General features: G+C 36.6%; 107 protein-coding genes and 1 riboswitch (2 of these 108 cut by a window edge). Of the genes, 63 read left to right on the plus strand and 44 right to left on the minus strand.

The genetic code is table 11. The features are described 5' to 3' along the window. Together ACMAYX_RS01825 and ACMAYX_RS01830 are read right to left on the minus strand one after the other, a co-directional pair. A protein-coding gene (locus ACMAYX_RS01825) for a dihydrofolate reductase (protein WP_199177521.1) crosses the window boundary here: on the minus strand, window positions 1-146 show its 5' end (the start). The gene continues 343 nt to the left of window position 1, outside the view; the window shows 146 of its 489 coding nt (coding positions 1-146); it begins with the start codon at window positions 144-146; the stop codon falls past the left edge of the window. Beyond that, entirely contained in the window at window positions 143-940 is a 798-nt protein-coding gene (locus ACMAYX_RS01830; protein WP_103217280.1) for a thymidylate synthase, read from the minus strand. Before ACMAYX_RS01830 ends, ACMAYX_RS01825 begins: the two co-directional genes overlap by 4 nt. Window positions 941-1063: 123 nt before the next feature. Here ACMAYX_RS01830 and ACMAYX_RS01835 point away from each other — a divergent pair, with 123 nt between their 5' ends. After that, window positions 1064-2248, plus strand: coding sequence for an exo-beta-N-acetylmuramidase NamZ domain-containing protein (locus ACMAYX_RS01835; RefSeq protein WP_103217281.1), 1185 nt, complete (start codon window positions 1064-1066; stop codon window positions 2246-2248). Between the two features lie 27 nt (window positions 2249-2275). Here ACMAYX_RS01835 and ACMAYX_RS01840 read toward each other — a convergent pair whose 3' ends face one another. After that, window positions 2276-3799, minus strand: a complete 1524-nt coding sequence (locus tag ACMAYX_RS01840) for an alanine/glycine:cation symporter family protein (protein ID WP_412471453.1) — start codon at window positions 3797-3799, stop codon at window positions 2276-2278. A 165-nt stretch (window positions 3800-3964) separates the two neighbouring features. Here ACMAYX_RS01840 and ACMAYX_RS01845 point away from each other — a divergent pair, with 165 nt between their 5' ends. Further along, window positions 3965-4174 carry a hypothetical protein gene (locus ACMAYX_RS01845; protein ID WP_103217283.1) on the plus strand — a complete coding sequence of 70 codons (210 nt, stop codon included), beginning with the start codon at window positions 3965-3967 and terminating at the stop codon, window positions 4172-4174. 148 nt (window positions 4175-4322) lie between these two features. After that, window positions 4323-4655 carry a hypothetical protein gene (locus ACMAYX_RS01850; RefSeq protein WP_103217284.1) on the plus strand — a complete coding sequence of 111 codons (333 nt, stop codon included), beginning with the start codon at window positions 4323-4325 and terminating at the stop codon, window positions 4653-4655. 57 nt (window positions 4656-4712) lie between these two features. Here the strand turns inward: ACMAYX_RS01850 and ACMAYX_RS01855 are convergent, their stop codons facing one another. Together ACMAYX_RS01855 and ACMAYX_RS01860 are read right to left on the minus strand one after the other, a co-directional pair. Further along, window positions 4713-5423: a hypothetical protein gene (locus ACMAYX_RS01855; RefSeq protein WP_412471454.1), complete on the minus strand. Its 711-nt coding sequence runs from the start codon at window positions 5421-5423 to the stop codon at window positions 4713-4715. Window positions 5424-5503: 80 nt separating this feature from the next. Further along, complete coding sequence (locus tag ACMAYX_RS01860; RefSeq protein WP_103217286.1) at window positions 5504-5722, minus strand: hypothetical protein; 219 nt, start codon at window positions 5720-5722, stop codon at window positions 5504-5506. A 114-nt stretch (window positions 5723-5836) separates the two neighbouring features. Between ACMAYX_RS01860 and lysS the strand changes: the two genes are divergently transcribed. Continuing rightward, complete coding sequence (lysS, locus tag ACMAYX_RS01865) at window positions 5837-7414, plus strand: lysine--tRNA ligase (RefSeq protein ID WP_412471455.1); 1578 nt, start codon at window positions 5837-5839, stop codon at window positions 7412-7414. A gap of 6 nt (window positions 7415-7420) precedes the next feature. Here lysS and ACMAYX_RS01870 read toward each other — a convergent pair whose 3' ends face one another. Next, window positions 7421-7930 carry a hypothetical protein gene (locus ACMAYX_RS01870; RefSeq protein WP_146037802.1) on the minus strand — a complete coding sequence of 170 codons (510 nt, stop codon included), beginning with the start codon at window positions 7928-7930 and terminating at the stop codon, window positions 7421-7423. Window positions 7931-8194: 264 nt separating this feature from the next. On the opposite strand from ACMAYX_RS01870, the gene ACMAYX_RS01875 reads away from it, so the two are divergent. The 3 genes from ACMAYX_RS01875 to ACMAYX_RS01885 all read left to right on the plus strand — a co-directional run bounded on the left by ACMAYX_RS01875 (window position 8195) and on the right by ACMAYX_RS01885 (window position 11475). Then, window positions 8195-8857: a hypothetical protein gene (locus ACMAYX_RS01875; RefSeq protein ID WP_103217289.1), complete on the plus strand. Its 663-nt coding sequence runs from the start codon at window positions 8195-8197 to the stop codon at window positions 8855-8857. Between the two features lie 132 nt (window positions 8858-8989). Continuing rightward, complete coding sequence (locus ACMAYX_RS01880; protein ID WP_158246821.1) at window positions 8990-10324, plus strand: aminopeptidase P N-terminal domain-containing protein; 1335 nt, start codon at window positions 8990-8992, stop codon at window positions 10322-10324. After that, a complete protein-coding gene (locus ACMAYX_RS01885) occupies window positions 10324-11475 on the plus strand; it encodes a hypothetical protein (RefSeq protein WP_412470658.1) in 1152 nt (383 codons plus the stop codon). Before ACMAYX_RS01880 ends, ACMAYX_RS01885 begins: the two co-directional genes overlap by 1 nt. 77 nt (window positions 11476-11552) lie before the next feature. On the opposite strand, the gene ACMAYX_RS01890 is transcribed toward ACMAYX_RS01885, so the two are convergent. Continuing rightward, the gene (locus tag ACMAYX_RS01890) at window positions 11553-12533 is read right to left on the minus strand and encodes a polyprenyl synthetase family protein (RefSeq protein WP_412469583.1); all 981 of its coding nucleotides are present in this window, start codon (window positions 12531-12533) and stop codon (window positions 11553-11555) included. Between the two features lie 108 nt (window positions 12534-12641). Here ACMAYX_RS01890 and ubiE point away from each other — a divergent pair, with 108 nt between their 5' ends. The 10 genes from ubiE (at window position 12642) to ACMAYX_RS01940 (ending at window position 21125) form a co-directional block, all read left to right on the plus strand. Then, entirely contained in the window at window positions 12642-13355 is a 714-nt protein-coding gene (gene ubiE / locus ACMAYX_RS01895; protein ID WP_103217293.1) for a bifunctional demethylmenaquinone methyltransferase/2-methoxy-6-polyprenyl-1,4-benzoquinol methylase UbiE, read from the plus strand. Continuing rightward, the gene (locus ACMAYX_RS01900; RefSeq protein ID WP_412469584.1) at window positions 13356-14729 is read left to right on the plus strand and encodes an isochorismate synthase MenF; all 1374 of its coding nucleotides are present in this window, start codon (window positions 13356-13358) and stop codon (window positions 14727-14729) included. Continuing rightward, window positions 14711-16432, plus strand: a complete 1722-nt coding sequence (menD, locus tag ACMAYX_RS01905) for a 2-succinyl-5-enolpyruvyl-6-hydroxy-3-cyclohexene-1-carboxylic-acid synthase (RefSeq protein WP_412471456.1) — start codon at window positions 14711-14713, stop codon at window positions 16430-16432. The genes ACMAYX_RS01900 and menD overlap by 19 nt, the downstream gene beginning before the upstream one ends. Window positions 16433-16436: 4 nt before the next feature. Continuing rightward, window positions 16437-17348, plus strand: a complete 912-nt coding sequence (gene menA, locus ACMAYX_RS01910; RefSeq protein WP_103217296.1) for a 1,4-dihydroxy-2-naphthoate octaprenyltransferase — start codon at window positions 16437-16439, stop codon at window positions 17346-17348. Further along, window positions 17336-18316 (plus strand): hypothetical protein, encoded by a 981-nt coding sequence (locus tag ACMAYX_RS01915; RefSeq protein WP_392991860.1) that lies wholly within the window; start codon window positions 17336-17338, stop codon window positions 18314-18316. The genes menA and ACMAYX_RS01915 overlap by 13 nt, the downstream gene beginning before the upstream one ends. Before the next feature lie 41 nt (window positions 18317-18357). Then, the gene (locus ACMAYX_RS01920) at window positions 18358-18558 is read left to right on the plus strand and encodes a hypothetical protein (protein ID WP_103217298.1); all 201 of its coding nucleotides are present in this window, start codon (window positions 18358-18360) and stop codon (window positions 18556-18558) included. Between the two features lie 102 nt (window positions 18559-18660). Then, window positions 18661-18831: a hypothetical protein gene (locus ACMAYX_RS01925; protein ID WP_158246822.1), complete on the plus strand. Its 171-nt coding sequence runs from the start codon at window positions 18661-18663 to the stop codon at window positions 18829-18831. 137 nt (window positions 18832-18968) lie between these two features. Then, on the plus strand, window positions 18969-20135 hold the full coding sequence (locus ACMAYX_RS01930; protein WP_412469587.1) for a hypothetical protein: 1167 nt from the start codon (window positions 18969-18971) through the stop codon (window positions 20133-20135). 100 nt (window positions 20136-20235) lie between these two features. Further along, window positions 20236-20487: a GlsB/YeaQ/YmgE family stress response membrane protein gene (locus ACMAYX_RS01935; protein ID WP_103217300.1), complete on the plus strand. Its 252-nt coding sequence runs from the start codon at window positions 20236-20238 to the stop codon at window positions 20485-20487. A gap of 77 nt (window positions 20488-20564) precedes the next feature. Beyond that, window positions 20565-21125 (plus strand): hypothetical protein, encoded by a 561-nt coding sequence (locus ACMAYX_RS01940; protein WP_103217301.1) that lies wholly within the window; start codon window positions 20565-20567, stop codon window positions 21123-21125. A 3-nt stretch (window positions 21126-21128) separates the two neighbouring features. Here the strand turns inward: ACMAYX_RS01940 and ACMAYX_RS01945 are convergent, their stop codons facing one another. The 7 genes from ACMAYX_RS01945 to ACMAYX_RS01975 all read right to left on the minus strand — a co-directional run bounded on the left by ACMAYX_RS01945 (window position 21129) and on the right by ACMAYX_RS01975 (window position 28176). Continuing rightward, entirely contained in the window at window positions 21129-21716 is a 588-nt protein-coding gene (locus ACMAYX_RS01945; RefSeq protein ID WP_103217302.1) for a 2Fe-2S iron-sulfur cluster-binding protein, read from the minus strand. Between the two features lie 41 nt (window positions 21717-21757). Further along, window positions 21758-22042, minus strand: a complete 285-nt coding sequence (locus ACMAYX_RS01950; RefSeq protein ID WP_412471457.1) for a hypothetical protein — start codon at window positions 22040-22042, stop codon at window positions 21758-21760. Between the two features lie 19 nt (window positions 22043-22061). Then, window positions 22062-22529, minus strand: a complete 468-nt coding sequence (gene dut / locus ACMAYX_RS01955) for a dUTP diphosphatase (RefSeq protein ID WP_103217304.1) — start codon at window positions 22527-22529, stop codon at window positions 22062-22064. Between the two features lie 16 nt (window positions 22530-22545). Beyond that, window positions 22546-24807 (minus strand): polyribonucleotide nucleotidyltransferase, encoded by a 2262-nt coding sequence (pnp, locus tag ACMAYX_RS01960; protein WP_103217305.1) that lies wholly within the window; start codon window positions 24805-24807, stop codon window positions 22546-22548. 239 nt (window positions 24808-25046) lie between these two features. After that, complete coding sequence (gene rpsO / locus ACMAYX_RS01965; protein ID WP_103217306.1) at window positions 25047-25325, minus strand: 30S ribosomal protein S15; 279 nt, start codon at window positions 25323-25325, stop codon at window positions 25047-25049. A gap of 82 nt (window positions 25326-25407) precedes the next feature. Beyond that, window positions 25408-26463: an RNA polymerase factor sigma-32 gene (locus tag ACMAYX_RS01970; protein ID WP_392991847.1), complete on the minus strand. Its 1056-nt coding sequence runs from the start codon at window positions 26461-26463 to the stop codon at window positions 25408-25410. Between the two features lie 12 nt (window positions 26464-26475). Next, complete coding sequence (locus ACMAYX_RS01975; protein WP_412471458.1) at window positions 26476-28176, minus strand: hypothetical protein; 1701 nt, start codon at window positions 28174-28176, stop codon at window positions 26476-26478. Window positions 28177-28256: 80 nt separating this feature from the next. Between ACMAYX_RS01975 and ACMAYX_RS01980 the strand changes: the two genes are divergently transcribed. Then, window positions 28257-29687: a hypothetical protein gene (locus ACMAYX_RS01980; protein WP_103217309.1), complete on the plus strand. Its 1431-nt coding sequence runs from the start codon at window positions 28257-28259 to the stop codon at window positions 29685-29687. Between the two features lie 13 nt (window positions 29688-29700). Here the strand turns inward: ACMAYX_RS01980 and ACMAYX_RS01985 are convergent, their stop codons facing one another. From ACMAYX_RS01985 to ACMAYX_RS02000, 4 genes are all read right to left on the minus strand, one after another. Continuing rightward, the gene (locus ACMAYX_RS01985) at window positions 29701-31527 is read right to left on the minus strand and encodes a hypothetical protein (protein WP_412471459.1); all 1827 of its coding nucleotides are present in this window, start codon (window positions 31525-31527) and stop codon (window positions 29701-29703) included. A gap of 94 nt (window positions 31528-31621) precedes the next feature. Further along, window positions 31622-33103, minus strand: a complete 1482-nt coding sequence (locus ACMAYX_RS01990) for a SpoVR family protein (RefSeq protein ID WP_103217311.1) — start codon at window positions 33101-33103, stop codon at window positions 31622-31624. A gap of 24 nt (window positions 33104-33127) precedes the next feature. Next, the gene (locus ACMAYX_RS01995) at window positions 33128-34249 is read right to left on the minus strand and encodes a DUF444 family protein (RefSeq protein WP_103217312.1); all 1122 of its coding nucleotides are present in this window, start codon (window positions 34247-34249) and stop codon (window positions 33128-33130) included. 29 nt (window positions 34250-34278) lie between these two features. After that, the gene (locus tag ACMAYX_RS02000) at window positions 34279-36333 is read right to left on the minus strand and encodes a PrkA family serine protein kinase (protein ID WP_103217572.1); all 2055 of its coding nucleotides are present in this window, start codon (window positions 36331-36333) and stop codon (window positions 34279-34281) included. A gap of 265 nt (window positions 36334-36598) precedes the next feature. Here ACMAYX_RS02000 and ACMAYX_RS02005 point away from each other — a divergent pair, with 265 nt between their 5' ends. The 5 genes from ACMAYX_RS02005 to ACMAYX_RS02025 all read left to right on the plus strand — a co-directional run bounded on the left by ACMAYX_RS02005 (window position 36599) and on the right by ACMAYX_RS02025 (window position 43923). Next, complete coding sequence (locus ACMAYX_RS02005; protein WP_103217313.1) at window positions 36599-37348, plus strand: Stp1/IreP family PP2C-type Ser/Thr phosphatase; 750 nt, start codon at window positions 36599-36601, stop codon at window positions 37346-37348. A 124-nt stretch (window positions 37349-37472) separates the two neighbouring features. Next, complete coding sequence (locus ACMAYX_RS02010; RefSeq protein WP_146037805.1) at window positions 37473-38597, plus strand: M23 family metallopeptidase; 1125 nt, start codon at window positions 37473-37475, stop codon at window positions 38595-38597. A 15-nt stretch (window positions 38598-38612) separates the two neighbouring features. Next, window positions 38613-41177 (plus strand): preprotein translocase subunit SecA, encoded by a 2565-nt coding sequence (gene secA, locus ACMAYX_RS02015; RefSeq protein ID WP_103217315.1) that lies wholly within the window; start codon window positions 38613-38615, stop codon window positions 41175-41177. A gap of 5 nt (window positions 41178-41182) precedes the next feature. Beyond that, a complete protein-coding gene (locus ACMAYX_RS02020) occupies window positions 41183-42595 on the plus strand; it encodes a hypothetical protein (RefSeq protein ID WP_412471460.1) in 1413 nt (470 codons plus the stop codon). A gap of 14 nt (window positions 42596-42609) precedes the next feature. Continuing rightward, a complete protein-coding gene (locus ACMAYX_RS02025) occupies window positions 42610-43923 on the plus strand; it encodes a glycerol-3-phosphate dehydrogenase/oxidase (RefSeq protein WP_103217317.1) in 1314 nt (437 codons plus the stop codon). 29 nt (window positions 43924-43952) lie between these two features. Here ACMAYX_RS02025 and ACMAYX_RS02030 read toward each other — a convergent pair whose 3' ends face one another. Next, window positions 43953-45080, minus strand: a complete 1128-nt coding sequence (locus ACMAYX_RS02030) for a hypothetical protein (protein ID WP_103217318.1) — start codon at window positions 45078-45080, stop codon at window positions 43953-43955. 9 nt (window positions 45081-45089) lie between these two features. After that, on the minus strand, window positions 45090-46652 hold the full coding sequence (locus ACMAYX_RS02035) for a hypothetical protein (protein ID WP_412471461.1): 1563 nt from the start codon (window positions 46650-46652) through the stop codon (window positions 45090-45092). A gap of 102 nt (window positions 46653-46754) precedes the next feature. On the opposite strand from ACMAYX_RS02035, the gene ACMAYX_RS02040 reads away from it, so the two are divergent. After that, window positions 46755-46940 (plus strand): hypothetical protein, encoded by a 186-nt coding sequence (locus ACMAYX_RS02040; protein WP_412471462.1) that lies wholly within the window; start codon window positions 46755-46757, stop codon window positions 46938-46940. A 24-nt stretch (window positions 46941-46964) separates the two neighbouring features. Next, window positions 46965-47894, plus strand: coding sequence for a thioredoxin-disulfide reductase (gene trxB / locus ACMAYX_RS02045; protein WP_103217321.1), 930 nt, complete (start codon window positions 46965-46967; stop codon window positions 47892-47894). A 32-nt stretch (window positions 47895-47926) separates the two neighbouring features. On the opposite strand, the gene ACMAYX_RS02050 is transcribed toward trxB, so the two are convergent. Next, the gene (locus tag ACMAYX_RS02050) at window positions 47927-49837 is read right to left on the minus strand and encodes a hypothetical protein (RefSeq protein ID WP_412471463.1); all 1911 of its coding nucleotides are present in this window, start codon (window positions 49835-49837) and stop codon (window positions 47927-47929) included. A gap of 113 nt (window positions 49838-49950) precedes the next feature. On the opposite strand from ACMAYX_RS02050, the gene ACMAYX_RS02055 reads away from it, so the two are divergent. From ACMAYX_RS02055 to ACMAYX_RS02070, 4 genes are all read left to right on the plus strand, one after another. After that, window positions 49951-51675 (plus strand): hypothetical protein, encoded by a 1725-nt coding sequence (locus ACMAYX_RS02055; protein WP_103217323.1) that lies wholly within the window; start codon window positions 49951-49953, stop codon window positions 51673-51675. A 126-nt stretch (window positions 51676-51801) separates the two neighbouring features. Further along, a complete protein-coding gene (locus tag ACMAYX_RS02060; RefSeq protein ID WP_103217324.1) occupies window positions 51802-52617 on the plus strand; it encodes an enoyl-CoA hydratase/isomerase family protein in 816 nt (271 codons plus the stop codon). 174 nt (window positions 52618-52791) lie between these two features. Next, window positions 52792-53178: a hypothetical protein gene (locus ACMAYX_RS02065; protein WP_412462647.1), complete on the plus strand. Its 387-nt coding sequence runs from the start codon at window positions 52792-52794 to the stop codon at window positions 53176-53178. Window positions 53179-53218: 40 nt separating this feature from the next. Then, window positions 53219-53608 (plus strand): hypothetical protein, encoded by a 390-nt coding sequence (locus ACMAYX_RS02070; protein WP_412471464.1) that lies wholly within the window; start codon window positions 53219-53221, stop codon window positions 53606-53608. Between the two features lie 33 nt (window positions 53609-53641). Here the strand turns inward: ACMAYX_RS02070 and ACMAYX_RS02075 are convergent, their stop codons facing one another. From ACMAYX_RS02075 to ACMAYX_RS02100, 6 genes are all read right to left on the minus strand, one after another. Then, on the minus strand, window positions 53642-54544 hold the full coding sequence (locus ACMAYX_RS02075; RefSeq protein WP_412471465.1) for a mevalonate kinase: 903 nt from the start codon (window positions 54542-54544) through the stop codon (window positions 53642-53644). Next, window positions 54544-55629: a diphosphomevalonate decarboxylase gene (mvaD, locus tag ACMAYX_RS02080; protein ID WP_158246823.1), complete on the minus strand. Its 1086-nt coding sequence runs from the start codon at window positions 55627-55629 to the stop codon at window positions 54544-54546. The genes ACMAYX_RS02075 and mvaD overlap by 1 nt, the downstream gene beginning before the upstream one ends. Then, on the minus strand, window positions 55619-56650 hold the full coding sequence (locus ACMAYX_RS02085) for a GYDIA family GHMP kinase (protein WP_103217328.1): 1032 nt from the start codon (window positions 56648-56650) through the stop codon (window positions 55619-55621). The genes mvaD and ACMAYX_RS02085 overlap by 11 nt, the downstream gene beginning before the upstream one ends. 3 nt (window positions 56651-56653) lie before the next feature. Further along, window positions 56654-57934, minus strand: a complete 1281-nt coding sequence (locus ACMAYX_RS02090) for a hydroxymethylglutaryl-CoA reductase, degradative (protein WP_103217329.1) — start codon at window positions 57932-57934, stop codon at window positions 56654-56656. Further along, window positions 57931-58968 (minus strand): isopentenyl-diphosphate delta-isomerase, encoded by a 1038-nt coding sequence (locus ACMAYX_RS02095; protein WP_412471466.1) that lies wholly within the window; start codon window positions 58966-58968, stop codon window positions 57931-57933. Before ACMAYX_RS02095 ends, ACMAYX_RS02090 begins: the two co-directional genes overlap by 4 nt. Window positions 58969-59072: 104 nt before the next feature. Then, window positions 59073-59777: an SAM-dependent methyltransferase gene (locus tag ACMAYX_RS02100; protein WP_412471467.1), complete on the minus strand. Its 705-nt coding sequence runs from the start codon at window positions 59775-59777 to the stop codon at window positions 59073-59075. Between the two features lie 54 nt (window positions 59778-59831). Between ACMAYX_RS02100 and ACMAYX_RS02105 the strand changes: the two genes are divergently transcribed. Continuing rightward, the gene (locus ACMAYX_RS02105; RefSeq protein WP_412471468.1) at window positions 59832-60956 is read left to right on the plus strand and encodes a THUMP domain-containing protein; all 1125 of its coding nucleotides are present in this window, start codon (window positions 59832-59834) and stop codon (window positions 60954-60956) included. Here the strand turns inward: ACMAYX_RS02105 and ACMAYX_RS02110 are convergent. Together ACMAYX_RS02110 and ACMAYX_RS02115 are read right to left on the minus strand one after the other, a co-directional pair. Beyond that, window positions 60953-62140: a peptidase U32 family protein gene (locus ACMAYX_RS02110; RefSeq protein ID WP_412471469.1), complete on the minus strand. Its 1188-nt coding sequence runs from the start codon at window positions 62138-62140 to the stop codon at window positions 60953-60955. The genes ACMAYX_RS02105 and ACMAYX_RS02110 overlap by 4 nt on opposite strands. Next, a complete protein-coding gene (locus ACMAYX_RS02115) occupies window positions 62140-63348 on the minus strand; it encodes a peptidase U32 family protein (protein WP_103217334.1) in 1209 nt (402 codons plus the stop codon). Before ACMAYX_RS02115 ends, ACMAYX_RS02110 begins: the two co-directional genes overlap by 1 nt. Window positions 63349-63413: 65 nt before the next feature. On the opposite strand from ACMAYX_RS02115, the gene ACMAYX_RS02120 reads away from it, so the two are divergent. The 3 genes from ACMAYX_RS02120 to ACMAYX_RS02130 are packed head-to-tail and all read left to right on the plus strand — an operon-like array spanning window position 63414 to window position 67655. After that, complete coding sequence (locus ACMAYX_RS02120; protein ID WP_412462650.1) at window positions 63414-64559, plus strand: hypothetical protein; 1146 nt, start codon at window positions 63414-63416, stop codon at window positions 64557-64559. An 8-nt stretch (window positions 64560-64567) separates the two neighbouring features. Further along, complete coding sequence (locus ACMAYX_RS02125; protein WP_103217336.1) at window positions 64568-64981, plus strand: cyclic nucleotide-binding domain-containing protein; 414 nt, start codon at window positions 64568-64570, stop codon at window positions 64979-64981. 19 nt (window positions 64982-65000) lie between these two features. Further along, window positions 65001-67655 (plus strand): cation-translocating P-type ATPase, encoded by a 2655-nt coding sequence (locus ACMAYX_RS02130; protein ID WP_412471470.1) that lies wholly within the window; start codon window positions 65001-65003, stop codon window positions 67653-67655. 44 nt (window positions 67656-67699) lie between these two features. Here ACMAYX_RS02130 and ACMAYX_RS02135 read toward each other — a convergent pair whose 3' ends face one another. After that, a complete protein-coding gene (locus ACMAYX_RS02135; protein ID WP_103217338.1) occupies window positions 67700-68683 on the minus strand; it encodes a malate dehydrogenase in 984 nt (327 codons plus the stop codon). Window positions 68684-68832: 149 nt separating this feature from the next. Here ACMAYX_RS02135 and ACMAYX_RS02140 point away from each other — a divergent pair, with 149 nt between their 5' ends. Further along, entirely contained in the window at window positions 68833-69513 is a 681-nt protein-coding gene (locus ACMAYX_RS02140) for a hypothetical protein (protein ID WP_412471471.1), read from the plus strand. 154 nt (window positions 69514-69667) lie between these two features. Here ACMAYX_RS02140 and ACMAYX_RS02145 read toward each other — a convergent pair whose 3' ends face one another. Continuing rightward, window positions 69668-69991 (minus strand): helix-turn-helix domain-containing protein, encoded by a 324-nt coding sequence (locus ACMAYX_RS02145; protein WP_103217340.1) that lies wholly within the window; start codon window positions 69989-69991, stop codon window positions 69668-69670. Between the two features lie 173 nt (window positions 69992-70164). Beyond that, window positions 70165-71487 carry an amidohydrolase family protein gene (locus ACMAYX_RS02150; protein ID WP_412471472.1) on the minus strand — a complete coding sequence of 441 codons (1323 nt, stop codon included), beginning with the start codon at window positions 71485-71487 and terminating at the stop codon, window positions 70165-70167. Window positions 71488-71518: 31 nt separating this feature from the next. On the opposite strand from ACMAYX_RS02150, the gene ACMAYX_RS02155 reads away from it, so the two are divergent. From ACMAYX_RS02155 to ACMAYX_RS02170, 4 genes are all read left to right on the plus strand, one after another. Continuing rightward, window positions 71519-72853 (plus strand): NfeD family protein, encoded by a 1335-nt coding sequence (locus ACMAYX_RS02155; protein WP_412471473.1) that lies wholly within the window; start codon window positions 71519-71521, stop codon window positions 72851-72853. Between the two features lie 9 nt (window positions 72854-72862). Continuing rightward, window positions 72863-72991 carry a hypothetical protein gene (locus ACMAYX_RS02160; protein ID WP_255407610.1) on the plus strand — a complete coding sequence of 43 codons (129 nt, stop codon included), beginning with the start codon at window positions 72863-72865 and terminating at the stop codon, window positions 72989-72991. A gap of 173 nt (window positions 72992-73164) precedes the next feature. Beyond that, window positions 73165-73920 carry a slipin family protein gene (locus tag ACMAYX_RS02165; protein ID WP_103217343.1) on the plus strand — a complete coding sequence of 252 codons (756 nt, stop codon included), beginning with the start codon at window positions 73165-73167 and terminating at the stop codon, window positions 73918-73920. A gap of 22 nt (window positions 73921-73942) precedes the next feature. Next, on the plus strand, window positions 73943-74488 hold the full coding sequence (locus ACMAYX_RS02170; protein WP_103217344.1) for a hypothetical protein: 546 nt from the start codon (window positions 73943-73945) through the stop codon (window positions 74486-74488). Here ACMAYX_RS02170 and ACMAYX_RS02175 read toward each other — a convergent pair. Continuing rightward, complete coding sequence (locus ACMAYX_RS02175; protein WP_392991810.1) at window positions 74485-75720, minus strand: hypothetical protein; 1236 nt, start codon at window positions 75718-75720, stop codon at window positions 74485-74487. The genes ACMAYX_RS02170 and ACMAYX_RS02175 overlap by 4 nt on opposite strands. Window positions 75721-75817: 97 nt before the next feature. Between ACMAYX_RS02175 and ACMAYX_RS02180 the strand changes: the two genes are divergently transcribed. After that, window positions 75818-76483, plus strand: coding sequence for a hypothetical protein (locus tag ACMAYX_RS02180; RefSeq protein WP_412469599.1), 666 nt, complete (start codon window positions 75818-75820; stop codon window positions 76481-76483). 13 nt (window positions 76484-76496) lie between these two features. On the opposite strand, the gene ACMAYX_RS02185 is transcribed toward ACMAYX_RS02180, so the two are convergent. Together ACMAYX_RS02185 and ACMAYX_RS02190 are read right to left on the minus strand one after the other, a co-directional pair. After that, window positions 76497-77366, minus strand: a complete 870-nt coding sequence (locus ACMAYX_RS02185) for a hypothetical protein (RefSeq protein WP_412462653.1) — start codon at window positions 77364-77366, stop codon at window positions 76497-76499. Window positions 77367-77381: 15 nt separating this feature from the next. Further along, entirely contained in the window at window positions 77382-78305 is a 924-nt protein-coding gene (locus ACMAYX_RS02190) for a hypothetical protein (RefSeq protein ID WP_412471474.1), read from the minus strand. 277 nt (window positions 78306-78582) lie between these two features. Between ACMAYX_RS02190 and ACMAYX_RS02195 the strand changes: the two genes are divergently transcribed. The 3 genes from ACMAYX_RS02195 to ACMAYX_RS02205 are packed head-to-tail and all read left to right on the plus strand — an operon-like array spanning window position 78583 to window position 80364. Beyond that, a complete protein-coding gene (locus ACMAYX_RS02195) occupies window positions 78583-78888 on the plus strand; it encodes a hypothetical protein (RefSeq protein ID WP_103217349.1) in 306 nt (101 codons plus the stop codon). Continuing rightward, window positions 78866-79192 carry a hypothetical protein gene (locus ACMAYX_RS02200; protein ID WP_412471475.1) on the plus strand — a complete coding sequence of 109 codons (327 nt, stop codon included), beginning with the start codon at window positions 78866-78868 and terminating at the stop codon, window positions 79190-79192. Before ACMAYX_RS02195 ends, ACMAYX_RS02200 begins: the two co-directional genes overlap by 23 nt. Next, window positions 79189-80364 carry an Hsp20 family protein gene (locus ACMAYX_RS02205; protein ID WP_103217351.1) on the plus strand — a complete coding sequence of 392 codons (1176 nt, stop codon included), beginning with the start codon at window positions 79189-79191 and terminating at the stop codon, window positions 80362-80364. Before ACMAYX_RS02200 ends, ACMAYX_RS02205 begins: the two co-directional genes overlap by 4 nt. Before the next feature lie 3 nt (window positions 80365-80367). Here the strand turns inward: ACMAYX_RS02205 and ACMAYX_RS02210 are convergent, their stop codons facing one another. After that, the gene (locus ACMAYX_RS02210) at window positions 80368-81075 is read right to left on the minus strand and encodes an MgtC/SapB family protein (protein ID WP_103217352.1); all 708 of its coding nucleotides are present in this window, start codon (window positions 81073-81075) and stop codon (window positions 80368-80370) included. 130 nt (window positions 81076-81205) lie between these two features. On the opposite strand from ACMAYX_RS02210, the gene ACMAYX_RS02215 reads away from it, so the two are divergent. Then, a complete protein-coding gene (locus tag ACMAYX_RS02215) occupies window positions 81206-82258 on the plus strand; it encodes a phosphatase domain-containing protein (protein ID WP_412462654.1) in 1053 nt (350 codons plus the stop codon). Here ACMAYX_RS02215 and ACMAYX_RS02220 read toward each other — a convergent pair. Beyond that, window positions 82221-82466, minus strand: coding sequence for a hypothetical protein (locus ACMAYX_RS02220; RefSeq protein ID WP_103217354.1), 246 nt, complete (start codon window positions 82464-82466; stop codon window positions 82221-82223). The genes ACMAYX_RS02215 and ACMAYX_RS02220 overlap by 38 nt on opposite strands. On the opposite strand from ACMAYX_RS02220, the gene ACMAYX_RS02225 reads away from it, so the two are divergent. After that, the gene (locus tag ACMAYX_RS02225; protein ID WP_412462655.1) at window positions 82465-83913 is read left to right on the plus strand and encodes a hypothetical protein; all 1449 of its coding nucleotides are present in this window, start codon (window positions 82465-82467) and stop codon (window positions 83911-83913) included. The two genes, ACMAYX_RS02220 and ACMAYX_RS02225, sit on opposite strands and share 2 nt — an antisense overlap. Before the next feature lie 15 nt (window positions 83914-83928). Here ACMAYX_RS02225 and ACMAYX_RS02230 read toward each other — a convergent pair whose 3' ends face one another. Further along, window positions 83929-84189, minus strand: a complete 261-nt coding sequence (locus ACMAYX_RS02230) for a hypothetical protein (RefSeq protein WP_103217356.1) — start codon at window positions 84187-84189, stop codon at window positions 83929-83931. Between the two features lie 219 nt (window positions 84190-84408). Here ACMAYX_RS02230 and ACMAYX_RS02235 point away from each other — a divergent pair, with 219 nt between their 5' ends. From ACMAYX_RS02235 to phnE, 3 genes are read left to right on the plus strand one after another with little or no spacing between them, the layout of a single operon-like run. After that, entirely contained in the window at window positions 84409-85326 is a 918-nt protein-coding gene (locus tag ACMAYX_RS02235; protein WP_392991797.1) for a phosphate/phosphite/phosphonate ABC transporter substrate-binding protein, read from the plus strand. 36 nt (window positions 85327-85362) lie between these two features. After that, a complete protein-coding gene (phnC, locus tag ACMAYX_RS02240; RefSeq protein ID WP_103217358.1) occupies window positions 85363-86124 on the plus strand; it encodes a phosphonate ABC transporter ATP-binding protein in 762 nt (253 codons plus the stop codon). A 24-nt stretch (window positions 86125-86148) separates the two neighbouring features. Then, window positions 86149-87243, plus strand: coding sequence for a phosphonate ABC transporter, permease protein PhnE (gene phnE, locus ACMAYX_RS02245; protein ID WP_103217359.1), 1095 nt, complete (start codon window positions 86149-86151; stop codon window positions 87241-87243). Between the two features lie 80 nt (window positions 87244-87323). On the opposite strand, the gene ACMAYX_RS02250 is transcribed toward phnE, so the two are convergent. Beyond that, a complete protein-coding gene (locus tag ACMAYX_RS02250) occupies window positions 87324-87557 on the minus strand; it encodes a hypothetical protein (RefSeq protein ID WP_392991795.1) in 234 nt (77 codons plus the stop codon). 130 nt (window positions 87558-87687) lie between these two features. Here ACMAYX_RS02250 and bfr point away from each other — a divergent pair, with 130 nt between their 5' ends. The 3 genes from bfr (at window position 87688) to ACMAYX_RS02265 (ending at window position 90375) form a co-directional block, all read left to right on the plus strand. Then, a complete protein-coding gene (bfr, locus tag ACMAYX_RS02255) occupies window positions 87688-88164 on the plus strand; it encodes a bacterioferritin (RefSeq protein ID WP_103217361.1) in 477 nt (158 codons plus the stop codon). A 79-nt stretch (window positions 88165-88243) separates the two neighbouring features. Continuing rightward, window positions 88244-89935: a FecR domain-containing protein gene (locus ACMAYX_RS02260; RefSeq protein ID WP_412462656.1), complete on the plus strand. Its 1692-nt coding sequence runs from the start codon at window positions 88244-88246 to the stop codon at window positions 89933-89935. After that, complete coding sequence (locus tag ACMAYX_RS02265) at window positions 89935-90375, plus strand: hypothetical protein (RefSeq protein WP_412469602.1); 441 nt, start codon at window positions 89935-89937, stop codon at window positions 90373-90375. The genes ACMAYX_RS02260 and ACMAYX_RS02265 overlap by 1 nt, the downstream gene beginning before the upstream one ends. On the opposite strand, the gene ACMAYX_RS02270 is transcribed toward ACMAYX_RS02265, so the two are convergent. Further along, on the minus strand, window positions 90372-91091 hold the full coding sequence (locus ACMAYX_RS02270) for a hypothetical protein (protein ID WP_412470670.1): 720 nt from the start codon (window positions 91089-91091) through the stop codon (window positions 90372-90374). The two genes, ACMAYX_RS02265 and ACMAYX_RS02270, sit on opposite strands and share 4 nt — an antisense overlap. A gap of 171 nt (window positions 91092-91262) precedes the next feature. Here ACMAYX_RS02270 and ACMAYX_RS02275 point away from each other — a divergent pair, with 171 nt between their 5' ends. Together ACMAYX_RS02275 and ACMAYX_RS02280 are read left to right on the plus strand one after the other, a co-directional pair. Continuing rightward, window positions 91263-92078: an alpha/beta fold hydrolase gene (locus tag ACMAYX_RS02275; protein WP_392991789.1), complete on the plus strand. Its 816-nt coding sequence runs from the start codon at window positions 91263-91265 to the stop codon at window positions 92076-92078. Window positions 92079-92090: 12 nt separating this feature from the next. Continuing rightward, complete coding sequence (locus tag ACMAYX_RS02280; RefSeq protein ID WP_392991787.1) at window positions 92091-92897, plus strand: sterol desaturase family protein; 807 nt, start codon at window positions 92091-92093, stop codon at window positions 92895-92897. Here the strand turns inward: ACMAYX_RS02280 and ACMAYX_RS02285 are convergent. Next, window positions 92890-93306 carry a DUF6691 family protein gene (locus ACMAYX_RS02285; protein WP_392991785.1) on the minus strand — a complete coding sequence of 139 codons (417 nt, stop codon included), beginning with the start codon at window positions 93304-93306 and terminating at the stop codon, window positions 92890-92892. The two genes, ACMAYX_RS02280 and ACMAYX_RS02285, sit on opposite strands and share 8 nt — an antisense overlap. Then, window positions 93306-93713, minus strand: coding sequence for a YeeE/YedE family protein (locus ACMAYX_RS02290; protein ID WP_392991783.1), 408 nt, complete (start codon window positions 93711-93713; stop codon window positions 93306-93308). The genes ACMAYX_RS02285 and ACMAYX_RS02290 overlap by 1 nt, the downstream gene beginning before the upstream one ends. Window positions 93714-93842: 129 nt before the next feature. On the opposite strand from ACMAYX_RS02290, the gene ACMAYX_RS02295 reads away from it, so the two are divergent. From ACMAYX_RS02295 to ACMAYX_RS02335, 9 genes are all read left to right on the plus strand, one after another. Further along, window positions 93843-94457: a Crp/Fnr family transcriptional regulator gene (locus ACMAYX_RS02295; protein ID WP_103217368.1), complete on the plus strand. Its 615-nt coding sequence runs from the start codon at window positions 93843-93845 to the stop codon at window positions 94455-94457. A gap of 109 nt (window positions 94458-94566) precedes the next feature. Beyond that, entirely contained in the window at window positions 94567-94887 is a 321-nt protein-coding gene (locus ACMAYX_RS02300) for a hypothetical protein (protein ID WP_103217369.1), read from the plus strand. A 355-nt stretch (window positions 94888-95242) separates the two neighbouring features. After that, the gene (locus ACMAYX_RS02305; RefSeq protein WP_412471476.1) at window positions 95243-104692 is read left to right on the plus strand and encodes a tandem-95 repeat protein; all 9450 of its coding nucleotides are present in this window, start codon (window positions 95243-95245) and stop codon (window positions 104690-104692) included. A 130-nt stretch (window positions 104693-104822) separates the two neighbouring features. Next, window positions 104823-107786 carry a hypothetical protein gene (locus ACMAYX_RS02310; RefSeq protein WP_412471477.1) on the plus strand — a complete coding sequence of 988 codons (2964 nt, stop codon included), beginning with the start codon at window positions 104823-104825 and terminating at the stop codon, window positions 107784-107786. A 12-nt stretch (window positions 107787-107798) separates the two neighbouring features. Continuing rightward, window positions 107799-108698 (plus strand): hypothetical protein, encoded by a 900-nt coding sequence (locus tag ACMAYX_RS02315; RefSeq protein WP_412471478.1) that lies wholly within the window; start codon window positions 107799-107801, stop codon window positions 108696-108698. Between the two features lie 16 nt (window positions 108699-108714). Further along, the gene (locus tag ACMAYX_RS02320) at window positions 108715-109392 is read left to right on the plus strand and encodes a hypothetical protein (RefSeq protein WP_392991774.1); all 678 of its coding nucleotides are present in this window, start codon (window positions 108715-108717) and stop codon (window positions 109390-109392) included. After that, window positions 109392-110318, plus strand: coding sequence for a hypothetical protein (locus ACMAYX_RS02325; protein WP_412471479.1), 927 nt, complete (start codon window positions 109392-109394; stop codon window positions 110316-110318). The genes ACMAYX_RS02320 and ACMAYX_RS02325 overlap by 1 nt, the downstream gene beginning before the upstream one ends. 99 nt (window positions 110319-110417) lie before the next feature. Further along, window positions 110418-110777 carry a hypothetical protein gene (locus ACMAYX_RS02330; protein ID WP_392991771.1) on the plus strand — a complete coding sequence of 120 codons (360 nt, stop codon included), beginning with the start codon at window positions 110418-110420 and terminating at the stop codon, window positions 110775-110777. A 74-nt stretch (window positions 110778-110851) separates the two neighbouring features. Then, window positions 110852-110964: riboswitch (TPP riboswitch) on the plus strand. Continuing rightward, window positions 110955-113003, plus strand: coding sequence for a TonB-dependent receptor (locus tag ACMAYX_RS02335; RefSeq protein WP_412471480.1), 2049 nt, complete (start codon window positions 110955-110957; stop codon window positions 113001-113003). Its footprint overlaps the riboswitch before it by 10 nt. A gap of 8 nt (window positions 113004-113011) precedes the next feature. On the opposite strand, the gene ACMAYX_RS02340 is transcribed toward ACMAYX_RS02335, so the two are convergent. Beyond that, on the minus strand, window positions 113012-113827 hold the full coding sequence (locus ACMAYX_RS02340) for a hypothetical protein (protein ID WP_412471481.1): 816 nt from the start codon (window positions 113825-113827) through the stop codon (window positions 113012-113014). Window positions 113828-114015: 188 nt separating this feature from the next. Between ACMAYX_RS02340 and ACMAYX_RS02345 the strand changes: the two genes are divergently transcribed. Together ACMAYX_RS02345 and ACMAYX_RS02350 are read left to right on the plus strand one after the other, a co-directional pair. Then, window positions 114016-114741 carry a YebC/PmpR family DNA-binding transcriptional regulator gene (locus tag ACMAYX_RS02345; RefSeq protein ID WP_412471482.1) on the plus strand — a complete coding sequence of 242 codons (726 nt, stop codon included), beginning with the start codon at window positions 114016-114018 and terminating at the stop codon, window positions 114739-114741. A gap of 3 nt (window positions 114742-114744) precedes the next feature. Continuing rightward, the gene (locus ACMAYX_RS02350) at window positions 114745-115155 is read left to right on the plus strand and encodes a hypothetical protein (protein ID WP_392991764.1); all 411 of its coding nucleotides are present in this window, start codon (window positions 114745-114747) and stop codon (window positions 115153-115155) included. Window positions 115156-115192: 37 nt separating this feature from the next. Here the strand turns inward: ACMAYX_RS02350 and ACMAYX_RS02355 are convergent, their stop codons facing one another. Beyond that, window positions 115193-115343 carry the 3' portion of an NAD(P)-dependent alcohol dehydrogenase gene (locus tag ACMAYX_RS02355; RefSeq protein ID WP_412471483.1) on the minus strand. 902 nt of this gene lie beyond the right edge of the window, so only the last 151 of its 1053 coding nucleotides appear in the window; the start codon falls outside the window, past its right edge; its stop codon occupies window positions 115193-115195.

The following is a 115343-nucleotide window of genomic DNA, read 5'->3' on the forward strand; positions in this document are numbered from 1 at the left end:
TCATAGGTTTTTCTTCCCATAATAATCGGCTTGCCACTTGTTATTTTTTTAAAATTTTTAAGGTCCTCGCTAATATGCCAAAGCAGATCATTGCCCTTGCCTATTTCACGATTCTTCCCTATTCCAACAATTAACGAAAGGATCAAACTGAAACCTCTCCTGCAATATGTGGATGGGCCTCATAGCCTTCAAGCTTGAAGTCTTCATAAGTAAATTCAAAGATTGATGTGATCTCTGGATTTACCCACATCTTTGGAAGTGGATGTGGCTCACGCGTTAGCTGAAGCTTTGCTTGATCCAGGTGATTTAAGTAAAGGTGAGCGTCACCCATTGTGTGAACAAAATCACCAAGCTTAAGACCCGTAACTTGCGCTAGCATCATTGTGAATAATGCGTATGAAGCGATATTAAATGGAACACCTAAGAAGATATCTGCAGATCTTTGATAAAGCTGACAAGATAATTTCATATCAGGTGAAACATAGAATTGAATAAATGAGTGACACGGTGGAAGTGCCATATTATCAACATCGGCCGGATTCCATGCAGTTAAAATATGACGACGAGAAAATGGATTTTCACGTAAACCTTTTACAAGATTTGCAACTTGGTCAACTTCGTCTCCATTTGGAGTTTTCCAGTGACGCCATTGGTATCCATAAACAGGTCCAAGATCACCGTTTTCATCTGCCCATTCATCCCAGATGCGAACTTTATTTTCTTTAAGATATGCAATATTTGTATCACCTTTTAGAAACCAAAGAAGTTCATGAATGATTGAACGAAGGTGACATTTCTTAGTAGTAACTAAAGGAAATCCTTCTTCTAAATTATAACGAGCTTGATAACCAAAAACTGAAATTGTTCCCGTACCTGTGCGATCTTCTTTCTTTTGACCGTTTTCAAGCACGTGTTTCATAAGATCTAAGTATTGTCTCATCCGTGTGTCTCCCAAGGTTGTGTGTGTTTTCTCTAAACTCAATTATAACGAAATAAGCACGATTTTAATAGCTTGCAACTCGTCAAAAAGGCCCATAAAATATTACAAATAAGGAAATATATTATGATAAAAATAGGATTAGAGCGTCTAAGAGATGACGCAAGTTTACAAAATAAAATTACAGGAAATATTGCATTACTTTGTCACAGCGCAAGCGTCGATACAAACTTCAAGGTTGCCCCAATTATTTTCAAGGAAATTTTTGGAGATCGATTCAAAAAATTATTTGGCCCTCAACACGGTTTCGTTAGTGACGTACAAGACAATATGGTTGAGACTGATCACTACACTCACCCATTCTTTGGTGTGCCAGTTTACTCACTTTATAGTGAAACAAGAAAGCCGACTTCTGAGATGCTTGAAGGTATTGATACTTTTGTTGTGGATCTTCAAGACGTTGGAACACGTGTCTACACTTATATTACAACAGTTACATATCTACTTGAAGAATGTTCAAAGCACGGTATTAAGGTCGTTATCCTTGATCGTCCTAATCCTGTGGGACTTGAAAAGATAGAAGGAAATATATTAGAAACTGAGTATAAGTCATTTGTAGGTGCACTAGAAATTCCACAACGCCATGGACTTTCAATGGGAGAATACGCACTCTTGGCCAAAAAGAAGCTAGGTATTAACGTTGAACTTGATATTATCGAAGTTGAAGGGCTAACAAGAGCAATGTTTTGGAAAGACACAGGACTTGCCTGGGTTAATCCATCTCCAAACCTACCAACACCTGAAGGATCACTTACATTTTGCGGAACCGTTCTTTATGAAGGAACAAACTTAAGTGAAGGACGAGGAACAACTCGCTCCCTTGAAGTTGTTGGCCACCCAGCAATAGAAGCCTACTCTTTTGTAGACTCACTTAAAGAGACACTTAATGAAATTGATAACGGAAGCTTTATTCTACGTCCGGTAAACTTCATGCCGACTTTTAATAAACATGCAGGAAATGCATGTGGCGGAGTTCACATTCACGTGACGAATGAAAAAGAATTCAATTCATGGCAAGTTTCTCAATATCTTTGTCGTGAGTTTAAGCGCGCCCTAGGAGACAAATTCCAGTGGGATGCTAAAGACTATGAATATGCGTTTGGCAAGCTGGCCATTGATCTTATTAACGGAAGTGAATTTGTCAAAGACTGGGTAGAGCGTCTAGGTAGCATGAGTGAACTTCGTGAGTTTGAAATTAAAAATCATAAAGAGTACTTAGAAGAAATTGAATCAATAAAAATTTATAAATAAAAATGGCCTCTTTCGAGGCCTTTTTTATTAATTATAAGTTTTCATCTGACCAGACTTAAAACGTGTAATATAATCATCCGCTTTCGCTTTAAGAAGATTTGAGAAACAAACCATTCCGATAATATTAGGAAACGCGATTGAAAGAAGCATTAAGTCTGCAAAGTCTAGTACGTGACCAATTTCAAGAACAGGACCTAATATAATAATAAATACGTAACAAAGACGATAGAACTTCACACTTTTAAAACCAATCCATTTTTCAAATAGAAATAAAGTTGCTCTCTCACCATAATAAGACCAAGAGATAACTGTCGAGTAAGCAAAAACACAAATGGCCATTAATAAACAATAAGGTGCCCAATCACCAAGAGTCGCAAAAGCATATGCCGTCATCTCTACACCTTTACCTGCAACACTAGGTTCAATGTGAGCGTTAGTAACAAGAAGAGTTAGGGCAGTAATTGTACAAACAATATGAGTATCAATAACTGGCCCAATCATCGCAACAACACCTTCTCTAACAGGCTCACTTGTTTTGGCCGCAGAGTGGGCAATGGCAGCTGATCCAAGCCCCGCCTCATTTGAAAAAGATGCTCTTTGAATCCCTACAAGCATAACAGCGAAAGCACCGCCAAAAACAGCGTCAGGTGTCATTGCCTCTCTAAAGATCATCGAAAACATATGAGGAATATTACTATAATTTGAAAGAATAATTGCGAGACAAGTAAAAACATAGAATGCGCACATTATTGGAACTAGCTTTGAAGTAACCGTTCCGATTTTTTTGATCCCACCAATAAGAACAACACCTGCTAAGAATGCAAGGATAATCCCTACGATCCACGGTGAAGTACCAGGGTGCTGATCGGCAATAATTTTGAAAGTTTGGTTTGCTTGAAATAAGTTACCGCCACCAAATGATGCTCCAATAGTCATTATGGCATAAAAGATACCTAGGAACTTCCCTACCCAAATGAGCTTAGTTTTCTTAAACATTTCAGTTAAGTAAACCATTGGCCCACCTAACATATCTCCATTTGAAGTCTTATGCTTAAACATTTGCCCAAATGTAGAAGAAGCAAATTTCATCGACATCCCAAAAAAGGCGATAATCCATAGCCAAAGCACAACTCCTGGACCACCTTTACCAATGGCAAGAGCAACACCTGCAATATTACCAAGACCAACAGTTGCTGAAAGTGCGGATGTTAGCGCTTGGAAGTGAGTAATATCCCCTTCATCCTCAGGGTTGTCATACTTTCCACGAATTACATCAATAGCGTGCTTAAAAAGTCGAATATTAATAAATCCAAGTCTTATCGTGAAGAATACACCACCAAAGACCATGACGAACAAGATTAATGGCATATCAATAATTGGAATATTCCAAAAAAGAAATGGATAGTATTTTCCATTTATGACACCAAAAATATTATTCACTTTATCTTGTAGATCAAGCTCGCTTTGAGCGTAGTCTTGGGCGTAGGTACTTAGGGTGATGATAGAAAAAATAATCCCCATCAACGTGCGAGACATTGCGATTTTAATCATTAAACAATCCTTTGTTTTAGTTTACTCTCTCAAAATTCGTATGCGTTTTTTATTGTGTCACAGTAAATTTTATAGAAACTTTATTGATCTTGTCACCTTTTTTATTTTCGGGCCCATTAAAATCGTGTATTCTTATTTCTTATAAAGATTTAAAAGGAGTAAAAAGTGAGTAAGTTACCAACGCTTGAAGAAGCGATTGAAATCGTAAAACCACTTGTTAAGTATTCAACAATTGATAATCAAAAACATATCGATCTAACAGTTGCTACGGCCGATAAGAGATTTATTAGCCAACAGGCGCTAATGGTTATTAAGACTTCAATCGAAGCAGGCCAAGCAGATGAAAAAGAAGTGAACGCTCGCCTAGGGCTTTAATCTTCAAATCAGTGCAGATTCTTGTCTAAGTCATGAAAAAGACCTACAGGAATCTGCGAAACTGAACCCACTCGCTTATTTTCTATACACCCTTGTAAGCCTTACACCAAACAAAGAATCCCAACCGCTTAAGTGCTAGAATAAACCTATGAAAGCACTACTACTAGCTCTATTCATTTCAACTCATACACTAGCGGCCATTCCACTAAGTGGAGATGATGAGAGATCAATTAACAATATCTCTAAGATGGCCATGCAGAATGTGCAGCTTAAAGAGATGACAAAAAAGCTAAATCTAGCAATTTTTGAATATGCAAAAGTTAGAGACCTAGCTGATCAGGACTACGCTTTAGAGTTAAATAATATTGCATCTGAGTTAACTCATTTAAATGACCACACAAGTGAGCTTTCACCAGAGTATTTAAAAGCATTAGAAGAAGATATTGAATATATCCATCAAGATTTAATCGAGATGAGATAACCCCTCCCCCCAAAGAAATAATAAGACAAAAAAAGACCGAATTAATTCGGTCTTTTTTTAATCAGCTCTTAAAAATTTTTGATAAATTAATCGATAGTCTTTACCAGAGTGATCACTAATGAAGATTTCACTTTGTTCGATGGCCATCCCGTAATAACGAGAGTCCTTATTGATATCGAAACGATACTGATAAGAACGATAAAGGTAGTATTTAGAGTCGTTGTGCTTTGTATAGATACCTACATCAAATCGATCATCAGAAATGACATTATAAACGTAATACTGAGATCCAACTAATTGCTGAACTTTCGGTGGCGCACCGATATTATTGAGCGTGTAATCACATAGTGACGCCATATAGAGATTATTTTCTGTTGGAATTTTAGTGATAAAATTCTTAACAACACCCTTCGTCCCCTTGAAAGTTGGAGTTGTATTGTAGTCATTAGGCACTTCAATATAAACACCGATATTTGAAATATCTCTTATCGTTGGGTCCCCATAAACTTTTTGACGACGAGAAAATATAAAGTCTTCTGAAAATACACCACGTAAAATATTATCGTGATACTCTTCAAGTCCTTCACACATTCTAGTTAGTCGAGTTAAACTAACTTCACTTAAGGCCACATTCGATATCTGCAACGCCTCACCCGCACGGATTACACCACGATCATTTTGTTCATCCTTTCCATAATCTTCACAAGAAGATAAAGTTAAAACAAAAAATATAGGCCATAGTAAAACGACAAAAAGGCTCTTAAACATCAAATTCTCCAATAAAATAGATCGTTATATTATTCTAACGAATAAAAAGAAATTGAGTTCTGTTAATTTCTTACAATTAATCAATCGATAATGCGATAGTCGGCTTCAATCACATCTTTATCACTAGCTGGGCCTGTACCAGATTGATTTTGACCTGAGCGATAAGAGGTATGTTCATGTTGTTGGTATTTTTGAGTCGTCGGCTTAGAACCAGACAAAACGCCAGTGTTTCTAAGAATCTTTCTTATCTGAATAAAGATAAAATAAAAAATGGCGGCCTTAATTAATGCTGCAAACATGCTTAAAATCTAGCATAAAAGTAGCAAAAATATCATTAAAAATCTTAACTACGTGAAATTATTTTGTTATAGTGTGAGCGATTTCGAAATTATTATTTAAGCAGTAGGTATCATATGACAGAAAAACTGAATCTAGTTCACTGGGCCGACATGACGGCAGACCGCATCATTCGTCAACACGGCGACAAAAACGACTATGTAGTCGCAAGTGGGATCACACCATCTGGTGTTGTTCACTTTGGTAACTTTAGAGAAGTAATCACAACTGACCTTGTTGCTCGAGGCCTTCGTGCTCGCGGCAAGAATGTTCGCTTTATTTTCTCATGGGATGATTACGATACATTTAGAAAGATCCCAGCAAATCTACCAAAACAAGACGAATTAGCTCAGTACTTATTCCAACCAATCGTTGATACTCCAGACCCATTTGGAGAGCACGAAAGTTATGCCGCTCACCACGAGCATAATTTCGAAGAGCAACTTAAGAAAGTTGGAGTTGAAGTAGAACCAATCTATCAAGCAAAGAAATACCGCGCTGGTGATTATAAAGACCAAATCAAACTTGCACTTAATAAGAGGTTTGAAATTCGTGATATTTTAAACCAACACAGAAAAGAGCCGTATGGTGATGATTACTATCCAGTATCTGTCTACTGTGAAAAATATAAAACAGATAAGACGACAATCCTTTCATGGGATGGCGAGAGTAAGTTGCGTTATAAGCACAATGAGCACGACTATCAAGGTGAAATTGATCTAAACACAACAAGTCTAGTGAAACTACCATGGCGTGTCGACTGGCCAATGAGATGGGCATTTGAAAAAGTTGACTTTGAACCAGGTGGTAAGGACCACTCTTCTCAAGGTGGATCTTTCACAACGGCCAAAGACATTGTAAAAATCTTTGATTGGGAAGCACCAATTTACCTTCAATACGATTTCGTATCAATTAAAGGTCTAGGTGGCAAAATGAGTTCATCAAAAGGTAACCTTGTTACAGTTAATGATATTCTAAAAGTATATGAGCCAGAAATGGTTCGTTGGATTTTTGCTTCTTATAAGACCAATGTAGATTTTGCGATCTCATTTGATTTAGATGTACTAAAGACTTATGAGGACTTTGATCGTCAAGAGCGTCTAGCTTATGGGCTTGAGCCAGGAAATGAGAAGAAAGTTGCAATGGCAAAGAGAGTTATTGAACTTTCTCAAATTGGAGAGCATCCAACAGAGTGCCCATTCCAACCATCTTTTAGACACCTTTGTAACGTTCTTCAAATTAATGATGGAAATATTGAAGCTGCACGTGCCTACTATGCTGATCAAATCAAAACTGAAAGAGACGAGAGACGCTTTAGAGAAAGAAGTACTTGTGCTCTTCATTGGCTACAAGAGAATGCTCCAGAAGAATTTAAATTTGCTATCAATAAAGAAGCAGTTGAAATGGAGCTAGAAAGTAATGTTCGTTCATACTTAGATAAACTTGTTTCACTATGTGAATCTGAATGGGATTCTATTGCAGACGATAAAGAATTCAATGATAAAATGTATGAGATTATGCACGAGCTAGAACTTAAGCCAGCAGATATCTTTGCACCGATCTATCAAAAACTAATTTCACGTGAAAAAGGCCCTAAGCTTGCTGGTTTCATCCGTACTATCGGGAAAGAGCGTGTAATTAAACTTCTTAAGTAAGAATACTTAAAAAATCTTTTTAAATACTAGGCCATCCTTAGCGATGGCCTTTATTTCAATTGGGTACTCTCTAAATTGTTTTAATCTTTTGGCCACTTCAAGGTCATTCTTTGATAATAAGCATAGTTTAAACTTTTTGCGATCAATATAGCATGAGCTTAAATGAGTATGTGCTATTTCGGCCTTTATAATCGCAAGGCCACACTTTCTGGCCTCACTCTCAAGTTCAAGCATTGTATTCATTATCGTTTTATAGTCAGAGACACTACGAGAAGAACCTTTAAATATCTTTGACTCGAGAATGATATTTCCTTCCAGATGAAAGCGAATCTGCATCACTTCCCTTTTAATTACTCCGTATAGTGCATATGAGTGTCTTAATAATTTCTTGTCCCAACGAGTAGGGCCACAAACCATTTGATCATTACAGTATACCTGCTGCCCCACAGTTTTTAGGTTGACGTACTCATTACTTAAGGCGTGAATTTTAACTCTTTCAAAGAAGCTCATTTCCATAAATAAGTTTTCGGTGAAGTTATAAATCAATGTGAATAAATCTTAAATATTGGTCACAATGGGAAAAATAGTGGCATTAGGGGCCCAAAAATCTTGATTTTTTGTAAAAACTCCTCGATTTAAATGTCATTTTTTGTGAAAAATCTCAGAATTTCTTACAATGGGCCTAAATATTGCGCCTCTAAATTATTGAAATTGTCACACTTCTTCTTTGTTCATAAAACATAATTAACAAAATAAAAAAAAACGTGAGGGGTTTTATTTATGAAAAAATTTTTAGTTGCTGCTGCTTTATTCGTTACATCTGCAATGGCCATGGCCGAAACTTGTCATGTTGATATGGTTGCCAGAAATGGTCGCTCAATCGATAAATTCTCATCTTATGATTATGATTTTGAAGCCGCTTGCCGCCAGGCCCTTAGGCAATGTACACGCGAACAAGATAGAAGATCATATGATCCAGTTGTTTCAAGAGCGACTTGTAATGTAACTTCAAGAAGGCCAGTTCCACCACCACACCAGAGAAAAGAAGTTTGTTCATTCAACTTAGTTAACACACAAAACGGAAGAGTTGTTGATACATTTACAGCTCAAGCAAATAACGAGCACCAAGCTTGTCGTAAAGCAGATGATAAGTGTTTTGATGCAAGATACACGAAGCAAAACCCATGGAAATTCTCATGTGAAAAAATCCGTGGAGGTTCAAGACCAACACCAAGACCAAACCCAACTGTAACAAGATTTTGTACAGTAGATAGAATCGCAAATGGATCAATATCAGGACGTGTCGTACAAACTTATACGTCAAGTGCAACTGCAATGTCAGCATACGAAGCTGAAAGCCGTGCTTGTCAAAAAGCAACAAGTGACTGTGCAATGGATGCCAGATATAGCCAACGTCGTGATACTTGTATGAGAAGATACTAATTATCCAATTTTTATAGAAAATCTAATACTCCATTAGATTTTGGTTGTAGCAGAGGGCGCCTTTTCCAGGGCGCCCTCTTTGCGTTTTGGGCGTAATTTGATATGATGCCAATCATAAAAGTGAGGTATCAAATGACAAATAATGTCTATAGTAATCGTCGTAAACAACTTCTAAATATGATGGATGATGGAATTGCCATTATCGCTTCAGCTAAATATGCACATAAAAGTAATGATACGGAATTTCCATTTCGCCAAAACTCAAACTTTCGTTACCTAACTGGATTAACGGAAGCAGATAGTGCACTAATTCTTTCTAAAAAGAATGGTGTTGAAAAACAAATTATCTTCGTTCGTCCAAAAGATGAAATTGCTGAAATGTGGGCCGGAAAAAGACTTGGGCCACATAAAGCAAGTGAACTTTTAGGAACAGATGAAGGTCACTCAATTGAAGATCTTGATAAGAAATTAGAAGAACTTCTTCCTGGACACAAAAGCCTATACGTTCACCTAAGTGAGCGCACAGATATCGCTGACAAAGCTAGAAAAATTGCGGCCTCTTTATTTAGCAAAAAAAGAGCACAACAAGAATTGCCACCAGAGACATTTAAGAATGTTGGGCATTTAATTGAGAAAATGAGATTCATCAAAGATGAAACTGAAATCGCACAAATGAGAGAGGCCATGATTGTTACAGATCGCGCCCATCGTGCGGCAATGGCCCTTGCAAACCCAGGTGTTTCAGAGCAGGAAGTAAACGCCCTGATGACTTACCTTTTCATGAAAGGACCAACTCAAGGAAGTGCTTACGATAATATTATTGCAGGTGGAAATAATGCTAACTGCCTTCACTATATTAAAAACGATGAAATTCTAAATGCAGGAGATCTGCTTTTAATTGATGCTGGTAGTGAGTTAAATGGTTATGCGACAGATATCACTAGAACTTTCCCTGTAAGTGGAAAGTATACTGGAATTCAAAAAGAAGTTTATAATATTGTTTTAGAATCACAATTAGCGGCCATTGAATTATCAAAGCCAGGCAACAACGCTACAATTCTTCATAACAAAGTTAGTGAGATTCTAACTCAAGGACTAATTGATCTTAAGGTTCTTGAAGGAAGTGTTAGCTCAAATATTGAACAATCGAATCACAGAAAGTTCTTCCCACACGGAACAGGACACTGGTTAGGTCTCGATGTTCACGATCAAAACCCATACCTAGTTGATGGAACAAGTGATCCGATGCCATTTACTAAAGGCTGTATCTTCACTATTGAGCCAGGACTTTACTTCTCAAATGAATTCACAAATATTCCAGAAGAACTAAAAGGAATAGGAATTAGAATTGAAGACAATATTCTAATTACAGATAATGGACATGAGAACCTATCTCACATGATCCCTAAAACTGTTGAAGAAGTTGAAGAAGCTTGTGCAAAAGATGTAAAGGACTTCCTACTGTAATGAAAACGACAAATCTTCTTTTAGTTACACTATTTATTTTCTTAGGTGCTTCATGTGCTACTAATGATAGACGAGATGATGAAATTCATCTCGTTCATTGGAATATTAAAGAACTAGACAACACAAAACTTAGTAAAAAAAATGATCAGCTAACAAGTGTTAAGAATATTCTGGAAAAGCTAGACTTTGATGCCATTAGTGTAAATGAGATCCAATACGATCTACCAAATGGAAAAAACCTAGAAAAACTTTTAGGACAATTAAAAGAAGATACGAGTGAATTTGCCTTTAGCTTCACTCAGGCCAACACAGGAAATAAAGCAAAGAAAGTTAATGGCAAGTATTCAAAAGATAGAAAGAATGCCGATCAAGTTAACTACGGCCTATTTCCTGGACAGTACTCAACTGGTTTTGCCTCAAAGCATCCAATCAAAGAGGAAATTATTGTAAAAGATCTTCAGTGGAAAGAGTTTAACCCGGCCGCTGACTTTTCAAAATTTCGTGATGGTGCAGGAAAAAAACTGCCTAAAGAAATGGAACTTTTTGATAAGAGCTTCACTCACCTAGTTGTTGAAGTGGCCGATCAAGATGTACACATCATTCTTCTTCACACTGTTCCAAGTTATCACTTTGGAAACCGCCAAACTCCAAACTATGAAAGAAATCGCGATCAACTGCGATTTCTAGAGTGGTATGTAACGGGAGCAACAAACTTCAATGTAAAACTTCCAAAGAAGTATGCACACTTAAAACCAATTCATAAAGAAGATCGAGTCATCATCATGGGTGATTTCAACACTTCAATCTATATGAATAATCCAGGTTCTGTTGTTCTTAGAAGATTATTTAATCACCTAAATCCTTGGCTTAAAAACCCAGGGCCAACAAATGAAAGACAAACATTTGCAGCTAACCGCAACCCTCTAACACTAGACTATATTGCTTACAGAGGCTTAAAGCTTATCGATTCAGGTATTTATAATCCTGAAACACTTGTGAATAAAGGCAATGTATTTTGCACGCCACCAAGTCAGCTGCCAAAGTATATGGTTAAAGGATTAGATAAGCGTGTAAGTTGTATCGATGACGATGCAATTGAGCTTAAGAAGGCAAGCGACCACTTCCCTATCTGGGCAACGTTTAGACTTTAAAAGAAGGGCCAAGCTAAAGCTTGGCCTTAAATATTTTGTGAGTAATATAATTATCAAACATTAGACAGTAAAGTATCTTAAACCTGGCGATTTAGAATAAAGCCACCAATAAGCTCAAGAGGCTTGATCGTTTCAGCTAAGCGCTCTTCATTGAACCCACGAGAAATTAATTCTGTGCGAATTTCGTGAAGGATATCATTAGCTTCATCAACAAGTGCTGTCGCTTCATTTTTAATATTAGAAACATTTTCTGAGATTTCTTCGAGATTAACGATATCCTTAAGCTCGCCACCTTTTTGATACTCATCCATCTTAAGAGGATTTGCCGCAAGATAGTCATAGACAACTGAGTTAACTAAATTCTGCTCTAGATCAAGGTGAGCATCCTTTAGGCTTTCTCCATCACTGAAATCAAGTGTGTCATCTACCATCTGGAAAGCAATTCCGATTAGGTGGCCAAAGCGTGCAGCTTTAGATGCAAGCTCTTCATCCTCTACACCAAGGTAAGCTCCAGACCAACAGCACCACCCCATAACAGAGGCCGTTTTATGAAAAGCAATTTTTTCAATAATTTCTTTCGAGTACTTACGAGAATCGAGAGCATCAGACTGAACCCATTCACCAATTGCAAGATCTTGAATTACCTGAGACATGCTTTGAAGAACTTTGATTGAGCCAATTTTAGAAAGGCTTAAGATAACGTCTGCTAGCAGATAATCTCCAGCAAGAACGGCCTTCTTATTTGATGCCTCAACATTAATTGAAGGATTCCCACGCCTTTGCGTTGCGCCATCAATAACATCATCATGAGCAAGTGAAGCAGCATGAACCATTTCAATTGCACGAGCACATATTGCGACATCCTCTTTTTCGTGCGCATTAAAAAAATCTGCCATTAGATATGTCAGCATAGGACGCAGGCGTTTTCCACCAGATAAAACAGTTTTAGCAAGAACTTCCTTAATTGCTTTAAGGCAGTTTTCGGACTTAATTTCTAGGTCAATATTGACCGCTTTCTCTAAAATTTGTGGAGGGATGCTTTCAAAAAATTCGTTCATAGTTTTTTCCGTTTTAATAGTAATACCACTTGTCGAAAGGGGCCGTAAATGATTAATATAACGCAAATACTATTGATAAACACTGCACTGCAGAAGGACTGATTAAATATGAGCAATAAAGAGCTTGCGACAAGAAAAACAAAGTCATTTGAAATCTTTGATAAAATTGCCGGAACATACGATTTACTAAATCACATCCTTTCATTTGGTATCGATATCTACTGGCGTAAGGTGGTTATTGCCAACCTTCCAAAGAGAGAAAAACTTCAGTGTCTAGATCTTGCTTGTGGAACTGGAGATTTAACAATTGCACTTGCTCGTGCAAAAAATGTTGAAAGCGTAACAGGTATCGACTTATCAAAAGGTATGATCGAAATTGGAAAGAAGAAAATTGTTGCTAAGAAATTAGATAAAAAAGCCAAAATGCATATTGGCGACGGTGTTGAAATCCCAGCGGCCGATGAAACATTTGATGTAACAAGTGTAAGCTTTGGTATTAGAAATTTCCCAGACTTCAAAAAATCATTACAAAATATGTACAGAGTGATTCGTCCAGGTGGAAGAAGCTTTGTTTTAGAATTTTCTATTCCAAAGAACTTTCTTTTTCGTGGGATCTACTTCTTCTACTTTAGATACTTACTTCCATTTGTTGGAAACCTAATCTCTAAGCATAAAGATGCTTATACCTATCTAAATCAAACAGTAGAAGATTTTCCATATGGACAAGAGTTTGCAGACGAGATGACAAAAGCAGGTTTTAAAAACGTTAGATTTATTACTCTTACATTTGGGATAGCCACTCTTTACATTGGAGAGAAGTAATTGCGTTTATCTGCTAACAACCTCCAAATTGATATCATCAACGCCCTGATTAAACTTGATTGTTCAAGTGAAGATTTAATCAAGGGTAGTGAATATAGTCTTGTAAAGTTTGAGGCCGGGTTTAATAATATCTCATCTATTATTGACCTCTTTCAAACTTCAAAAAAGTTTTACTTTCTAAACAAAGACAAAGATACAGAGTTTCTGGCCCTTGGTTCTTGGCGTGACTTTAGCTCCCTTTACCACTACGAAGATATTGAGAGGCTAATTGAGTCTCATGATTTTCTTAAAATTTGTGGTGCTCAAAGATTTAAAGCTGAAGCAGATTCGCTTGAGTGGCATGGACTTGAAGACTGCTCGTACTTTGTTCCTAAGGTCTTAATCGAGACGACACCTCAGGGTGTTGATATCAATGTAATTCTTCCAAACTCATTCTTTGCGGATGAGCAAAATAAGAAAGAGGCCCTTCATGAATTGGCCATTACCCTTGATCCAAATCCTAGGCATATGCATAGTGATTACAATCATATAACAAAGAATATTTCTGAGACGAGTAAGAATCAGTGGAGCAAAATAGTTGAAGCCGCAGTTTCTAAGATTAATCGTTCACAAATTTCTAAGATAGTTCTTTCTAGAAAACTTAAGGTTTCATTTAAGAACCCTATCAGTTCATATGAACAATTTAAGACACTAAAAGAAAACAATAGCTACAATAGCTATAATATCTTATTTCAATTTTCAGCACACCAATGCTTCTACAGTGTAACACCAGAGACTCTATTTAAGCTTGATGGCAGAAAAGTTCTGATCGACAGTATTGCAGGAACGACGAAAAGAGGCGCCAATAAGCAAGAAGATGACACGCTAGAGGCAAATCTGCTATCTAATACAAAAGAGCTTGAAGAACACAGACATGTTTCAAGTTATATTGAAGAGACGCTAGCTAATTTGGCGAGTGATATTGAAATTACTAAAAAAGAACAAATTCTAAAACTTAAATATATTCAGCATATTCATACGAAGTACGAAGCGACTTTGAATGATAGTGCTAAACGCAGTGATCTAATCACTAAACTGCACCCTACACCTGCAGTTGCGGGGCTTCCAAAGCCACTTGCAATTAATCTTATTAGTGAACTAGAAACTAATTCTCGCGGGCTCTACGCTGCCCCAATTGGTTATTTTTCAAAAGACAAAACTGAGCTTGCAGTTGGTCTAAGGTGTGCACTTGTGGATAAAACAGACCTACATATTTATGCTGGTTGTGGAATCGTTAAAGATTCTTCGGCGGAAAAAGAATGGAATGAAACCACAAACAAAATGAAAAACTTCACTGAAGTTATCAAGGCCAAATCATGGACAAATTTCCAGTAACTGAAAATCTTTCAAGACTTTGGGCATCAATCATTGTTGATGAATTAGCAAAGAATTCAATCACGCAATTCTACGCGGCTCCAGGAATGAGAAATGCACCAGTTCTTGCCGCTGCTCACTATCATGAGCTTGTTGACACATATTCATACTTTGATGAAAGAGCACTAAGCTACAGGGCCCTAGGGCGATCTAAAGTCTCAGACTCGATTCCCCTGCTTACATGTACATCGGGAACGGCCATGGCCAATTTTGCGCCGGCAATTATCGAGGCAAATAAATCAGGGCTACCATTAATAATATTAACAGCTGATAGACCTAGTGAATTAGTTAAAACGGATTCAAATCAAACAATAGATCAATTAAGTGTTATTGCTGATCACACTTGTTATAATTTAAGTCTTGAGGCACCAAATGAAGCGCTAAGTGCTACGAGACTTAGAACTCTAATTTCAACGGCCATAGGACGCGCAAAAATCAATAAGAGGCCTGTACACATTAACCTTCCTCTTAGAGAGCCACTTGACTCAACACCAATGCCTATTTCAAAAGAGTATCTTGAAAAAGCGCTAGAGAGTTTTAATAATAACGGTGCCAAGGTGATCTCAAGCGCTTATCAAACTTACCAAATGGAGTTTGAACTAGGACAAAAACTAGTTGAGGCAAAGAATGTCTTACTTGTTATTGGAAAACTTGATGGAAAAAAAGATCTTGAGCATTACCAAGACGCGCTAATGAAAATCAAGGTGCCAAAGTATCTTGATATCACAAGTGGACTAAAGTACCAGTTTTGTCTCGAAGACTATCTGACACCAAACTTTGATCATCCAGAAGTTTTGGATGTTTATGAACAAAGTCCACCGGAGATTATCATTCATATCGGTGGCCGCTTAGTTTCAAAGCATTATTATAATTTCTTAGAAAGAAATAAGTGTGAACTTATTCATGTAACAAATGTGGATTTTGATCACGACCCAGGATTTTCAAACACATATAAAATTATTTGTGATCCACTTTCGTTTTTAAATGGACTCGTAAAACTTGAACTGAATCAAGCACCACCAGTTATGTGGCATGATTTCGTGGAAAGAAAGAGGGCCGTTATCGAAGAAGAAGAGCTGACTCAACCTTTTATCTCTAAGAATATTATTGAAAATATTGATGAAAACTATGATCTTCTTGTAGGTAATTCAACAATTGTCAGAAGCTTTGATAACTTTGTATCAAGTAATTACAGATCAAATGTAAATGTCTTCACTAACCGTGGCGTTAGTGGGATTGAAGGGTTTGTTGCAACTTTAGTTGGACTAAGTGATGAGAATGATAAACCAAAGCTACTAGTTCTTGGCGACATTTCATTCAAGCATGATCTAAACTCTCTATATATGCTAGAAGAAGCTGCCAAGGCCGGAAAAAACCTAAGTGTTATTATTATTAATAACTTTCAAGGCGATATTTTTAATCTTCTACCTATTGCTAAAGAGAAGGAGTTTCTTCCTCTTTTAACGACTCCACACAACGATCGCTTTGATCGCTTAATAAAAGCATTTGATGGCCTATCATATGAGTGCTGTGAAACGAAAGATGACTTCAATAAACTTGTGACAAAGGCCCTAAGTTCTAAAGGGGTCAATATTATAGAGGCCATAACAAATAATGAGTCAAATATGGCACTCTTTAAAAAATTAAAAACAGTAAAAAGGTAAAAGAATGAGTCAACTTGTAAAAGGCTTTATCATTGCAGCAAGGCCAAAGACATTACCAGCGGGAGCTTCACCAGTAATACTAGCGACAGCACATGCTTTTTTTGACCAAGGCGAGATTAGCTGGATTATTTTTGTTATTACTCTGCTTTGTACATTACTTTTACAAATCTCATCAAATCTAATCAATGACTACTATGACACTCAGACTGGTGTTGATACGCAAGAGCGCCTCGGTCCAGAGCGTGTCACAAACACCGGCCTAATAGAGCCGCAAACAGTTAAAAAATTCTTTATTGGAACGTTGGCCTTAGCATTTCTTCTCGGAATCTTTCTGATGAATGTTGGGGGTATGCCCATTGTTATTCTAGGTCTGGCCTCAATCGCTGGTGCATATCATTACACAGGAGGGCCATTTCCTCTGTCACACTATGGAATGGGAGAACTACTTGCTCTTATCTTCTTCGGAAATATTGCAGTTTGTGGAACTTACTACCTTCAGACTTCAACGATTAACGACGCAGTCATACTGCTGAGTCTTTTTCCTGGCCTTTTAAGTGCTGCTATCATGGCCATTAATAATGCACGTGATATTGAAAGTGATGCTATTGCAAAAAAGATGACTCTTGGTGTTCTACTGAATCGTGCACTCAAAAAGAAAGCGTCAAGCTGGCTTCCATTATTTTTTGTTGCTCAAGCCTTTATCATTCTATGTGCCCACTCATACCTAGTTCTAAATCAAGGACAATCACTTGCTTTTATGATGGTGTTTCTAATTATAACTCTCATTTTTTTAAAGACATGGACTTTCTTAATTAAAAATGGGCCATCTCCAGCTTATAACGATAGTCTTGCTCGAACAGGTAAGTATCTATTTATTACATCACTTATCTATAGTGGAATCTTGTGGCTAAGCTAATTCTTAGACCTATATACAAAGAAGTTCACAATATGCGCTTAGCACTTAAGGCGCGAGCAAAAGAGTATAAGAAAATCGATTACTTTGAAGTTGAAGTATATATTGAAGAGGAAGTATTCACTTCTTATATTACTCAGTTTGCTTTCTTTTATGAAAACCAAGAACTTGAGCATGAGTACGAAATTGACTATCCTCTCGAGCAATTTCTAAATGGGGACTTATTTGAAGCACCTCTTATTGATGCCAAAGATATTCCAAATAACGTTATTCTTGCTTTTGAGTATGCCCTCATAAAATATTATCGTAAGAAAAACTTCAAGCAAGACAATCACGAAGATTACTTTAGTAAAAATAATAGCGTTAAAATCAATTTACTATTTCAGAAAGGATTAGACTTAAAGTTTGGCACCTCTGATATTTTAAAATATAAAATTTCGACTAACTCTAATACCCATGAAGTTATCACAGACCTTAATTCACTTGCAGCAAAAGGAGTTAAGTTACGCCTTGATGGCAATAGATCCCTTGATAGCTCAGTCTTAGAAAGTATTCTCTATAACCTCGATTCAAATACAATTGATGCCATCGAATATATTGAAGAACCATTTAGTGACCTTGGGCTTTGGGCCCAAAGTCTATGGAGTGATAAGATCACTCTAGCTCTTGATGAAAGCTTTGAATTTCAATTTAGGGACTCAATACCAGAGGAAGTAAGTCATTTAGTTCTAAAGTTTGGTGTCAACATAAGTGTCTTTGAATTCTTCCAGTTAAGACGTGATAAAAGAAATTGGCAAATTATCGTCACAAGTGGCTTTGAGTGTCCTAAATTATTTAACTTTATTATTCATCTTGCAGCTTTAGAAAATAATGCCGCAGGCCTTTCTACGTTCAACTTCTACGAAAATGGGTTAAAATTATTCAAAGAATTTCAACCTCAAAAGAGTTTGCTAATTGCAAGGCCTCTTTAATCTTTGTGTTGAAGATTATTAACAAATTTTAAGGAGAAGTTATGTTTAAAGTACTTGGTCTAACTGCATTGTTAGTTATGGGATCTTGTTCATCATTCAAAACTGGTGAGTCATGTGATCGCTCACAAAAGAGTTGTTGCGCTAAGAAGAAAAAAGACTGCAAAGACTCGAAAAAATGTGATGGAAAATCATGTGATCGCAAAGACAAGAAGGGAAAAAAGGCCCATAAGTCACACTCTTAATAATCGATTCTATCGATCATGTAATAGAGGGCCTGCACATTTTGCAGGCCTTTTTTTTATCCTAATTCGAGTTATAATATTTGCAGGAAAAAGGAGTTTTTCATGAAAAAAATTATCTCTCTACTTGCCCTGTCTACACTAGTTTTATTTAGCGCCTCGTGCTCTTCGAACTCAACTCGTGATGTCGCTTCTGAGCGAAAAGACTGTAAGGAAACATCAGTTCCTGACTACGAACAATATTACGAGAATTACGAAGACTGCAATAAGCTTTAAAAAACAGCAAAGGCAAAATTATATTGTAAGTAATTCACACTTAACACAATTCTGTTTTTACAGTTTGTCACTTAATTGATACATCTCTCTTATTAAATCGCCAATTTATATGTCATTTTGATAAGAGAGAGTAGACAATGTTTAAAAAATCCCTACTAGTTTCACTATTACTACTTAGTAGTATTACTGCCCAAGCCTACGACTTCAATGTTCGTGCCTTCATGGTTTTAGACCTAATGACACTTGAGAAGATCGGTGGCAACAGCACTCGTGCTGAAATGGGTTATGGTACTGCTGATATTAAAGTTTACTTTAACCACGAGCAGTGGAGTGCAAAGTTCAAACTTGATATTGATGCAACTGAAGAAGCTGGGACAACTGTTGATCTAATGGAAGAGGCCCTACTTACTTACCGTTTCAATAGTAATTGGAAACTAACAGGTGGTAAGGGTAAAGTTCCTTTCTACACAATGCACTTTGGTATCACTGAAAGAAACCTAATGGACGGTGGATACCTTACGCAAACATACTCTGGGATGAGAGCTGGATACTTTAAAAGAAAGTATCTTCTAACTCTACGCTACGGTGGATGGAGACAAGGTCAAATTCACGATGTGACTTTCTTTGGTTCAAACCAACAAGTAAGACGTGACAGAGACAATCAATCAATTCCATACCTTGGTGGAGATCCGACGTCTGAGCTTTCTTATGATACAGAAAGAACTTTTAACACAAACTTTCAAAGAGGTTTTGCTTATAAAGGTCGCTATATCCCTTCTCAAAATCATGAGATCATCGTAGGTGCTTTCACTTATTGGCGCGATATCGATCCAGAAGCAGATCACGGTTATTCTGTAGCATACCAATATGAAAATAATAGCTGGGCATTTTGGACAGAAGGTCTTTTTGGTTACTTCTCAAAGCATCCAAACGATCGCTACGCAACTCTTAAGCAAGAGACTTACAATGCTCAAGCTGGCTTTCTTTATAAGATCGATGACAAGTGGGCCGCGGGGATTAACGCTGAGTACTCATTTGTTTACGACCTAGCACACGATGCTTCAGACTACCCTACGGGAACTGATGGGTTTGGACAGTCGAGATATAACGATGGAAATGTAAGTAGAACAACGATCTACAAACTTGATATCGGTGCTCAGTACAAGCTATCAAAGAAAGTACAACTTAATGGTGGTTTCCTTGTTGAGCGCCAACTAAGAGAAGAAACAAATACATCAACAGATGGTAACGCGGACGAGACGAACGGATACGCAATTAACTTCTCACTAAGTACTTGGCTTTAGGCCCAGTACTTAGAGCTTAAAAGTTTTACTTATTTAAGTTATCTTAACTAACAATCAATACGATACATCTCCTAAAATGAATTAATTTAGGAGGTGTTTCGTGGCCATCGAACAATTTATCATAATTTTATTTATTGGTGCTATCTCAGGCTGGCTAGCTGGAAGTCTCTATCGCGGAGAAACCTTTGGCCTTGTGGGCAATATCATCGTGGGTATCATGGGCTCCTTCGTAGGAAGCTTCACATTCCATCTGGTTGGCTTTGCAGGCTATGGCCTTATTGGAAGTATCGTTATTTCCACCATCGGCGCTATCGTCTTTCTAGCGACTCTCCAGCTCTTGCAAAAACTATGAACAAAAGTTAATGCGAACAAGGCAATTATCTGTAGACTAATCGCAGGCCTGTGACTAAAATACGCCACATGGGCCTAATGTTTATATTTCCAGTATCAAAAGAAGAAAAAGATCGTATCACAATCAATGAAGAGGGTTTAACTCTTAAAACCTATGGACTACCAATGGTTTTCTGGGGCTATCTTCTAGCAGCGGCAACAGTTGTCTTTGCAATGTTCATTGGTGTTAAAGGTCCAATGGTTAAGCTTTACAACACAGGTGATAGTATCAATCAGGCACTTGTAATTGCAGTTGCGGCCACTCTATTTCTAATCCCATTTATTACGCTATGTTTTTATATGTATGAGAAATTCATCGTTAAGCAAGATGATAAGCTTGTACTAAAGCATAGACTGTTCTTTATTCCAATTTATAAGAAGACTTATAAACTAGAATCAAAGGATGCCTTTTCAATCGATCACTTTATGGACTCTCCAAATGTGGCAAAAATGAAGCAAGATCCTACAATGCGTGGATTTGAAAACAAAGGTTACTTCCAGCTTTTTGCAAAGCTTGAAGATGGAAAGTATATTTTTGTTGATCGCTCAAATAGAAAAGCAGACCTGAAAAAGATTCAGGCCCTGCTGTCGGAATTTTAATTTTTAATCGTCTTTAGAATTTTTATCGTCTTCTTCTTTGTAGTTTTGACGAATTGTTTTAGGACGGCGTCCGCCACCTAGGCGCTTTTCTTTAGAGTTGTCGCGTCCATCACGCTCCCAGTGGTTTTTCCATTCCTCTTTCTTAGAGTTCTTTTCTTCCCACTTAGCTTGACGCTCAGTCATTACTTTCTCAACTTCATCTTTCTTTCTAACTTTAAAGTTTCCAGATTGCTTAAGCTTTGAAAGTTTATCATTAACAACTTTTTTATTCTTAGCTTCGCGCTTTGCCTCAACACCAGCTTTAGAGTGTCCAGACATATCCACAGTAACTTCACCATTTACGATTGTCTGACATGACATACGCTCTTTAGTGATGTGAAAAACATTACCGATAAGCTTTTTTTCAACTTCTGTTGGTTCATTAAGATTATCTGCACCGGCCATTACACGAACGATACAATCTGTACAAGTTCCGTGTCCGCCACAACTAGAGTTAACATAAACTCCATTCTTTTTTAGATGCTCTAATAGAGACATCTCATCATCAACATAGATTGTCTCATTTGATGGAGTAAGAGTAACTTTGAACATTTTAAGCCTTCATTATTTTTATTGAGCTAGATAAAGAAGGATTAAACCGTCTTCTTAATCTTATTCTCAATGGTTTCTAAAATTTTTCCTTTAAGAGGCTTTAGCATAAAAGATAGGTCAAGATCAACCAGACAGTAAGATTCTTCAAACTTTAGCTTCAATTCAAAGCCTTTTCCTTTAGCTTGCATGGAAAAATTACCATCATCAGTCGTCACATCAGCTTTTACATTGAATTTTGCGACGTATTCAGGTGTTACGGCCTGCTTACCTAGATTGTAGGCTTCTTCTTGAGATGAAGCTTGGCTATAGTCTACTTTTAAACTCATTACAATAATCCTTATTTTACTACTTTGTCCCTGTTGAGCCGAAACCTCCAGCTCCTCTTTCAGTATCAGATAACTCATCCACGGCCGAAATTCTGGCCTGCCAAACCGGGGCCATAACCATCTGAGCAATTCGCTCACCATGCTTAATGATGAAATCCTCTTTTCCAAAATTTCCAAGAATGATCTTAACTTCTCCGCGGTAATCACAATCGATTGTCCCAGGTGAGTTAACAACAAGTAGGTCAGTCTTAAATGATAGTCCCGAACGTGGCCTAATTTGAACTTCATACCCGTGAGGGATCTCAAAACTAAGTCCTGTTGGAACTAAGACACGAGCACCTGGAGCAATCACAAGGCTATCTTTGTTCTCAAGATGAGCACGAAGATCCGCACCTGCAGCTCCAGTTGTTTCATATTGTGGAAGATCGAAGCTAGAGTCGTAATGCTCTAGCTTCTTTACTTTTAAATCAACTACTCTATCGATCATAAAAATCCTGATCTAACTAGTCTTTTTTCTCACCACGAGGCTTTCTGTCACCTCTTGGCTTTCTGTCATCACGACGAGGGCGACGATCACCTCTATCACCATCTCTTGATTCACGTGGCTCGCGCTTTGGTGCATCTTTTTGAGCTTCTGCTTCAGTTTTACCATCACGACGAGTTAGTGCTTCAACAGCTTTGATTGAAAGCTTTGCACGTCCCATTTTATCAATTTCAAGAACCTTGATCTTAACTTCTTGACCTTCTTCTAGGTAGTCAGCTGCATCAGTGATTCTATCTTCAGCGATTTCAGAGATGTGAACAAGTCCACCAACACCAGCAGCGATATCAACAAATGCACCGTAGTCTTTAAGAGAAGCAACTTTTGCTTCGTAAACTTTACCAACTTCTGGTCCATTAAGTTGTAGGCCAACAAGTGCCATACACTCATCAATCATCTCTTGATTAGTTGAGATGAATTTAGTTGTTCCATCTTCATCAATCTCGATAGTAAGTTCGAAATCTTCTTGAAGCTTCTTAATATTCTTCCCACCAGGACCAATAAGGCCACCGATTTGGTCTTGCTTAATTTGCATAGACTTCATTACAGGAACACCCTCTTTAAGAGTCTTTCTTTCAACAGAAATAGTCTTTGCCATCTCTTCTAGGATGTGAAGACGTCCTTCTCTTGCTTGTGCCATTGCACTTTCAACGATCTCTTTAGTAAGACCTGTAATTTTGATATCCATTTGAATTGCAGTAATACCTTCAGTAGTACCAGCAACTTTAAAGTCCATATCACCTAGGTGATCTTCGTCACCAAGGATATCTGTAAGAATCTTGAATCTTTCACCATCAGTTACTAGACCCATAGCGATCCCTGCAACAGGAGCAGTTAGAGGAACACCAGCATCCATAAGTGCCATTGAACCTGAACATACAGAACCCATTGAAGAAGAACCGTTAGACTCTAAAACCTCACATACAAGACGAGTTGTATATGGGAAGTCTGTTGGGATAACTGCTTTAAGAGCACGCTCAGCTAGGTTTCCGTGACCTTGCTCACGACGTCCAACACCACGTACACCACGTGCCTCACCTACTGAATATGGAGGGAAGTTATAGTGTAGATAGAATTGATCTTCTGAAGTACCAATAATACGGTCACTCATTTGAGCACCTTTGCTACCACCTAGAGTAACAGCGGCCATAACCTGAGTCTCTCCACGTGTGAATAGAGATGATCCGTGTGGAACTTTAAGTACATCAATCTCAGTTTCGATTTCACGTACTTCAGCAAGTCCACGACCAGCAATACGCTTATCTTCATTTAAGATATCTCCACGAAGCATTTCATACATTAGTTCATCTACACCTTTGTATGCTTCTTTTCCGAATGCATCGTTTTCAGTTAGACCAAAAGCTTCTGGTGCGTCTGCCATTGCAGCTTTAACTTGAGCTTCAATAGCTTTAACAGCTTTTTGTCTTTCTAGCTTATCAGTAATCTTAAGCGCCTCACGAGCTGTTGCTGTGTAGTCTGCTCTGATCTTTTCAAGCATAGTATTGTTTGCAGCTGCTGATACGAATTCACGCTTAGCTCTACCAACTTCTTTTTGAATATCTTTAAGGAATGCAACAAAGCCTTCGATTTCTTTTTGACCAAAAAAGATTGCATCTAGAACATCTTGCTCAGGAGCGACTTTCGCTTCCCCTTCAACCATAAGGATTGCATTGTCACTTGCTGCAACAACGATTTCCATATCAGACTCTGCCCATTTGTCATGGTCAGGGTTGATAACAAATTCACCACCGATACGACCAACTTTACAAGTACCAATTGGACCTTCAAATGGGATATCAGAAATAGTTAGAGCTGCTGATGCACCAAGTGCAGCAAGAACCTCTGGGTCACCTTCTGGTGAGTAAGAGATTACAGTTGCAGAAATAACTGTATCAAACATATATCCGTGTGGGAAAAGAGGTCTTAGTGGCCTATCAATTAGACGAGCATTTAAAGTCTCACCAACTGAAGGACGACCTTCTCTTTTTAAGAATCCACCAAGGAACTTCCCTGCTGAATAGAATTTTTCTGTGTATTCAACTAGAAGTGGGAAAAAGTCTTGTCCGTCTTTTACTTCTGTTGCAGATGTAGCAGTAACTAGAACTTGTGTACCACCACTAGATACGATAACTGATGCGTCAGCTTGTTTTGCCATACGACCAGTTTCAATTGTAACTTCCTTACCACCAAAGTTGTAAGTAAACTCTCGTTTGTTGTTTAACATAAATAACTCCATTTATATTTTTGAATGTCTATATTTAGAAATGTGTTAGTTGGAATGTATGTGAGAAGAAATCCAAAGAATATGAAAATCTAAAACCACTGAGATCAGCGTGTTTTTAAATTTTAATATCCCTTAAATCTCAAACTCTCCTCTTAACCATTTCCGTACTAAAATTTTAACTGCTTAAATAAAAAAAAGGAAGCATAAAGCTTCCTTTCTTTTGCCTTGATATATAAAGCTTACTTTCTTAGACCAAGTTTCTTAATTAGTGCTTTGTAGTTTTCTTCGTTGTTTGTAGCAACATACTTAAGAAGACGACGACGACGTCCAATCATCTTAAGAAGACCACGGTTTGAAGAATAGTCGTGAATGTGTGCACCAAAGTGTGTCTTAAGGTTGTTGATTCTTGTTGTAAGAATTGCAACTTGAACCGCTGCACAACCACTGTCTTTTTCACCTGCACCAAATTCTTTACCAAATTCTGCTACGATGCTTGCTGTTTCTGCATTTGAAATCATATTTTTCTCCTAAAACTTACCCAAAACCGAGCAAGGAAGTTATTTTCCAGGCCAAGAAAGGGGCGCTATAATTTTGAGCATACTAACGTATTATTTCACTCATGTAAACCTTTAAATTCTCGAGCAAACGGGCCTCAATTTGGCGAATTCGCTCACGAGAAACCCCATAATCATCTGCGATGGCCTGTAGAGAGCGCGGAGCATCATTTAGAAGCCTTTCGCGAAAGATTTCCTGGTCACGAGGCTTTAGGCCTTGGATAAAATGATCCAGATTATCTTGTAATAATTTCAAGGATTGTTGGAACTCGATATCTTCGGCAAAATCACCAGAATCAGGCAGTAGGTCTCCCATGGTCGAAGACGACTCTCCAACTGGAGTATCAATACTAACTTCGGAGCCGCCTTCACCCAGGCGCATATCCATCAGGGCCACGGCCTTTTCACTAACATCAAGGTTCTGGGCAATAGTCTTATGATCAGGCTTAATCCCTTGGGCCTCGAGACGCTCTTTTTCACGCATCAGGTTATAAAACAACTTCTTTTGTTCATTTGTTGAACCAAGTTTAACTAACTTAAAGTTATCGAGAATAAATTTTAGAATGTAAGATTTAATCCACCAAGAAGCATAATATGAAAGCTTTGCGCCTTTATCTGGTTCAAATAATGAGACGGCCTTCATAAGGCCAATATTCCCTTCTTGAATCAAATCCATCACATTGGCGTGAGCACTTCGGTACTCCATAGCGATTTTGACAACTAGGCGAAGATTAGAAACAACGAGTTTCTTTGCCAAATCAATATCACCTGATTCACGAAATTGCTTAACCAGCAGCTTCTCTTGTTCAGGAGAAAGTAGCTCATAACGTGAGATATCTTTTAGATATTGGTTTAATTTATTATCTAGTTTTGAAGGAACAGGAAGATTTGAGGCCAGGGCCGGAAGAGTCTCTTGAATGAGCTCAACTTCTTCATCTATCGTAAGTTTTTTAGGACTGATATCAACATACTCGAGATCATCCTCGATTACTTCGACATCATTATCAAAAAGATCAGAATCCTCAACTGATGGGAGAACCTCAACATCATAATTAGGATCTGACTGATTGTTATTCTTATTATTGTTATTAATTTTTGCCATTAAGGCTATTTATCATTTTTTGGCTTCCGAGGCCATAGAATCGATATTATTTAGAGTTTCTAAAGACTTAATTTCACTTAAATCTCTACTTGATAGATCAGATACAATTCTTTTATTTCGTATTGCAACAAGAGCAAATGGTGCAATTCTAATATTTACGCCAATCTTTAGTTGTCTATTATCTTCACCCTTTGGTAGCTCAATCATATCAATTATATCAAATTGTCTAAAAAGCTCATCTGTTATTATTTGCGTTAAATCAGCATTTACTGAAAACTGCATCAGCGTATCTTTAATATCCTTGTAATCATTTTCGACATAAAGGGCCAAACGCTCCTTTAACTTCTTGATCGACTTATCATCGTTTCCAACATGAGCGATTTTGTATTGCTCATAAACCCATTTGATATCAGTACGAGGAATATTAATATCAAAATGTAGGCCTAACATATTATTGATGTCACTTGCCTTATCAAACTCTCCATGCAGAACATTGAAATTAATCTGAGGAAAGCTTTTATGATAAACAAAGTAGTTATTTACTTCTTTATCAACTTGCATAACTAGGGCCTCTTCGTAAGAGAGCTTTTTAGAATTTGATTTCAGATAATCTGATGCCCAAAAATCCCATAGGCCATCATTTGACAATGAAATATAGTCCTTAATTGTTTTTGAATCATGAGTCCATACATTAAAATCAGGTATGCGAGTAACAAGGGCCAAGAACTGACCAATTAAGCGCGGCCTCTCTTCTTTAAACTCATCAAGAGCACTCACCAACTCAGGACTAACTTCTGTCGAATATTTAGGAGAAGAGAAACGAAATTTTTCACAATACGCTAGTTTGAAATCAAAATTTAAATTGGCAGAACCAACTGGTCGGATGATTCCATTTTGAATTTTTGTGATTTCTTTTGGACGACAAATTTGATTGCGACAAAGCGCCCCTTTTTTGTCAGACAATTTATCATCATAGCTATAAGTATCTAGGCCACTTAATTCACGGATGATAAAACTCATAACAGCGGAAGAAGAAAGAAATTTTGAAAGCTCTCTAGGATACTCAACTTGACCTCCCCAAGAGCATGCGTGTGAAAAAATCCCTGTCGTATAATAAAGTTCATTAACAAGAATTTCATTTTCACTTTGTAGCTTATTAAGTTTATCTGTAAATAATTTCTTTCTTTGATCTATTGGCAAGAATATTTCGCCTTCGTCTTTGAAGTAATTATCGAAATGATACTTTATAAGACGATGTCCCATTAAAGTTATATTTTGCGAACACTTTGAGATGAGAGATCTTACTAAATTATCATATTGCTCGCTATCAAATTGAAGTTTCTTGGCATAAGTCGCTATTGCATGCATCGAATACGTCATCATCTTATACTGAAGAGTTGCCATGATAGTGCGATAAAACTCGTCTCTTTCAAGGCCATTTTTAAAGTATAATTTTGCGCTATTTTCACGACAAAAATAATCAAGTTTCTCATCTTCAAGATAAAATTTTCTATAATCATTTAAGAGATCAAAGTTTTCTTTTGAATTTTTAACGCGAGATTGTTCGATTGATTTACTCAGATTATCAAAAATCATATCCCCTTGTTTGTTTAAAACAAGGCTATCGGCAGCTTGTGAATAAAGAGACAGCAGACCAAATAAGCTCACAAAAACAATGCGCATATAATTTAAGAATTTTGCGAAAACATCCATGTAAAATCCATTTAAAGTTTCCCTTAAGTTATCGGAATTATTCCCGAAAGGTTTAATAGGAAATTTAAAAGAATTAAAATATGAAAATAATTTCACTAAAGGCCATTCTTATACTCATTAGCTTATCATTACTAAGTGAAATGATTCGTGCCCAATCGTATTCTTCGATTATTTCCAGACAAGCAAAAAGAGAACTTGATCCTCCATACAATATTTATCATGAGATTGAGGCCGCCTACTTTAACGAAGGCCTACAACTTGATGATCGTAAAGACTTTCTCGATCAATTACGCGTGGCCAAGTCACTTTTAATAGACGGCCATTCCAACGATGCCATATTGGTATTAGAAAAGTTACTTGCAAAGACTAATAGTTATAAGAAAGAACTCCTTATTAAACGCTTCCTTGTTCTAGCATACTTTTCAGATGCTAGAGCAAAGGAGACAAGAGATACGCTTGCCTCTCTTCAAGATAATGCATCATGGTTTTATCAAAACTGTACACTAAGAATGGTTAGTGCCCTTTCTATGCCAAAGGAAATGGATTCAAAGGTTGAAGAAATATACAATAATTGCATTATTAGAGTACATAATAAAAACCCTTATCAAGATAATACATGGCTTAACTTGGTTTTAGAAAAACGCTTGAAAGGATATGTGAGATCAACACAAATACGAGATCTCATGGCCAGCAATAACTTAGATATCATTAAGACAGTTCTAAGATATGGAATCTTTTTTAAAGAACATGAGAGAGTGTTAAAGCATTATGGAAAAATCCCTGTTGATTTCTATGCTGATCCAATGCTTAGAACTTTAGTTGCAGTAAACCTTTATAATGCAGGAAAATATGATCAGGCTTTAAAACTTGCGCAATCAATAGATAATACGAATACAAACAAGATTAAAGGCCATATGGAAGTTCATAAAGGTGACATTAAAACGGCCTATTCACACTATATCTCTAACTTGATTTTAAAACCTGAATCAATTGTGAATAACAAGTTATTACTAGCTGCCGCATGGCTTAGTGGTAACTTTAGAAACGCAAGGGTTGCCCTATCAAAGATACCCGTATCAGACTCTTTATCGAGAGAGAAAGAGTTATTGAGAATAAATATTCTTATTAAAGAAGGTAAATTTAAGGAGGCCGTCTATCTGATGAATAATCTTGATATTCGTTACAACAAAAGACTTCCTTATGAAGCAGCTATTTTAAGTACATATTTAAAACTGTTAAATAACGATCAAAACTGGGTACAATTGAGTGATAAATCGTGCCTGAATAAGAATATCATCAGTTGTTGGTTACACATGCAATCGAAGCTTTGGAATAACTTTACAACTGAAGTCATAAGAAAAGACCAAAAAATGGAATCTAAAACAATACAGGACCGACTTGAGGCGATGATAGCACCTGTCTCAGATAAGAAATTCGAAGAGCCTGTCTTAATTTATCAAAAAGATATTTACGAGCTTGATCTAGCTCAGTACCCAAAACTTGGGCACTGATAAAAATCTTTTCTTAAAAAGAATAGCGATAGCCAATATTTAATACCGCTCCACTCATATCAACATCACTATCATTTCCACCACCAGAAATTGAATATGAATGGGCCAGATAATCAAATTCCGCAAAAATGAAACTAGCACGATTTAGCCAGTAATCGGCCTTAGCTCCAAAATAGAAACCAATCCCACTATCAACATCAAATCCATCATCAGCATTAGCAAGATTATACTTAGCACCGGCGCGTGCAAAAAGATCTATTTTATCTAGATTAATTACTTTTAGACCAAACTCCCCGATAAAATTAGTTAGAGTTGCACTTACGATACTTGAACTAGCACTAAGTACGATAGGCTCCTCATCAATTGACAGTTGTCCGCTAAGATAGAAAATATGGCCGAATTGATAATCAAGACCTAAATTCATTTGATAAAAACGTTCGATATTATTTGAAAAAGCAGAGGTTTCAAAATTTTCATTTAATAGTCTAAATTTTGCAAATGGCCTAAAACTTCCATTACCAATCAACGCTAAACTTAGCTCAATACCACGCTTACTCAGTTCAAAATCACCAGAACCATAACCGTAAGTATAACCTTGGTTAACGAGTGAAAGGCCAATGATATTTGAAGAAAATCTTTCTGCCGTAGTCATTTTCTTTCCACTTACATTTTTATAACTGGCCAATAAGAGATTTGACTTTAAAAGATTATTTAATTGATTTTGCTTCTCAATTGACTCATGAGTATTGTTGACCACAACAAAGCCACGATTTGGATCAAGAGTCAGATTTTTAGGTGCAATAAAGTTTCCATTTGAACCATTAATGCGGCCAATTTCACGGGCCTCATATACTCGGTATTCTTCGTTAAAAGTGGCATCTTTTTCAGGTGGAATATAAATTCCAGAAACTAAATCAATAAGGCCACCTGCCTTTGGCGCGTATCTTCTTTGATTAGCAGAGTACTGCCCGCGGTATGAACTAACTTGTTCTGCAGGCTTCATTAAGTTAGAAACTAAAGGATATGGTGCAATATTAAAATCATCACTATCAGTATCTTCAGAATAAACTGTCATATCAAGAAGTCTATTACTGTATAATCTTGATAATTGCAGAGGATTGATTTTTACAGGCATAGACACTGGTCTAGAATCGTGAAAAGTAGCACTATACTGTCCTCTAGCAACAGTTGAGACGTCCTTTAAGTTATCCCCAAAGAGGACTTCATTAATTTCCATGCTAAAGTTTTGGAGTTCATTATTTGTGCGAAACTTAAACTTGATCTTTTGCTCTTTAACGCTTCTTCTAAAAACAAGTCTTTCACCTGCACTAAATTTATGAGAACGATTAACTCTTTTCATATTGGCCTTACCTGTAAAAGTAAGAGCACCTGTTACGTTATTATAGATATTGTAGAGGATAAGAGAGTCAGAGTTTTCAAGTCCTACAAGAGCGCTATTAGTGCGCACAAAGACGCGATCAAATCGCCCCTCTCTTACTTTTCGCTGCTTTTTTGCCATGATTCTAACAAGGCCTGCATGAAGCGAAATAAAGTCACCTTCTGTCGCATTAATTAGTTCAATAGTAACCTTCGAATTTGGCCCTATAAAAATAGTATCACCGCGATCATTAACAAGGCGGGCATATGAATTATCTTCAGTAATGATAAGAGTGTCTTGAGAAAGTCCTATCTCTTGGGAAATTTTTGTTGCGTCAATTTGGCGTGAGCCATTCTTGCTAACGAGTGAAATATCACCACGTCCAGAATTTAACTTTATCGCTGCAAAGGCTTGAATTGAAAAGATTAACGATAAAACGAAGAGAGTACTTTTTGAAAGCATGAATATTCCTAAATTGACTTAAATTCTTATATCTAAAGATACTTCAATTTTACTTGAAAGTAATTTTAGGTCAATAAGCAATATAGATTACTCGTTAGTTATCTTCTTTAAACTCAATCCCATCAAAAAGATAAACAATGGACTTATCTTCAACGATAGTAGTGATAGAGACAGGTCTCTTCCAAACCTTGTAGATATTGGCCATTGTATCCTGGGCCTGCCCAACGTCAAGGTCTACTCCCTGGTGTACATGACGAAGAAGAAGCTCACCACGATTCTTATAATTTGCCGATTCCACTTCAATAATTGGTGTACCAAAATTTGTTAATTGATTAAGAAGCTTTGACTTAATTTCTTTGAAGTCACGCGTTTCAATTTCATTGCGTCCTGTACGCGAGTTATACTTATACGTAAAAAGCTGCATACGATTACAGAATTCTTCAGTAAAGAACTCATCAATGAAAGTAATATCATTATGAGTGCGTCTTACTTCGAAGATTTTCTCACGTCCCATATTTGTTTCAATATGCCAATTTTCTTTTTTATGAAGGTCTGTGCAATCTTGATACTCTTTTCCAAATTTTCCAGTATCCCAACGGTATTCAATGTCACGCATAAGCTCAATGCCGATCTTATATGGATTGATATTTTGCTTACTCATGGCCATTACACCAGAATGAATATCAGCAAAGTCGATAATTTCAGAACTATTTAAGGCCTTCTTAGTAAGAATCTTAGAGTGCCAGTAAGATGCCCACCCCTCATTCATAATTTTAGTCATTCTCTGTGGAAGAAAGTAATAAGCTTCCTCTCTTAGAATTCCAATGATATCCGCTTGCCAGTCTTCAATTGGAGCGTGATCAATTAGAAATTTCATAATATCACGTGTTCCACGAATTTCTTCATCAAGAAGCTCAAGTGGTGTTTTCTTAACTTCCACCTTATCGCTATCAAGGCCTGAGCGCGCCATTTTAGAATTCATAAATGATTTAAGAACTTGCGAGCGGTCATCCTTAAACTCAAATTCATCATCAGCAGATGTTCTTTGTTTCTCTTCACTTTGGAAAAGCACATTAACATCAAGTAGGTTTTCAAATGATAAGACTGTATCAATAAATTCTTCGACACGGTCTTGGCCATATTTATCCATATAACGACGAACTTTCGTTCCATGATTGGCCATAACATCCATCATGCGACGATCTGTTCCTCTAAACCAAGCATTATTCTTAAAGAAGTCAGCATGCCCATAAACGTGGGCCATAACAAGTTTCTGATCAACATAGCGATTAGAGCTTAAAAGATATGCATAGCAAGGGTCAGTATTGATTACAAGTTCGTATATTTTTTGAAAACCATAACGGTTTCCTTTAGCAAGACGATCATACTCGAGCCCGAATCTCCAGTGCGGGTAGCGAGAAGGAAAACCTCCATTTGCTGCTAAAATACAAACTGTATCGTAGTCACAAACTTCAAAAACAACAGGATAGAAATCAAGGCCATATTCTACTGCATAGCTATGAACCTCATCTCTTAATCTTGCAAGTTCTCCACTTAGTGGTTTAGTTCTTTCCATACTACTTATTACTGGAGTCACGCCTTACTTACCTTTTCCTAGAAAGTCTTTAATTGAATCTAGGATTGCTTCTTTATTTTTAATTTTACTCAAAATAACATCTTCGTGTTTTTCACCGAATTCTTTGGCGAGGTCCTTATAAAACTGACCTGAACCATAACGAGACTCTACTTGTCCGTAGAAGAATGCATTTGAGTTTGGAATAATTGAATTCTTTAAAATATCAAGACAAACCTTAGTGTCCTCTGCAGACCAGTTATCACCATCCGAAAAATGGAAAGGATAAATATTCCACTCATCTGAATTATAATCGCTAGCAATCATATCCTTACAAAGTTTAAGTGCCGATGAAATAAGAGTCCCACCACTTTCACGAGTTCTAAAGAATGTTTCTTCATCAACTTCTTTTGCCGTTGCATCATGAATGATATAGCGAATTTCAATATCTTTATACTGCGACTTAAGCCAGAGATTGATCCAAAAAGATTCAGTGCGAACAATTTCTTTTTGTTCATCCCCCATTGATCCTGAAACATCCATCATGTAGATTACAACTGCAGAGTTTTCAAATTCTATCTTTGAATCACTTGCGCGGTAGCGCATATCACTTTTGATTGGAACGACGACAGGATTCTTTGGATCATATGTCCCCATTGCGATTTGTCGCTTTAGGGCCTCTTTAAAAGATCTCTTGTAGTGCTTAAGTGAATCTGGTCCAACTGTACCGATGCTTGTGTAGCGATCAACAGTTGACTGCATATTCTTCTTACCTTTAGGCTCGATCTTAGGAAGTGCTAGCTCATTTCCAAGAATTGAAGCAAGCTCATCTAAGCTCATTTCAACATCGAGGGCCTTATCACCTTCCTGCTCACCAGCTTCACCTGGCTCCCCTTGACCTTCTTGCGGTTCACCTTGTCCATCGACTGGATCACCTGGCTGGCCATCACCCTGTCCTGTTCCTCCTTGGCTTTTATCACCAAAGCGAAATTGAGGAGTGTTGATTGAAGGCATTGGTACTTTAAATTGCCCATTGCCCTTTGGAATTGGCATCTCACCGCCAGCAATATACTTTCTTAGATTATCACGCACCTTTCCTTTAATAATTTTTCGAAAACGTGCGTGGTCTCTTTTAATCGGGTGATCCATTAACTCTCCAGTTGTGGAGGTGCTAAGTCCTAAGACTTAGCACTGTCTCCTTTTGCAAATATACTAGCGACGTAATTAAGAGCGTCAGTTGCTGAAATTTCACAGTAACCATAGTTCTTAATTAGACGAGACTTGATAACATCAATCTTCTCTTGTGTTTCTTTATCAACAACATTAGAGATGATTGTTGTAAGTTTAATCGCATCTTTTTGATCTTCAAAAAGCTTAAGCTCAAGTGCACGATGTAGCCTTTCATTCATTTTGTAATCGAATTGTTTACCTTCGATTGCAAGAGCACCGATGTAGTTCATGATCTCACGTCTGAAGTCATCCTTGCGAGATTCAGCAATGTCGATCTTCTCTTCAATGCTTCTCATGAAACGCTCATCCGCTTCTTCAAGTTTACCTGTGTACTTGTTGCGAACCTTCTCTTTTTGAGTGTAGGCCTTAACGTTATCAATATAATTTGCACATAGAGTCTCAATTGCAGTTTCATCAAGAGAGATAGCTTTTTGAACATCATTTTTAACAATGTCTGTATACTCTTGGCGAACGATTGCTAGCATCTCACGATACTTATCTACTGCCTCTGGATTATTTGCCATAGAATTTTTAAGTCCAGACTCAAGTTCGTTGAAAACCATAAATGGGTTTAGTGAACCAGTGTGTCCATACTTAACAAGAGCGTTAGAAATTTTATCTTGGATATAACGAGGAGAAATACCTTCTAAACCTTCTCTTACCGCTTCTTTACGAAGCTCTTTTACGTTGTCTTCATTATACCCAGTAAGAGTCTTACCGTTATAAAGCTTAAGTTTTTGAACAAGAGTAAGGTCTGCTTTCTTTGGCTCTTCCATTCTTGTTAAAACTGCCCACATTGCTGCCATATCTAAAGTATGTGGAGCGATGTGAACATGAGGGATTTTTTCAGCATTAAAATCACGCTGATAAATTCTCACTTCATTATCAAGACGAGTAATATAAGGAATATCAATTTTTACAGTACGGTCACGTAGAGCTTCCATAAATTCGTTATTTTGAAGCTTTCTAAATTCAGGCTCATTTGTGTGACCAAGAATGACAAGGTCAATATCTGTTTGAGCAAACTTCTTTGGCTTAATTGACTGTTCCTGAGACGCTCCTAGTAAGTCATAAAGGAAAGCAACATCAAGCTTTAACATTTCGATGAATTCGATAATACCACGGTTAGCGATATTGAATTCCCCATCGAAGTTAAAGGCGCGAGGATCTGAATCAGATCCGTATTGAGCGATTTTTCTATAGTTGATATCACCTGTTAGTTCAGTTGAATCTTGGTTTTTCTCATCTTTAGGTTGGAAAGTACCAATACCTAGACGATCCTTTTCAGAAAGAATAAGTCTCTTAACACGGATGTGATTTTCCATAACTTTCATGAAGTCACCGTCATATTTAATCATGTACTCATTTAAGATATAACGGTCAGCAGGACAAACTTCTCCGCGAATTTTAATTTTTTGTTCTTTATTACCCTTATTCATTGCTTCAATGAATTCTTTTCTTACTTCATGTGGAATTAGCTTTAATGGGTCTTCATGCATTGGAGATGGAAAAACTTTTTGACCACCAAGAATGTCTGATTCTTCTTCGTCATACCATTCGAAAGTATAAAGAGCTCCCTCATCTGTTCTTGAGTAGTGTTCAAGACCTTTTTTAAGATTTCTTGCAATTGATGATTTAGCAGAACCTACTGGACCGTGAAGTAGTAATACCCTTTTTTCAGTTCCGTAACCAAGAGCAGCGGCCTTGAAAAAGTTTACTAATTTCATTAAGTGTACATCAATCCCAAAAACGGCATCTTTACCATTTCCAATTGGATCATCAAAGAAGTGATATCTAGTAATTTCTTTTTTATATTCTAGGTATGTGCTCGTTCCAAAAGTCATGATCATATCAAAAATTCTTTGGAATGAATTGCGTGCGATTCGAGGATCTTCAGATACAAGATCTACATATTCTTGAAAACTTCCTGTCCAGTGTAAGTGAGCAAAGTCTTCAACTTTGTAGTTCTCACTCATAAAGTCTTTCATATTCATTTTAGTCATATTTTCTCCATCCATGATTTGCATTCTCTGCAAGCTAAATTCCTAAATATATTATAACGTGAAAAACTAAGTAAGATCAAAGGTAAGTATAAAAAAAATATGTAGTGACTTTTTGACACCGTAAAACAATCAAGTAATCACTAAATTTACTAGGCAAATTCTTGGCAAAATTGAAGTCAAACAAAAGCATTTGACTAAAATCTGTATCCATTTGAAAATATAAGAATTACAGATTAAGAATTGTTGAGGGATTACAAGGGTGAACATGGAAATTATTTGTGCCGGCGTATCAGATATTGGCCGCAAGAGAGAAACCAATCAGGACTCTATTTACGTTGGAAATTCAAGTAAACTCTATATTGTAGCAGATGGCATGGGTGGACACTCTGGAGGTGAACTCGCTTCTACAATGGCAATTAAATATATTGCAGAGAAAGTTAAAGAACTAAAAGCTGCCAGCACTGATATCTCAGAAGTACTTAAAGATTCTGTTCACTTTGCAAATGAAAAAATCAAAAACTATGCGGATGAAGAACCATCGCTAAAAGGAATGGGAACAACTGTTGTTGGAATTCTTTTTGGAAAAGATAAAGCAAGTATTGCAAATGTTGGAGACTCTCGTGCTTATGTCATTACTCAAGGTCAAATTTTTCAACTAACAAAAGATCATTCAGTTATTCAAGAAAAAATAAATTTTGGAATTTATACCCGCGATCAAGCAGCAAATGATCCGAATAAGAATTACTTGTCTCGAACGGTTGGTTTTGAATCAGGAATTGAAGTCGACCTTTATGATTACAAACCTAGTAAAGGTGATATTTTTCTACTCTGCTCTGACGGACTTCATGGAAAGCTAAGCGATGAAGATATTCTTTTCATCATTAATGACATGATCAAAAAGAACGACGATCTAAGTCATCAGCTCATTCACGACTGTGCACAGACACTTGTTAGACAGGCCAACGAACACGGTGGTCAGGACAATATATCTGTAATCTTAGCTGTAGTTAATTAATCTTAACTTTCACTACTTGAGAGAAATATTTCGTCTCAATGTGTCATAGATTAATGTCTTGCAAACTGTTATCAAGAAACCTACAATAAACATCAGAAATTATTGAAAATTCAAGGAAGTAATTTTGAGTCGTTTTTACACAATTATGGTAATTCCTGAAAAAGAAAAAGGAGTTAAGTCATTTCGCATACCGCGCGTGATCTTCAACTCTGTATTATTCTTCATAGTTATCATTGTAGCAGTTATTGGAATTCTCACTTTTGACTATATAAAGATCCTTAAGCAGGTATACGAAAATCGTCACTTGAGTATTGAAAACCGTCAGCTTAAAGAGCAAATCCAGCTCTTTAATATGAAGCTCAATACTTTAACCGATGATATTGAACGTATTCAAAAAATCGAAAGTAAATTAAGAGTCATCTCTGGTTTTAAAGATTTTGATCTGACAAAGCCTGTAATGCAGAACTCTGATGAACAAGAGGCCCAAGAAGGTGATCACGGCCATAATCATTCGGCACCATCAAATCCATCTCGTAACCCACAATCTGTTCTCATTCCGCAAAGAGACCAGGAGTTAATGGACAAAGTTAAGTCGGAACTAAAGGAACTCAAAACAGTTGAGGAATTTAGTGACATCAATGATCTGTATGAAAGAAAGATCGCTACTAATTTTGGTCTAACTTCTGGTTATAGCTTCACAAAGGAATGGAGTAGCTTAATTAAACAAAGTTTTAAGTTAGCTGAAAACTTCGCGTTTTTTGATTATCGATATTCAATTCTACGCAAGATTTCAGGTGACTTAGAGATTCGTGTTAATGAGCTCGATCAATTCTTACTTGATCGCGAATCTTTTTTAAGATCAACGCCAACTCTACTTCCGGCCCGAGGCTGGATAACTTCGTACTACGGTCCACGTATGAGTCACTACTCAAAACGTGTAAAGATGCACGAAGGCCTAGACGTCGGTGCACCAATTGGAACAATCATCTTAGCGCCAGCGGATGGTATCGTTAAAGTATCAAAGAAAAATTACGGTTTTGGAAACCACGTTGAAATAGATCATGGATACGGTATAACTACAGTTTACGGACATAATTCAGAAAACATCGTTGTAAAAGGCCAAAAGGTCAAACGGGGGCAACCAATTGCAAAAGTTGGAAACTCCGGTTTATCGACAGGCCCCCACTTACACTACGAAATTCGTGTAAATGGAACGCCGGTGGACCCTCTCTATTATGTACTGGATTAATTAGGAGAAATTTAAATGTTTAATCCGCTTAAGTCTTTTTTTGGCACGAAACACGATCGTGACATCAAGAAAATCATGCCAATTGTTAATGAAATCAACTCACTTGAAGCACAGATGGAAAAGCTTAGTGATGAGGAACTAAAGGCCCAAACGACTAAGTTTAAGCAACGTCTAAGTGAAGGAGCAACTCTTGAACAACTTCTTCCTGAAGCATTTGCGACAGTAAGAGAAGCTGCAAAACGTGTTCTTGGTATGCGTCCATACGATGTTCAGATCATTGGTGGTATTGTTCTTTTTAAAGGGATTATTGCGGAGATGAAAACAGGGGAAGGTAAGACTCTTACTGCGACTCTGCCTCTTTATCTAAAAGCTCTTGAAGGAAAAGGTGCTCACCTTGTAACAGTTAACGACTACCTTGCTAGCCGTGATGCTAAAGAGATGGGTGTTCTTTATAACTGGCTTGGATTAACTACTGGTTGCATCATTGCAGACATGGAAGATGAAGAGCGCCAAGCGGCTTACGCTTCAGACATTACATACGGAACAAATAACGAATTTGCTTTCGATTATCTAAGAGACAATATGAAATTCTCACTTGAAGAATATGTTCAAAGAGATTTTCACTACTGTATCGTGGATGAGGTTGACTCGATTCTAATCGATGAGGCCAGAACTCCCCTATTAATTTCAGGTCCAAGCGAAGGTGACTCAACACTTTATGGTGTTGCAAATAAAGTTATTCCACAGCTTACTGTCGAAAAACATTTCACGATTGATGAAAAATCAATGTCGGCTGTTTTCACAGAAGAAGGGATTTTGAAAGTTCAAGAGCTAATGAAAGTTGATAATCTTTACGATATCGAAAACTCAGCTCTGCTTCACCACTTAAATCAGGCCCTTCGTGCTCACCACTTATTTAAAAGAGATGCTAATTACATCATTAAAGATGGTGAAGTCATTATCGTTGATGAATTCACAGGGCGTCTTAAAACAGGTTCTCGTTGGTCAGATGGACTTCACCAAGCGATCGAGGCGAAAGAAGGTGTAGAGATTAAGCAAGAAAACCAAACTCTTGCATCAATCACTTTCCAAAACTACTTCAAAATGTACTCAAACCTAGCAGGTATGACAGGTACAGCAGATACGGAAGCGGAAGAATTTAAAAAGATCTATGATCTCGATGTAATTGTTATTCCTACAAATCTTCCAATTGCTCGTGTTGATGAAGCTGATGTTATCTATAAGAATAAGCAAGCAAAGTATAGAGCAATTATTAAGCTTCTAAGAGAATTAAATGAGAAAGGTCAACCGGTTCTAGTTGGGACAATTACAGTTGATTCTTCAAACCTACTTTCTCAAGAACTTGAAAAAGCTGGTATTCCACACAATGTACTAAATGCTAAGCAACACGGTAGAGAAGCGGCCATCATTGAAAATGCTGGTCAAAAAGGTGCCGTTACTATTGCAACAAATATGGCAGGTCGTGGTACCGACATTAAAATTAATGACGAAGTGAAGGCCCTTGGCGGTCTATATATCCTTTGTACAGAAAGACACGAGTCACGTCGAATTGACAACCAACTTCGTGGTCGTTCTGGACGTCAAGGAGACCCAGGACGTTCAAAATTCTTCCTATCGCTTGAAGATGATTTAATGAGAATTTTCGGAAGTGATCGTATCGCAAAGGTTATGAACACTCTTGGGATGGAAGAGGATGAGCCTATTGAGCACAAGATGATCACTAATGCGATTGCTAAAGCTCAAAAGAAAGTTGAAACTCATAACTTTGAAATCAGAAAGCACCTTCTTGACTTTGATAACGTTATGAATGAACAACGTCGTGTTATCTACCGTATCCGTCGTGACATCCTTTCAGATGAAGACAACCTTGGATTCGTAAAAGAGATGACAGAAGATGTTGCAGATAACTTATATGAAAATTATCGCCCGCAAAAGAAAGTTCCATTAGAAGACCTTCCTTGGGAAGATATGAAGTCTGGCTTTAGTGCAACTTTTAACACTGAATATGAAGTAAGCGCTGTAGAATGTTCAGAAAAATTTGAAGGAAATGTTAGTAAGTACTTTGAAGAAAGAGCTAAGGAAATCCTAGAAAGCAAATTAGCTGGATACGATGATAGACAAGTAACTCTAGCTCTTAGAGAAATTCTACTATCAACTTTTGATCAACACTGGAAGGATCACTTAAGAAATATGGATCACCTTAAAGAAGGGATCAATCTTAAGGCCTACGCACAAAAAGACCCTCTTACAGAATATAAGAGAGAAGCATTTAACCTTTTTGAACAAATGCGTGTTGATGTAAAAGCAAGTGTTGTACGCAACATGTTTACTGTTCGTCTTTACACTCAAGAAGAAATTGAGGAACTAAGACGTGAGCAAGAAGAAGCACTACAAAGACAATTAGAACTTCTAAAAGCACAAAGAATTGCTGAAGAAGAAGGTCTAGATGAGCCTGTACAACAACAAGCTCCACGCTCTCGTGGCCAAGTTAAAGTTGGAAGAAACGATGCTTGTCCATGTGGTTCTGGAAAGAAATTTAAACACTGTCACGGATCATAATTAATATGTCAGATGGCGATAACAAAAACGATTTAACACGTATTGAAGACTTGTCAGAGTTTCTTCATCAAGGTGATGATGAACTCGACAAGCTTCTTGCTGATCTCGATGAGTCAGATGATGGCCAATCAAATGAACAGGAAGATGAACAAGAAGATGAGGCGGAAATCGAGTTAGCGCCATTTGAGTATTCTAATAATTCAAATGACTCCGAAAACGAGTTTGAGGATGAAGCCGAAAATTACGAAAACTTCTCAGAAGAAGAATCGTATGACGAAGCCGATTACGCGTTTGACGGGCCAGAGCTTGAAGATGAAGAAAGTGGCCAAGAAAGTGATGAAGAGCAAAGCTTTGACAACTTTGACAACTTTGACAATTTTGAAGAGTCTGACAACTTCGACGAGGTCGACGACTTTGAAGAGTCTGATGACTTAGATAGTGTTGAAGAAGAGCAAAGTGACGATGAAGATTCAAGCTTTGAAAACTTTCCGACTTTTCAAGAAGATCAAGAAGAAGATCAAGAAGAAGACCAAGAAGCAGACGAAGAAGCTGAAATCGAGCTCTCACCTCTTGAAGAAGACCAACCAGAATACGAAGCTGAGAGTGAAGTTGAACAAGAAGAGTTTGTAGCACCACAAATTGAGTCCTATGAACAAGTTGAAACACCTCTTACGGCGACTCCTGAAACAGTCGCACCTGAAATAAGGCCGGCCCAAGACTTTAGAGAAGTTAGAGATTTTGCGGCCAATTCAACATATGGGAAGGTAGCGATTGGAGGCAATCCTCCATTTTCAATTCTTATGCAAGGAATAGTTCCTGGAGAATACGACGAGAGTATTCTTGCTATTTTGAATGAGCACGGACTCTTAGGTGACAATGAAGAACTTTATCGAACAAGCTTAGAGAGTGGACAACTTCTCATCGCCCAAATTGGTGAGTTTAGTGCAATTTACTTAGCAGGAAAATTACGTCGCTTTTGTCGTGTGATAAAACTAGGTCTTGCTCATGAAATTCATGCTAGTCCAAACTATGACCATAGCGATCAAAGAGGATTAACAGGGCCACGCTCAATTAATCAGAATCAGACGAAGCACTTTATAAGAAATGACAGGGATTTTACGCAAGAAGATGTCTTATTAAGCTCTTCTCACTTCGTCCCGGGATATTTGATAACACATAGCCTTGGACCAATGCAAATCAATGAAGTTATTGATGGCAATGAGTTTAATGACATTAAATCCATTAACCTAATTGAATATTTCAGCGAATTGTTTAGGGAAAGTGCGTTTAAAAAGGGTGCTAATGCAATTATCTCAATTCATTTTACAGTTAATCACCAACGCAGTGATTCGACATCAAATAATATCATTATCATGGCCCATGGGGACTATGTCGTTCTAGAAGAGAACAAAGCATAGCTAAATAGACAATTATGATTAGCAATTTAAGCGAAACAAAAGATTTTTATAGCACTATTATTATTGGTGGTGGCATCGTTGGAGCGGGAGTTTTTAGAGATTTAAGTCTCCACGATATTGATACTCTTCTTATCGATAAGAAGGACTTTGCCTCTCAAACAAGTTCAAAAAGCTCGAAGATGCTTCACGGAGGAATTCGTTATCTTGAAAACTTTGACTTCCCTCTCGTCTGGGAAGCACTACATGAGAAGAATCTTTGGTTAAAACTTGCACCGCACCTTTGCTTTGAAGAAAAATTCTATCTACCCATATACTCTGATTCAATTCGTCCAAAGTGGATGATTAGAATTGGATTATTCTTATATGATTTACTATCAAGCTTTCAAAATTCTCCTTATGAGATGAAAAACAAGATTGAAACGCTTGAAATAAATGCAGATCTTAAAGAAGAGGATCTAAAAGGAAGCGGTGTCTACCACGATGCTGTTGTACATGACGGACGCCTAACCATTGAAGTTTTAAGAGACGCTGCAATCAATCCACGCTGTCATGCTCTTAATCATATAGGACTTGAAGATTATGAATTTCTTAATGATGGTAGAATTCGTGTCATTTTGAAAGATGAGATCGAAGGTGTGACTAAGGAAGTTTTCTGCAATGACATCGTTTTTGCAACAGGGCCTTTTACCGATAAAGTTCTAGCAAAGTCTGCGCAAATACATTGGAATCCACAACTTCTACCATCTCGTGGAAGTCATATTTGGATCTCAAAAGAGCGCCTTAAGATTAAAACAGCAATTCTACTAACACCAAATGATGGAAGAGTAATCTTTGTCATTCCGCAAGCTGATCGTATACTTGTAGGAACGACAGAGTCTAAAGTAGAAGAAGAGTACTTTGATTTACAGCCGACTGCAGAAGAGATCACTTACCTATTAGCAAATTTAAACCAATATTTTCCAAAAGCTAAAATTCAAGAAGATGATATTCTCTCATCATTTGCAGGAATAAGACCTCTTGTTAAAGATGACTCGACAGCAACTCTTGGAAAAACAGCACGCGTACACAAATACTTTCAACCACTAAAGAATTGCCATGTTCTAGTTGGCGGCAAGTACACAACATTTAGAACGATGGCCCAAGATGTTGCAAGATCGATAGTACACAAACATAAGAAGGCCTATATTCAAGATAAGACCCTCGCTGAATTTCGCTTCAAAATGCGCTACAACCCATTTAAGCAAAAAGGTTTTACTCCTGAGCAAGAAGCGCAAGTGAGAAAGTATGAATTTATTCGTTGTGAAGAAGACTTTAACAGACGCCTCTAATTTCTTAGCTGCGTCTGTTAGAGAAGTAATTAGAAACGTAAATAAGCACCTGCGATTGCTCTAAATCCACTTAAAGAAATTGTATTCTCAACTGTTGAACCGCCGGTTTCGATGCTAAAAGTTGATGAGCTACTGAAGTAGTCACCTTTTGCATAAAAACCAAATCCTGAATCTAGTGTATACTTAATCCCACCACCAACATTCATATAAGTACCTGAACCTGATAGACTCTCAGTTGTCGATGATCCAGCATTTTGTGGAATTTCGTTAAGAGAAGTCATCGATAAACCAAATCCTACTTCTACGTATGGGATAAAACGATTCGTCGCAAGAGGGTTGAAAATGTGGAAGTTAACTGCTCCACCAAAGTCAATTGAAGAAGACGTTGAATCTGAAATTCCATTGCTTCCTGAATAGTAACCAACACTGGCCTTTAAAGAAAACTTTTGTAAAAAACTTTGCGACTTAGGAAAGAACAACTCAAACTCTCCAGCAAAGCCCAGTGTACTTAACTCAGCATCAGAGCTAACTCCAACGTTATCATAAGTACCACTTAGCATATTAAAGCCTGCCGATACATTTAGGGCCATATTTTTATCTAGAATCTTACTTGGTGTCGGCTTTGACATCGTTTGATTACTAGAAAAAGAAGTTGTTTTAATTGCATCAAGCTCACTTTCTTCATCAAAGCTTTCTGACATTGATTTAGAAGGTTGTGAATAGGCACTTCTTTGCTCAGGAGCTTGACGATTTATATCAACAGGCTCGCCCATTTGTCTTCCTGCAGGAAAAGTTGCTTGTAGAGATTTAGAGCGATCACTTGTCAATTTAACAGGTGATGAAATTTTTAAATTTGCAACCTTATCTCTTTGAATTTCACTAGGCTTAACAATGCGATAAATACTCCAAACAGAGCGAGACGGTGTCGCTTTAATACAGACGGCCCTTGCAAAGACACCAGTTGTGATAAAGAACTTAGCGTGATCTCCAATGACTAATCCATCTTCTAATCCTCGATTCATTAGAATCGTCTTCTTTGAAGATGATGTTTGAAGAATTCTGAAAGTTAACTTCTCATCAATATCGAGAGCGAGAACACTCGAACTCAACAGAGTAATGAGTGAAATAGAGAGAATTTTTAATAAACGTCCTGTCATATCATTTCCTTAAAAAAATATACTTAAACTAGCTATAAATTTTAAATTATTAATTGTTTGATTAAGTTCAAAGTTAGAAGCATCTGTCGCATTAACCTCACTAATCGGGCTTAAACTAAGAAGCTCATAATTTAATTTGGCACCTATTCCATAGCCAAACATATTACCCTTTTCATAATCTCTAAAAGTTGAAATACGAGTTTTAATACCTAGTGAAATTGAAGGTAAGGCCACTAATTCATAGTCATAGCTATAATTAGTGAGTCTTGGCGAAGTTGTCTCACCTGTACCACGCTTTATCCCTAGGCCAACATAAGCAAGCAGTTTATTTCGAACATAAGGTGCATTGTAAAAATAGTAATTCACGTGGGCGCCAAAATTCATATAAGTCATGCGGCCATTGATCCCACCTAAATCAACATTTAGATTCGAAAGATCAAGCCCAAAGTCAACGCTCCATTTTTTTAATGAATCATGTGCTCTAATAAGATGAAACTCATATGAAGCGGCAAGGCCATATCCAAGATTCTGATGATTGCTATCAGAGTCTGTATAATTTGGCATAAGGTTAGAGATAAAACTTAATTGCACTTCATTACCACTTTCAATTGAAAGTACATTTTCTCGCCTAAATTTTTCGCGAGCAATTCCAGAAGATTTTAAGTAGCGACTAAGTTGTTCACTATCCATATCGGCAGACCACAGGGGGCCTTCTTTATCTAAGACGGCCTTAGCTGACTTCGTCACTCGATTCTTTGCTCTTTCTCGTGCAAGACTTTCTTCCATAGTATTTGGAATTGATAAATTTGAATTTGCACCGGTTAGATCTGGCTTTCCACTATAAAGCATTTCCTTATATCCATCTTGTGCAGCAGAAATTTTAATTAATTGATCTTTATTTTGTGCTCCCATTTGAGCATCAAATTCTTGTGCAGATAATTTTGAAGTATCAACAGGCTCTAGCTGGGAGTCCACATACTTATAGCGAAGTCTGCCATCCCTTACGATAATTTCATCACCGTTTCTTAGTTGCGTCTCTTTTGTCACTTTATAGATCGTCGAGTCATCAATATCCTGAGCATAATTCTTATCACTTGGCGTTTCTTTATCTTGAATTAAGTCCGTAGGAACCTGTCCATCAATTGCATGCTGATTATTAAATTCAGTTTTTTTCGACTCATATGCCTTAATTTCATAAACAGGCTTTTTCTTATAGCGGCCACTTGCAGTTTGAGAGCGAATTTGTAGAGCAAGTGTCGCATCAGGCGCGAAGTTTGCACGATTTATCTTATCTCCAGAAATATCCTTGAAGTACCAGTAAGATTCGCGATCAGACACTTTTAAGAGTTCAATGCTACCTAGATAAAGATACTTAGGCTTTTGGTAGTCACCAATACGTATTGACACATCGGCCACGTCACCAGTTTTAAGTCCGGTAAGCTTACCGACAGAAAGCTTTAAGGTGCGTCCAGATTGAGAAAGGGCCACAACTTTTGCCTGCATCATGGCATAAGTATTTGCCATCAATAAATTTAGCAAAAGTATCATTACGAATTGTTTATATTTATCCATATATTTAATTATAACGAATGGAAGTATTTGAAACAATATGGTAAGGTATGTATATTTTTACAAAATTATGCCACGGTGCACCATGAGTGAACGGAGGAAGATATGGCCAAAAGAAAGAAGAATATTCAAATTTTTCGATACGAATGCCAAATGACTGGCGAAGTTTACAAAACAACAAAGAAAGCAACTAATCCAGATGACCTAGTTAGCGTAAATGCATACTACGATATGCATCCAGAAGAAGATGATCGCCCTGAGGAAATTAAGAAAGAATTAGGAATTGAGTAAAATTTAATAAAACGGAGTTTTTAAATGGCACACCACAAAGTCATTATTATCGGATCAGGTCCTGCTGGTTACACAGCGGCCCTATATGCATCTCGTGCAAACCTTGGACCTCTAGTTATTGAAGGACATGAGCCAGGGGGACAATTAACGACAACAACTGACGTTGATAACTTTCCAGGATTCCCAGAGGGAATTATGGGGCCTGAGCTTATGGCCAATATGAAGAAACAAACTCAGAGATTTGGTACTGAATACCTGAGTGGTTTCGTCACTGATATTGATACAACAAAGAGACCATTTACTTTAACAGTTGATGGTGACAAAACTTATACTGCTGATGCAGTAATCCTAGCAACAGGTGCCTCAGCGAAATACCTAGGCCTTCCAAATGAGAAAGAACTTATTGGTAAAGGCGTAAGTGCTTGTGCAACTTGTGACGGATTCTTCTACCGCGACCGTGTCGTTCACGTTGTTGGTGGTGGAGATACTGCAATGGAAGAAGCAACTTTCCTTACAAAGTTTGCTTCGAAAGTTTATGTTGTTCACAGAAGAGATGAGCTACGTGCATCTAAGCCAATGCAAGAGCGCGCTTTCAATAACGAAAAGATTGAATTCGTATGGGATAGTGCTGTAACAGAAATCATTGCTGATGCAACTGGTGTTACTTCAATCAAAGTTGAAAACTTAAAAACTGGTGAAGTATCTGAAAGAAAAACTGATGGCCTATTTATGGGTATCGGACATAAGCCAAATACTGATTTCCTAAAAGGAAAAATTGAACTTGATGATCATGGGTTTATCGTGACTCAAGGAAAGCACCCTGATACAAGCGTTCCAGGTGTTTTTGCTTGTGGTGACGTTCAGGACTCTTACTATCGTCAAGCAATCTCTGCTGCTGGTTCTGGTTGTCAGGCGGCGATCAGAGCAGAAAGATTCATCGAAGAAAACGAATAATCTTAAAAATAAATTGTGGCCTAGTCTATTAACTAGGCCACATTATCTGAAATATACAACTCTACCCTTTCAACTGTTTCATTAAAAAGTCGCTTTACAACCTTACTACCATTTTTAAGTCGCTCAACCATATCTTCATATTCAATTAGCGATCCCTTCGCAACAGACTTTAGGCCAACAGCGCCTTCTTTTAATTGTTTTGCCACGAAAAAATATAGATAAAGATCAGCACACTCTTTTTCGTTTAAATCATGCTCATCAAAAGCATTAATTTTTAAGTCATTGGCCTCAATTGAGATTTGAGGTTGAAAATCTTTTTCAAATAATGGAGTGATCTCACTCGTACGAATAGTAAGATTTCCGCTACCTTTATTAAAAATCATAAGACGTGCAATACAGGCCTTAAGCTCTGAAATATTTCCTGGCCAATCATAATCAAGCAGCATTTTTTGAACACGATGAGAAAGTCGCTTCTTTGCAGTATGATTCTTTAAACTATATTGCGATATGAAGTAATTTGCGAAGAAGAGAATATCTTCCTTTCTTTCAACTAATGAAATTGTTTTAAAACTTGGTATGGCCAACTCTGGAATATAGTCAGTACCTGTAAACATAGTTCGATAAGACTCTCTCTTATCAACTGTATTAATAATATAATTGGCAACACTAGTTGATAGCTTATCAAGGCCCTTAAATATAACGTGGCCATTAATAACGCGATCCCTGATCTTGTCAACGATATCATCAATATCTTTATTGGTCATTTTGGCATAGCAATTAACAATTTCAATATGCGTGTTAGCGGTACTTGATTGCCTTGCAATTCTTTCACATAGAAAATACTTTCCACTTCCTTCACCACCATAAATATAGACAGGGCCTCTCTCATTTGGAGCACTATATTGCTCAAGAAAAGATTGGGCACCCTTTGCAAAAACACTAATCCCCATAGATGTGTTGAAGGCAACATCCGCCTCATAGTCATCGCTGTGATATTCTTCATATTCCTCAATTTCATCACTCTTATAAAAGTAAAGAAGTCCAATTACTCGGGCCAAAAACATAGCCTGCTTAAGGTCATTATCCGTAAATAGCTCATTCTTTTCTTTGTTCGAGAAATTTAAAATACCAAAGATATTTTCATTGTGATCAAAGATCGGACACATCATATATGTTGAAATAGTCGTATTATTAACGACTTCATACATATTAAAAAATTCATCACTAGAAAGAGATTGAGAAAATTTTGATTTGATTCCACGAGGATGATTATAAAGCTCTTCTAGAATACCAACGATTGGATATTCAATTTCTTTCAATTGATTTGTCTGAAAATCAAATTCACTGAATGTATGCTCATCGTGTCCCACAATAAATGCTCGTGCATCGCGGGCCTTTACTATTCTTTGAACTTCTATGATAAATAATTTTATTAATTCGACTTTGTTACGATAATTTTTAAAAATATGAAACAAATCAAGGATCATAGAAACAGAAACATTATCATCAATATCCTTATCAAAGTTATTATCAGAATCATAATTTCCAGCAACAGCTTCATTTAAGACCATGTCATACATGAGATTTCTTAAGCGTCTTTTACCCATTGATGAAACGAGCTCAGTCATAAGATTCATAATATTTTCGACTTCATAATCAATAAACTCAAGGCCAAGGTAGTTATCGCCAATATTGTTAAAATTTGGCCTATAACGTCTAAGCTTTACTGTTTGAAAAAGACGAATTTTTTTGAAACGAATTTCGATTTTGAAAATCTGACTATCAACATACTCTCCTATGAGAACACCAATACCAGTTGTTGAAATATTATCGACAATGACATTAAAAGAATTTGAAGTAGAGTCTCCAATCATTTCATAGAGAATACACTCAATATTATCTGACTCTTTTAGTTTGATACGATAGTTTCTTAGCTTCTTCATATGAATAGTTATCGACTAGTAAAATTACTAACTTTAACTACAAGACATATAAAAATTCTAAAGAAATCGTCGATAAGGGAGTATCTCCAATCGAGCTAAAAATTGAGGAATAATTGAAGTTTAATATTCAAAATTACAAATTTTTCAAATCATATCGTTTTCCAATACATGAAGACGACAAAGTTAGTGCAGAAGTTAGCACAATTGAGCGTGAAAACATAAAGCATAACAGTGTTAGAATCGACTCAATCAACTTATCTGGATTAAATTTCATCTGCTCTCAAAAATACACATTGGGAGAGAAAGTAAAAATCAAAATTCAAACGAAAAGACTATTTAATAACTGGGACTTCGAGCTAACAGGTATAATTATTCGATCTTTCATTTACTGTGAGGATGTAACAAAGACAATCTATGGTATCTCTATTGAACCAAATTCTCAGACAACAGTATTAAAGTACTTCTTAAAAGACTTTTTATCACATTACAGAACCGCAAAACTCAAAGATAAGCTCTTTCAAATCTGCCAAAACAAAATTAAGATCAACCGAGATGACGGTGTTGAACTATTTTCACTTTTTCAAAGTTTGATTCAAAAGACTTATAGTGGAAAAATCATTGATATTTTAAATGAACTTCCTAGCATCTTTCGTTGTGAGAATTATCACATCTTTCTTTTTGATGCCAAAACTGGTGAATTTGAAATAGAGCGAACAAATAGTGACGTGACTCCAAGGGATCACAGCTTTAATAGTATTTTAAAAGAAGCCTATTTCAACAAAGTCATTATCAACAAGAGCTTTCATGAAAAGAAGGCAACGGGTGTTGACCTTGAAATAAAAAACATTCTTATGTCTCCTATCGTGAATCATAATGGAGAAAGCATTGGTATCATTTGCATGTCAAATAGTGTCTCTGGCGGAAAGTTTAATTTCACTATGATTGAGAATATAAAGATCATCGCAAGTCTTATCTCTTATTTCTATGAAGGTAAGAAGCATACAATAAGTAGTGAAAAAGTAGAAAATAAACTTCCTGATCACTTCATATTCAGCGATAAATCACAAACTGGACAGTCGATTATCAACACATTAAACACCATAAAAAACACAAGAGAGAATCTCTATATTCACGGTGAAGTTGGACTGGGAAAAAGCGCCTATGCTCGATATATTTGCGGAGACAATAAAGAAAATATTATCGATTTTAATGATGAAGAAGTGGCCAACCATAAGAAGTTAGAGCAAATAAGTGATCTTACAAACAAGGGAATCAAAGACCTCATTGTTAAAAATATTGAGATGCTAGGCTATGAGGATCAAGCGACTTTCTATAATATTATTAGATCCCTAAAGATTAGAATTGTTACCATTGCCACTAATGATCTTAAGGCGCTTGAAAAGAATGATATTATCCTTACTGATCTTTATAATCTAATAACAACAGTTAAACTCAATGTACCGCCGCTACGTCTTCGTCGAGCTGAAATTGTTGAAATAGCCAAGCACTATATCAAATACGAATGTAGCAAAAGAGCAATACCGATAAAAAAACTATCTCAAGAATCGATAAATGAATTAGAGGCCGCAAACTGGGACTTTAACAACAGTACACTTCATTCTTTAATTGTAAAGGCCATCCTAAAAACCGAGTCAAACGAGCAAGTAATTCATCTTATGCTTAAAACAAGGGATTCCAAAAGAATCGTCAATAGCGACAAAAACACTCAACTACAAGAGTACATCCTTAACACCTTAAATTCATGTGATAAGTCCATCTCTTATAAGAATACTGAAAGTATTTTTGTAGAAAATTTAATGAGAAAAAAAGCTTCTTAGATTTGACAGACCCAGGCCAAAATTGAAATAATTTTATTAACAGATCACGGATCGATCTGAGAGTTTACATTTAGTAACTAAAAATTGCATCGGATAGCAATTTTAAAAAGACCAGGGAAGGTATCAATGAGTAATTTCTTTAAGTACAATACACTCAATATTTCACTATCTAGACAAACTCGCACTTGTAACGTTGTTGTTGCTAACAATGAGCAGTTTTTCAATACTTCAACGTACTTAAATGAACTCGAACACTTCTTTGATTGGTTAACTAATAAAATTGAAATTCATTCGGTAGTTTTTAAATTTGCTAGTGATGATATTGAATTATTCAAGAAAGAAGAATTAAGATTCTTCGATGAAGTAAACCTTGGTAATACCCTACAGCAACTCGCAAGGTTAAGTTGGGGACAACTATTATTACCACAGACGATCCTTTGGTCATTTCAAAAATCAGCTTGCCCATTTAGTCTTGAATTAGCTATGGGTGGTGATATTCGCTACTGTGCTCCTTCTTTTAGTGTGACATTTAACCAACTTGATAAGGGAATCACACCAATGGCCGGTATGAATACCCTTACTAATGAAAAAGCAAATAGTGCAAAGCTTATGCAATACCTACTATCTTCTCAAAGCGTAGGTGCCGATGCTCTTATAAGCGCAGGCCTCATCGGTAAAATCCTTTACAGCGAAAATGAACTTGAAGATATTGTAACTCGTATTTCTAAACAGTCTCCTACTGCAAGAATTCAAACAAAGAGATCATTTAACAACGCTCTTATTAAAGCAATGGAAGATGACCTTTTAGAGGAAATTACTTTTGCTAACTCAACGTTGGCCACAGGTGACTTTAAAAACTACGCAAATGGGAAGGACTTCATTAATCCACGCGACTTTGCCCGTGTTTTAAAGCAAACTCCTACTGTTGCAGAGGCCATCTAGCCTAAGAACGGCCCACCTCCTCTTCAAATAGGTGGGCCAAATAACTGATTTCACGTGAATTTCTCTCTAAAATATAGCTCACCATAAAATATTTACACAAAACCACGTAATACACTTTTTTCGTGTTATAACTTCCTCGAACAAGAAAACAAAAATATTGAATGAGGAGAGAATATGAAAAAGTTAATGATTGCACTTTCACTACTTACAGCAGCGAGCTCTTTTGCAAACTGTAAGCAGATTTCGAAATACGTTAAAATTTATGAATGTAGAGATGTAATTGCCAAGCATGTACTTAAAAAAGGTAAATGTTGGTACAACGATAATATGTATATCGAATCATATAATGCCTTTGCAGGTGTAGCTTTTGTGGAGGAAGTATATTTAAAAGATGAGAATCATAATCTGCTTACTGAAAGAAGAACTGTTCTTAGCACGACAAGTGGAACCAGTGCCGGAGTGCAGGCCATGGACTCATACTGGGATTGTCGTAAGGCCATGAATAATCTTGAAACTTACACTCTAGTAGAAGTTAAAGATCTTTATGGAATTGAACAGTAACAAATCAAATTAAAAAATAAAAAAGTAAACGGAGAAAATTATGAAGAATATTATTTTACTACTATCTATACTAGCAACTACAAATATCCTTGCAAGCACATGGTGTGAAAAAGGTAAGCATGATGAGAACTACAAGTGTCGTGTTTCTATAAATGAATATGCATTATCTGTAGGACAATGTTCTCCCTTTCCATGGCCAAATGGAGATGTTGAATATAGTGCAAAAGCAATGGCCGTCGAAGTATTTCAAGAGTTTGAAGTAAATGACAAGAATGAAGTAGTTTCAGATATTAGATATAACTATATTACAAAACAATCAGTATTCTCTGGAGTCTATGCAATGAGAACGATGAAAATTTGTAATGAAAAAAGAAAAGCGACTACTACTCACAAACTCGCTGATATTAGAAAAATGTATGGATTAAAATAATTAAAAACTAGGCCCATTTTAAGTGGGCCTTTATTATACTGGTCTTAATTCAAAATTAGCTAGCTGTGTAGGAAGCTTAGAGATATCTCGGGCCAAGCCTAGAAGGAATCCTCCCCCTCCGGCGCCACAAAGCTTTAAATAAAAATCATCTGACTCAAGCCCCTCGCTCCAAAGATCACGATAGAGAGCAGGTATCATCGGATTAAAATGTTCAAACTGAAAAGATGACAGCTCTTTAAACTTCTTCCAAAGTTGTTCGCGATCATCAGCAATATAGTACATAATGCACTCATCTGAAATAGGTGTTAAAACACGATCACAAAGATAGGCAAAATCCTTAGATGAACACTTTTCCATAAAAAGATTTACCAATGGCTCAGTTCTTCTTGCACGGCCAGTATTTAAAAGGAAAAGCCCTGGCCCTTTGGAATCATTTTTAAGAACAACTTCAGTTAGTTGCTTCTTACTATCAATTAATAGTGGAACATTTAGATAGCTTATAAGCGGATCAACTCCAGATGAAGAGCCATGAAAATGCGACTCCATTTCTTTAAAACAATCTTTTAAGAATGCGATATCATTTCTTTGTTCATCACATATACGAGCATAGCGATCGAAAACGGCTGCACAAAGAGCACCAGAGCTCCCAACACCATACCCTTGAGGGATAGTCGACTTAAATCTAATACCGCTAGAAATATCAAAAGAAAAAGATTGATGATCAAAGTTAAAGCTTAGCTTCCCTTTCTCATTTTGTTTTTTTAAGTATTGAGAAAATGCAGAAAGCTCAGAATCAATTCCAGTATTTTGATCTTCTGGAAAATTTAATTTCCCATCAAAAAGAGCATATGGCATTGCTAATGCTTTTGAAGAACGAATAATTGAATACTCACCAAAAAGAAGAATTTTAGCACTGAAGCTTCCGATATTTTCCATTATGATTCTCGATTTAGAAACTCAACCTCAACACCATTACCCATGTGATCATGGATAACAATCTCATTATGACACAGCTTAGTTACTTCTTCTTCGATGAATTGACGTACCTTCGCTTCATCTTCTTTCAAATAAAGAATGTGAACATTTGGACCAGCATCAAGAGTGAAACATATCTTTGCGCCTGATTGTGCTCTGAAGTTTCTAATCTTTGCAATAATGGCCAAAGTATTCGGTTCCATAAGAATAAATGATGGTTTTGAATTCATCATCAGGCCATGTAGTTCTAGCGCCTCGGCCTCAACAATTTCAGCAAAAGAATTAAAATCACCACTACTTAAAGCAAAGCAAAGTGAATTAAAGTTATTACATGCATTTAAAAAACGCGTCTTTGCAAATGGATGAGTATTCATAAGAGCGTGACCAGCTGTTGAACTAACGGCCTTTTCACTTGCACTTACAATAGCAATAGAATCACAGATACCTTCAAAAGACTTATCAAAGCTATCAAGCCCAATTGCATAGTCTTGAGAACTACCTTGAACAGATTTTCCCCAAATCGACATTTTTGGAAAAAGCGAGCGAGAAGCACTCCCTGATCCTAATCTGGCCATAAAAGAAGCTTTCTTTAGATAGTACTCTTCGTCGTGATCTTCTTCAGTAACAAGCTTCTCGATTTCACATAGTGCACTTGCAAAGTTAGACATTGAAGCAGCGGAAGAAGCAATCCCTGAAGAATGAGGAAATGAGTTCATTGAATCCATTTCAATATTGCACTCATTAATGAATGGGAAGAATTCGATGGCGCGATTAAAGAATTTCTCAACACGTGCCTGAAACTTTTCATTCTTAAGAGATTCAAATTTAAAATCTAATTCAAATTTATTAGATTTAGTAATCTTATAAGTTGTTAAAGTGTGAGCATTATCAAGTGTCACACTCAGTGAAGGATTAGAAGGCAGTTGCTCCCCATATTTCCCCCAGTACTTGATTAATGCAATATTTGAAGGGCTCTTTACTGTGAAAGAGCGGCCTTCATTTAATTTTTCTATATTATAATTCGTTAACTTGAAATTAGTGGACATTATTAGCTTCAACTTTTGGATCATTATCGACAATTAAATCACGGTAAGGAATGATAACCTTTAGGCCTTTTTCCTCAAAGTAATTTGAAACGTACTTTCTATTATTCATTGTTGAAGCAAGAATGAAATCTCCACCCCATGCACCAAGTGATTTGATTTCTCCATCAAAGTCACTAAACGCCTCTTGCTTAATAGGTTTAAGCTTTAACTGCTTTCCAATGATTTCTTCGTGAGCACGAATTAAGAAATTAAACTCTTCTTGTGTCTTTGCCGCAGCAATCTGATTTGAAAGTTCACTAATTGTATTAATTACTTCCGGTGAATGCGGACGTAATTGATTATAATATTCAATAGCGTCACGAGAATTTTTCTTATGACCTAGATAAATAAAGTATAAATTATTTTTAAATGATGGATTAAATTCTACAGGTGACCACTTTGGCCCATCACCACTTTTTTGATAGATAATTGGATCATCACTTTGCGCACAAGCAATGTCATAACCTGATCCACCTAAAGTATTAAATGCTAACTCAAATGGTGAAACCATAGCCCAATCAGCGATATTATGAATTAATGTCGATGAAGACCCAAGTCCCCATTCTAGAGGGAATCCAAGTTGTGTTACAACATGAACATCAACACCATCTCTTAGAAAGTGCTTATTCTGTCTTCTGGCCTGTCTAAGCATTTGCTGTAGAACCATCATCTCTTTCGTTGGGTTTTCATTTAAGATATTGAAGTGCCAAAACTCAAAGATAACTTCAAACCATAATTTTCCGGCCGGATCATATGACTTCCAATATAACTTTGGGTCAAAAGAAGCCGAATATTGTACGCGAAGAGATTGTCCAACAGTTGTTGGTAGACCAAGTGCTTGAGCACCATCTAAAACAAAATACTCTCCAGATAGAAGTAGTTTTCCATGTCCAAAATATAATTGGCCATTCTTTGGAAGTTCAAGAAATTGCTCTCCTTCCAAATACTTTAAAATTGTGTTGCTTGTGTGTGTTGTGTTCATAATTTAGTTTCTTAAACTCTCTAGTTGTTCTCTTACTGCACTAAACGAAACAACCTTGTCCGCAAAGTATTCAGCAATCTTTTCTTTCTCTTCATTATTAGCTTCAAGCTGTCCCAATATATTCATTAGGTGCATTTTCATGTGTCCTTTTTGAATACCACTTGTCACTAAACTCTTTAGAGCTGCAAAGTTTTGAGCAAGTCCTACACTTGCTGTAATCATCATTAGCTCATTTGCACTTGGACGCTCTAATATATCAAGAGACATCTTCGCTAGAGGATGTAGCTTTGTTAATCCACCAACAGTTCCCAATGCTAATGGAATTTCAATTTCAAATAAGAACTTATCCCCTTCAACCTTACAATTAGTTAATGAGCGATACTGTCCATCTCTTGCAGCATATGTGTGCCCACAGGCCTCAACTGCTCTAAAATCATTTCCTGTCGCAATAACAACTCCGTCAATACCATTGAAGATACCTTTGTTATGAGTTGTTGCACGATGCGGATCGATATGAGCGATGCGAACTGCACGTGAAAATTTTTGTACAAAAGTCTTTGCATCCATTCCAAGACTCTTTTCATTTAAGTCTTCAATTGGACACTCTACCCATGCACGGGCCTTACAATTAGGCGTATAGTTAGAAAGGATACACATAATAACTTGTACATGCTCTCCTAGCTTTTCTTCTAAATATTTACCAACAGCTTCTAAAACAGAATTAATGAAGTTTGCCCCCATTGCATCACAAGTTTCAAATGCCATTTTGATTTGGTAGTAATTCTCTTCTTTATCAGTTAGATCAACTAATTCAATCGAGCGAATTCCACCACCTCTCTTATCCATATTAATTGTTAATGGAGTCAGAGAGTTTAAAATATCGATTTTTCCGTTTTCAAAGAACTCTTTAAGTTGCGCCTTCTCACCTTCGTAAACAAAGTGCACTTGTCCTATCTTTTCACTTCCAATAATTTCGGCCTTGAAACCACCACGAGAACTCCAAAATTTTGCAGCTTTTGAAAGAGCAGCAACAACAGAGCTTTCCTCAATAACCATTGGAACGTTATAAACTTTTTGATTTAATACAAAATTTGGAACCACACCATATGGTAGGTAGAAATTTGAGATGGTATTCTCAGAGAATTCATCAAAAGTATTTTGTAATTTTTGATCCTGATGCCAGAAAGAGAGAATTTGTTCCTTTGAACCTGTCTCGAGATTTTTGGAGATAAAATCAACTTTCTGCTCTTTTGTTAGTTTTGAAAAACCTTGAATCAATTTCAATTTTCACTCCTTACACTAAGGTATGAATTAGCAAATGCTAGACCTGCTTTAATTTGTGTAACTTGACGACTTACACTTTCATAGTCAACCATGGCCGTCTTTAAAAATTCACTGGCCATACCAAAAATGGCATTTCCTTTTGAGAGTTTACAAAGGTAGAAACCATCAAGATATGACTTAATTCCACCTGAGATAATAAAGTTCTTACACCTTACTTGCTCTCCTAATTGATCGATAATCTGATTGCTCATTTTTACCATTTCTAGGGCAGTATGGCCAACATGACACAGAGGTTCATGAATAGATAAGTCATTGGAATTTCTAATATATTCAAGTTTAGAAAAATTTGTTCCACCAAAGGCAGCAAATTCTATTGCGGCCAGATCCATTTGCATAAGGGCGGCCAAAGATTTTGGTCCCATTCCCTGTCCAACTTCTTTAACAATGATAGGAAAATCAAACTCTTCTAAACATATTTTTATAATTTCTAACGGCGAGCGCTTGATGATATCGCCTTCCGGCTGGAACCATTCTTGTGCAGGATTAACGTGAATAATTAAACCATTTGCACCAAGAGATGAGACCACATCACTTGCTTTATTAAGTGCACCTTCATCAATCAACTCTTCTAGTTGTGCCACACCAAGATTTGCATAGAAAGGAGAATTTCCACAGTATTTTGCAATATCAAAATCACTGAAGAACTGACTACGACTGTCTTTTGAAAGAAGCTTTCGACAAGAGCCAAGTCCGATACCAATTCCAAACTCTCCACAAGCACGTGCTAAATTTTCATTAATTTTTGCAGCGATGCCCGTTCCTCCAGTCATAGAAGAAACCCAAATAGGTAGATCTAACTTATGACCTGCAAAGTCTAGACTAAGATCGGGCACTTCTCTATTTCCACTAAAAAGAGGTTCATAGTAAAAGCGCTTATCAGCTAAGATGTGAGCTGTCTGTGCAGCATCTGTTAATTTGATATGCTCAAGCTTACGATCGCTTGTTGCCTGAGCGTCTAAATTGTCTTTTTTCATGTACATACCTAATGATTTAGGCAATTTAGCAGATTTTATTCGAAGCAACAACATTCCATTTATGCTTTGGAAAAATCTATCTGATTTGCTTGGCCTCTAAACAATTACTTTATGATAAGAATGAACTCTTTCTTTAAACCAGAAACTTCTTTGAGTAATTTCGACAACTTACCATATTTTAATTCTTCTTCCTCACCGTTAAGTTCCATCCCAACAAAGCCAAGACGCTCACCAAATACTTCAACAGACTCTTCAAGAAGTCTTGTTAAGCGATAGGGAGTATCCATTAGTATCTTAGGCATATCGACTTGTGCTAATTTCTTTAGAAATTCTTTGCGCTCCTCTGGTCTTCGAGGAGGGAAACCAGCAAAGGTGAAATTTGCACAATCAATACCAGATAGCGCTACAGCTAGTGAAATAGAATTACTATGAGGCGTACAAGTGACACGAATACCAAGTTCATGACACCTTTTAACTAGTTTTTGACCTGGGTCACAAAAGGCCGGAAGGCCTCCATCGCTCATTAAATAAGCGTCTTTACCGCTTTGGATCTTTGAGATGAGATCGTTTTCTATCTCAACTTGAGTGTGCTCATTGAAGAGAATAAAGTCTTCAATAATCTCTCGCTCAAGTCCAAATCTTATCCAACGTCTACGACAAGGCTTTAAGTCCTCGATTAGAAAAAGACTTTGCTCACGCTTTTCAATAGCAGACTTTAATAAATTTAAAGCTGTAGTCTCTAGCGGGTTTTGCTCATCAATAGGAGTTGCAATTAAATATAGAGTTCCGTATTTACTTTGTTTGGCCATATCATTTATATATGATCAATTGGTTATAAACTCAAGATCGTGTATATAAATAATATGCAAAAAGCTTCAAAAATTTACGAATTATTTCTCTCTGTTACTCTAGGACTAGAAGTCTTTGCCAAAGAAGAGATAAAAGACTTACTAAGTAGCGAATTCTTCAGTGAAGTTGAGCTTGATTTAGAAGATGGATTAACACTCAAATCCAGCGACTTGTTCGTGCTTCTTACCATTATTAAATTTTTAAAAATTCCAACGAGAGCACTTCTTAGAATTGAAGAATTTAAAGCAAGAGATCTTCCTAAACTTTATAAGAAACTTACTAAAATAAATTGGAATGATTATATACCGACAACTGAGATTGACTTTAAAGTTAGCTCTCATAACTCGCGTTTATTTGATGATCGCAAAATCATTAAGGCCACAAAAGATGCAATAAGTGACTATCAAAAGGCCCAGCCTTTTAAAGCGAAGTACTCACAATTAGAATGGAGTCATCCACCGATAATCTTTTTACGCTTTGAAGAAGATATGTGCCAATTATCAATCGATTGTTCTGGTGAAAGATTAGATAAGAGAGGACATAAAATCCTAAGTGCCAAAGCACCGATGAGAGAATCTCTTGGGGCCGCTTTAATCCGTTTTATCAACGAAAATGAAGACAGTGACTATCCCCTGTTTGATCCAATGGCCGGCTCTGGCACAATTGTCAGTGAATACCTCTTACAAGACGAGCTTAATAATAAGAGAGCTTATAATTTTGAGAACTTTCCAATCTTTAGAAAACTTCCAGCAAAGAAGATAGAGATGGTACCTATTGAAATTGCCAGGAAGGCCTTTGCAAATGATATAAACCAAGACAATATCAAGGCGATCAAAAAGAATCTAGAGCAATATAATCTAGAGGTTACTCATGGCGATTTCTTTAAGATGAAAGAACTTAATCATGACAATATCATTATTGCTTGTAATCTTCCGTACGGAAAAAGAATTAAAACACAAAAAAATATCCACGACTTTGTGAATGACTTTTTCTCAAAAGCACAACAAATTGGCGCCAAAAGCGCCTATGCTGTTATCCCAGAGACATTTATCATTGATAAAAAATTTAAGATTCTAAGATCACAAAGGATCAACAATGGCGGAATCTGGATTCAATTTGTAAGAGCTAGCTTTATTTAGTTTTTATAGGCCATTGTCTTAACACTTACACCACTAACGTGCGCAACAAGAATTAAGTCTCCAGTCTTAGCAAACTCTGTTTCTGTTCCATTAGTATGTGTAATTTTATGAACTCTAGTTGTTTTAACTTTTCCATCAGGCGTTGTTAAACGAAGCTCATCTCCTACACTTAGGGCGCGATCCTGCCCACGCATTCCCTTAATAAGAATGGCCATATGAGACTTTTTCACAACATCAACGACTTCACCTAAAAAGCCTTCGTCTTGACGTTGAGTGCGCTTATTTTTTAGCTTCTTAAAAAGTACATCAGACTTATTTACGTGAAAGAAACCACGAGTAGTAGAGTTGCCAAATTGTTCTTTAATTTCTTTTGCTTTATCCTTATCGAAGTCATTTACTAAAGAGATAACATCAGAAAGAAGATTATTATTTTCAAGATGGCGCGTATCCACTCTTAAATCATTAACTCCACACTCTTTCAGTTCATCAATATATTCTAATAGAAATTGATCCTTCGTATTGAACATAAATGTTCCATGTTGATTTTCAACAATTGGAAAACCTTTATGCGGAGATTCTTCACTAGAGCCACTCACTTCAATATAGTCGTCTTCTAGTTTCTCATCTGAATACAAAGGAGAGACAAGATTACGAGGTGTATAGAAAAGTAAAATGCGACCAAATACAAGAAGCTCAGTTTCTACGCCCCAAGATTTAATTTCTGAGCAAAACTCTTTAACCACACCACTTGATAACTCAATTGATAAAACAATCTTTCTTAAACGCTCACCAATTAGTTTCTTCCAAACCTTGATTGAATGTAGGTTATGATGCCCCCCCGTATCGAGAAGAAGATCAATATCAAGTTCTGGATATTCATTTAGACAAAAATTGATTGCTCCAGGATCTCTTAAGCGAATACTTTTAAATTCAAGATCAGCATATTTTCTAAATTGTTCTTTATACATGCTAAAGCGAGATTCAGTCATTAGAATATCCCACTCAAGACAATAAGAGATTCCTTCAGACTTTAAAGAATCGATGGCCTGGGACATCTCTTCAATTGTTAGTTTCCCAACTTGAGAAAACAGACGAGTCGCTAGAATAACTTCACTAATTGTTGCCTTATTAGCAATTATATTAGGAAGATCATTTAAATTATTTAGGTATGTTGTTGTCTTCATTAGCTAACAACCTTTGCACGTACAAGGTTGTTTACCTCAACACCTGCAACATAAGGGATTTTAAAAAGTGCACCAGGTCGTGTACGTTCAAAATTCTCCCCCGCAAGATTTGAAATATGATCAACTCTTACATCAACATGAGCATTAGAAAAAGGCATAATCTCAAGAGACTCTCCTAGTTCAAATGCACTTCTAACATCAACGACGATAAATTCGTTATCGACAACTTGAGCAACTTTACCAATTGCCCTGTATGTTTTGTCCTCGTGTTCACGATCGTTATATATTGATGTTTCATCAGCTTCATCAACTAAAGAAGCTTGCGTATAAGCACGGTGAGTAACTTTCGTAAGTTCCTCTTCCCATTTTAAAAGATCATCACTTAAGAAGTTTCCATGCTCTTTGTAATAAGCAAGGGCCCCCGAATAAACCATAGAAATCGTTCCAGCATACATAGGAGACTTCATACGTCCTTCTACTTTTAGCGAATCGATTCCTGCATCAATAAAGTCTTGTAAAAGTCTAATACCTTCAAGATCTTTAGAACTCATGAAATAACTATTAAGCTCTTTTTTACCGTCTTCGATCTTGTATTCAAAGCGACAACTGTGAGCACAACCACCACGATTAGAGTCACGTCCTTGCGTATAATTTGAAATGACACAATTTCCGGAATAGGCCATACACATTGAACCGTGCACGAACATCTCGATTTCAACACCGGCTTCTTCTTTGATCTTCTTGGCATCCGCAATTGAAACTTCACGGCCAAGAACAATCCTAGTTACGCCAAGTTTTTTCCAAAGCTTTGCACTTTCAACGTTTAAACAGCTTGCTTGTGTTGATAAGTGAACCTCGAGATTAGTATTTTCCGCGATATAATTAATAACGCCAGGATCAGAAACGATTACCGCATCAACGCCAACATCATCGAGCTCTTTGATAAAATCAAGTAGGCCGTCAAAATCCTTATCATGGAAGAATGAGTTTAAGACGACGTAGACAAGAGCGCCACGCTCGTGAGCAAACTCAACCCCTTCACGTATCTCATCAATAGTGAAGTTATCGGCCGCTTGGCGAAGTCCATATTTTTGACCACCAAGATAAACGGCATTTGCACCGTAACTAATGGCCACTTTCAATTTTTCTAGGCTACCTGCTGGAGCTAAAAGCTCGGGTACCCATCTGGTGTTTTTTGCATCTTTCATAAGGTCTTCTATGTACCAGAAATTACGTATATAATAAAGTCATAGGGAAATCTTGATTAGTTTTTATGAAAAAAATATTTAACATCATATTTTATTTGGCCTGTGCGTTCATTATCACAATTTTGGGACTTCTAAGTTACCATTATCACGAAGCACCTCTGCGTGAAACGCCAGCACCTTATGTCATGGCCCCTGGAGTCTTTGGCCCAGATGAAGTTGCATCAAATGCAGATGTACTTATTGTTGGCGACGAGATGGGTGTCTCAATAGGTCCATTTATTAACGATATTACGACTCAGCTTTCAAAGAAGCTTGCTCGTCCGTTATCAATTTATAATATTTCCACTAAAGGTGAATCACTTTATCGCACGATTGAGCGAGTTGCTGCTTTAAAAAAAGTTCCAAAAATTCTCATTCTTGCTTCTGGATATTCTGAATTACAAGAAGATATTTATCCGACTAAAAAAGATGCCATAAAAGTAAATAATCAGAATTTTAAATTATTTAGAAATCTGTACATCCAAAGTTTAATAAAATTACACCCTAATCTTTCACGATTAATATTTTTAAACGAAAATCTTAAGCAGTTAACCTCAGAGATTGAACAAATTGATTTCGAGAACCTTTCACCTGAGAGATTTAGAAGTATTCTAGAAAAAGAGCTACTACTCTATGATATTCGTCTGGAAAAATTCTTCAGAAACTTAAAATCACAAGGAATCAACATCCTGACAATAATCCCTCCAATTAATATGGAAATTAACGATTTAAAAATTTGTCAGGATACAACAAGTGTTCTATTTGAAGATGCCCTAAGTAAGCTTGAGACATTACTGTCAGAGTCAAAAACAAAAGAGGCCCATGTCCTTGTACAATCACTTGATAAGAATATTTTGGCCAACACAAAGTTTCATCAACTGAAACAAGAATTTTTTGAGAAGCAAGGTGAAATTACAAAGGCATATGATCAGGCATTACAAAAGGTTGCCTTTGCATGTGAAGTAAAGTCATCACATCCTCTTTTTATAAAACAGTTAGAAAAGATAGCGGCCCATCAAAATGTCGACATCGTAGATTTTAACGAAGTTCTTAAGCAAAATTATACAAGAAACCCTTTATTTATTTCTAATAAAGCCCCACAATCTATCTATTACCCTAAGCTTGTAAGTGAATTAGTCATTAAGCTCAAGCAGATTACTCAATTAAAATAAGAGGCCATATGAGAATTGTTCATAATGAAAATACTATCATCATTAAACAAGGAGACTCTTCGGACACAATCTATCTAGTGGAGGAAGGAGAATTACTTGTCTTTGTTGTTGATGGCAATAAGGTAAGTCCAGTTGCACTAGTTGGCCCAGGGGAGATGATTGGAGAGATGGCCTTTTTTGCAGGAACTCACCGCGCAGCTTATGTCATGGCAAAGTCAAAGGTAACCCTTATGGAAATCGATAGTGAAACGATCAAAGAACAACTACCTGATTGGCTATTTAAGATGACAAAGAATGTGGTTGATCGTATTCATCATCTCGATAAAGTTATTGCTAAAAGTGGAATCAAAAGAAAAAAAGCTGACACGATTAAACCACTTAGTATTGAAGAACAAAGAGAGATTCTAACTCTCATAAAATAAATTCAAGAAGGGCGAGTATATGAAAAAATACAATAGCCTATTCTATTCTAAATGCAGTGACATCGATGTTTCAACTTTACTTGAAACTGATATTGAAAAAGGTCTCACACATCAAGAGGCCCAAAAGAGACAACGTCTCTATGGACCAAATGAACTCTCTGTAAAAGTAAGTACATCCAAAATTACAATACTCATTCGCCAATTAAAAAGTATCATCGTTTTATTACTACTAATTGCGGCCCTAATATCTTTCTTTATTGGTCATATTGTAGAAGGCTTCACTGTCGTTGCAGTCTTAATTATCAATACAGCTTTGGGATTCTTCACAGAACTTAAGGCCATACGCTCAATGGAGGCCTTAAAGAAGATTGGTGTAACGAGATGTGGAGTAATACGAGAAGCACAATCGTTACATCTTAATACGAAAGAGTTGGTACCAGGTGATATTGTCTTGTTTGAAGCAGGAGATATTCTGGGAGCAGACCTTAGAATAGTTCAAGCAAATAACTTAAATGTAAATGAGTCTCTTTTAACGGGTGAGTCCGTACCAGTAGATAAAATAAGCGAAGCTCTCCAAGACGACATGATTATTGCCGAGAGAAAAAATATTCTCTTTAAAGGAACCTCCATAACAAGAGGATCAGGTCGCGGTATTGTTATAGCGACGGCAATGGATACTGAAGTTGGTATAATTGCAAAAGAAGTAGAAAAAGATAGAAAAGATAATGATGAGACCACGCCACTTGAGAAACGACTAAATAAACTAGCAGGTCAAATTGTTTGGTTCTCATTAGTCATTGCCGCCGTCATTGCAATTAGTGGTATTACAGCAGGAAAGCCGCCTATTCTGATGCTTGAGACGGCCATAGCACTTGCCATCGCAACAATACCTGAAGGACTTCCTATTGTTGCAACTCTTGCCCTGGCAAAAGGTATGTGGAGAATGGCAAATAACAATGCTCTTATCAACAAGCTTGCTGCTGTTGAAACACTAGGTGCTACCTCAATTATCTTCACCGATAAAACCGGAACTCTAACTGAAAATAAAATGACTGTGCAGCTCTATAAGTCTCAAAACAAGAGCTATGATATGAACGAAGTGGAAAATCAATTCATTGATGATGAATTAAAACGACTTCTCCAAATTGGAGTTCTTTGTAACAACTCAGAAATTAATCGCAAGCAGAAAGGCCATAATATTGGAGACCCAATGGAGATCGCTCTACTTGAAGTAGCGGCCAAGTTTAAAATTAAAAGAGCTGAAATGATCCAGCAGATACCTGAACTAAAAGAGGTCCCCTTTGATAGCTCAACTCTTATGATGGCCACATATCATCAAGTGGCCAATTCAATACTCGTGGCAGTTAAGGGTGCCCCTGAAGCAGTTTTAAAGGCGTGTACGTCTATTCGAAATATTGATGGAGTAATTGAGTTTAATGAAGAATTAAAAAAAGAATGGAATCAAGAAAATCATAAGCTTGCCAGTGAAGGTCTTCGAATCTTAGCACTTGCGACAAAGGATGTTGAAAATATAGATAAGTTTCCTTACGATCAACTCACCTTCTTAGGACTTGTTGCTTTACTTGATCCAGCACGCTCGGATGTTAAAGATGCTATCGAAAAATCGAAACAGGCCGGAATTAGAACAATTATGGTTACTGGAGATCAAGAAGGTACGGCCCTAAAAATTGCAAAGGATATTGGCCTAATTGAAAGTGATAATTTCTTTTCAATTAATGGAAAAATTTTGGGGCAAAGAAAAGATTGGAACAAAGAAATCGAAGAGAAGATAAATCGTGGACAGGTTTTTAGTCGAGTTGGGCCATTACAAAAACTTGATCTCATTAAACACTTTCAAGAAAAGAATGCTGTTGTTGCTATGACGGGTGATGGTGTTAATGATGCCGCGGCCTTAAATCATGCTGATATTGGAATTGCAATGGGAAAAAGAGGAACTCAAATTGCAAAAGAGGCTTCAGATATGATCCTACAAGACGATCAGTTTAATACAATTATCTTGGCCATCAAGCAAGGACGTATCATCTATAGTAATATTCAGCGTTTTGTTGTGTATCTACTCTCATGTAATATAAGTGAAATTCTTATTGTATCAATTGCATCACTTATGAATATGCCATTACCTCTACTACCACTACAGATTCTCTTTTTAAATCTAGTAACAGATGTTTTCCCGGCCCTTGCCTTGGGAATGGGAGAAGGAGATCAAAATTATCTAAAAGCAGCTCCAAGGCCAAGAGACGAACAAATTATAACAAAGAGAAAATGGGCCCTAATATCACTATACGGATTCATTTTAACAACGAGTGTCCTTACAGGATTCTTCTATACCCTATCAACAACTCAAGATAGTCAAAGCGCCTTATCAGTCTCCTTTCTAAGCCTAGGCCTTGGTCAAGTCTTTCATGTATTCAACATGAGACTTGAGAGTTCAAATATATTAATTAATGAAATAACGAAGAATATTCACGTATGGGGAGCTGTACTTCTTTGTATCATACTATTATTAGCTACAATTTATATTCCAGGATTAAGAAGTATCTTGAACTTAAAAGTGATTGGTTCAAAAGAATGGACTATTGTCGCTTACTCTTCTTTAGCGCCACTTATAATTATTCAATTATTAGCGAAATTAAAATTGGGGATAAGGATTTAGGATATAAGGTGCCCGCAAGATCTCAAGCAGGCACCTTAATATAATTAAACTAGACCTAGTTCTTTAACAGTATTTCTTTCAGCGCGAAGCTCTTCAAGAGTTGCATTAAACTTTTCTTGTCCAAATGCATTGTGCTCTTGTCCTTCAACAACTTTAAGCTCACCGTTTTCAACACGACATGGGAATGAGAAGATTAGCCCTTCATCAACACCGTATTGTCCCTTAGATGCAAGACACATAGAGAATGTCTCACCAGCAGGAGTATCGTGAGTTAAAGCGTAAACACCGTTTACACAAGCATTTGCAGCAGAAGCAGCAGAAGATGCTCCACGTGCTTTAATGATAGCTGCACCTCTTTTTTGTACAGTTTCAATAAACTCACCTTTTAAGTAATCTTCATCAGTGATAACTTCAGCCGCTGACTTTCCACCAATTTTAGCATTGTAGAAATCTGGGTATTGAGTTGCTGAGTGGTTACCCCAAATTGTCATATTTGTAACTTCTGTTACATCAACACCTGCTTTTTGAGCTAGTTGAGTCTTAGCTCTCTTCTCATCAAGAGTCGTCATTGCAAAGAAACGAGACTTATCAAGTCCTGAAGCTTCCATTGCGATGTAACAATTTGTGTTACATGGGTTACCAACTACGAATAATTTTGAATCTGGCGCAGAGTGAGCGGCCATGGCCTTACCAAGTGGACCAAAAATTCCACCGTTAACCTTTAGAAGGTCAGCTCTTTCCATTCCGTCTTTTCTTGGAACGGCACCGATAGCAAGAATCCAGTTTGCATCTTTAAATGCAACTTCCATTTTATCTGTGCAAACAATATTTTTTAATAATGGAAATGCACAGTCATCAAGTTCCATTTTTACACCTTCAAGTGCACCTAGAGCTTGTGGAAGTTCAAGAAGTTGTAATTCTACTTCTGTTTCTGGACCAAACATTTGACCAGAAGCAATTCTAAAAAGAATCGCGTAACCAATTTGTCCCGCTGCACCTGTAACTGCAACTTTAACTCTTTTAGTCATATAATTTCCCCTTTTTAAAAAATTAGAGAGTTGTTCAATTGAAATTGGCCAATTTTATCATAGGTGTTAGACAAGTTGTAGCTTTACTTAGCAATATTAGGGGCTATAATTAAAATTAAATCTAAAAGTTAATAATCTAAGGAATCATAATGGAGCAAGGCAACAAGAACGCCTCAAATTCATCATCAGCATCTTCAGATAAGCCGCAAAATCGTGGGAACAGAAGTCGCTCGAATAATCGCAGACGTCGTAAGCGTCCAGCAAATGCAGGTGCAGCGAATCCTAATAAAGCTCAACAGCCTCAACAAGGGGCAAACAAGAGTGCTCAATCGGGACAAGCAACAAATAAAAAGCCGTCTAATAAATCTTCTAACCGAAATCGTAGACGTCGTGGACCAAGCAAGAATCGTCGACCGAATCCACAACATTTAAGTGGCGAAGACTTTATCATTGTAAAATACTTCAATTTACTTGAGCAGCACATTATGGCCAGACGCAAGTACTTTGATAACTTTGAGCGCGTTGGTGAGAAGCAAAGAGAAAAGCTTGAGCGCAATTTTATTGAAACACAAAAGACTTTCTTGGCCTTTAAAGAAAGACTTAAAGAAGAAGATCTAAAAGTATTTGAAGAAAAATTTGAATCGTTAAAAATGGATCTAACTTACTCTTCAAATCACGAACTTCCAGTTGGTGAAGTTGAGCCAGAGGTTACAGAAGAAGAAATTGAAGATCCACACTATCTTCAAACTCAAGTTGAAGCAAATTATGCAGATGATACTGAAGAGTCTGTTGGTTCACTTGAAGATTACAAGGCATATAAAGGTTTATAATTAAATTTACTACCATTTGAGGAAGGACTCTGTCGGCTTCGGCTCCTGCCTCTCGCCGACATACTGTTCATCCTGAACATAAAAAAAGGGAGCTTTCGCTCCCTCTTTTTTTATCAATATTTTCTAACTAACAACCTTCGAAAAGGTAATCAGATTAGTAAACGAAGTTTGAAGTCGTCGTTGCTTCAGCACCAGTTGTTGCACCAACAACACCTGATCCATCCTTTAGATAATTATCTAAAGTTTCTTCGTGATCTTTAATGATAGCGTCTTTTAATTCAGCTTCATTAATGTCTAAGATTTCACAAACTCTACGTAACATCTTTAGTGGGATGTTGCAAAGAGCACGTTCAACGTTAGAAATGAATTGACCATTCTTGTAACCAAGAAGGTGTGATAATTCTGATTGAGAATATCCTTTTGGATGTGCTGTTCTCTTTTCTTTAATTAGTTTCGCGATGTGACTAAAACTTCTCATGTATTTCTCCTAAGTATTATATTCAAGCACTTACGATTCGTATCTTAATATATTCTAAAGCAATAAAATATTTTTGTAAACATATTAACAGATTTGTAAGAAAACTTTTTACAATTTTCTCGTAATTTTATTGTCGATAGCCGATATTGTTCAACATCATCGATTTAGCCAGCTTAACTGTCTGAAATCACATTGCCGTTATAACACGTCGCTTCAATCAAATCCACGTATAAGGCCCTATCTTTGTTAGGCCTCTTAATCAATTTCTTAAGTTTTTCCTCAGTCGTTAAGCTCGCGCTCATTTTTTTGTCACCAAGGCTCACAAAATGTAGCTTTTTCCCAACTTCGAAATTCCCACTTTCTTGTTCTAATTTAAGGGAATTTGCTCCAGCAAGCGTCGCGCGGTAGAGACCTTGAGTGTAGGAAGTATCGCGGTGGCCTCTTTTATGGTTTTGCATAACAAATGAATTGATTACATCAAGCATCGAAAGGAAAGGTCCACCACCAATATCACTGGCAAGCGCCCAGTGAACGTTGTAACGATTTGCTCTCTTATAATCAAAAAGTCCCGAACCTAGCCCTAGCTCCTTTATTGGAGCATTGCTTGTTGGACAATGTGCAATCATCGTTTTCTTTTCACCTAAAAGCTTTAACTCTTTTGGAGAAAGATAAATACCATGCCCCATGATTGTTTTAGGAGTTAGAAGTCCAACTTTGTCGTAGATTTCAGTATAAGTTTTTACTTTTTCAAATCCCTTAATGTCCTTATAGATACTAAGTACAAAATCGATTTCATTTTGTGTTTCACTTAAGTGAGTTTGAATAAAAGAGCGATGTTTCTTAGCAGTTTTACCACCTGCGGCCATTGTTACAGGATCTGTTGTAATGGCAAATCGAGGTGTCACTGCATATTTATCTTTGTATTCTTTTGCAAGAGCTTCAGTTTGTGCAATTGTCTCCTCTACGCCCATTGTTAGGTACTCTGGCGAGTTCATCGTCATTTGAACATTACCTAGAATATAATCACCCTTAAAATTTTTAAGTGCTTCTGAGACAGAGTGTGAATGAATTGAGCCATAACATGCTCCACCAATCGTTCCGTTATTAGCAATCTTTGAAGTAAATTCTTTTGCTTTTTTACGTGCAAAAGCTAGCTTCTTAAAATTTGCTTCATAAGGCCAAGTGTAATTTTCAAGCCAGTTAAGAAGATTGGCCTTTGGCATTTCACAAACGGCATCTTGTACCCAGTGAAAGTGCGTATCATAAAGACCAGGGATAATATATTGGCCACTCTTGTCGATCACTTCAACATTCTTCTTACGCGCTAAATAGTCCGTAAGCTCTTTCTTAGGCATACGATCGATGATTTTGTAATCACCTTTTGTCGTGCGCTTTGCAACAATTGCATAATCTTCTAAAAATTCACATTTTTTATCATTTATAGGATTAAAAAAATGAGCGATAATTACTTTATAAGTAATATTATTTGATGACATGAAATCTCCTTTAATAAGCAGGTCAACATATATGAAGAAGCATATCATTACAAGTTTTGTAGTACTCTTTACTCTATTTTTAACGTCATTCGGCGCAGTTGCAGCGGATAGCTTTAACCAAGCCAAAGAAGTTAATATCAATAAAATCGTTGCGGTTAATATTGAAGAGGCCATCACTCCGGCCACTTTAAATTACCTTCAAAAAGCCTTTCAAAGTATTGAAGGCGAAAGAGAAAGCGCGATCTTAATTAAGATAAACACTCCCGGCGGATTAGTTAGTGTTACTAAAGAGATCATGCACCTAATTGCAAATAGCGAAAACCTAGTGATTGGATGGGTGGGGCCTAGTTCAGCATCAGCAACAAGTGCTGGAGCAATTATTGCAAGTAGCATCCCAGCACTCTACATGGCCGATGGAACGCGAATTGGTGCAGCAACTCCAATTTCAGGGACATCAGATATTAAAGAAGGCGATATGAAAAATAAAATCGTCAATGATCTAGTAGCTCTCGTAAAGTCTCAGGCTTCCGCAACTGGAAAAAATGAAGAAGTATTCACAAAGATGATTACTGAGGCCAAGAGCTATACTGAAACAGAAGCACTAAAAGAAAATGTCCACAACGGTATTGTTGATACAATTCAAGGTGTAGGCGGTCTTATCAGCACAATTAACAACAAAACTTTTCTTTCACATCATAAACCTTTTAAGGTTGTGATTGCTGATAACTATGTTCTTACGACAATGGAGAAAACACTTGGGCAAAAACTTTTAAGCTTCTTCGCTTCGCCAGATATGGCCTATATTCTTTTTCTCATTGGAGCGGCACTCATCTACGTAGAGTTCCAAGCTCCAGGTGGATTTATTGCAGGAAGTGTAGGGGCCGTGGCCATACTGATAGCAGGAATATCATTTAATATTCTTTCATTAAACACTGGCGCGTTTCTACTTATTATTGCGGCCTTTGTTCTCTTTATCTTAGAAATATATATTACAAGCTTTGGCCTTCTGACCTTGGCCGGGATAGCCAGTTTGATCTTTGGCTCCATGTTCTTATTTCAAACAGAGGAATCATATCTACAAATTTCATCAACTGTACTCTTCTCAAGTATTGGTGCGATTCTTGCCTTCATTGGTGTTATTGCCTATGTCTTTTATAAGTCCAGAAAAAGAATTTTCTCTGAACCAGAAGATCCGTACACAGGAGTTGAGATTACAGTAACAGATATTGATGGTGATAAATTCTTTTCACGCTACAATGGAGAATTGTGGCAACTTACGGCCACTGGCGATATGTCAAAGCTAAAAGTTGGTGATAAGGTAGAGGTCATAAAAAAAGACAACCTAAAGTTACAAGTAAAAATATAGAGGTATAAAATGAGTCAAAGAAAATCTTTTCGCCAATTAATGAGTTTAATCTTTTCAATGTGTCAGAATGAGCTACCAACTAAGAGCGATATCGACTGGGTAAGAAGAGAGATTAAAAAATTCTTGTGGCTTAAATAATTGAAATAAAAGAAGAAAAAACTAAGGGGACGTTGAGGGACGATTGATTTTTGACAAGGAAGAGAGAGAGTTTATTAAAAATCTCCCCTTAGTTTTCTTAATATAATATTAAACTCTCAGTTTTTTTTAGAGTCAGTTAAATGTAAAGTTTTTGTCAATTCAACGGAGGATATATGATTAATTTTGCGCCTTACTTACCATTTATAATTCTACTATTAATTTTATTGTTCAACACAGTTAAGGTTCTAAAAGAATACGAACGTGGTGTCATCTTCTTTCTAGGACGCTTCACAGCTGTTAGAGGGCCAGGTTTAATACTGCTAATTCCAGGTCTTGAGAAAATGCATAAAGTAGACTTAAGAACTGTCACAATGGATATTCCATCACAAGACATTATCTCAAAAGATAACGTAACACTTAAAGTTAATGGTGTTGTTTACTTTAGAGTTGAAGATCCAGAAAAGTCAGTTGTTGCAGTTGAGAACTATCTACTTGCAACAGGACAAATTGCTCAAACAACTCTACGTTCTGTTATTGGTCAATTTGAGCTAGATGAAATTCTATCTATGCGTGAGCAAATCAATGCACGTCTACAGTCTATTTTAGATGAGCATACAGAGCCATGGGGAATTAAAGTATCAACAGTTGAAGTCAAAGCAATTGACCTTCCGATTGAGATGCAAAGAGCGATGGCAAAGCAAGCAGAAGCGGAAAGAGATAAGAGAGCAAAGGTTATTTCAGCTCAAGGTGAATTTGATGCAGCATTAAAACTAGCAGAAGCTGCAAAGGTACTTAATGAATCACCAAATGCGATTACTCTTCGTTATCTAGATACAATGAAAGAAATTTCAAGCGGAGATGGTAAGTCGACAACTTTCTTCCCACTACCTGTGGATTTTTTAACAAATATAATGGGCAAAGGTAACTAACAAAGTAAGAACAAAGTCATTTATGATTTCAAAATATTTTAATTTAATTCCATTTGCTGAAAATGATCTTGATCTCGAAGCTTCTGCTGAGATCAAGGTCATTGACGGCCATGTTAACTTTCACTTCACACTAAAGGGAGACCTCTCTCCTATTTACATTCACCGTGACAATGGAAAGATGAACCGAGTTATCGGCCTTTGGACACAGACTTGTTTTGAATTCTTTATTCTCAATAAGACAGATGGTGAATATTTTGAATTTAACTTTGGGAGTGATTCAAGTTGGAATTGCTTTATCTTCAATTCATATCGCTCAGAACTTACCGAGTATAATGACATTGAACTTGATAATATTGTCATCAAATCAGAGGATGAACTCTTTACACTAAATTGTCGCTTTGAACTTAAGAAGCTTGGTCACAACTTTGAAGATCTTTCTAATCTAAGAGTATCTCCCACATGTGTATTGACGGCCGAAGGTGACAACACTTATTACTACTCAAATAAGCACCCAGATACTTCACCAAACTTTCACCACCCTGATAGTTTTGAGGATTTGATCTCTTAGTACTCGCTTAAATCGTCTTTTTCTTCTTTAACTTCGATATTCTTTAGAATGTAATCGAGCTTAGCATCGTCATCTTTGAAGTCGACTTCGCCAGATATTTGATAATCAGCAAGATCCCTCTCTTGCTTCTTTCTCTCTTTCTTCGTCTCTATTTCAATTTTTGCCTTGAGATCATCTTTTAAAACTTCATCACGATTTGAAAATGTTTTTCCAAACTTCTTCTTAGCAAAATCATAAAGACTAAATAGTTGAGCTGTTTTGTAATTACCTTTTTCAAGATAATAGATCATTTCACGATAGAAAGCTTCATTTTCAAGCTCATGTGACCAGGCACTATAGAGTAGTGCCATCCCTTTGTATTCAAACCTCTTCTCATACTTAAGCTTTCTAAACTCATTATACATCGCTAGAGAACTCTCCTCATCACGAGAAAGACTAAGCTTTAAATTCTTAACAAGTTTATCAAGGACAACATTATGATCTGGATGATTCTTATTATAGCGAATTGTTTGATGGTACAGACGTCCCTTTTCATAGAAGTAGTTTTTTAGAATACCAGAATTCTTTGGGCCATCGAAAAATTGCATTATATGGAAAGGACCATTTTGCACAATCTTCTTTGCATCTTTTGAAAAAATTTGATTACGAATCTTATAGATATAAAGAAAATAACCAAGCTTTGGAAGTGAGTAATTCGAAAGAAGATACTTAATATTTTTATAACTATATAGATTTAATTTTTTTATTTTAATATTAAGGTTTAAAACATCTAGCCAAACAGCTTGATTTGAAGAAGATTTGATAAATTGAGTAACTACCGGAAGATTAAAAATTGGGTCCATCGGTATAGCGGCCTTAAATTTTTCAATTTCAAAATCATAAACACTCAACACACGTCTATTCTTGTGATCAACAATATCAAAATACGGTAAAGCACTTAACTTATCGACATTTGGACGTGGAAATAGCTTAAAGCTTACATCATCAAAAGGAATATCAAATTGAAAGTTTTGAAAGTGTATCGGTTTCCAAAATAAAGTCGCACCTCGAGATTTTTCATAGGGAGACAGTCCACGATAGAGCCACTCATATCGATTAGTGGCAATAAAGTAGTCCGATTGAATCCCTTCATCTTGGAAGGTATAATAAAATCGGTACGGCATCGTAATGACAAGATAAACACTTGATAATACGAGTACTAGAATGGTCATTAGGAAGATAAGCTTCTTCATTATGAGATTTATCGGTTAATTGACCATTAAACTACATGAAAAAATTAATATTTTTTCAAAATTACCGATAAGTTAGGTGATTAATTCGGAGAATTGAATGAAAAAACTAATTTTTATCACAGCAATCATGGCCCTTACTTCTTGTGTAGCACCAAGAGAGACACGCTCAATCTATGATACGAATAGCTCTGGTTCAGGCTCTAGTATTGGATCAGGAGGAGGCTCTTCAGTCATTGATATTGATGATTCAGGAAGTTCAACTTCAAATGGTTCAAATGCAAATATTCCAAGTGCAATAGCTCACTGTAGCTGGTCTCTTGATGGTCAGACAGGATTTGCAAATACTTCAAATAGTCACCTTGGACCAAATACAATTTGTCAGTCTCGCACTAACGAAACTCAAATCTATGTCCAACTAAAAAACCCTGATACAAATTCTAGAGTTTGTGTCATACCAACTTCAGAGGCCTCAGGAAATTCAATTTATCTTGGTTCTGCCCAATGTAAGTACATTAATAGCTCTGGGACAATTTCATTATTTAACTTAACTAAGAATCGTGATTACGGACGCTATCAACAATTTAGAATCAACGGTGTAATGGTCATGAAGGAGAAAAGCTATGAATTCCCTTCTCCATTTAATCGTGAGCTAATCTCTTACGATGCCTACTTCATGTGTTCAATCAATGTTGATCTATACAACGATAGAACATATTGTGACGCCTTTAAATCTAAGGGCGAATACTTCTACAAATCATTCTAAAAAAATAATTTAATTAATGGGCAAGCTTATTTCCATCAACGAGCTTGCCTGTTTTATATGAATTCGACAAATCCCCATCAATCGTTGGAAATGAAATAATTGGAACAATCAAGCTTTGCTCTTCTTTTTCTATTTTTGTACAAAGTGCAATATAGAAGAAGCTAACACCACTTTTTTCGAAGGCCTTAAAGTATGCAAAGGCCTCTTCATCATCTTCGTCTTTGAAAACGTAAAGCTCATCGTAAGACTCAATTGTAGGCTTTAAATAGTCCATATAAAGAGTGAAATCTTCAAATGGTATATCGAACTCTTTTCGATGAATCATCATCTCAGCGAGTAATTTAGACTTTTTAAGTTCAATATGCTCAAAATCTTCTGGGTCTAAAATTGAATTACTCTCTATTTCACGGTGGTAATCTTCAAGTGATTCAACCTCTTCTCCAACTTGAAAGTCTTGCACAAAATAATCATTGGCAGTTGCCGTTAATGCCAACACGAATGAAGGCGTATGATCAAAAACAAAGCAAATGGCCATTAAATGGATATCTTCACCTTTATGATTAACTTTAGAAATAAAAGTAAAAATTTCTTCTTTAAGATCATTTTCTAAGCGCCATATCTCATCAGGTTTATGTAGCACACGATCAACAAAAGCAGGATTTTCAAGGGCCTCTAAAGCAGGCTCATCAACGATATTAAGATCTTTTCTCTTCTTTTCAATCTTACCTGTGAAGTAGTCAATTAGCGGTGAATAAAATTTTTCTATACATGCTTCACTACAAAAGCTTAGATTAGAACCATCTTCAACAAAGAGTAAATCTTCGATAGATGGAACAACTTTTTTACAATTCTTGCAGTAGTAAATATTATCTGAAATTAACAATGAAGTATCCTATTTTTAAATTGATAAATTAAGCCCAGCAAATAGCGTATTCCCGTACAATACAGGAAGATCCCAAAGTTTAGTCGTTTCATTTAAAACAGAAGTATCTGGACGACTCACCTGAAAACCTGCTCCCATATTTAAACGAACAGAACGTGACATACGAAGAAACATTTGAGGCATTAAGTATGAATATTTTAAGTCAGAATTTAGAGAATTAGCAGTAAAGAAATCACTTGAAGAGACCTTTACTTCCCCATAAGTCAAAAGGAATTGAATTTCATGTGAAACCATAATTCCAAGGTTGGCCTTAATATGTGAGATGTCACCAACGGCCATTTCTTCGTCATTATCAAGAGTGTCTGCAAAAACTCTTTCATAATCAACACCAAGCGCAACGGCACCAAAGCGTTTTTCTGTAGAAACTCCTAAAAGACGATCATTTCTTTGTGTTGAAAATTCACTATCACCTTTAAATCTCATCCCTAGGTATGTATCGATAATGAGCTTATTATAATCATTACCAATTTCAAGCCAATTGAAGCCAAGCTTAACACCTGAATTGGCCTGTTCAAATTCAGAAGTTTCTAAAGACTGAGCTCCCCTAGCAGATAAGTCGATAAAGATGCCGTGAGCAAATCCCATCTTTAAATTAAAATTTACAAAATTTATATTTTCATCAGTAATGAATGATTTATTTGCAACATAGCCTAGAGAGAAATCATAATACTCTGGTAAAAAGGCCCAAAAATCAGAGCTAGAGCTAGATGTTTGTGCACGAGAAACACTTCTTTCACTTCTAGCAGGAGCACTAGGTCTTGTTGTCACAGGATTATAAGAGCCACCATTACTAGATGATGACTTTGGTGAATAGTCCACCAATGCGAAAGCAGAAAAGTTGAATAAAATTGCCAGGGTTGCAGCTGTTAAGATATTCATCAAAAACATTCCTTGTTCATTGAAAATTTAACGCCTTCTTAGCGTCTACTTAATTGTATCTTTATATTTTCTTAATTTCAATGCGTGCATAACCTACCGCAAGCATCAAGTACTTCAAAAATAACAGTAACTTGCCCGAGCGCGTTCATAAATTAACCTGAAAATACGTATAGCATCAAAGGAAATGTATGCCGTCTGCCAAATAGTCTCTAAAATTTATAAAATAACTCTAGAGATTTTCACGAAAAATTTCAAAGCGAAATTCAGGAGGAATGAGTTGATCGAGTTAGGATTTTTAAAACGCTATGATTCAATTAAGAGATTAATCGACTTTGGTGCAAATGGATATTTCCCATTATTTGAAGATATTGCAATGGGAAGTGATTTCGAAGAGATTCGAATGACAAAAGCTCAACGCCTTAAAGCAAAGTCCCTGCTTAAGAAAATTTCATCACATAATAACCTAGAAAAACAACGCGTTCTCTTTTCAACATTTGATGAGATTGACCAATACATCGTCGCTCGTGCATTAGTTGAAATGGTAGAAGGAAAGATCTTAGATGCTAACCCACAGCTTCAATAAGCTATTAATCATTGCAACAATCGCTCTAAGCGCTAATGCTGAATACCGAGTCTATCAGTACATGGTCTCTTCACGTCTAAATCCGAGAGGGCCAGCGAGTGTGATCATTACTTCAACACTTGATCCAAATTCATATGTAAAGTACCACGGAGGCAATCGCTCTATTCGCGTCAACCTCCTTAACACTTGGATGTGTAAAGGTCATACTGGTGGCGATCCAGTTTGTGCAGCACCGCTTGCCAAGCTAATGGATGTAACAAATCCAGAAGAAGCACAAGAGCAAGGAAATAACGGCACACTATGAGAATTGAAGATAGCAACCAATTTAGTAAGCAGAACTTAAAGCTTAAAAATGAGCGCGAACGCCTTATTAAGGATAAAAAACAAGAAATTGAATCAATCCGTAAAAACTATAATCAGATGGCAAGTGATCAAAGGATTATCGGAGAAGAAAAACTAGATTCAGTACGTGATCAAAACCAAGTAGCTATCATCGAATCACTCAATCATAAAGAGGCCAGGCTTAATGAAATAAAAAATAGTCTTGAAAAAACTGGTCAACAATTTGCAAAGCAAGAAAAGCATACAAAACTTCAAACAGATGCCAATATTGCTGCCATTAGAGACAACTATCAGCAACAATTAGAATATGTCCATCAAAGAGGTCGTGACGATCTTGAGGATACATCAAATACTGTCAACGAATTGGCCCAAAAGGTTAAGTACGACAATGAAGAGTTCATTATTGACGAGACAGCAAAAGCCAAGAATCTCGCCAATGAAATTTCCGTTAGAAATGATGGCTTTATTCAACGAATTAATAAACAATTCGATCAACGTGTTGATAAATTATCAAAAGAAAATTCGACAACCGTTAAAGACCTTGAAAGAGAGCAACGCAAAGAGATGTCTAAGCTAAAAAGCGATCACCATTTCAAGCTAACTCAAACAGATGTTTTTCAACAAAATGAGCTAAAAAGCCAAAAAGCATTCCACGAGGATACTGTAAAAAGCAGAAAAGATGCCTTCGAAAAAAAGTATGCGGATCTTCAAAAGGAACACCAAGGCCTAATGGGGCGCCTTAAAACAAAAATAGATGAAGAGTTAAATGCTCTTAAGAGTTATTATACAAAGGCCAAGGAGACGATCCAAGAAAAAGGCCAAGATAGCTTTTACAATATTACAAAGCTAGAGCCTAACATTAAAAGTGATCAGAACTTTTACTACTTCTCTATTGAAGTGCCTAAACACGAAGAAGAAACTATTCATATCAATGCTCAAGAGCGTGGCATTACAGTTACACAGAATAGAAAATTCGATCAGCGTGTTGAAGAAAATGGAAACACTTTCAAGTCAAAACGTTCAGAGAGTTTAGTTAGACAATTTGATGTACCAGAAATTCTCGATGGAACTAAGGTAAGTCGAAATTACGATCTTGAAACTTCGACTCTTACCTATCGTATTGCAAAAAGATAATTCTTATAAAATATCACGATCTCTTTGGTGAAACTCAACCTTATTCACACGAATGAGCGTTTTAATTTCACGCTTAATCGGAGCAACCCAACGAGGGTGAAGCTGAACATTTAAAGTTAGAAGTCTTTCGTCTGATACAGCATCAAGAACTTCTTCACTTACAATTTCAATATCCTCAACTCTTGAGTATAGAATCTCCTTAACATGTCCACGAATTCGACCATTTGAAAGCACTTCAATATAGAAGTTTTGCTTGGCCTTCTCAGACTCAAGCATACGATAAACTGGGTTAATAAGACGCAGAACTGCAAAAAGTGAAATTGTAATCAAACTAGCAATCACAGGATAACCAAATCCAACAGTCATCCCAATAGCAGCTACAACCCATACAGTAGCTGCAGTCGTCATCCCTACAACATTACCACGGCCTTGTATAATGGCCCCTGCACCCAAGAAACCGATACCGCTTACAATTTGCGCGGCCATCCGATTGGGATCGGCCACCGTGCCCATATGCTCACTCATGGTCAGAACACTAAGAGATGTATATGTTGCTGCCCCTAGACAGATCAACATATTCGTCTTTATCCCAGCAGATTTCATCTTCTGTTCACGGTCATATCCGATAAAGCCACCTAGAAAGATTGAGCAAACAACTTTGATGCCCATCGAAATATAAACTGGTTGCTCTCCAATGAATTCAATATACATATAACCTCTTGTGGAATAAAATAAACTAAAGTCTATTTTAACAAGGATTTATCAGTTGAAAAGGGCCAAGGCCGTAAATTTTTTAGCTATTCAGACGAATAACTACCTTAATCTCAAGGCAGACTTCACAATGAGTGAAAATTTGTATTCGAAGAATAAGGACTTTGAAAAATTTGAAGCGCGTTTTCCTATTCAAGCTTATAAATTACTTAGGGCATATGAGTTCGAAATTAAGGTTGTGGCCTTAGATCAAAATAACAAAGAACTCTTCACAAAGAACTTAGAAACAGATTCATATGGAGGCCTGCTTGCCAAGATACCTCTTCCTAGAGATTGCAAGGATTGCTTGGCAAAGATTGAAGCCTACGAAATTTCTAAATACCCAGGGCTTGAGTTACATCTTGGGACCTTCATCCCATTAAAGATTACAGATAATCGAAAAATTATTATCTGTGACTTTGATAAGACGCTTGTTGAAACAAAATACTCGAAGCCAAGTGAAATCTATGACTCATTAACAAGTCCTTTAAAGAATTATCCAACATTAGATAATTCAGTGAAACTTCTTAAGTCATATATTGAAATGGGATATCACCCATTTATTCTTTCAGCATCTCCACACTTTTATGAAGATGCAATTCGTGACTGGCTATACGCTAATGAAATTTTCACGGCCGGTATCTTTCTAAAAGATTATCGCCGCATTCTTTCTATATTAGAAAATGATCTAACTCCAAAAGATATCAAGACTCAAGGAATTTATAAGCTAGGCCACTTACTCGATATCGTTAACATGACAGATATTCCATCTTCTGTTGTTTTAATGGGAGATAATTTTGAGTCAGACCCATTAATTTATCTAACATTCTCTGAGCTGTTATCCGGCCGAGTTGAGCCGAGACAGCTTTGGAATGAGCTAAAAAGAGTGGAAGACTTTAAAGTTACAGCACGTCAAAACGGACTTTTCTTAAATAAGATTTTTCAAATCAAGGATAATGTAAAACACCATGGGCTTGATAAAGAAGTGAAGATTTACATTAGAAAAAAAGGCAATGAATCGCAGCTAAATATTCGCGCTCCGTTCAACTCTTACCATGGAAAGATTGAGTTATATGATGGAAATCTTCTAGCAAATGAAAGTGAGACTAAGAAGCAAATAGAAGCTCAGGGGCCCACAGAATAATTTGTCCAATACAAATATATAGACCTACTTTATGAAACCTTTGAGTGAAATCTTCACCAAAGTTTTTAGAAAATTGTTTTGAAATAGGCCAGTTGGCCGGAGAGAATCTAGTTAACTCAATGGCCACTCTAAGACCAGACAAGGCAACACATACGGCAATAAAAGTTTGATTGCTAGGATTAACAAGTGAACTTAAAATATTAGACATGAGCGCTCCATTTAAAGAAAATTCTCCACTATACATAGAACTCTTCGACAATTTAGAGGAATCAATTTACCAATTGGCCGCCCTCGATAAGGAAGATGTAAAACTTGCCTGGAGTAATTTGAGAGAAAGCTCATATTTTGGGCCAAATATTTTAAAAGGCGCAATTCATAAACTCTTTAGTCAGGTATTTGCCCACCAAAGTACTTTTTTAAAAGACCATTCGGATGAATACTATAGAAAGTCGTATCATAAGCTAATAACTAGCTACGCTCAAGGCCTAGGTATCAGTCCAAAAGACGCACTTTATTTAAGCTTTATGCATGAGTACTTAAATAACCCAAGTGCTGTCTTTGAAGGGATAAAAGATTATCACTTAGAAGCGAACTCTCCAATTGAGTTAATCAATACTCCAATCCAAGAGACTTTCAATGACAAAATTAGATTTGTTCATTTCAAGTCCGGACAAAACCTTGAGGCCATCGTTATTCAAAACCTAATGTCACCTTTTGCAACATATGGTGGTGTTAATGAAGCGGGATTAAGTGTCCAACTAGTGCAAAGAGATGCATTAAAGATCAACTATAAGGGAATGAGCGCAAGCTACTTGGCCCTAGTTGTTTTATTAGGTTTCAACGATATTAATGAGGCCGTAAAATTCTTAAAAGAACAAGAGCTTGTTTTCCACTGGGAGTTCCATATAAAGGATGCTGGTGGTAATTACCGAGTTGTTGCTATTGATGGCCAAGAAGTTCATGTTTATGACGGCAAAGAAAGGACTGAAAAAGATTATTTTAAATACCATCTTGATACATATAAGAAGAAACATTGGCCGACGACAATCTCGGCCTTAACGATTAATTCAGGTGATATTTATCTTTCAATTTTTGATTCAAAGAAATTTGAAATAAAGCAAATTCACTACTGTGATCTCTTTAAATCGACTTTCTCAGTTGTCTCAAAGAAACAAAAAGTGACGAAATTTTTTAAAGAAATATTTACGATAAAAAACTACCTCAACAACGCGCAAGTAGCTTTTAACAATAATCTTTCGGAAGAGTGTTATCATCAATTGCAACTGGCCATTGTTTTTGCCAAAAAGATGTCAGGGAATGGAAATCAAAAGAAGCTTATCTCAAAGCTTGAACTTACTTTTATGGCCTGCCAGTATATTTTTGAGTCGCATAAAGAAACACAACAATACATTCTACAAAATTTGATAAAATTATATCCATCCTTAGATGACTACCATAGAGATTTAGCACTTATACTAATGCAAAGGCTGCAGATCCTTATGGACGAAAAAATTCATTTAATCGATGGCCCAAAAGAGCTTAAAAGAGTGATTTTTACGGAATCAAAACTTGGAAAATTCCCACACCAGGCCCTAAAGAAAACAACTTTACTAAGGCCAAACCACCTTGATTTCTGCCCGACATCAGGACTGTAGTGGCGCACAAAGAAATTAGAGAATATTTAGCCTTCTGATGGCCTCATTCATCTTCTCTTTTTTGTCTTTTAGCTTCTTTTTCACAGAGCGTTTGCGTTCGTAGAGCTCCTCTACAAAGCTTTTTATCAATGACATACGCTTACTATCATTATTGCTCTCATCAAAATTTTTTGATCCATCACAACCTTTATGAAGCCGCTTCACACGTGTCTGATCTGAGCTTATTTGATCAGTTGGACGCACAGGATTTTCGAGTTTTTTGATATTTAACGCCATGTTCTTATTATAACCTTGTTTAAATTAGACAAAGACTAAATATTATAAAAACTACCTAAGATAAATTACTGAAATTATTCAGTTTTTAAAGATAATTATAATTGTGATTAGGTTGACATTAAAAAACTGTCTTATTCATGCTAAAAGAGCGTAATTTCAAAATGTTAGATTTTTTTAGATTTCTATATATTAGGATTCAATATACGAGGAGAACAACAAATGAAACACACAATTGTTGCGGTAATGAGCATTGTACTAGCAATAACGACAGGGATCTCTTGTAAGAGAGATATGAAACTAGGAAGTAAAGATAATCCTGTTAAACTTTACTTTACACCATCAGTTGATGCAGACACTATTGCGTCGAATTCAGTTCACTTTATCAAATTCTTAGAGAAAGAAACTGGTCTTTACTTCAAGACAGGTATTCCAACAAACTATATCTCAGTTGTTGAATCTTTTGGTTCAAAAAGAGCTGATATTGCTGTTATGAACTCTTTCGGTTACCTAATGGCAAATGAAAAATATGGTGCAAGTGCAAAGCTAAAAGTTCTTCGTTATGGACACGACTACTACCAAGGGCAAATCATTGCTCACGTAGACAGTGGAATTAACTCAATTAAAGATCTTGAAGGTAAGAAATTTGCATACACTGACCCTTCATCAACTTCAGGATACATGTTCCCACTAAAAATTATGATGGAAAACAATGTAAAACCAGGAAACACAACTTTTGCTATTAAGCACGACAACGTTGTAACAATGGTATACCAAAGACAAGTAGATGCTGGTGCAACTTACTACTCTGCTCCTTCAGAAGATGGAACAATCCGTGACGCTCGTTCACGCGTAAAAACTCAATTCCCAGATGTTGAAGATAAAGTAAAAATCGTTCAAATCACTGAAAAAATTCCTAACGATCCATTCGTATTTAGAAAAGATCTACCAGCTGACGTAACAGCAAGCTTTATTGCTGCAGTTAAGAAATACATCGCTACTCCAGATGGAAAAGATGTATTCGAAAATATTTACAGTGTAGGTGGCCTAGTTGATACAACTGATGCAGATTACGATGGACTAAGAAACGTAATTAAAACACTAAATATCAATCTTGAAGAACAACTTAACAAGAAATAGTAGTTTTTTACTTTATTAAATAAAGAGAGAATAAAAATGATTCTAGAAGTTAAAAATGTTAACAAAGTTTATCCGAACGGATGCCACGCCCTAAACAACGTTAGCTTCAACGTTAACAAAGGCGAGTTCCTAGTAATTATCGGTCTATCAGGTTCTGGGAAATCGACAATGCTAAGATGTATGAATCGTCTTCACGACGTTACTAGTGGAGAGATCATCTTCGAAGGACAAGACATCACTAAACTTAAGGGTAGTGCAATGAGAACTGCACGCTCACACATCGGGATGATCTTCCAACACTTTAACTTAATCCCAAGAAGAACTGTTATGACTAACGTTCTTTCTGGAACACTTGCAAGAACAGGAGTTATCAAGTCGGTACTTGGTATCTACTCTGAAGAAGATAAGAAAAAAGCAATGGAATACATCAAGATTGTTGGTCTTGAAGGTAAAGAAAACGTACGTGCAGACAATCTTTCAGGTGGTCAGCAACAACGTGTAGCTATTGCTCGCGCTCTTATGCAAAACCCTAAGGTTCTTCTTGCTGATGAGCCAGTTGCGTCTCTTGACCCTGCAACTTCTCACTCTGTTATGCAATACCTTAAAAAAGTTAACGAAGAACTTGGTGTTACAGTTATCTGTAACCTTCACTTCTTATCACTTGTTAGAGAATACGCATCACGCGTAGTAGCTCTAAAAGGTGGAAAGCTGATCTATGAAGGTCAACCACTTGATATTAACGAAGAATGGTTCCAGACAATTTATGGCGAAGACGCTGTAGAAGTAACAATTAACTAAGTTTTTTGGATATAGGATTAAATAATGACAACGACGACTCAAACGGCAGATACGCAAGTTAATAACTTACCAAAACCAAGAGAAGAGTACACATCATACAAAGTTAAGATGAATTTCTTTTCTTTCTTAATCGATTTTCTTCTTTGGTCATACATGATTCTTGTTTCATGGAAGATCGTATGGGAGAGACTAATTCTTGGTCTACGTTACCCAGACTTTTCTTGGAACCAACCACTAATCGCTCTTGGAGCAGGTTTTGTAGTAGCAGCAGCTCTTTATACAACTAAAATGTCTCTTGGACGCGGATTAACTGGTATTATGAAAAGAGATGAGAACACTCTATTTATGAAAGAGCCATTCTCATTCGTACTTATTGCAACAGTAGCACTAACATTTATTGCTAGTATTTATGTTTCACAAATTTCAATTTATGAATTCCTTTCTGAATCAGGAATGACTGGTGCTAAGAGAATCTTTACAGCTCTTTTAACACCAAACTTTGCAATTTTTGAAGAAGCTCTTTTTGCAGCAATTGAAACGATCTACATGGCCTTCATTGCAACGGCCGTAGCACTTCCAATTGCATTTGTTCTAGCGTTCTTTGCAGCTAGAAACCTAATGAATGGATCTCGTCTAACAATGACAATTTACTCTGTTGTTAGATTCTTTCTAAACGTTTCACGCTCAATTGAGCCACTAGTATGGGCGATTATCTTCTCTGTATGGGTTGGTATTGGACCTTTCGCTGGTATGATGGCACTTTGTCTTCACTCTGTATCTTCACTTTCGAAGCTATACTCTGAGCAAATTGAAAACGTTTCTAATGGACCGATTGAAGCAATGATGGCAACAGGTGCACACCCAGTTCAAGTAATCTGGTTTGGTGTTGTTCCACAAATCGTTCTTCCATACCTATCTTTCTCAATCTACCGTTGGGACATCAACGTACGTATGGCCACAGTAATTGGTCTAGTTGGTGGTGGTGGTATTGGTACAATGCTAATGCAGTACCAAGGTCTAGCGAAATGGAATGAAGTTGGTCTTCTAGTAATCGTTATTGCAGCGATTGTTTGGATCATGGACTGGCTATCTTCTAAGATTCGTGAAGCAATCAAGTAGAACTGATAATTCAATATTTCAATACAAAAGAAGGCCCGCATCCGCGGGCCTTTTTATTTCTCTCCCTAAATAATTAAATCTTAGTTTTCACACATTCCTTTTTTAGAAAATGAGTCTTGAATCTTAAGCGCATCACCTTTTGTATACCAAAACTGGCTATGAGGTTTATCGTTTATCAAGATACGATAATGATTCTTAGCTGGATGCTTTTGTAGTGAGCAAGCACCCTCTACCGATGCAATGTCTCGCTGGGGGGATGTCCCACAAGAAGCGAGCGTAAGCCCTAATACGGCCATGGCCATTAACTTTTTCATAATTCCTCCTACGTCCTAATCACGTAGTAAAATTATCGGATAATCTTAAGAATAACTTTAGCGTATTACTCAACTATTATTGTATTTAAAAAAGAACCGCTTTCATGTATGCTTTATAAAAGGAGAAAAAATGAAAGGAAATCAAGAAGTTATCACTATTTTTAATGAGTTACTAACACAAGAGCTATCGGCCATTGATCTCTATTTCCTTCATTCACGCCTTTTTCAAGACATGGGACTGACTAAATTATATGAGCGCATTGATCATGAAAAAGATGATGAAACAATTCACGCAACCAAGCTAATTGAAAGAATTATCTTCTTAGAGGGCCTACCTGAGTTAGGAACGCGTCTTCCATACAAGCCAAGTCGTGATGTGAAGCAATTATTATCTGATGAGCTTCAGTATGAAGTTGAAAATAGTAAATTACTTAGAAAGGCAATCGCCCTCTGTGAGTCTGTTAATGACTATGTTTCAAGAGACCTACTATTGGGACTACTTTCAGATACTGAAAATGATCATATCGATTGGCTAGAAACTCAACTTTCACTAATTGATAAAATTGGTTTACAAAATTATCTACAGACTGCATCTGAATCTGTTTAAAGAAAGTAAAAAAAAGTAAACATTCACCTGTTTTTTATTTATAATTAGATAAATTAATTAAACACGGATGTTTACTTTTATGAATCTAATTAAAATATCATTTCTCTTAATTTCTTTGAGTTTTATTCAATCCAATGCAATTGCCGCCTTTGCAAAAGTTGTAAATATACGAGGAGAAGTTTCACAACTTCCACCTGGTGCCATGCAAGCAACTTGGATCAAGAAAGGACAATTACTAAAAGAAAATACTTCTATTGTAACCAGACTTCGCTCATTTGTGAAAATTGAGATTCTAGATGACGGAAGTTATATTGTTGTTGGGCCAAATTCTAAAATCGAACTCACAAAAGTGGAAAAGAAATCAGGAAGTATTATTCAGGTTCTAAACGGAAAGATGCGATCTAAGATTGTTCCGGCCAAAAAGTCTAAGGGCCATAGCGCATTTAATAAAGTCTATATCAAAACAAAAACAATGGCCTTAGGTGTTCGAGGAACTGAGTTTGTTACAGTCGTCAGCCAAGAAAACCAAGCAACTTCTGTTGTCACTCTTGAGGGAGAAGTAGCTGTTAAGAAAATTAATAGTGAGAGTATTGATCCTGAAAAAACCGTTAGAGACAATCTTGACCGCGATGATGTTACGATTGTTAAAAAAGGGACTGCATCAACAACATATGCACACCTATATGACGAAACTCCACCACAAAAAGTTAACCCAAGCCAGCTTATAGCACTTGAAAAGAATGAGAATTTAGAAAGTGTGAAAAGAAGCGATATCCAAAAAGCAACGACAGAGGATCTTAGTAAGAAACAGATCACAGATCTTTATGGCAAGGATGTTGAAGAAGACGAAGTTCCAAAAAATGGTGCTATCGTCGATCTTGATTCTGCGATTTTTATACCAGCGATCCAAGACGAGTCACTTGATGTTGGGAGTGTTGATAAGAACACAGGGCAATTTGTTGCTGCCAATGGAATCGAGCTAGACAAAAAGAAAGGCTTTGTTGCAACTAAGCAAGATGATGAGACAAAAGAAGTTGTCAAAAAACTTAATGACAAAATTGAATACAAAGAAGTTCAAGGTCATGAAGTTGTAGACCACCGCCCTTATACAGGTGCTGCCAAATTAGCAGGTATGCAAAATTCGTGGGGACTTAAAACAGGAATTAGTGCCAAGCAAATGAATTATGCGACGATGGGAAATATGAATGGAAGTGATGATGACAATTATATCGGACTTGGTGCTGATATTATTGGACATTACCGTCATGTTTTAAATCAACAACTATACCTTGATTACATCTTTGGAATTCATGCCTATTTCATGGATCGAGATAAACTAGAACCAGAAGAAATGGATGATGATATTCTGACATTTGAGCTAGGAATTCAAGCTTATTACCGATTAAATAATCGCTTCAGACTTACAGCAGGTTATTTTATGAATGACGAAATGTTTCTAGTTGCACGATTTGAAACGAGCCTAACTCCAGTAATGGATCAAAGAACACAATTTGCACCTTACCTTAAATTTGGTGCTGAATATGACTACAGTGATAATTGGACATTCCTAACAAATTACCGTTCATATATTGTTGACACTCATCATCCAAATATTGCCATCTACTCTGGAAAAGGTTTTGAACTAGGAGCGAGAAGACATCTTTCGAAGTCAACTGCCCTCTTATTTAATTTCTTACACCGCGAATTTATTGCACAAGATATTATCGTTAAAAATAAAGACTTTAGCGTCTTATATGAAATGGAGTTTTAATGAGAGCGCTATTATTAATTACACTACTTTTTAGTTTATCATCATGTTTTAAAACAGATGCTGATGGTAATGCCTACCTTTTTGAAAATGATAATAGGGCCGTACTCTCTTTTGAATTCTTCAATGCTGACACAACCTTAACTTGGTATTTTGGAATTCAAAACCAAGTTGGGACAAGTGCAACAGATGTGGAAGGCTTTAATTCCTCACAGTACTGGTGTATTGAGAATGTTTATATTCAATTGAATTCTGGGGATGTCTCAAGTGCTAACTTTGATGTTGTCTTAAATAACACTCCAACGGGTGCAGGAATTGGTTTCCCTGGTGGAAATGTAAATATTTCGATAGCTCCCGGTGATCAGGTTAAGGCATATATGACCTGCTCGACTTGCATAAACGGATACGGAACAATTAATTTTGAACTTGGGAAGTGTAACTAGCTCAATTTCTTTCTGCTGAATTTTATGAGTGCGAGGTAAATTATAAGATCAGCGAGATAAAAAATTGGAATCCAGTACTTGTGAAAAACAATAAAGTTTAAAAAGAAATACAAATAATAAATGATATTGACACAAAGGCCGACAAGTAAGAATTTGTCGGCTTTTTTGTATGCAAGATAAGCAAAGCGAATATAGACTAATAAACTCAAAAAAGCGACGACACGATAAGATGCTGTTAAGAGTTTACTCATATTAAATGGCATGATTAATTTTGTGAGCTCATTAGTTGTCTTTGAAAGTACATCATCACTTATACAACATGCACCACTGCCCTCAATTAAATACAGAAAGAAATGAATCCCAAAAATAAAAAGGGCCAAGTAAACCACTATCTTATACATCGTTATAAGTAGACTATGTTCTTTTAGAATATTGCTTAAGATACTCCACAGATCTAGACGAGCAAGAAAAATGAAGAAGAAAATAAGAAGAGTAACTCCAATCTTATAATCAGAATACATGGGAACAAAAACCAAAGAAGTAATAAGAAAACAAATCATCCCTTGATAAAAAGGCATTCTTTCAATTGGCAAAGTCGATTTAAAAATTAGCTTAACTCGTAAAGCATGAAAGCTTAATGCAAGATAGTACAGAGCAGCTAAAAGAGTAAAAGCTACATATATAATTACATTTAGATCAGAGAGTGAATATTCCATAAATTTTCTTAAGATCATCATAATTCAAGCAAGCTAATTTTACTATATTAAAACAATATATTTTATTCAACGACCTCCCCTTTACACAGTCCCAAATTAAACATAAATACTTGACATTAGACAATAGTTAATAATAAATATTGATAAAAATTTACTTTTTACGGATGGGCCATGAATATTGAAACCTTCAATTTTAATGATGGTAGTGAATACAAATTTGCATTTATTGAGAAAACACAAGCTGATAACTCGACTCCTGTTTTGTATATAGGAGGAGCTCTCCAAAATATCAAAAATATTGAATCAGCTTTAAAAGAGTTCACAAAGAAGCAAAATACAATCATATTTGAATTTTCGAAAATACCAGATAAGTATTTTACTAATAAACAAATCGATATAGATGAAGTTACCAAGAGAATATCAGATATCCTTTCCGATCTTGGTTATAAGAATATTAACCTAATCTGTTCGAGCTTTGGTGGGATTTACGCAAACTCCATTACTCAATCGAAATTGAATATCAAAAAATGTGTTCTAGCAGCATTTGGGCCAATAAGCCAACGAGGTCACGAATATATCGATAATATCATTAATAGTTCATTTATTAATGATAAAGAAGTTTTAAAGAATCAAACTCTGGAAACCTTATTAAACCATGGAGAGAAGAGTAATATAAAAAACTTTTTTTTCGTTAGAAAGTTACTTAGCTATACACTTAGCAAGTTAAACGAAGATGATTTTAAAAGACAATTACTTAGTTGTTACACTCTAAAAAATAAAACGAAAGAGCTCAAAGTACCTACCTGCAAGACCCTCTGTTTTACGGGTGAATATGATATCTTTACACCTTACTCAAATATACAAGACCTAATATCAATTAATGACAACCTTTCAATTCATAAAATAAAAAATACGGATCACTTCTGTCATATTCAAGATAGAAAGTATGTGGCCAACCTCACAAGTGATTTCTTTGATGAAAAATGAGGACATTATTAAATGAATAATATCAGTGCAAACCAAATAATCATTTTAACGATATACCTATCAACATTATATGTGATCGAAAGAAGAAAGATAATTGACTACAATGATGAATATAAGAAAGAGGCCAAATGTTCTCTCATTGTTATGTCGGGTTCACTATTAACAAAATTCATCGGTAGTCCTCTTCTATTTTTAATTGCATCACATATAGAAAAGTATAAATTCTTTGATTTTCAAATGCCTGCTTTAGTAAGGCTAATCTTAGTTTTTATCTTGGTTGATTTCGCATATTATGTTTTTCATCGTACTGCACACCAAGTAAGGCTTCTGTGGGCAAGCCATTCTGTACATCACACTCCTAATGTAATGCAAGTAACAGCAGCTTTAAGACTAGGCTGGGGCGCAGTTATTCCAGGGCAAATAATATTCCTATCTCCTTTACTATTGATTGGAATAAGAGCAGATGAAATTTTCGGAATTCTATCGTTAAATCTATTCTATCAATATTGGCTACACACAGAAGTCATACGAAAACTTCCTAACTTTATCGAGTATCTTTTCAATACACCAAGTCACCACAGAGTTCATCATGGTAGAAACGATATCTATAAGAATAAAAACTTTGGTGGAATATTGATTATTTTTGATCGTCTATTTGGAAGTTTTCAAAAAGAGGAAGAATCGATAAAAATTAAATATGGCAGGTCTGTCCCTATAAAAAGCTATAATCCTTTTTTCGTCGCATTTCACGAATGGATTAGTATTTATAAGGACACAACAAACTACCTTACTCGCAAAGTAAAAAGAATTTCTAATTAACTACTTTACGTATAAGAATTGAACCGGCCACCATTGATAGAACAAAGACAATAATTGGTGCTGATAAGTTAATAAGGTTTACGATTGCTGGCCCAGGACAAATCCCGGCAATCCCCCAACCGATACCAAATAAAGCGGCACCTGTAACAAGCTTTTTATCAACAATCTTATTTGTCGGAAGATGAAATTGAGTGTCACAGATTGGTGCACCACGCTTTGTAATTAGCTTGGTTGCAATTACACCGATAACAACAGCTCCACCCATTACAAATGCAAGAGAAGCATCCCATCCTCCCTGTAAAGAGAAGATATCAAGGAAGCCAATAACTTTCTTCGGATTCACCATACCAGATACAGTAAGCCCAATTCCAAATATGATTCCAGCTAGTAAACTTGTAAATTTTTTCATTATAGTAACCCCACTAAAGAAACAACTGCTATTGCAACGGCCATAAAAGTTAAAGTTGCAACAAATGAGCGCTTAGAAAAACGTGATAATCCACACACACCGTGACCACTTGTACAACCAGAACCAAGTTGTGTTCCTGCTCCAACAAATAATCCTGCGATAATTGCCTTAGGATATGAGAGCTCTAGTGCGTAAGAGAAGAAATCAGGATTAACAAACTTAACGATCAGTCCACCTGCCAACAGACCGAGGACGAAGAAAACTCTCCAAAACCCGCCATCATTCTTCTTATGGAAGTTAAAAAATATTCCAGAAATACCCGCAACTCGCCCATTAAAATAGAGCAAAAATGCTGCAGCTACTCCAATTAAAATTCCGCCCACAAGCGGCCATGTAAAGTTAGTCATATACTCACCTTTTTGTTAAATATCGTTACTTTGTATTACTTCTTAAGAGTCTTCTAGGACTTTCAAAGTTAAATTAATTATATATAATGATTATAAATTAACATTGATCGCCATCAAACTTGGAAAAACATGATTAAGGAAATCTTAAACAATATTGAACAACCTATTTATCGCCAATATCAAAAAGGTGAAGTTATATACAGAGAGTCAGAATTCCCACAATATCTCTATATTGTAGAAGAAGGCATTATTGGTCTCTACTACAATAGTGAAAATGGAAAAGAGAGCTTCCTAAGAGTTTACGGGCCAGGGGAAATCTTTGGCCATCGTTCATACTTTCTAGAAACTCCTTATCATGCAAACTCAGTTAGCTTGACGAAAGCTAAGCTTATGCTCATCGATCGTAAGCAGTGTGACAATATATGTCTTGAAAGCCCTGCCCTCTTGAAGAATATGACAAAGATTCTCGCAAGAGAGCTAGGAAATGCAGAGAGAAGACTGGCCGGAATGGCAGATAAATCAGCTAAGGCCAGAATTGTTGAGGCACTTGTCTACTTGAAACTCAAGCATCCTGAACACAATTGGACGAGAAAAGAGATAGCTGACTTTGCGGTATCAACTTTTGAAAGTGTGACAAGAATCTTAAGTGAATTAGAGGCGCAAGGTTTAATCACTAAGAGTGGCAGAAGTATTGATATCGTTGATGAGCAGAAGCTACTAAAATTCGCAAATGAGAATTATTAAGATCTTGTTAATTTCTTAGCAAATTTTACATTTAAAATCTCTAGAGCTTGTCTATATCACCCTATTTAGATAGGATGCGGCCAACTGTAACCCACACAAAGGCCATTTTATGAAATTAGCAATTACTCTTTTATCGTTTATCTCATGTCTAGCAATTAGCTCAAACGTAATCGCTTGTGACAATGCCGTAAGTAAGCAACTTGAAAGAAAGATTAGAGCAGATCGCCCTCTAGAAGTGAAGTATCTAATGTACCTTACTCAAGGTAGCGAACTTCTAAATGAAAGAGGAAATAAGCTAGCACAATTCAACGAAGATAAGCTTATCTACTCTGCAATTGGTTCTGAACACTCAGGTTGGTTTAATGCTGCAATTGCTGTTGATCCAGACACATGTTCGGTAGATTACATTGGCTACTTTGCAGCTGAATAAGTCAAAATTATATATTTAAAAATATTCAAGGCCCAGTCTCATCTGGGCCTTTCTATTTCCCAAACAAAATCTATGTAAAAACCTTAAGAAATTCCATAGATTTTTTGAAACTAAAAGCATTTAGTTTAACTAATTAACTTTATAAGGCCTTGAAATCTCATCTTACAATTTTGAAAGTCCACAAAAAATTGCCACAAAATTAAATATTACCCTTAGAAAGCCGATATAAGTAACTGAATTTAGTGATCTGTTCATTAAATGCTTTAATACTAAAGAAATATTATATTAAGTCGAAAATATTTAAGAACAAATTTTATTCACCATCGACTAAATATTAAGAAAGTTGTGAGGGACTTTGAAAAAACCAATACTCTACGTCGGACTAGCGCTGGCATCACTATTTAGCTTTAGCTATATCTTCTTTGCAGAAGATACAGCGAAGACAAATAGCTACAGTGAGATTGCGAAAGAGATTGGTATTGAATATGAACTAGTTAAACCAAAAGTTAAAGCAAGGCTAAACTCAAATGTAGCTACGTTCAGTAAAAGAAGTCCATCTTCAGTTGCACAAGAAAGTGTAGACGAAGCAGTTGAACCGAGTAAAAAAAGAGCAGATTTTCAAATTTCAAAACTTGCTGTTAATAAAAAGAAAAATAATTCAACACAAGTATTCTTAAACGATTCAGATTACTCTAGGCCATATTATTCGAATAATTCATTTGAAAGGATGCCTGCAAAAGCAATTGAAAAAATAGAGAAGCAAGAAGAAAGTAAACAAATTGTTTACTCCATCCCAACTCCTCCAAATGATATTGAAGAAAATGAAGAAGAAATAGATACTAAGCAACAAAACACTGGTTCAAGCAATACAGTCATTGTTACTCCGGCCATTGAAGGGCGAATCCCTCCTCTATCAGGACTAATAACACAAACAAATAAAAGTATATTCATTAATAATGCCTATGCAGCAACAACTTGTGACAATCCAAAGGTAGAACTTTTTGATCTTGTGACAATGACAGTCCTTGAAGATAACCCGATTACATTTGAAGGAATCAACACTTCAACTTATTTTAATTTTGATGCAAAAAAGTTGGCCCTCGATCTGACAGCTCCTGCTCGTTACAAAGTTAAAGTATCTGGTTGTAGCGATGAGCTAGAAAAAGTTGTAACTAGTTACTTTACTCCACAAGATATTACTCCGGTTTCAACATTATTAGCAAAAATCACGAATACAGATTTTGAGTATACTCCAACGAAAGAGCTTGCAGATTATCTCGATCGCACAGAAGCTTTAATTGAAGCAAGTATCGATAATCAAACAATAGACTATGACTTAATTTACAGTGAGCTTGAGAATAATACAGAGGCAAGCAACATCTTCACAGAATTAACGAATGGTGAAACTGCTGCAATTTTAAAAGATGCTGCACCGAAGTTAAAAACTCTTGAAACACCTACTTCATTAAAAGAAGGAATTTCAAGTGACTTTAAAACAAGTGCAGTTCACTGGGATTCATCATATCCTGTTGCCTATCAATGGATACTTGATGGAGCGACTGTTTCAAATGCCAGTACATGGAGCTACACTCCACCAGCTGATACTGCAGCAAGTGCTGAGATAATTGTTAGAATTGGAAAGAAGAATGATGGTGACGACAATGTAAACACAGCAATTCCTCATCATCAATTTATCTATACTCTCGATGTAGAACAAATTAACGATGCTCCTACTCTTGTAGCATCCCAAAGTGTAAATGTAACAGAAGATACAATTCACAACTTCTTTCTGACAACTGGTGATGATGTGGACTCGCCAAGTCTATCTTATATTACAACTTCACTACCAACAAACGGAACGCTTACTTGTGTAGGAACAACTAATGAATGTACGTATACACCAAACGCAGATTTTGTAGGTGTTGATACCTTTACATATAAAGTTAATGATGGAGAGCTAGACTCAACTGAAGCGACTGTGACTTTAAATGTATCAAATGTTAATGATAGGCCAGTTATTGGTGCAGATCAAAGTCTGACTTTAGCTGAAGATAACACACTTGCAATCACTCTTAACCAGGCTACGGATGTTGATAATTCACAAGCATCCCTTACATATAAAATTGTAAGTTCTCCGAATAATGGAACTCTTTCAAATTGTATTACAACAGGTACATATGGAAATGATTTAACTTGTGATTATACTCCAAATACAAATTTTTATGGAAATGATAGCTTTAGTTATATTGCAAATGACGGGTCTCTAGATTCTGCAGGTGTAGCAACTGTATCACTAACCATTACTCCAGTTAACGATGCTCCTACACTTGCAGCTACTCAAGCAGAAACGACAAATGAGGATACAGTCATTAACTTCAATCTAGCGGCCGGAAGTGATATTGAAGCAACACCTCTCAATTATACTATTATTTCATCAACGACTAGTGGCGTACTTAATTGTACACAGGGAACATCAACAGCTTGTAGCTATAATCCAAATTTAAACTTTTTTGGAACTGATACATTTACGTATAAAGTTGATGACGGAGAGCTTGATTCAACAACGGCCACTGTGACAATTACTGTTAACACAGTGAATGATGCTCCAGTAATGGGAGCAAATCAATCAGAGACGACTAATGAAGATACTGCAATTAATTTCACGTTAAATACTGCAACAGACGTGGATCTTCCTGCCCAAACAATCTCATACAAACTTGTGTCAGCTCCTACTAACGGTACTCTATCAAATTGTATAACGACTGCGACTTATATCAATGATAGAGACTGTACATATACTCCAAATGCTAATTACAACGGATCAGACTCATTTACATATATTGCAAATGATACTGTCACAGATGCAGTCACTTTTGCGACGGTAACACTAACAATTAACGCTATTAATGATGCTCCGACACTTGCTCTAACTCAAACAGTTAGTACAAATGAAGATACAGCACTTAACTTTACTCTAAATGCTGGAGCAGATATTGAAGGAGACACACTTTCATATATAATCGTTTCAGCCCCTGCAAAAGGTACCTTAACTTGTACTGGTGGTACATCTAGAGATTGTTCATATACACCAGACCTAAATGATAACGGATCAACTACTTTCACATATAAAGTAAATGATGGACAACTTGATTCATCAGTAGCAACAGTTACCGTGAACATTACTTCAGAAAATGATGCTCCTGTAATGGCCGGAAACCAATCTGAAACGATTGCAGAGGATAATACTCTTAGCTTCACTCTTTCAGGTGCTACGGATGTTGATATCCCTGCACAAACAATTCAATATAAACTAATTACAGCTCCAGCAAATGGTACTCTTTCAAACTGTATTAATACATCAACGTACTCTACTGATATTATTTGTGACTATACGCCAGGAGCAAATTTCAACGGAAGTGACTCTTTTACATATAGAGCAAATGACACACTAACAGATTCTGCAACGGATTCAACAGTATCAATTACAATCACTCCTGTAAACGATGCTCCAACTCTTGCGGCCACTCAAAGTGTATCAACAAATGAAGATACAGTACTTAACTTTAACCTAACTGCAGGTTCAGATATTGAGGCGGATACACTTTCATACATAATCGTTTCAACTCCAGCAAATGGGAGCCTTAGCTGTACAGGTGGTACATCTACGGCCTGTACATTCACACCTGATTTAAACTTTAATGGTTCAACGACATTTACCTATAAAGTAAATGATGGTGCACTTGATTCGACTCTTGCAACAGTTACAATTAACGTTTCAGCAGTGAATGATGTACCTGTTATGGCAGCAGATCAAGCACATTCAACAAATGAAGATACTGCTGTAAACTTCACACTTAATGGTGCGACAGATGTTGACCTTCCAGCTCAGACATTAAGTTATAAGATCATTACTTCTCCTACAAACGGTACTATTTCAAATTGTATTACAACTGGCAGCTATGGAACTGATATCTCGTGTACTTACACACCGAATGCAAACTTCTATGGAAGTGATTCATTTACTTATACTGCAACTGATAGTGTTGGGGTTGCTGTAACAAATGCGACAGTTTCATTAACAATCAATAGTGTAAACGATGCTCCTACTCTTGCTGGAGACTGGTCTTTTTCAACAAATGAAGATACGGCCCATAGCTTTAATCTAACAGCGGCCACTGATATTGAAAATGATGCGCTTTCATATCTTATTGTATCAAATCCAACAAACGGAACTCTTTCATGTACAGGTGGAACGTCAACAGCATGTACATATACACCAAGTCTTAATTTTGAAGGAAGTGACTCATTTACTTATAAAGCAAATGACGGAGCACTTGACTCAAATACTGTTACAGTAAATATCACAGTTAATGCAATCAATGATGCGCCAGTAATGATTGCAGATCAAAGTGAAGTAACTAATGAAGATACTCCATTTAGTATAACTTTAAATGGAGCTACTGATGTTGACCTACCAGCGCAGACTATTAGTTATAAAATAATAAACTCTCCAACAAATGGTACAATTACAGACTGTATCACAACAGGCTCTTACGGAACTGATATCATATGTACTTATACACCAAATGCAAATTTCAATGGTTCCGATTCATTTACATATCTAGCAAATGATGGACTACTAGATTCAGCAACAAGCTCAACTGTTAACCTTACAATTAACGCTGTAAATGATGTGCCAACTCTTGCAGCAACTCAAACTGTTTCAACAAATGAAGACACAATACTAAACTTCAACTTAAATGCTGGCTCAGATATTGACGGTGACACACTTTCATATATCAAGCTTACAGACCCAGCGACAGGAACATTAAGTTGCACAGGAGGGACTTCACGTGCCTGTACTTATACGCCTGCAACAAACTTTAATGGTACAACTACTTTTACATATAGAGTAAATGACGGCTCAGCTAATTCAACAGTTGCAACAGTTACGATTATTGTAAACTCTATTAATGATGCACCTGTTATGGCAGCTGATCAGTCATTTACGACAAATGATAATACAGCACTGGCAATTACATTAAGCAATGCTACAGACGTCGATGGTGATGCTCTTACTTATAAAATTGTTACGCCACCATCTAATGGAACACTTTCAAATTGTATCACAACAGGTAGTTATGGAACTGATCTTACATGTACATATACTAGTAATGTTAATTTCCATGGTAGCGAAACATTCACATTCATTGCAAATGATGGAACTATTGATGCGGCTTCTGTTGAAACTGTAACGATTAACGTAACAGATAAAACACCTTCAGCTGCACCGACTATTGCACTTACATCTGCGACTTATACGAACTCAACTGCAAATACTATGACAGTAAGTAGCTGTAGCGATATTTCTTCTGTGATCATTAACGAAGGAAGCCAGCCGGCCGCTGGTGATGCATGGGTAGCATGTTCAACAGTTGCAAATGCTACAACATATACTCTTGCAAGTGCAACTCAAGGACTTCATACACTTAGAGCTTGGTCAAAAGATCCACACGGAAATATTTCCACATCATCAACTAATATAAGTGTTTACTACGATACAATTAACCCAAGTCTTTCTCTAACAACTCCTTCGATTCAAAAAGGCGGAAATAATATCAATCTTGCATGGAGCGCTACTGATGCCAGTACATCGACGGCACAAAACTTCCAAGTAGATTTCTACAACGGTAGTAGTTGGTCTTCAATTGGCACAACTGCGGCCATTAATGGACCAATTAGTTCACAATCTTTTACAAGAGCGTGGAGTGTTCCATTTATTAATACATCAAACGCTAAGTTTAGAGTTTCATTTACAGACCTAGCTGGAAACTCTGCAACAGTTGAGTCAGCTGCATTTGTGATTGACTCTATTGCACCAGCACTAAGTTATACATCACCAGCAAATAACTCTTACCACTTATCAAGTACGACGATTAACGGAAATTGTGAAAGTGGATTAAATATTAATATCTCTGGTGATATTCAAGCTGCATTTTCGATTGCTTGTTCTGGGGGGACTTTCTCACAAACAGTAAACTTCTCAGACAACGATGGAGCAAAGAATATAACAATCAATCAAGTCGATGCAGCAGGTAACTCGACTTCTGTTACAAGAACTTTCATACGTGATGAGGTCGCTCCAATTCTTACTAAAACTGCTGGTATCTCACCAGACTTTACAAATGCAAACACACCAAACGCATGGTCAGGTACTTGTGAAGGAACATATACGATTTATGTTACAGGTGATGAAACAACTTCATTTAATTGTTCTTCTGGGACATGGAGCTGGACACCTTCACCAAAAACAACAGATGGAACATTTGTTTATAACTTAGTTCAAACTGATGCTGCAGGAAATACATCTTCTCCGGCCCTATCTCTTTCTTGGCAACGTGACGCTACAGCTCCGGCATTTAATGCGACAGCACCAATCCAAATCGAGATCGGAGAAAACCAATCAGAAACAGTTCTGAGAGACAGCATAACAGTATCTGGTATTTGTGAAGGAACAAATGTTATCTCTATCTCTGGAACAGAGTCAGCAAGTATTACTTGTTCAGCGTCATCTTGGACATGGACATCGGCAAATTACACTACAGATGCCACGAGAGCATTCACATTCACACAATCTGACTCAGCAGGAAATACATCAGCACTAACATATACTTGGACAAGAGACTCTAATTTCCCTGCTCTAGCGATCGATGTTAACGCGATAAAAAATAATGGTTCTACTGCCACATTCACAGGAACGTGTGAAAATGGATTAACGATCAATATTACTGGAGCACAAACGACGACAACAACTTGTTCTTCAGGTGTATGGTCATGGACAACAGCATCAACTGCATCAGATGTTAACAATACATATAATTTTGCTCAAACGAACGCTGCCTCTAATACGACTACAGTTTCAGGTAACTGGTATCGTGAAACAGGCCTTCCTGTTATAAATACGATATCTGCAGGAGTTGCGGATCCATCACCAACTAACTTTATTCCATATTCGTTAACAGCTAGTTCTCAAAATGCGAATGTTTACCTAACTCATATTTGTCTTCAATCAAATACAACGACTCAACCTGCAAGTGACGATGCTTGTTGGATTGCAGTGAACTCGACTTCGATTGGAATAACTCCAGCACAAAATATCACTGTAACAGACTACTCTTATCTTCTTGGTTGGGAGCCTGCTTTATACGATGTTTATGCTTGGGTAAAAGATGAAGCTGGAAATATTTCATCAAACACACAAGTGCTAAGTACTGACTACGATCAAATTGTATATAGTAAAGATGCTCCTCCACTAATTTGGGACGTAGCTGCTGCTAATAATGATTTATCATCAATTCCTCCAACAAGAGCAGAATCCTCTGTTCCAACAGGTACTGACCTTTATATTCGTTGGAAGGTAGACGATGCTGTTGGTCTTTCGACTACGGCAATTAATCTTTTCTATACACAAGATGAACAAACATTTACGGCAATTGCTGGAGCACAAGGAATTTCACCACATACTAATCACGGTTGTCCTAGCATCACTTTAGCTGCAAATGAAGGTTGTTTTAAGTGGACAGGTGGTTCACCTCTGGCAACTGCATACAAGATCAGAGTTAAGGTAACAAATATCTCAGGTATTAGTACACAGCTTACTTCAACTCCATTAAATGCTGATCGTATTAAGATTATTGCAGGAAATACTGAAGCAGGTCTAGGTGGGGATGCGAGATCGGCCCTATTCTTTAACAAGCGCGTTGGTGACTCTTCTGATATCCACACTCTTGTCTTTACTGATGATGGTAATATTTATTTTGCAGATTATAAAAGAGGTATTATCACTGTTGACCCTGCAGATGGTAAGCAGAAACTCTTCATTGCAAAAACTGGAACGTCAACTGGAGATGGTGGACCGGCCGAGAGTGCAACTCTACGCTACCCTATGAAAATCACTCTTGATTATCAAGGGAGACTATTAATCCTTGATTATAACAGAATTAGAAGAGTTGACTTAAATCTTGAAAACCCAACAATTGAAACGATTATTGGTGGTGGCTCTAGCACTGCAGACACTGTAGCAAACCCACTAGATCTTCAAATGCGAGGATTATCAAGCTCTGATTACCGTACGAATGCTGTGTTATTCACACCACTACCAAATGGTGATATCTGGTTTAATGCTGAAAGATCAGAAAGTATTGAAACAGACGGCAACTTCAAAGTGCGTATCTACAGAGCAGCAACAGGGCAAGTTGAATCATTCTATCTTGGTGGTACAGGAAATGGTTGGCAGGCATCTCAAGACCTATCTAAGTGTCGAGTTGGATATACTGGTATCAAATTTAATCAAGCGACATCTCAGATTCAAGGAATCACTGGAACGGCCTATCACCATAAGAATTTTCCAGGCTGTGATATGTATGGATCAACTTCTGACTATACTTATGCAAGAATTTATTTTGATCCAACAACTGGTCAATCTATTACACCACTAGATAATAGCTACCGTTGGTATCACTACTATAACTATACAGGTATGGATGGTAACTCATATGTAACAGTAGCAAGAAGTTACATGAATCGAAATAATTTTGATGGAACATATACAAGAATCCTAGGTTCTGGAACGCTTGGAGAATGTGCAGATGGAACACTGGCCACTGCATGTAATATGGATATCTATTCGGTTTTCGTTGATAAGAATGGAAAAATTTATTTCAGTGACCGCGGTAAAATTAGAACCCTAGATAACGAAGGGAAAGTTGTTACAATCTTTGGCCAAGGTCAGTCTTACGGAGATAATGTAAATGCCGTTAATGCTCGCTTTAGTAATATTAGCCGTGTCACAAGATTAAATAACGGAAAGATTGTTGTAAATGACACTTCATCTTACTATCTAAAAGAATTTACTATCGAAGGGAATATTCACAGTATCGCAGGTAATGGTACAGTGGCCACAGCTTCAACTGCTGCAGCTGCAACAACACAGCCAGTAAGAAACCCATATTGGACCGTAGTTGATCGTGCAACGGGAAATATCTATATGGACCGTGTAGAATGGCACTATGGACGTTTTTCAATGCTTAACCGCTCGACAGGTATGTGGGAAGATGTCTTTAGCAATACAAGTGGTACAGCTTATTATGACCCGACTTCTGATGGAAAAATTGGCAGTGACATTGATGTTGCCGGTGATCAAAACAGGGCCCTACCTCTTGGTTTTGCCAATGGTAAGCTATTCTTAAATAGAATGAGATATAACTCAACAGACCTAAGATACGAAGACTTTATGCTTAAGGCATATGATTCGGCCGATAGCTACAGACAAGAACACGTCTGGGGTGTTCTTGGATACAATAGTACAGAAGAAGGTTGTACAGAACTAAGAACTGCACCAACTTCTGGTAGCACTTGTGAATATGAGTACTGGGATAATTACAGAAATATCTACTACGATAGTGTTGATGCGAAGTATGTAACAGCGAAGATGTATCGTGGTGCTCAGCGCAGAATTATTGCCTTTAAAGACGGAAACGTTGAGCAAATTGCCTATACAGCTAGAAATATTGATGACGGTTTCGTTTACACTAGAAGAGGCGGAACGCAATATCTCTACTACTGCTATGCTAGCAGACTATATGCTCACAATATCGATACTGACACTGATCTTGGTGCCCTGAGTTGGACAATGCCTCAACTTTCATGTCGTGGTGTGGAGTTTGATTACAATCCAACTAACGACTCAATCATCTTCCCATTTGAGCAAAACGGACTCTATGGAGTTGCAGAATACTTCCTCTAAACAAGTTTAGATTACCTAACATTTGTTCTTGTAAAATACTGATTTTACTCATGTACAAAAGACATACATAGTTATAAATAATGCTCAACAATGAATATTTTCATCTTATTTAAGCTAAGATGTGAGCATTATGAAGAAGATAAAAACTACGCTTTCCCTATTCGTTTTTTTCATCAATTTACTAGTACTAGGTAGTGAACTAGACATTAGTATGCTTCCAGACAAGAGTGTTCTTCCAGGTGAAGTTGCCATACAAGTTCTTCCGATAAAATCAGTATCAAATGCCACGTATAAAATTACAATTGAAAGTAATCAGCAGTGGCGTGCCGAAGGCCCAGAAGAAGCAAACCTAATTGCTGGCGATCTAACTTATTTAACTTTTTATACATACACTCCAAGCTTTGTTGATGCAGGAACAATTCATGAATTGAAAATTGTTTTTACCAATACACAGACACAAGAAAAAATTGAAAACAATATTAGCTTTGTTGTTGCCAAGAAACATAATCTCGATTTTTTTGATGCTGATCAAAATATTGAAACAAATAAGAAAAATCACTCTCTTAACTTAAAGGTTAAAAATACTGGTAACTCAAGTGAAGTTTATAACTTCTCAATAAGAAACTTAACACCTGAAGTAAGTGTGAGTGTAAACAGCTCCCCTATTACCATTGCTGCAAATGAAGTAAAGCTTCTTCCTGTAAGAGTTAACTTTAAAAATAGTACTTCAACTTATGCGGCCTTTGAAGTGAGCGCAAAAGTTGGAACAATTACAAAATTTCAAAAAAAATTCCAGGTAAAATTTGTTAGCTCAACAAATAACCAGGATAGACAAGGTAATTACCTTGATACAACACTAACTATTACTAATGACTACATGAGTGTGGAAGGTAAAGACTCAAATCTAAGTTCAGTAGTCTTAAATTCTAACGGGGCCCTATCTGACTATGTTTCTTTATCAAGCTACGTACAAGCAAATATGGTCAATGGACAAGCACAAGATGCACGTGGCACATTCCACTTTGATGGTGATAACTGGCGATTTAGTGCTGGAAATAATGTCGATCTAGACGTTGATACAAATGTTGGTAACGAGGCCCGTGATGGTGTTGCCTATTCAAGAGATATATTGCCTAACCTAAAAGTTGGAACGCTAGTAGGTGTTGACGAAAATGATGAATTTAATACAGCGGCCATGGTTCAATATGACCCAAAACCAGGACAACGAACTTTTGTTATCATCAACCAGAATACAGACTCTGGAGAAACATCTGGCTCAATTGGCTATCGTGGAAATTTTAATCCTAATGATAAATTATCATTTGCACCATCCCTAACTGTTTCCGATGACCCTCAACGTGGAGTAATACAAGATTACCGTACAGCTATTCGTTACATGGTAAGAAAGAACCTCCCTATTGCAATAACTTCTGGTTATAGAAGAGATCGTTTTCAAGAAGTTATCTATAATAATACTTCTCTATCTTACGATTTTGATGGTGTTCTTCTCGAACTTAGCAGAAATGACGAACTAAACAAAGACACTTTCGAAACAAATGAGCAGAGTAGATCACATCGCAGCTCTAATAATGTTCGTGTAAGCTTTCCAATGGGAGGAGGCTTGTCGGCCAGTGTTAACTACCAAGATCAAACTAGCTCAAGTGAAAGTGAACAAAGAAAGTTCATCACATTCGCCTACCAGAACAAGCAATTATATGCCGCAATGAGAGCTGGTGTTGCAAGCAAGAATTATACAGATGCAAATATTCAAGACTATACTAACGAGCCTTTTATATCTGTTGATTTAAGCTACAAAGCACCAAAGTTCACAATAAGATCGCATTTTGAGTATGAATCATATGGGGATGACTCATATCGTACACGTACTAGTGTAGGCGTAAACTATAATATCAACAATAACCACTTTAATGGTGATGCCTACGTTAGAGTTGGCCATGATGAAGGCCAAAGAAACGATTACGTAACACAAACACAAACTGATCTTGATTATATCGAAGCAGGTATTCGAACAGGAGCAGACAGTAATTATTCATTCGAAATTTATACAAGAGCAGAAGATAATCATCAATATGATGATATCGATTATCAAATAGGTATTCGTTTTCAATACCGTTTTGGAGCAAAGACGCCAAGAGGTGTCGAAGATGCTTTTGGTGGAAAACGCACAGGTAGTATTGCTGGCCGAATCTGTATTGATCGAAACCTAAATGGCCTATGTGAAGACTTTGAGCCGGGTGTTGAAGGCCTTAATATTTATAGCGTAACTGGAAGCACAACAACCGACAAAAATGGCAAATATATCATTAATGAGCTTAAACCAGATATTGACCACATCTCTCTTATTGAGCGACAAGTTACTGCGAAGTCTTTGGAGTCAGCGCAATACTATAAGGGGACAAAGGTCATAAAGAATCAAACTGTACATGTTGACTTTGCACTAAAGGAAATATCATCAATCAATGTCTTCTCTTATAATGATATTAACAAGAATGGACGTTTTGAAAAAGACTTCGATACTCTAATTGGAGATATCACATACCAATTAATAGATAAGAATGGAGAGATTATTCAAATAAGCGCCCGTTCTTTAAATGGAATTAATTACTCACGTCTTAAAAACGGAAATTACAAGTTAATTGCGACAGCAAACTCTCCTATTTACCAAGAGATTCAGAAAGAAGTTACATTAGAGCTACCTAAAGACAATATGCAGACAATATCATTTGGGTTCGAAATCATTAATGCAGACACTCTGCCGACACAGGAGCTTATTGTTTCAGAGTTTGACAGCAGTATAATTAGTTCGCCTAAATTTAGCGCCTTATTAATATTAGACTCATCTGAAACTGAATACACAATTCTTTCAGATATTTCCGTAGAACTTGATGGCTATCAAGTTGATATAGAAATCGAAGAAGTATATTCTGGCATGTGGGATATTAATATCGACTTGAAAAATCTTATTTCATTGCTAAGTCAAAAAAACGAGATCACTATTGATATTGAGTTAGAAAATGAAAATGGTGAAAAACTACAAATCAGAAGAACTAGAAACCTCTTCTACAATAATTAAGGCCAATAAGAGATGAAAATATTTTTAACTATCATTCTACTTTGTGCAAACCTTTCAGCTTCGGCCTGTCTCGTTCTACAAAAGGACGATAATGGCAAAAAGTCACATCCTGCAATCAAACATTATGTTGAAGATGGAGACAAGAAGAGAGAAATCGTTGTAAAAAACACGAGTGACAGTATTTGTCGCTACACTATTATCAAAACAGAGCTTATCCAATCAAGAGATGGTAGTTATAGCTATCTTCCATATAGAATTGGTCAAGATGTAAGTTATTCATTAGCGCCATATATGTCACTTTTAGATGAAAAAGGGATTGAAAGCTTTTCTATTGAACAAAGTTTAGCTCCTGGAGAGACAAGGCACTATGGACTACAAATTAACATTGCCTCTGACTTAAAGACAGGTAGTTTTCAGGCCGGATTTAAAATTGATTATATGAGTGGAGCAACAAGCTTCATCGTTGGTGAAATTTATTATTCAACTAAAGAGACACAAGTATCACCACAATTGAGATTCTTAAAATTTGACAAGAAAAAGAACAAGCTTACTTATGCACTTGCAAATAAAGGAAACGCTTACACATTCTTTGAGATGAATCTAATCTATACTGATCCGATATCAGGGTTTGAGTCTCATGGTGTAACTGTAGATAACAAACTGCACTTATTTAAGGCCAATATAAAAAACCACCTCCTGCCAGGAGGTAAGACAATTTTATCGGAAATTAGTCTTAAATCACACCTAAGAAATTTAAGAAAACAATTTGCGCAACAATACCCTGGACTGGACTTTCCAGAAGTATTAAATCTTACGGCCGTTCCGCTATACGGAATTGACTACGAGAACTGGACAAATCACAAAAACTTACCATTAGGATTCAAATCAGTAATGATTCAAACTAATTTATAAATTTAAGGAGAAGACAATGAAATTAATTAAGCTAGCAACACTTGCAACAGCATTAAGCTTCAATTCATTTGCAGCAGATTCAACAGCAAATGGATCAATTACATTATCAGGTGGATTTTCACCAAAAGTTAGCAGTGTTTCGATTGCACTTGTTGATTGTGGAAAAGACGTAACATTTAATGACTGTGATGCAACTCTAAGTTCAACAAGCTTTGGATCACACACACAAGATGCAACATTAAACCTAGGTACTTTTGATGGTGAATCAAATACACGTTATATAAAATTTGAAATCAAATCAAAAATGTTACTTTTCAAAGGTGACTACCTGAAAATTTCAAAATCTCTAACATCTTCTTCAAATGATGTATCTGTAGCACTTGAAAAAATGATTTTTGTATCTGCAGGTCTAGATACATATGGACAACAGACTCTTGGTGGAGCGACTTCTAGCCTAGTATCAGGCGATATCATGGTAGACACTAAAAAAGCTATTACTGATGTTGCATCAGAAGTATACAACTCTGCAGCAGCTAACCCAGGTGAAGCAAACGCTAAAGTTCTATCTGCCTTAGCAGATAACACAGCACTTACAGTTAGAGGAATTATCGCTCTTGAAGCTGGTGATGAAGCGACTTCAGACAACTTCCAAGCTGTAATCAATGTTGGTTTCACTGGTGTTGACGGCCTATAATGATTAAAAATATAGCTCTCACATTCATAACTCTTATTGCTTTTAGCATTTATGCTTCTTGTAATATGGGTGGCTCTTTTAGATGTGAGAGCTATTCTGATATTGGCCTTAATGGTCTAACTCTTGATCCATGGCAAGTGTATGAAGGTAGCTACTCTTGTTCATCACCGAGTAATTCAAATTACTACTATGATATCCAAGACATTAGTATAAAAGCTGGAATGACACTGGAGATTAGTTTTAAGACTGATACAAGTGCAGAACTCGATTTAAAGGCCATCACTTCAAAAGGGATTAGACATATCCAACGAGTGAAAAATCAGCTGATGTATGATGCTATTGATGGAGATCGTTGGTATTGGCAGACATATCAGCTTACTATCACTGGAAAAGCAACAACGCTAACTCAACTTAGAATTAAGCTTCCTGCATATACAAATATTGATGATTTCCAGTGGACTATTGAGGACTCATCTGGTTCTGGGACGAATGGACGTTATTTACAATTAAATGATCAAATACATTTCAACTACACTATTTCAGAAGATGACTTCTTCTCTCCAGTTCCAAAGGTATGGAATATAGAGCTCGAAGGTGTCTTTGGAGCAAATGATGAAGCATTAATAGGATTTGCACCTCGTAGTACTAACCCAATATTTCTTCCAAGCTGTGAATCTATCATAGATTCACTTATTGTTGTTACTGCGCAAGAAAGTGGTAATGATTCATTTTCAATAGAGTGTGATCAGTTAATATTCCCACTTAGTGCACGAATCCCCTATTTAAGATTAAAAAATAACACGGCAAAGAGTTATTGTTCGACAATAAATTTTTCGATTCAAACTCGATTTAGACTATCTATCTCAGATGATATTCAATCAACTGATTACAACGAAGTATTCGATATTATTACAGAATTTAAGTAAGAAATAATTTCAGGGAAACTTGGCCTGCCTTGCATTTCCAGATGTAAAATGCGATTTAGTAAACAAATATACAAACAAAAAATAGATAGTGAGGATAATATGAAAAAAGCACTTTTATCACTAGTGTGTCTACTTACACTTAATGCACAGGCCGGTATCTCTATTGGACTACCTCCAGGAATGAGCATGCCAGACTTTGATTCAATTGAGCAATCTCAACGTGTTTTTGAGGAAACAGTTGAAGAGCTAATGGCAAATGAAGAAGTTAAATCAATAGTTAGAACTGTTGAAGAAGACTACCTAGCAGCTTGTACTGCACAGCCAGAAAAAGCTTCTGCATCACTATTTAATATGTACCTTCGTTATAACTGTGAAGGTGCAACAGATGTTAAACTTGTTATTACAGCAAAGATCAAAAAAGGCGTTGTAAAAGTAAAAAACTATAAAGTTAAGTTCTAAGAAATAAAATAATTGGGCCAGCCTAGCTGGCCTTTTTATTTGCCCTTTTAATTATATTAATGTAATTAATACCAAAATTTATACAAGGGAGCTGCACCATAATGTGGCTGAGAATAGCGGAATTGGCCGTAAAACCTTCTAACTTGATCCAGGTAATGCTGGCGTAAGGAGATTCAGATGAAAATACTGATACTAGTATTTATTTCCCAACTAATTCATGCTCAAACAAAAACAGTAGATTCAGACAATGCAATCTATATCTATGGTCTTTTTGAAAAGAAAGAATATTACAGTGATGCTAATAGTATTTCTTTAAAGACGCAAAAAGATTTTTCGCAACAACAATCAACAGATATCAGTGAGACCTTTAAGGCGATTCCAAACCTAAATATGGCAAATGGTAGCTCTCGCTCAAGCTTCTTTCAAATAAGAGGTATTGGAGAGCGCTCAGCATATGAAGGGATTTCGAATTATTCAGTTGGTTTAATGGTAGATGAAATAGACTATACGGGAGTTTCTGGAACAACAAACCTTAACGGAGTTAAGCAACTTGAGATCTATAAAGGACCTCAAGCAACACGTTTTGGTCCAAGTGCAATGGCAGGAATGATTCATGTAAAATCTCTTACACCATCACAAAAATCCCAAATAAATACATATCTTTCATATGAATCATTTAACACTTGGGAAGAAAGTATCAGTTATTCAGGAATGCTAAGTAAAACGACAGGCCTAGCACTCGCTATTAGTAAAAGAGATAGCGATGGTTATATGAACAATGATTACTTAAGTCGCAAGGATACAAATGGACAAGACGAAATAAATCTACGCACTAATCTGACGATGGACTTTAACACGGCAACTCTAACGACAGGGATACACTACTTTGATAAAAACAACGGATACGATGCGTTTGTTCAAGACAACGGCTTCACGACACGTTCAGATAAACCAGGTAAAGATGAAAGTAGAACATTTGGACAATACATAAAACTTGAAAAAGATTTGAATGCAAACCTGACAAGTACATCGATATTAACTCACTTCAAAAACAAATCTTATTATAGCTACGATGAAGACTGGGGAAATAATCCATACTGGAATTCAATCCCAGGATGGAGCGCAGACTACGACTACAATATTGAGTTCCCAAGAGAGCGAGAGGATTTCACATTGGATCAACGTCTCTCATCAAAGGCCACGACAGCTGGTATTTACCTAAAATCATCTAACGAAGATTTCAAGGAAGTTGGTTATGAAGACTCAGTAGTAAGAAAAAATATAAGTGGAGAAGTCGATACAAAATTAGTTTCAATTTACGCTGAAAGTAGAAATGAGCTAAGTGAAAAATTGAGCTTAGACTATGGTGCACGTCTAGAATATCGCAAGGTAGAATTTGAATCATTAGAAGGCGGTATTAAAACAAATCTTACACCAGAAGATCTGATGTATGGCCTTAATATCACGCTATCTAAGAAAGAACTTCTTGGTGATCTTGCATACGCTAAACTATCTAAAGGATATAAGCCTGGTGGTATAAACACACAGTCGGCCGTACCAAATTCGAGAAAAGAGTTTCAACCTGAAGACCTCTATTCATTAGAAATTGGACAGAAGTATCTGATAAAAGAAAAAGGGATTTCAATAAATAGCTCTCTTTTCTTTATGTATCGAAATAATGCTCAAGTTAAAACATCATTTCAAGATGATCCAATGGATCCAAGTTCGTTCACATTCTACACAGATAACGCTGCAAGTGGGTTCAATTATGGAGCAGAGATTGAAGCTAGTCTTGAAAAACCATATGGCCTAAACCTCTCTTCAGGACTTGGTCTACTTGGAACGCGCTACGGAGACTACAATATTGGTACACGTGATCTTGAAGGAAGACAAATGCCTCATGCACCAAACTACCAAGTTAATTTAAACCTTAACTATAAATATAGAAATGGACTGTATTGGGATATCAACTTCTACGCTTCAGATGATTTCTACTACTCAAATTCACACGATTTGAAATCTGATCCGTATCAGATAGTTGATACTAAGATAGGATATCGCTACAAGTCTTTAGACGTCTCAATTTGGTGCAAGAATGTATTTGATGAAACATATTCTCTGCGTGGTTATTACTTTGCGAATATGCCTCCAACTTGGCAAGATGAGCTATATACTCAAAACGAGGCTCCAAGAAGCTATGGGCTTAGCTTAAAGTATGAATTTTAAATTAAGTACTAGAGATAATCTTTATTAATACCATATGCATTAAAAATATGATCATCAGGAGTTACACGGTAAAGTTTTAATTTGTTTCTCTCTCGATGTTGTGAAATATATGTTTCATAACAATCTTCTACAGATAGAATTTCACTAGTGAAAACTCCTTGCTGGTCAAAAGCAAAGCGTTCAGCACGATAAGCATGTTGGGCGCGATTTTTCTCTTTTATTTCATAAATTTCATACATCTTATTCGTTTCATACTCTGAAAGATCCTTCATAGGCTCAAGATCTAGACCGAATAACTTTTGAAAGTCTTTGAATGTATTATAATAAATCATATCCACTTCATACTCTTGTGGTATTAGCTCATCAAGAGCATGTGTTGCTTCATGAACAAAGAAGTGAGCAACAAGTCCTAATTCATCTTCAAGACCGATGAAGATTGTAGGTGTCTCCATTGTAAAGTCAAAAAGAGCAGAAGTTCTCTGTGTTAATCCTCTGCGCTCTCTTTCAAGCTTTGAAAGGTTTCTTATTTTTAATTTACCATCATCTAATAAAGGTCTGATTCTATTAACAACCTCCTGGCCTTTATCAGTTGTTGATACTAATGAGAAAAGATCATCAATTGAGTAGTTACTTTTATTTAAGTGATAATCTTGCCCAGCTCGATTGATTACACATCTATCAACTTCGGCCCTTTGATCTTGCGTGCGGTGTCGATAAGTTGGGTTATGATCTATATCTGGACCAAAACCTCCGAGACCACCTAGGCCGCCAAAAGATGCTAGAATATTTAGTTTTATGAATGTGAGAGCCAGGTATTTTTCCATAATGATCTTCCTTTAAGATGAAGATATCACTTAATAGATGCTACTTGTCATTAATTGAAGATACTTCATATTTGACTATTTTCTATACATATTTCAGCAACTTAGCTTAATTAAATAGGCCCAGAACTAGACGATTTATGATGATTTGACTAAAACTATAGGATACTAATTTAACGTAAGAGAGATTTATGGGAAGAAAATCAGCAAAAATTGCGGCCAAAAAAGGCGCAGCAGACAAGGCCCGTGGGCAAGTATTTACGAGAGCTCTTAAAGATGTATTCTTAGCATCGAAAAGTGGTAGTGGAGATCCTGATACTAACTTTCTTTTGAAGGTTGCTATTGATCGTTGTAAGAAGTTTAACGTACCAAAAGACAATATCGACCGTGCGATAAAAAAAGGACAAGGTGGTGATGGTGCAGGTTACGTCGATATCAACTATGAAGGTTACGGACCTGGTGGTGTGGCCGTTTTCGTTGAGGCCTCAACAGATAATAATACAAGAACTGTAGCAAGTGTAAGGAGCTACTTTAATAAAGTTCAAGGATCACTTGGACAAACTGGTTCTCTTGAATTCGTATTTAAAAGAGAGGCAAACTTTCTCGTGAACGAAGAGAATGTTTCTAATAAAGACGAATTTGAACTTGAGATTATTGATGCAGGTGCTGAAGATATTACACTAGAAGACGGTGTTTTTGAAATCATCGCACCAGTTGAATCATTTGGAGATATTCAAAAGAAACTTCAAGAAATTGGGATTACACCTGAAGAAGCGAGACTCGAAAGAGTTCCTTTAAACTATAAAGCAATTAATGATGAAGATACATTGAAGCAATTCGAAAGATTAATCGATCTTCTTGAAGAAGACGACGATGTTGTTACTGTTTATCACAACCTTGAAGAATCAGAGGAGTAATTCATGAAAAAAATCATTATTGCTCTAATCACTCTTATTGCAACAGCTGGCGCTTCAGATTTAAAAGTAGAAAAAGATCTTGCGAAAAATCTATTTCTTTCTCTAGAGTCAACAGTAGAACCAGATTGCAACGGGTCTAAATGTATAATCGAATTAGACCAAATTTTTTGTACACAATTGTTTAAAAAGACAAAATGTACAGTAGGTGCTTTTTCAAATGGTGACATTCTTGTTAAGACAGTAAAGGGTGACGAGGCACAAGATATCTCGGACGCTTTATACGATATTAGCGAAGCGACTTGTTCATCAGACAAAGATGCCTGTGGAATTCATTTCTACAATGTAACTTGTGAAGAAAAATCAAAGTTAGTATTTAAATCATATAAATGCCATTTAAGTGACTTAAGAAAATAGTTTAAATAAAGGGATCCTTAGGATCCCTTTTTTTTTACTAACCAAGCTTACTCATATCAATGACAAAGCGATAACGGACATCACTTTTAAGTACCCTTTCATAAGCTTCATTAACTTGTTTAGGCTCAATCATTTCTATCTCAGGGGAAATATTATGCTTCCCACAGAAATCTAACATTTCCTGTGTC

This window comes from Halobacteriovorax sp. RT-2-3 (assembly GCF_047085075.1).
Classification (GTDB): Bacteria; Bdellovibrionota; Bacteriovoracia; order Bacteriovoracales; family Bacteriovoracaceae; genus Halobacteriovorax_A.

What these genes read in the sequence shown, in the direction of transcription:
- ACMAYX_RS01830 (WP_103217280.1), bottom strand. Translation starts at nt 940, where the DNA reads ATGAGACAATACTTAGATCTTATGAAACACGTGCTTGAAAACGGTCAA.
- ACMAYX_RS01835 (WP_103217281.1), top strand. Translation starts at nt 1,064, where the DNA reads ATGATAAAAATAGGATTAGAGCGTCTAAGAGATGACGCAAGTTTACAA.
- ACMAYX_RS01840 (WP_412471453.1), bottom strand. Translation starts at nt 3,799, where the DNA reads ATGATTAAAATCGCAATGTCTCGCACGTTGATGGGGATTATTTTTTCT.
- ACMAYX_RS01850 (WP_103217284.1), top strand. Translation starts at nt 4,323, where the DNA reads ATGAAAGCACTACTACTAGCTCTATTCATTTCAACTCATACACTAGCG.
- ACMAYX_RS01855 (WP_412471454.1), bottom strand. Translation starts at nt 5,423, where the DNA reads ATGTTTAAGAGCCTTTTTGTCGTTTTACTATGGCCTATATTTTTTGTT.
- ACMAYX_RS01860 (WP_103217286.1), bottom strand. Translation starts at nt 5,722, where the DNA reads ATGTTTGCAGCATTAATTAAGGCCGCCATTTTTTATTTTATCTTTATT.
- lysS (WP_412471455.1), top strand. Translation starts at nt 5,837, where the DNA reads ATGACAGAAAAACTGAATCTAGTTCACTGGGCCGACATGACGGCAGAC.
- ACMAYX_RS01870 (WP_146037802.1), bottom strand. Translation starts at nt 7,930, where the DNA reads ATGGAAATGAGCTTCTTTGAAAGAGTTAAAATTCACGCCTTAAGTAAT.
- ACMAYX_RS01875 (WP_103217289.1), top strand. Translation starts at nt 8,195, where the DNA reads ATGAAAAAATTTTTAGTTGCTGCTGCTTTATTCGTTACATCTGCAATG.
- ACMAYX_RS01880 (WP_158246821.1), top strand. Translation starts at nt 8,990, where the DNA reads ATGACAAATAATGTCTATAGTAATCGTCGTAAACAACTTCTAAATATG.
- ACMAYX_RS01885 (WP_412470658.1), top strand. Translation starts at nt 10,324, where the DNA reads ATGAAAACGACAAATCTTCTTTTAGTTACACTATTTATTTTCTTAGGT.
- ACMAYX_RS01890 (WP_412469583.1), bottom strand. Translation starts at nt 12,533, where the DNA reads ATGAACGAATTTTTTGAAAGCATCCCTCCACAAATTTTAGAGAAAGCG.
- ubiE (WP_103217293.1), top strand. Translation starts at nt 12,642, where the DNA reads ATGAGCAATAAAGAGCTTGCGACAAGAAAAACAAAGTCATTTGAAATC.
- menD (WP_412471456.1), top strand. Translation starts at nt 14,711, where the DNA reads ATGGACAAATTTCCAGTAACTGAAAATCTTTCAAGACTTTGGGCATCA.
- menA (WP_103217296.1), top strand. Translation starts at nt 16,437, where the DNA reads ATGAGTCAACTTGTAAAAGGCTTTATCATTGCAGCAAGGCCAAAGACA.
- ACMAYX_RS01920 (WP_103217298.1), top strand. Translation starts at nt 18,358, where the DNA reads ATGTTTAAAGTACTTGGTCTAACTGCATTGTTAGTTATGGGATCTTGT.
- ACMAYX_RS01925 (WP_158246822.1), top strand. Translation starts at nt 18,661, where the DNA reads ATGAAAAAAATTATCTCTCTACTTGCCCTGTCTACACTAGTTTTATTT.
- ACMAYX_RS01930 (WP_412469587.1), top strand. Translation starts at nt 18,969, where the DNA reads ATGTTTAAAAAATCCCTACTAGTTTCACTATTACTACTTAGTAGTATT.
- ACMAYX_RS01940 (WP_103217301.1), top strand. Translation starts at nt 20,565, where the DNA reads ATGTTTATATTTCCAGTATCAAAAGAAGAAAAAGATCGTATCACAATC.
- ACMAYX_RS01945 (WP_103217302.1), bottom strand. Translation starts at nt 21,716, where the DNA reads ATGTTCAAAGTTACTCTTACTCCATCAAATGAGACAATCTATGTTGAT.
- ACMAYX_RS01950 (WP_412471457.1), bottom strand. Translation starts at nt 22,042, where the DNA reads ATGAGTTTAAAAGTAGACTATAGCCAAGCTTCATCTCAAGAAGAAGCC.
- dut (WP_103217304.1), bottom strand. Translation starts at nt 22,529, where the DNA reads ATGATCGATAGAGTAGTTGATTTAAAAGTAAAGAAGCTAGAGCATTAC.
- pnp (WP_103217305.1), bottom strand. Translation starts at nt 24,807, where the DNA reads ATGTTAAACAACAAACGAGAGTTTACTTACAACTTTGGTGGTAAGGAA.
- rpsO (WP_103217306.1), bottom strand. Translation starts at nt 25,325, where the DNA reads ATGATTTCAAATGCAGAAACAGCAAGCATCGTAGCAGAATTTGGTAAA.
- ACMAYX_RS01970 (WP_392991847.1), bottom strand. Translation starts at nt 26,463, where the DNA reads ATGGCAAAAATTAATAACAATAATAAGAATAACAATCAGTCAGATCCT.
- ACMAYX_RS01975 (WP_412471458.1), bottom strand. Translation starts at nt 28,176, where the DNA reads ATGGATGTTTTCGCAAAATTCTTAAATTATATGCGCATTGTTTTTGTG.
- ACMAYX_RS01980 (WP_103217309.1), top strand. Translation starts at nt 28,257, where the DNA reads ATGAAAATAATTTCACTAAAGGCCATTCTTATACTCATTAGCTTATCA.
- ACMAYX_RS01985 (WP_412471459.1), bottom strand. Translation starts at nt 31,527, where the DNA reads ATGCTTTCAAAAAGTACTCTCTTCGTTTTATCGTTAATCTTTTCAATT.
- ACMAYX_RS01990 (WP_103217311.1), bottom strand. Translation starts at nt 33,103, where the DNA reads ATGGAAAGAACTAAACCACTAAGTGGAGAACTTGCAAGATTAAGAGAT.
- ACMAYX_RS01995 (WP_103217312.1), bottom strand. Translation starts at nt 34,249, where the DNA reads ATGGATCACCCGATTAAAAGAGACCACGCACGTTTTCGAAAAATTATT.
- ACMAYX_RS02000 (WP_103217572.1), bottom strand. Translation starts at nt 36,333, where the DNA reads ATGACTAAAATGAATATGAAAGACTTTATGAGTGAGAACTACAAAGTT.
- ACMAYX_RS02005 (WP_103217313.1), top strand. Translation starts at nt 36,599, where the DNA reads ATGGAAATTATTTGTGCCGGCGTATCAGATATTGGCCGCAAGAGAGAA.
- secA (WP_103217315.1), top strand. Translation starts at nt 38,613, where the DNA reads ATGTTTAATCCGCTTAAGTCTTTTTTTGGCACGAAACACGATCGTGAC.
- ACMAYX_RS02020 (WP_412471460.1), top strand. Translation starts at nt 41,183, where the DNA reads ATGTCAGATGGCGATAACAAAAACGATTTAACACGTATTGAAGACTTG.
- ACMAYX_RS02025 (WP_103217317.1), top strand. Translation starts at nt 42,610, where the DNA reads ATGATTAGCAATTTAAGCGAAACAAAAGATTTTTATAGCACTATTATT.
- ACMAYX_RS02030 (WP_103217318.1), bottom strand. Translation starts at nt 45,080, where the DNA reads ATGACAGGACGTTTATTAAAAATTCTCTCTATTTCACTCATTACTCTG.
- ACMAYX_RS02035 (WP_412471461.1), bottom strand. Translation starts at nt 46,652, where the DNA reads ATGGATAAATATAAACAATTCGTAATGATACTTTTGCTAAATTTATTG.
- ACMAYX_RS02040 (WP_412471462.1), top strand. Translation starts at nt 46,755, where the DNA reads ATGGCCAAAAGAAAGAAGAATATTCAAATTTTTCGATACGAATGCCAA.
- trxB (WP_103217321.1), top strand. Translation starts at nt 46,965, where the DNA reads ATGGCACACCACAAAGTCATTATTATCGGATCAGGTCCTGCTGGTTAC.
- ACMAYX_RS02050 (WP_412471463.1), bottom strand. Translation starts at nt 49,837, where the DNA reads ATGAAGAAGCTAAGAAACTATCGTATCAAACTAAAAGAGTCAGATAAT.
- ACMAYX_RS02060 (WP_103217324.1), top strand. Translation starts at nt 51,802, where the DNA reads ATGAGTAATTTCTTTAAGTACAATACACTCAATATTTCACTATCTAGA.
- ACMAYX_RS02065 (WP_412462647.1), top strand. Translation starts at nt 52,792, where the DNA reads ATGAAAAAGTTAATGATTGCACTTTCACTACTTACAGCAGCGAGCTCT.
- ACMAYX_RS02070 (WP_412471464.1), top strand. Translation starts at nt 53,219, where the DNA reads ATGAAGAATATTATTTTACTACTATCTATACTAGCAACTACAAATATC.
- ACMAYX_RS02075 (WP_412471465.1), bottom strand. Translation starts at nt 54,544, where the DNA reads ATGGAAAATATCGGAAGCTTCAGTGCTAAAATTCTTCTTTTTGGTGAG.
- mvaD (WP_158246823.1), bottom strand. Translation starts at nt 55,629, where the DNA reads ATGTCCACTAATTTCAAGTTAACGAATTATAATATAGAAAAATTAAAT.
- ACMAYX_RS02085 (WP_103217328.1), bottom strand. Translation starts at nt 56,650, where the DNA reads ATGAACACAACACACACAAGCAACACAATTTTAAAGTATTTGGAAGGA.
- ACMAYX_RS02095 (WP_412471466.1), bottom strand. Translation starts at nt 58,968, where the DNA reads ATGAAAAAAGACAATTTAGACGCTCAGGCAACAAGCGATCGTAAGCTT.
- ACMAYX_RS02100 (WP_412471467.1), bottom strand. Translation starts at nt 59,777, where the DNA reads ATGGCCAAACAAAGTAAATACGGAACTCTATATTTAATTGCAACTCCT.
- ACMAYX_RS02105 (WP_412471468.1), top strand. Translation starts at nt 59,832, where the DNA reads ATGCAAAAAGCTTCAAAAATTTACGAATTATTTCTCTCTGTTACTCTA.
- ACMAYX_RS02110 (WP_412471469.1), bottom strand. Translation starts at nt 62,140, where the DNA reads ATGAAGACAACAACATACCTAAATAATTTAAATGATCTTCCTAATATA.
- ACMAYX_RS02115 (WP_103217334.1), bottom strand. Translation starts at nt 63,348, where the DNA reads ATGAAAGATGCAAAAAACACCAGATGGGTACCCGAGCTTTTAGCTCCA.
- ACMAYX_RS02120 (WP_412462650.1), top strand. Translation starts at nt 63,414, where the DNA reads ATGAAAAAAATATTTAACATCATATTTTATTTGGCCTGTGCGTTCATT.
- ACMAYX_RS02125 (WP_103217336.1), top strand. Translation starts at nt 64,568, where the DNA reads ATGAGAATTGTTCATAATGAAAATACTATCATCATTAAACAAGGAGAC.
- ACMAYX_RS02130 (WP_412471470.1), top strand. Translation starts at nt 65,001, where the DNA reads ATGAAAAAATACAATAGCCTATTCTATTCTAAATGCAGTGACATCGAT.
- ACMAYX_RS02135 (WP_103217338.1), bottom strand. Translation starts at nt 68,683, where the DNA reads ATGACTAAAAGAGTTAAAGTTGCAGTTACAGGTGCAGCGGGACAAATT.
- ACMAYX_RS02140 (WP_412471471.1), top strand. Translation starts at nt 68,833, where the DNA reads ATGGAGCAAGGCAACAAGAACGCCTCAAATTCATCATCAGCATCTTCA.
- ACMAYX_RS02145 (WP_103217340.1), bottom strand. Translation starts at nt 69,991, where the DNA reads ATGAGAAGTTTTAGTCACATCGCGAAACTAATTAAAGAAAAGAGAACA.
- ACMAYX_RS02150 (WP_412471472.1), bottom strand. Translation starts at nt 71,487, where the DNA reads ATGTCATCAAATAATATTACTTATAAAGTAATTATCGCTCATTTTTTT.
- ACMAYX_RS02155 (WP_412471473.1), top strand. Translation starts at nt 71,519, where the DNA reads ATGAAGAAGCATATCATTACAAGTTTTGTAGTACTCTTTACTCTATTT.
- ACMAYX_RS02160 (WP_255407610.1), top strand. Translation starts at nt 72,863, where the DNA reads ATGAGTCAAAGAAAATCTTTTCGCCAATTAATGAGTTTAATCTTTTCA.
- ACMAYX_RS02165 (WP_103217343.1), top strand. Translation starts at nt 73,165, where the DNA reads ATGATTAATTTTGCGCCTTACTTACCATTTATAATTCTACTATTAATT.
- ACMAYX_RS02170 (WP_103217344.1), top strand. Translation starts at nt 73,943, where the DNA reads ATGATTTCAAAATATTTTAATTTAATTCCATTTGCTGAAAATGATCTT.
- ACMAYX_RS02175 (WP_392991810.1), bottom strand. Translation starts at nt 75,720, where the DNA reads ATGAAGAAGCTTATCTTCCTAATGACCATTCTAGTACTCGTATTATCA.
- ACMAYX_RS02180 (WP_412469599.1), top strand. Translation starts at nt 75,818, where the DNA reads ATGAAAAAACTAATTTTTATCACAGCAATCATGGCCCTTACTTCTTGT.
- ACMAYX_RS02190 (WP_412471474.1), bottom strand. Translation starts at nt 78,305, where the DNA reads ATGAATATCTTAACAGCTGCAACCCTGGCAATTTTATTCAACTTTTCT.
- ACMAYX_RS02200 (WP_412471475.1), top strand. Translation starts at nt 78,866, where the DNA reads ATGCTAACCCACAGCTTCAATAAGCTATTAATCATTGCAACAATCGCT.
- ACMAYX_RS02205 (WP_103217351.1), top strand. Translation starts at nt 79,189, where the DNA reads ATGAGAATTGAAGATAGCAACCAATTTAGTAAGCAGAACTTAAAGCTT.
- ACMAYX_RS02210 (WP_103217352.1), bottom strand. Translation starts at nt 81,075, where the DNA reads ATGTATATTGAATTCATTGGAGAGCAACCAGTTTATATTTCGATGGGC.
- ACMAYX_RS02215 (WP_412462654.1), top strand. Translation starts at nt 81,206, where the DNA reads ATGAGTGAAAATTTGTATTCGAAGAATAAGGACTTTGAAAAATTTGAA.
- ACMAYX_RS02225 (WP_412462655.1), top strand. Translation starts at nt 82,465, where the DNA reads ATGAGCGCTCCATTTAAAGAAAATTCTCCACTATACATAGAACTCTTC.
- ACMAYX_RS02220 (WP_103217354.1), bottom strand. Translation starts at nt 82,466, where the DNA reads ATGTCTAATATTTTAAGTTCACTTGTTAATCCTAGCAATCAAACTTTT.
- ACMAYX_RS02230 (WP_103217356.1), bottom strand. Translation starts at nt 84,189, where the DNA reads ATGGCGTTAAATATCAAAAAACTCGAAAATCCTGTGCGTCCAACTGAT.
- ACMAYX_RS02235 (WP_392991797.1), top strand. Translation starts at nt 84,409, where the DNA reads ATGAAACACACAATTGTTGCGGTAATGAGCATTGTACTAGCAATAACG.
- phnC (WP_103217358.1), top strand. Translation starts at nt 85,363, where the DNA reads ATGATTCTAGAAGTTAAAAATGTTAACAAAGTTTATCCGAACGGATGC.
- phnE (WP_103217359.1), top strand. Translation starts at nt 86,149, where the DNA reads ATGACAACGACGACTCAAACGGCAGATACGCAAGTTAATAACTTACCA.
- ACMAYX_RS02250 (WP_392991795.1), bottom strand. Translation starts at nt 87,557, where the DNA reads ATGAAAAAGTTAATGGCCATGGCCGTATTAGGGCTTACGCTCGCTTCT.
- bfr (WP_103217361.1), top strand. Translation starts at nt 87,688, where the DNA reads ATGAAAGGAAATCAAGAAGTTATCACTATTTTTAATGAGTTACTAACA.
- ACMAYX_RS02260 (WP_412462656.1), top strand. Translation starts at nt 88,244, where the DNA reads ATGAATCTAATTAAAATATCATTTCTCTTAATTTCTTTGAGTTTTATT.
- ACMAYX_RS02265 (WP_412469602.1), top strand. Translation starts at nt 89,935, where the DNA reads ATGAGAGCGCTATTATTAATTACACTACTTTTTAGTTTATCATCATGT.
- ACMAYX_RS02270 (WP_412470670.1), bottom strand. Translation starts at nt 91,091, where the DNA reads ATGGAATATTCACTCTCTGATCTAAATGTAATTATATATGTAGCTTTT.
- ACMAYX_RS02275 (WP_392991789.1), top strand. Translation starts at nt 91,263, where the DNA reads ATGAATATTGAAACCTTCAATTTTAATGATGGTAGTGAATACAAATTT.
- ACMAYX_RS02280 (WP_392991787.1), top strand. Translation starts at nt 92,091, where the DNA reads ATGAATAATATCAGTGCAAACCAAATAATCATTTTAACGATATACCTA.
- ACMAYX_RS02285 (WP_392991785.1), bottom strand. Translation starts at nt 93,306, where the DNA reads ATGAAAAAATTTACAAGTTTACTAGCTGGAATCATATTTGGAATTGGG.
- ACMAYX_RS02290 (WP_392991783.1), bottom strand. Translation starts at nt 93,713, where the DNA reads ATGACTAACTTTACATGGCCGCTTGTGGGCGGAATTTTAATTGGAGTA.
- ACMAYX_RS02295 (WP_103217368.1), top strand. Translation starts at nt 93,843, where the DNA reads ATGATTAAGGAAATCTTAAACAATATTGAACAACCTATTTATCGCCAA.
- ACMAYX_RS02300 (WP_103217369.1), top strand. Translation starts at nt 94,567, where the DNA reads ATGAAATTAGCAATTACTCTTTTATCGTTTATCTCATGTCTAGCAATT.
- ACMAYX_RS02310 (WP_412471477.1), top strand. Translation starts at nt 104,823, where the DNA reads ATGAAGAAGATAAAAACTACGCTTTCCCTATTCGTTTTTTTCATCAAT.
- ACMAYX_RS02315 (WP_412471478.1), top strand. Translation starts at nt 107,799, where the DNA reads ATGAAAATATTTTTAACTATCATTCTACTTTGTGCAAACCTTTCAGCT.
- ACMAYX_RS02320 (WP_392991774.1), top strand. Translation starts at nt 108,715, where the DNA reads ATGAAATTAATTAAGCTAGCAACACTTGCAACAGCATTAAGCTTCAAT.
- ACMAYX_RS02325 (WP_412471479.1), top strand. Translation starts at nt 109,392, where the DNA reads ATGATTAAAAATATAGCTCTCACATTCATAACTCTTATTGCTTTTAGC.
- ACMAYX_RS02330 (WP_392991771.1), top strand. Translation starts at nt 110,418, where the DNA reads ATGAAAAAAGCACTTTTATCACTAGTGTGTCTACTTACACTTAATGCA.
- ACMAYX_RS02335 (WP_412471480.1), top strand. Translation starts at nt 110,955, where the DNA reads ATGAAAATACTGATACTAGTATTTATTTCCCAACTAATTCATGCTCAA.
- ACMAYX_RS02340 (WP_412471481.1), bottom strand. Translation starts at nt 113,827, where the DNA reads ATGGAAAAATACCTGGCTCTCACATTCATAAAACTAAATATTCTAGCA.
- ACMAYX_RS02345 (WP_412471482.1), top strand. Translation starts at nt 114,016, where the DNA reads ATGGGAAGAAAATCAGCAAAAATTGCGGCCAAAAAAGGCGCAGCAGAC.
- ACMAYX_RS02350 (WP_392991764.1), top strand. Translation starts at nt 114,745, where the DNA reads ATGAAAAAAATCATTATTGCTCTAATCACTCTTATTGCAACAGCTGGC.